Raw genomic sequence first — 81,643 nt, forward strand, 5'->3', positions numbered from 1 at the left:
TGAAAGAATCACTACCTGTAGAAAAACGTCAAAAATTGAATGTTAGGAGTGTATTTAATAATACTTATTATTTACTCATAAATAAAGAGTTTCTCTATTATGCAACAATACCTTGTTTTGCTTATGCGGCATATTTTTCTTATTTGATAGAATCACCTTTTATTCTTACAACTATGGGGTTACCAGAGAAATATATTGGCTACACTTATATCATACTCTCTTTGAGTTATGTATTGGGTAATATGACAGCTAAGAAATTAAGTCATCAACGAAGTTTGCGAAAAACGATCTCTCGTGGCTATATATTCTTTGCCGTTGGAGGTATTGCTTTCACAATACAAATGTTTTTAAGTCCTTATCCATTGTTAACCTCTGTGATAACAATAGCAATATTGACTTTCGGCAATGGTTTTTTGCTACCACTTGGTACGGCATCGGCAATCGCTACAAATGCACAAATTGCAGGAACTGCTTCTGGGGTGATGGGAACATTACAATTGGGCAGTGCAGGATTAGCATCACTCCTTATCGGTTATATATCTCACCATGATCCAATGAAAGTAGCAATTATTATCACTATTATTGCTCTTGTCGGCAGCTCAATTTATTTAATCGGTGATAAAGAAACAAAAATTAGAAAGTAAATTAAGAAAGAATAAAGTGGTTAACAATATAGAGGTAATATTACGTGATGGTGGATACCTAAATAATTTTAATTTTACAAAATAATACGCGATAAATCATATCACCGTTTTCCTCACTTTTAACGCATATATACAAAAAGGGGATGAACACAAATTCTGAGTACAACGTGATATATTTTTTATTTATTGGTTTTTCACCATATGAAGCAAAACACATAATCTCAGTAGATTCTTCAAAGGCTAACACCTTAAAAGATAATAGTACCAACAAAAAGAGTTTTTTTAACCATTTCAATTTCTTTTTAGATTAATAATTCTTCTGTTTATATAGGAAAGAACATCAGAATAGTATATTCCATATACTTTATTCATAATTAAATACCTACAGAGTAGGTGGTATTTTATGAATAAAAACGGGGCGTTGTTGCCCCGTTTTTTATCCCATATTTGTATAAATCAGGTTTTCTGGTCAGCATCAGCATCAGGCGGCTTTATCTTGACGCTGACTTTCAGGCTTTTTTGCTGCATGGGGTACAGCAAATGCATCCGGCTCAAATTCATCGACATTGATTGAACGCAATCGGCTGATTTCGGCACGTTTCAGGATCTCTGCTTCTTCCTGAGTGATTTTGTTTTCAGCCAGAGCCTGTTCAGCTAATTTATCCAGACGGGTGAAGCTCAGTGTCTTACCTGCTTCGCGGCTCAAGCGAACATGGATTGGCTCTGCGGCGATGATATCGTGCAATGCTTCTTCCAGTAACCCGTGAGGGTTATGTTTGCTTGGTGTCAGATATTGCCCACGTCCAATCCGGCTACGAGTTGCGGAAGGAGTCTGTAATATCTGAGCCAGTTTGTGATCCAATTTATCGGATGGTGCAGTATGTACACGTCCCAATGGGAAAATAATCAATCGCATCAAACCTGCAACCAAACGATTGGGGAAATTGCGTAGCAAGTCATTCATAGCATGTTCAGCCTGATTCAGGCTATCTTCTACTGCCCATTGCACCAATGGGAAATCTTCTTTCTGGCGTCCTTCGTCTTCATAGCGTTTCAACGTGGCAGAAGCCAGGAAGATTTGACTCAGAATGTCCCCCAAACGTGCTGAAATGCGTTCACGGCGTTTCAGGCTGCCTCCCAATACGCCCATTGAAACATCAGAGAGCAGGGCAAGGTTGGCGCTTAAGCGGTTGATTTGTTGGTAGTAACGGCGAGTTGCATCATTGACTGGTGAACGGCTGGTTCTGCCTTTGGTGATACCAAGCCACAGGCTGCGCAGCGTGTTACTGGCAACATGACCTAAGTGACCAAACAGCGCTTTGTCAAAGTGTTTCACATTGTTGCTTTCTGCGGCGGCAATTTCAGCCAGTACATAAGGATGGCAACGGATTGCACCCTGACCAAAGATGATCATGCTGCGGGTCAGGATATTCGCACCTTCAACAGTGATAGCAATGGGTGCCCCTTGATAACCGCGAGCAAGGAAGTTAGAGGGTCCAAGACAGATACCTTTGCCGCCAGCGATATCCATCGCATCAATAATGGAACGTTGGCCTCTGTGCGTACAATGGTATTTCACGATAGCAGACAGAACTGAAGGTTTTTCGCCCAACATGATACCACTGGTGATCATGGTTGCAGCCGCATCCATCACGTAAGCATTACCCGCGATACGTGCCAATGGTTCTTCGATACCTTCCATTTTACCGATAGGCAACTTGAATTGACGGCGAATATAGGAATAAGCACCGATTGCCATAGCTGCGCTCTTTAATCCCCCTGTTGCGTTGGATGGCAAGGTAATGCCACGACCAACAGACAGACATTCAACCAGCATACGCCAGCCTTGGCCTGCCATTTTAGGTCCACCAATGATGTAGTCGATAGGAACAAAAATATCTTTACCACGCGTTGGGCCATTCTGGAATGGGATATTCAGAGGGAAATGGCGGTGACCAATTTCAACACCCGGTGTATTGGTTGGGATTAAGGCACAGGTAATGCCCAATGATTCGGTATCACCCAGCAGATGATCAGGATCATACAGTTTAAATGCTAATCCCAGCACGGTGGCGATAGGAGCAAGGGTGATGTAACGCTTATTCCAGTTCAGGCGCATACCAAGCACTTGCTCGCCTTGCCATTCTCCCATACAGACAACACCCGTATCAGGAATAGCTCCTGCATCTGAACCGGCTTCTGGGCTGGTCAAAGCAAAGCAGGGAATTTCTTCACCACGGGCTAGGCCAGGCAAATAACGTTTTTTCTGTTCGTCTGTGCCATAGTGTTGCAGCAATTCACCCGGCCCCAGAGAGTTAGGTACGCCAACAGTAATTGCCAGAATACCCGATACGCCAGCCAGTTTTTGCAATACCTGAGATTGGGCGTAAGCGGAAAATTCCAGGCCACCATATTCTTTCTTGATGATCATGGCAAAGAAACGATGTTCTTTCAGGTAGGCCCAAAGCTCTGGTGGTAAGTCAGCCAGTTCGTGGGTGATTTGGAAATCATTTGCCATGCGGCAGGCTTCTTCTACCGGACCATCAATAAATGCTTGTTCCTCAGCAGTTAACTGTGGCTTTGGATAGTTATGCAGTTTTTGCCAGTCAGGGTTACCACGGAATAGATCGCCTTCCCACCATGTCGTTCCTGCATCAATGGCTTCTTTCTCTGTTTTGGACATGCTTGGCATAACCCTACGGAAGGCTTTTAGGCCAGGTGCAGAGAATAAAGATATACGTACAGGTGTAAAGACAAGAGGGAATAGGATGATGACCAGTGGTAACAACAACCAATAACTCCAAAGGCCAGTTATACTCATAACGAACGTATAGGCAACAAGCAGCAAGCTGCTAAGCGTCATGCTGACTTTGTGGTAACAAAGTCCGCCAATCAAGACTAAAAATAAGATAATGCTGAAAGCGGTCATAGTAAAACTCCTGTAAATCTCAGGTTGAGTTGTCAGAGGTCTGACCTGTTGTGATGTTCTTCTTTTTTAGATGAGGAAAGCGCATTTATCAATATATTTACATCTTAATTACAATCTAGCTCACAAAGTCGTGTTGGTTTTGCAAACGATAATTTTTTCAAGCTGTGATGATATCTTCTTTCAGATAGGGGAATCCGTTACACTTGTTGGCTGACATTATATTAATCCCGAAGACTTTTCAGGAGAATGAGTTCCATGTATCAAGAACTGATCCGCAGTGAATTATCCGAAGCCGCAGATACGTTGGCTAACTTCCTCAATGATGATGCAAATATCGACGCCATTCAAAAAGCGGCGGTTTTGCTAGCTGATTCATTCAAGGCAGGAGGAAAAGTGCTTTCCTGTGGTAATGGTGGCTCACATTGTGATGCTATGCATTTTGCGGAAGAATTGACAGGCCGTTACCGTGAAAATCGTCCGGGATACCCGGCCATTGCCATTTCTGATCCTAGCCACTTATCTTGCGTAAGCAATGACTTTGGTTATGACTATGTATTTTCCCGTTATGTTGAAGCGGTCGGTCAGAAAGGCGATGTCCTGCTGGGTATTTCAACTTCTGGAAACTCTGGCAACATCATTAAAGCCGTTGAAGCCGCCCGTGCCAAAGGTATGAAAGTCATTACACTGACTGGCAAGGATGGCGGAAAAATGGCAGGAACAGCAGATGTTGAAATTCGAGTACCACATTTTGGTTATGCCGATCGTATTCAGGAGATCCACATCAAAGTCATTCATATCTTGATTCAATTGATTGAAAAAGAAATGGTAAAAGCCTGATTGCTTTTCGTTAGGAATCGGCGTTAGGGGTAGGCAATGTGTGAATTACTTGGCATGAGTGCCAACGTGCCAACAGATATCGTATTCAGTTTGAGTGGACTCATTCAGCGTGGCGGACATACCGGTCCACATAAGGATGGTTGGGGAGTTACCTTCTATGAGGGATTGGGATACCGGACGTTTAAAGATCACCAATCCAGTTGTTATTCACCTGTAGCTCGATTTGTACAAGGCTATCCTATCAAATCAGAAGTGATTGTCGCCCATATTCGTCAGGCAAACAGTGGTAATGTTTCCCTGGTTAATACTCATCCCTTTACCCGTGAACTGTGGGGAAGGTATTGGACTTACGCCCACAATGGTCAACTTAAGGGATACAGTAAGTTGAAAACGGGTAATTACCGGCCGGTGGGTGAGACAGACAGTGAATGGGCATTTTGCTGGATATTGCATCAACTATCGTTGAAATATCCTAAGCGACCTTCCAATTGGCCTGCGGTGTTTAAATTTATTGCTTCCCTGGCGAACCAACTGAGAAAGCAAGGTGTTTTCAATATGCTGTTGTCAGACGGGCAGTTCGTTATGGCTTACTGTTCGACGCAATTGCATTGGATTACTCGTCGTGCTCCTTTCGGCAGGGCTAAATTACTCGATCAGGATGTTGAAATCGATTTCCAGCAGCACACCCAGCCAGGGGATGTCGTATCTGTGATTGCCACCCAACCTTTAACCGGAAATGAAGTTTGGCATCGTATTGAATCAGGTGACTATGCGCTATTTCATCTTGGAGAGAGAGTAATTTGATTCGCGGTTCCAAAAGGGTGATTGGTTTTCTGTTTTTACATTAATAACATATTGTCCGCCTATTACGTTAACTGTGGCAGTAATGCTATTTACGCATAGGCGGGCCGTAATTTTTTCCAAAACAAGTCATTGTCATTATTTTTCTGCTGCTTTCGTTAAATTTCTACCGCAATATTTGAATGAAAATCGTCCTGACGTAGAGAAAAGTGATAGAAGCGTTCGTCTTTATCGAGTGGTTGACGGTTTAGCAGAGAAATTATTTTGATTTGCTTGAACTGTGTCACTTGATTAATCAGACAGTCAGTAGGGGAGGTGTTAGAATTACCCCGGCGAAAATTAAGAGAAACTTTGTAACGATTATCGGAGTGAATAACTTGAGACATATATTGCTCAAGGTTTTTTGTATTATTAGAGTCGCTGCATTACCTAACGGCAATACCGCAAGGTAATCTGTAGTATATGATTTAACTGATAAACTTGTGCAAATCTTATGATTAAAATTAAAAAAGGACTCGACCTCCCAATAGCAGGAGCGCCTGCCCAAGTTATAGAAGATGGTCCGGCAATTCGCCATGTTGCTTTACTCGGTGAAGAATATGTTGGAATGCGTCCTTCTATGCTGGTTAAGGAAGGTGAGCATGTCAAAAAAGGGCAAATTCTTTTTGAAGACAAGAAGAATCCAGGGGTTGTTTTCACTAGTCCCGCAAGCGGGAGAGTGGTCACTATTGGACGTGGTGAACGTCGTGTTTTGCAATCCGTTGTCATTGAAGTGAATGGTGATGAGAAAGTCACATTTGATCGCTATGAACGTGCTGAACTTACTGGCTTAAGCCGTGAACAAGTAGAGAAAAATCTGCTGGCGTCAGGATTATGGACAGCGTTGCGTACACGTCCTTTCAGCCGTACCCCGGTTCCCGGTTCCACACCAAAGGCAATCTTTATTACGGCAATGGACACCCAGCCACTGGCTGCTGATCCACTCGTCGTTATTGCAACTCAGGAAGAGGCTTTTGTTGATGGTCTGAATGTTCTGTCAAGATTGACAGAGGGGAAAATCCACGTTTGCCACGGCGCTGGAAATATTCCAACAGTGGGAAATAACGCTCAAATCACCTATAACCAGTTTTCTGGCCCCCATCCAGCGGGTTTGGCAGGTACGCATATTCATTTCATTGAACCTGTTAGTGCTCAAAAAACGGTTTGGCATCTGGGTTATCAGGATGTCATTGCTATCGGCAAATTGTTTACCACGGGTGAGCTTTATACTGATCGTGTGGTATCCCTGGCAGGGCCACAGGTTAAATCACCGCGCTTGATACGTACTCGGTTGGGGGCTGATTTGCTGGAATTGACGCAAAATCAGTTGCAAGAGGGCGAAAACCGTATTGTTTCTGGTTCCGTGCTCTATGGTACAAAATCCGATGACGTTCGCCATTATCTTGGCCGCTTCCATACGTTAGTTTCTGTACTTGCTGAAGGGCGGGAAAAGGAGCTGTTTGGTTGGATTGCGCCGGGCGCGAATAAGTTCTCGATTACCCGTACCACAATCGGCCACTTCCTGAAAAAGAAACGTTTTGCTTTCTCAACCACAACAAACGGTGGAGAACGTTCTATGGTGCCTATTGGCAACTATGAGCGTGTCATGCCACTGGATATCATGGCAACTCATCTGCTGCGTGATTTGCTTGCAGGTGATACTGATAGCGCTCAGGCGCTGGGTTGTCTGGAGCTGGATGAAGAAGATTTGGCATTGTGTACCTATGTTTGTCCAGGCAAATATGAGTACGGTCCAGTACTGCGTGAAGTGCTGACTAAGATTGAGCTGGAAGGGTAATTCATGGGCCTGAAAAATTTATTTGAAAAAGTAGAGCACCACTTTGAGGCCGGTGGCAAACTGGAGAAGTATTATCCTCTCTATGAGGCAGTAAGCACCGTTTTCTATACGCCGGGCACCGTGACAAAAGGGAATGCCCATGTCCGTGATGCCATCGATCTCAAACGCATGATGATCCTGGTGTGGCTGTCAGTTTTCCCTGCGATGTTTTGGGGCATGTATAACGTCGGAAATCAGGCAATACCTGCTCTGACTCATTTATATAACGGCGATGCCTTACAGCAGGTTTTGGCTTCTGATTGGCATTACATGCTGGCTCAGTATCTTGGTGCGTCATTAACACCAGATGCAGGATGGGGCAGTAAAATGCTATTGGGAGCGGCTTACTTCCTGCCAATTTATGCGGTTGTGTTTGTCGTAGGTGGTTTCTGGGAAGTTTTGTTTGCCATTATCCGCAAACATGAAATCAATGAAGGTTTCTTTGTTAGCTCCATTCTGTTCGCATTGATTGTGCCACCAACACTGCCATTGTGGCAGGCGGCTTTGGGGATTACTTTCGGTGTGGTGATTGCGAAAGAGATCTTTGGTGGTACGGGGCGTAACTTCCTGAACCCAGCCTTGGCGGGACGTGCTTTCCTGTTCTTTGCTTATCCGGCACAGATTTCAGGTGATTTGGTTTGGACTGCGGCTGATGGTTTTTCTGGCGCAACGCCGTTATCCCAATGGGCTACTGCGGGTAGTCACGGCCTGATCAATACCATTACCGGACAGCCAATCACCTGGATGGATGCTTTCCTGGGTAACATTCCTGGTTCAATCGGTGAAGTATCCACTTTGATGATTTTTATTGGTGGTGCCATCATCCTGTTTGCCCGTATTGCTTCATGGCGCATTGTTGCTGGTGTGATGCTCGGTATGATCGCGACGTCTTATCTGTTTAATGCAATTGGTTCTGGCACTAACCCCATGTTCGCTATGCCGTGGTACTGGCATATGGTTCTGGGAGGCTTCGCTTTCGGTATGATCTTTATGGCGACTGATCCTGTCTCCGCAGCGTTTACGGATAAAGGCAAATGGGCCTATGGCATTCTGATCGGGGCTATGTGTATTTTGATCAGGGTGGTAAACCCAGCGTACCCAGAAGGAATGATGTTGGCGATTTTGTTCGCTAACCTGTTCGCGCCACTGTTCGATTATCTGGTCGTACAGGCCAATATTAAGCGGAGAAAAGCCCGTGGCTAATGATAAACCAAAAAATAATGATAGCATTGGCAGAACATTCCTCGTTGTTTTTGTGCTGTGCCTTGTCTGTTCGATTGTGGTTGCCGGTTCAGCTGTAGGGTTGAAAGCGCAGCAGCAGGAGCAAAAGCTGCTGGATAAGCAGCGTAATATTCTGGATGTCGCGGGCTTGCTAAAACCGGACATGACAGCGGCGGAAATCAAAGCAATCTATAACAGCCGCATTCAGCCTGAATTGCTCGATTTGAAAACAGCAACGTTGCAAGAAAGCGCGGGTAATTTTGACCTGAATAATGCCTTGCGCAGTGACGAAACCAGTGTTGCTTTGTTACCAGAACAAGATCTGGCGAAGATCCGCCGCCGCGCCAATATGGCGGAAATCTATCTGGTTAAGGATGAGAGCGGTAAAACGACGGAGCTGGTTTTGCCAATATACGGCTCTGGCCTGTGGTCAATGATGTATGCCTTTATTTCCATTGATATCGATGGTGTCACATCTCACGGCATCACTTACTACTCTCATGGTGAAACCCCTGGTTTGGGTGGTGAAGTTGATAACCCACAGTGGCGCAAGCAGTGGGTAGGTAAAAAACTCTATAACCCGCAAGGTATGCCGGCACTTAAGATCGTCCGTGGTGGTGCCGGTGATAACCCTTACGGTGTAGATGGGCTGTCCGGAGCAACCCTGACTTCTAACGGTGTTCAGCATATGTTTGATTTCTGGTTGGGTGATAACGGTTTTGGCCCGTTCCTGAAAAAAGTACGTGAGGGAGCCTTGAAAGATGGCTGATAGTAAAGAAATAAAACGAGTCCTGCTTGGGCCGTTGTTTGATAATAACCCCATTGCATTGCAGGTTTTGGGGGTGTGTTCAGCGCTGGCTGTGACTACCAAATTGGAAACGGCGTTAGTTATGACCATTGCAGTTACCCTGGTAACCGCGTTTTCTAGCTTTTTTATTTCATTAATTCGTAATTATATTCCTGGCAGTGTGCGAATCATCGTACAGATGGCGATCATTGCATCTTTGGTTATCGTCGTAGACCAGATCTTGCGGGCTTATGCCTACGAAATTTCCAAACAGCTATCGGTGTTTGTGGGTCTTATCATCACGAACTGTATTGTTATGGGACGTGCTGAAGCCTATGCCATGAAAGCACCACCGGTTGAAAGTTTTATGGATGGTATCGGCAATGGTTTGGGCTATGGCGTCATTCTGTTGCTGGTTGGTTTCTTGCGTGAACTGTTTGGTTCAGGAAAATTGTTCGGTGTTACGGTGCTGGAATCTGTCAAGAATGGCGGTTGGTATCAACCCAATGGCTTGTTCCTGCTGGCACCGAGCGCATTCTTCATTATTGGTATGCTGATTTGGGGTTTACGGACTCTGAAGCCTGCGCAGGTTGAGAAGGAGTAACAAACAAAATGGAGCATTATATTAGTTTGTTTGTCCGCGCAGTCTTTATCGAGAACATGGCGTTATCTTTCTTTCTCGGTATGTGTACGTTTTTGGCGGTATCAAAGAACGTTAAGACGGCCTTTGGCCTCGGTGTGGCTGTAACCGTCGTATTGGGAATTTCCGTTCCTGCCAATAACCTCGTCTACAATCTGGTTCTCCGTGATGGAGCGCTGATGGATGGGGTGGATTTGAGCTTCCTGAACTTCATTACCTTTATTGGTGTCATTGCTGCACTGGTACAGATCCTGGAAATGATCTTAGACCGTTATGTGCCGACACTCTACAACGCGTTGGGAATTTTCCTGCCGTTGATTACGGTGAACTGTGCGATTTTCGGTGGCGTTTCATTTATGGCACAGCGTGACTATAACTTCAGTGAGTCCATCGTATATGGTTTTGGTTCAGGTATGGGCTGGATGCTGGCAATTGTTCTGATGGCTGCTATCCGTGAAAAAATGAAATATGCGGATGTTCCAGCAGGTCTGAAAGGATTGGGTATCACCTTTGTCACCACCGGCTTGATGGCATTGGGCTTCATGTCCTTTTCCGGTGTGCAGCTCTAAAGGCGAGAAGAATTCATGGATATAATTATTCTAGGCGTAGTCATGTTTACCCTGATTGTGTTGGTACTAACGGCCATGATTTTGTTCGCAAAATCTAAGTTAGTGAACACCGGGGATATAAAAGTTGAAATCAATGGCGATGAGGATAAAAGTTTCTCTGCTCCTGCCGGCGATAAATTATTGGGTATGCTTTCCAATCAGGGGATTTTCGTTTCTTCTGCGTGTGGTGGCGGTGGTTCTTGTGGCCAGTGCCGGGTGAAAATTAAGGAAGGCGGTGGTGATATCCTGCCAACGGAACTTTCCCACATCAACAAGCGCGAAGCAAAAGAGGGCTGCCGATTGGCATGTCAGGTTAATGTTAAACAGGACCTGAAAATCGAACTGCCAGAGGAAATTTTCGGTGTTAAGAAGTGGGAATGTGAAGTTATCTCCAACGATAACAAGGCGACTTTCATTAAAGAATTGAAGCTGAAAATTCCAGATGGGGAAGTGGTGCCATTCCGTGCTGGTGGCTACATTCAGATTGAATGTCCGCCCCACGTTGCCCGTTATGCGGATTATGATGTTCCACAAGAGTATCGTGAAGATTGGGATAAATTTAATCTGTTCCGTTATGTCTCTGAAGTCAAAGAGCCGACGGTTCGTGCATATTCAATGGCGAACTATCCAGAAGAGCATGGCATTATCATGCTGAACGTCCGTATTGCAACGCCTCCACCAAGAAATCCAGATGTTGCTCCGGGTATCATGTCTTCTTATATTTGGTCGCTGAAACCAGGTGATAAGGTGACGATCTCTGGCCCATTTGGTGAATTCTTCGCAAAAGATACTGATGCAGAAATGATCTTCATCGGCGGGGGGGCAGGTATGGCACCAATGCGCTCTCACATCTTCGACCAACTTAACCGTTTAAACTCCAAACGTAAAATCTCCTTCTGGTATGGTGCGCGTTCTAAGCGTGAAATGTTCTATACCGAAGATTTTGATAAGCTGGCAGCGGAGAATGAGAACTTCACATGGCACGTGGCATTGTCAGATGCTCTGCCGGAAGATAATTGGGATGGCTATACGGGTTTTATCCACAATGTTCTGTATGAGAACTACCTGAAAGATCATCCAGCGCCCGAAGACTGTGAATTCTATATGTGTGGACCTCCAGTCATGAACGCTGCGGTCATTAAGATGTTGAAAGATCTTGGCGTAGAAGATGAAAACATCATGTTGGATGATTTCGGCGGCTGATGGTATACCCAATAAATTTTGGGTTGCAGCTAACATGATTTAACGACAAGCGCCCACATTTTGTGGGCGCTGTGATTTAGAAACAGCCAAAATAAGCCAGAAAGAGTAAGTTATGCTGAGTAAAAAAATGATCAACTGGGGAGCATTGCTGTTTGCAATGATGATGCTGGCGGCATGTGGTGGCCCTAAACAGCAAAACCTGAATGGGCAGACGATGGGGACTTATTACTCCGTCAAATATGTTGCTGATTCATCGACACCTGCCCCAGAAAACCTGCAAAAAGAGATCGATCGCCTGCTGGAAGAAGTGAACGATCAGATGTCTACTTATCGGCCAAATTCTGAATTGAGTCGTTTTAATCAAAGCCGTGAAGTGAATAAACCATTTCCGGTATCTGCCGCTACAGCAAAAGTTGTCAAAGAAGCTATTCGCATCAATAAACTGACAGAAGGTGCACTGGATGTGACTGTTGGTCCACTGGTAAATCTGTGGGGATTTGGGCCGGAAGGGCGCATTACCAAAGCACCGACGGATGAAGAATTAGCGATGCGCCGTACCTGGACGGGGATCGATAATTTGTCTGTTGAAGGCAATAATTTGGTTAAATCCATCCCTGAGCTGTATGTTGATCTCTCTTCCATCGCCAAAGGTTATGGCGTTGATGTTGTTGCTGAGTATCTGGAATCCCAAAATATCAAAAATTACATGGTTGATATTGGCGGTGAAGTTCGCACATCGGGCAACAATGGCAAAGGAAATCCATGGCGGATAGCGATTGAAAAACCATCGGATAGTGGCATGGCGCAGAGCGCTCAGGAGATTATTGAGCCGGGCAATATGTCTGTGGCAACATCGGGTGATTACCGCAACTATTTTGAACAGAATGGCGTGCGTTATTCTCACACCATTAATCCGAAAACCGGCAAGCCAATAACGCATAATTTGGTTTCAATTACCGTGATAGCACCAACTTGTATGAGCGCTGATGGTTTTTCTACTGGCCTGGATGTATTGGGACCAGAGAAGGGCATGGAAGTGGCTGAGAAGCTGAATATTCCGGTCTTTATGATCGTCAAAACCAAAGACGGCTTTGAAGAGCGTTATAATACCGCCTTTAAGGCATACTTACAGAAGAAATAAGAAAGGGGGAAAAGGCGATGGAAGTCTTTATTGCCACTTTTATCTTTTTCTTGCTGGCTTTTGCTGGCATGGCGCTGGGTTATATTTTTAAGCGCAAAAGCATTCAGGGAAGCTGTGGTGGTTTGGGAAGCATCGGCGTAGAAAAAGTGTGTGATTGTCCTGAACCTTGCGATGCCCGTAAAAAACGCATGGCGAGGGAAACCGCCCGTCAGGCACAGTTAGAGAAGAATCGTATTCTTTGACACTGTTTTTCCGTCAAGTAAATTTGTAGTTAAAACAAGTGCCCTGCTGCCAGATAAACAGCGGGGTTGTTTGTTTAGAGATATGACTGCTCACTGTGTATCAAAAATGACATTCCTTGGTAAACGTCCGGTGATCTCGCCTTGTTCCGTCCATTCGGCTCCTGCACGCTACGGCTTCTGATTTTTCATTTGGAAGACCCCCATCATGCGCCATAACCAATACATCCCCGAACCCTGGTTTAATTCGCCCACTGCCGCTTTGTTGGCGCCACTATTACCGTCTGAATCCACCGTCCGATAGGGGTAACGCCATGCCCTTTGATTTTGATAAACGTTTCATCCATGCGCCACCGACGCCCAACGTCAGGTTTGTTTCGCCGATAACGTTTCACGATCAACGGAACCAGGCGATGAACCCAACGAGAGAGCGTAGCGTGATCAACGGCAATTCCCCGTTCAGACATCATTTCCTCTAGATTGCGCAGGCTCAGGGCATAGGCCAGATACCAACGAACGCATTGGGCATTCAGTTTGCTGACAAAATCGACATTTTACTTTAACAGTCGCCACGTGATTTCTCCGAAAAAATGGCGATTATACACAACCATCAACAGGTTGAATGCGTGACCACATTTTGTTCAAAATAACAATGGGTTGCTAATTTACTGGAATAAACTTTCGGTTGATTTGGTGATATTTTTAGATTGTTATGTTTCCTGTCAAGTGAATTTTGAATAGTCTTGTTATAAAAGAATCCACTTAGTTATAAGTAGATTCTTTAGTGTTAATAAATAGCTAAACTTGATATTAAAATAACGAAACTTTAATCGTTACATTATCAGTTACGGTTAAGCACTACTTGTCCATTAGTAGATTTAACCTGTGCGTTAGGATTAATATTAATTGTAGGTGCTTTTGTCACAATATCACCTTTTGATAAAATATCACCTGAAATTTGTAAAGGACCTTGAACCATTACAGAAACACCTTGATTCCCAACACTTTCTATATTACCTAGGTTAACACCTACCCCGGCTTTACTAGATACTATAACAATATTGTTAGCATACATTCCACCTAGAGCTTTAGTGTCTATTGCCAGAGCTGGTTTACTTATATCATCATTACTACCTTGTAATACAAAAAGATCTTTACCACGAATTTTGCCATTTAACTCCAGAGCCTTACTTACAATAGCAACACTATCTCCGCCATTATATCCATCTAACCCTTTTTCTCCAATAGTAATTTTACCAGTCTCCACTATAGACATAAGTTGTCCATTAGGATCTAAAGCAGGCTTACCCGTAGTTATAGTTATATTAACGGCATTACTAAAACTTCCACCGTTAGCTGTAATACCATTTGGATTAGATATTAAAACATCAGCCTTTTTACCAGCTATTTCTATAATAATCCATTTAATTGAGATTGATTTCCACTAGTCACTTCATTGATAATAAGTTTAGCTGGATTGTTTAAATTAGGGTTTTTATTTATTTGGCCGGCTAATTGAGATTTAATTTGGTTTAATGAATTATTTAAAACTGCACCTTGAGTATTTACATTGAAATCTTTATAAGTATTATAAGAAATACCACGATTATCTGGAGTAGATATATTAACAACAGGTATATTATTAATGCTTTGAACTTGTGTTCCAGAATTATCTGAAATTATTGGATTGGCAAAAGATGAATTTAGAGAACATAATCCAGCAAAAAATAAAGCAAGTTTGATATTTGTTTTCATAGAAATCCTTCCGTTATAATTAAAGGTTAAATGAAGTAGACCAATAAATAACTAGATTATCTGGTTTTAAATAATTAGGATAATTTAAAGGTTTACCTACACTAAAGGAAATGTTACTTATTTTATTGTTTAAGTTTAATCCAAGTGATGTTCCTGTTAAGTTACCTCCATCTGAAAGATTAGCTAGTTCCTCTTAATCCAACCAGTATCTAATGAGCCATTAAAAGAAAGCTCCCCAAACTTTGGAATGTTTACCAATTTCCAATTAATCTCATTTCTCCAATAACCTCCTAAATTTCCAGTAATAAATTTATCTTTAAAACCTCTGACAGAATAAAGCCCCCCTATGGATACTTTTTCGTGAGAGTAAAGACTGTTTGGATTAGTTTGAGCATAAGCAGAAGTTAAATAATAAATATTATTAGTTATAGGTTTAAAATAGCTGGGATGAAACATGGAACTTTGTAAAGTTACTTTTTGGAGAATGTTCAAAGGTTGTCATCTTTAGTTGCTCCAATAGCTATCCTTTTGTTATTGTAGGGTTAAATCTAAAATAACCTCCGAATAACATGGAGCTATAATTAAGGCCTAAATTTACTGTGCTTAAATTTGAACTGCTGGATAGTTTATAATCCCCTAAGATGTTTTCAGTTTTACGAAATGTAAAACTCACATTTAAACCTAACTTTTGTTTTCCATCTCTATATAAAACTCTATTTGCTAATATAGAATGAGAGTTACCTCTGCTTGTATAACGAATCGTTCCAAAATAATTAATAGGAATACTTTGGAACGATTCATTTTTTGAATATTGGTAACTAAACAACCAATAGCCGTAAGGTATACTTACCCCTGAGTTAATATACCAATTTCTGTGACTATTTTTAAAATCGGTATCTTTACTGGCAAAAATTGTCCAAGAATCAGCTAAACGAAACACATTATCCAATTGCAAAAAGGTATTAACTTGATTTTCGCCTTTACTTTTTTGCCCATTATTATCATAAATTAAATTTATGCTTAGAGGTAATTTAAAAGGATTTCTTTTTAAAATAACATCAAAAGGTATCCTACTTTAGCAGAAGGTTGAATATCAATTTTAAAAAACTTGGTTAGAGTGCAACCTATTAATTGTTCAAACCCTTGAGTTCTATATCTCTTAGGTTAAGTATTTTTCCTTTCATATTAGGAAAAATCATTTTTAATGCTAATAAGTCTCCACTATCAATATTTAAATTATCAATTTTCCCTTCAATAAGAGTAAGAATAAGATTACCTTTTAAATATACTCTGTGCATCTTGTTGTCTCAAGCTCTAGAAGTATAACCTTTTTCCATGTAATAAACAGATATGGTATTGATTAAGAATCAATATCTTTATTTGTCATACATTTAGAAATATTTTCCTTTATTAGTTTTTATTGGATTTTGATAGTGTATAGCGTTTTCTATGGAGATAGTGTTAATTACTTGACAAAGTAATTTATCATCTAAGGTAGATAATTCTTTTGGTTCTACTCAGTTTAATATTCTAATCCTAAATCTTGTTGTTTTTGAGATTCTTCTAAAATATCTTTTCTGTTTTGTTTGATAATTTCTTGATCTGCAGGGCTTATACTGGGTAAGTTATCAGGAAAAGATAAGGTTTTTCCTGATATTAACAAAAACAAACAGAGGGAAATGTTAACGTATGTTTTAATTTTCATATTATTAGAGTGTTAAACTAATCCTTATTAAAAATATTAATTACATAAAAATAAGTGACTTGGCATTAAAAGTATGGTCACGAATAGTAAATAACATTATAATTATACAATTACGTTCGTATTAATTTTCATTGCTACATGCCTCTTAATATTTTTTAATGAAAATATTATCACTGATAGTCAGAAAATAATTAATATTTTAAATAAGAATAGAAGTCAATATAGATTATTTAATGGTAAAGTAACATATTTTATGTATATTTATATAAATAATTAAAAATTAATAATAAGTTAATATCCTGTTGTTTTTTACACTATGTTAGATCTTTTTTACAGAAGAATGTACTGATGATATCACCGTAAAAATATTTTTTAGACTGTCGGTAATTATCAATATTCCTGAGTTTTCTGCCAGTAATAAGTGAACAGTTGCCAAAACGGTCCATCAAATTGTCCGAATTTATTAAAACACAATACTCTTATAAGTTTGACGTGAGTCGGGTAGTGCTGTGGGGGTAAAGATTTTATCTGACAGGCTTACGTGTGTTTTCTGGCGATCAGCGTTGTACTGATAACCGATGTTTAGCTGGAATTATTAATTCATTAGTACATATATAAAAAGCCCGCTATTAGCACTGACTTATGGGATTCTCTCAGCGTTAATAGCGGGCAAAATCGTAAGCCAATCAGTTACATTTAAAATCATCCCAACTATGGGAATAATGCTTGCGTTTCATAAATGCGACCGCAGTCAAAGGGGGACTACGATCCAGCAACGGCGATAAGTCACCGTCAACAATATTGGTGGATTCATAAAAGAGAACCTTTTCAAGCTTTTTTAGGTTTCTTAAAGGCTTGAGGGATTCAATCTCATTGCAGTTATTGATAAAAACCTCTTTCAGGTTTTCAAGCGTTTCCAGTTGATTGATATGGGTAATCTTTCTGCACGTATTGATATCTAGGTTTTCCAATTTTGATAAATGTTCAATACCATCAAGAGAAGTCAATCCCCTTAAGTTTGCTAGACTTAGGTATGTCATGTTTTTAAGGTGATCTATTCCATTCAGTGATTTAAGCTTGGAGTTATAAATCCTCAATGTTTTAAGATTAGTTAATAATTGTAGCGGTTTTAAATTATCATAAGGGTATTTATTAATAAAAAGATCTTTTAATTTTCGGCATTCAAACAGGGAGTCTGATTTTTTTCGCCATTCAAGGCCACATCTTTCAAGATCAGGAAAATTTTCAAACCGTATCGGTGTATTACAATAGGTGTCGATACCTAGAGACTTTAATCGTTTCAAAACATGGATTGAATCAATCGATTTGATATTAAATCCTAGGATATCTATTCCAAGCAGATCAGGAAATGCATCCAGCGGGGGGAGTTCACTCCCCTGCCATCCTTTTGCAGAATTAAACTCAATCTCGGTGCAGCCTTTTCTTAATATGTCCTCTTCTATTGTTTTATTCCATTCTGAGCGCACAACGGCCAAAACACCATATCGCCCTTTTTCATAGATGACGTTTGACTTATTCATTCATTAGATGCCTTCTGTTTGGACCAATCGGGTTAACCTTATTTCCCAGATGGCTAACATCCTTTGTTCCAGCGGAGCCAGTCTGCAAAAAGTGGTTCAGAATGGGAGAATAATAGTATGTCGGTTCAGGTCGGGCTACAACGTACCATACGGTTCTTCTTCATAAGCGATATCAGAATCAGTTAGAAGGTATTCCCATTGGGATTAATCGTATAAGAGTATAATTCATATAAAAAAGGCTCGCCGATAAGCGAGCCAAATTTGTTTTTTTAAGGTTGTTCAAAAGTCTTGCAGTTTTTTCTCAATGGCCAGAATAATTTTTTCAGCCTTGAGTGATGAAAAAGGAATAGCATGTTTGGCAAATTTCTCCGCTGCCATGCGCACAGCTTCGCGCAATGCCCCCACAATAAACTCACGGATACCTTCGCCATCAGCCACTCTTTGTGGTACGGCAATTTGTATTACCACACCTTTTTCTTTTTTGGAGAAATAGCCATATTTAAAACCTTCAAAGTCAGGTTTTGATATTGAACCGGGTACGATAAAGACGGGATTGATAAAAGCCTCTTTACCACTATCATATTCTTCATCCCTTTCTTCTGTTGCAACACCTGATGTAATGCGTAATGCCAGTTGAATTGAGGAACCATCGAGTTCTGGTCCTTTGTAATGATTTCCAATCGTTATCATTATTCACCTCTTGCTTTTCTGGTGGCTTTGGCCCAAGGTTCCTTATTAAGAGGCTCCGGATTTTGGGTAACCAGCTCACGTTCCTTTTTCAGCATATCAGCACGGGTGCCAGAATCAATTTCTCTGATGTCTTTATTTTTCATATAGTTCTTTGTATACCGTTTACTGGGATTTTGTGAAATTCCATATTTTAGAAATTCGCCTTTATCTGTTGACAGCTCATAAAGATAAGCTGGTTTTGGTGAGTGTTTTGAATTGCCATGAATGGCTTTTACAGCCGCCTTCCCGCCTTTTCCAAGCGCTTTTCCGGGAGGCCCGAAAATTCCTGCACCTGCCGCTGCAATATTTGTCCATGTCGGGTCTTGGTAGGCTTCATAGAACCCTTTAGCTCCACCAACAATAGGTATGTAATCCAGAACTGTACTTGCAGTCTCCCCCCATTGTCCTGTCGGGTCAACGAGGTTAACGGGGTCGTTGCCGGTATAGGCATAGAGGTTCAGGCCATCCTCTGTTCCAGTGGAGCCAGTCTGCAAAAAGTGGTTCAGAATGGGAGAATAATAGTATGTCGGTTCAGGTCGGGCTACAACGTACCATACGGTTCTTCTTCATAAGCGATATCAGAATCAGTTAGAAGGTATTCCCATTGGAATTAATCGTATAAGAGTATAATTCATATAAAAAAGGCTCGCCGATAAGCGAGCCAAATTTGTTTTTTTAAGGTTGTTCAAAAGTCTTGCAGTTTTTTCTCAATGGCCAGAATAATTTTTTCAGCCTTGAGTGATGAAAAAGGAATAGCATGTTTGGCAAATTTCTCCGCTGCCATGCGCACAGCTTCGCGCAATGCCCCCACAATAAACTCACGGATACCTTCGCCATCAGCCACTCTTTGTGGTACGGCAATTTGTATTACCACCCCTTTTTCTTTTTTGGAGAAATAGCCATATTTATAGCCTTCAAAGTCCACGCCTAATATAGAGCCAGGAACAATAAATATGGGGTTAATAAAAGCCTCTTTTCCGATATCATAATCTTTATCCCTTTCTTCAATCGCAGTCATTGATGTAATGTCTAATGCTTGTTCAATTAGCGAACCATTGAGATTTGGCCCACCAAATTGCTCTCCTATAGTTATCATTCTTCACCTCTTGCTTTTCTGGTGGCTTTGGCTCAAGGTTCCTTATTAAGAGGCCCCGGATTTTGGGTAACCAGCTCACGTTCCTTTTTCAGCATATCAGCACGGGTGCCAGAATCAATTTCTCTGATGTCTTTATTTTTCATATAGTTCTTTGTATACCGTTTACTGGGATTTTGTGAAATTCCATATTTTAGAAATTCGCCTTTATCTGTTGACAGCTCATAAAGATAAGCTGGTTTTGGTGAGTGTTTTGAATTGCCATGAATGGCTTTTACAGCCGCCTTCCCGCCTTTTCCAAGCGCTTTTCCGGGAGGCCCGAAAATTCCTGCACCTGCCGCTGCAATATTTGTCCATGTCGGGTCTTGGTAGGCTTCATAGAACCCTTTAACTCCACCAACGATAGGGGTGTAATCCAGTGCGGTATTGGCTACTTCTCCCCATTGTCCTGTCGGGTCAACGAGGTTAACGGGGTCGTTGCCGGTATAGGCATAGAGGTTCAGGCCATCCTCTGTTCCGGCGGGGTCAGTCTGCAAAAAGCGCCCCAGAGCGGGAGAGTAATAGCGTGCCCGGTTGTAAGACAGGCCGGTTTCAGGATCAATACGCCGACCGGCAAAGCGGAAAGCCGCATTACCGGGATCACTTTCTAACCCATAAGCAGTATAGCCGTGTTTTTCTATTACCTCACCTTGCGCATTGGTAAGGGCAATGGTCGAGCCTAACGCATCCTGAAAATAAAAATTATGGCCACGCTCTGTAATATCAGCAACCACTTCATCAAGCCCGGCACCATAGATATAGGCGCCGCTAAAATCGGGTGTGCCGGTACCACTAAACACCGCCATTTCCTGATCACCGATACTGAGATAAACATAAGTGGTGACGACATTATCTTTGAGGACCTTTTTAATCACACGCCGGCTCAGTGCATCATAACCAAACCCAATCTTTATATCGGCTTTTTCAGTACTAACTAGCCTGTTTTCCGTGTCATATCGATAACCCCAAACCCCATCGTTGATCAGATTGCCACGCTTATCATATTCAAGCGCGGAGTCATTGACAGCCGTATATTGGTTAAGATTGTTACTCTTATAGGTTTGACTTGAGTCGGGTAGTGCTGCGGGGGCAAAGCTTTTATCTGACAGGCTTACGTGCGTTTTCTGGCGATCAGCGTTGTACTGATAACCGATGTTTAGCTGGAATTATTAATTCATTAGTACATATATAAAAAGCCCGCTATTAGCACTGACTTATGGGATTCTCTCAGTGTTAATAGCGGGCAAAATCGTAACCCAATCAGTTACATTTAAAATCATCCCAACTATGGGAATAATGCTTGCGTTTCATAAATGCGACCGCAGTCAAAGGGGGACTACGATCCAGCAATGGTGATAAGTCACCGTCAACAATATTGGTGGATTCATAAAAGAGAACCTTTTCAAGCTTTTTTAGGTTTCTTAAAGGCTTGAGGGATTCAATCTCATTGCAGTTATTGATAAAAACCTCTTTCAGGTTTTCAAGCGTTTCCAGTTGATTGATATGGGTAATCTTTCTGCACGTATTGATATCTAGGTTTTCCAATTTTGATAAATGTTCAATACCATCAAGAGAAGTCAATCCCCTTAAGTTTGCTAGACTTAGGTATGTCATGTTTTTAAGGTGATCTATTCCTTCCAAGGATTTAATCCTCGAAGTCATCAGCGTCAGCCTTTCGAGTTTCGTTAGAAATTGAAATGGTTTCAGATCATTATAAGGATATTTACCAAGACCAAGGCCTTTCAGGTTTCTGCATTCAAATAGCGAATCCGATTTTTTACGCCAATCAAAACTGCACCCTTCTAGGTCAGGAAAATTTTCAAACCGTATCGGTGTATTACAATAAGTGCTAATTCCGAGATAGCGTAATTTTTTTAATGAATGAATTGAATCAATAGACTTTATATTAAAACCAAGGATCGATATACCTAAAAGATCAGGCAGTGCCTCAAGTGAGGGGAGTTCATCCCCTCTTAGTTCCCAGCCCTTAGCATGATTGAACTCGATTTCGGTGCAGCCTTTTCTTAATATCTCCTTTTCTATTCTTTTGTTCCATTCTGAGCGCACAACGGCCAAAACACCATATCGCCCTTCTTCATAGATGACGTTTGACTTATTCATTCATTAGATGCCTTCTGTTTGGACCAATCGGGTTAACCTTATTTCCCAGATGACTAACATCCTTTGTTCCAGCGGAGCCAGTCTGCAAAAAGTGGTTCAGAATGGGAGAATAATAGTATGTCGGTTCAGGTCGTGCTACGACGTACCATACGGTTCTTCTTCATAAGCGATATCAGAATCAGTTAGAAGGTATTCCCATTGGAGTTAATCGTATAAGAGTATAATTCATATAAAAAAGGCTCGCCGATAAGCGAGCCAATAATTATTTTTTAAGATTTATTAATATTATCAAAAAAATGTAAACTAATTAAATAATAAACTCTACTGATTATTATATTCTAAATTTAAATGTTCTCTTTTAAACGGGACTGCTCTGATATTTCCTTCCAATGATACAATTTTCATCATATCAAACGGTGGTTCAGTAGTTAACCCATCTTTTGACGTGACGAATCCAGAGAAAATATATTTTTTATCGTCAATTGTAACAATGATTCTGTTATAGTTATTTTTTAACATATAAATTGTACCTAAGGAATAGGGTTGAATTTCGCTATCTCTGCCAAAGAGCCGCCGACCTACCAATAAGGACCAATTTTCCCTTAGCCATTCGTCAATAAACTCTTGATCATCATCCCAATCGTGGTCATAGAGTATTTCATCTATAGCAGGCCAGGCTCGATTTAAAAAGTTTCTAAATCTTGACAGGGTAATAAAAATATCTTCTGAAGATATGTGAGTATTCATATGCTATTAATCCTCCTTATACGGATATTTCTTTTTAGGGAGAATACTACCCTTAGGTCTATTTACGTCAACATGATTGGGTTCTCTATAGTTTCTCCATTCTTTGGGATCGATATGGTATGAACGATCATTTTTAGGATTTACATATCCGCCATAACCTCCTGCGGGATCTCGACCTTTTGGCTCAAATCCTTTTTTTCTAAACATAGCATCAATTTCTTTAGCAGTCTTGTCCTTGAAGGGGTTCCCTAACCCTTTTACAGCCGCCTTCCCACCTTTTCCAAGCGCTTTTCCGGGAGGCCCGAAAATTCCTGCACCTGCCGCCGCAATATTTGTCCATGTCGGGTCTTGGTAGGCTTCGTAGAACCCTTTAACTCCACCAACGATAAGGGTGTAATCCAGTGCGGTATTGACCACTTCTCCCCATTGTCCTGTCGGGTCAACGAGGTTAACGGGGTCGTTGCCGGTATAGGCATAGAGGTTCAAGCCATCCTCTGTTCCAGCGGAGTCAGTCTGCAAAAAGCGCCCCAGAATGGGAGAATAATAGCGTGTCAGTTTAGGCCGGACTACGACGTACCATACGGTTCTTCTTCATAAGCGATATCAGAATCAGTTAGAAGGTATTCCCATTGGAATTAATCGTATAAGAGTATAATTCATATAAAAAAGGCTCGCCGATAAGCGAGCCAATAATTATTTTTTAATATTATCAAAAAATGTAAACTAATTAAATAATAAACTCTACTGATTACTGTATTCTAAAGTTAAATGTTCTCTTTTAAACGGGACTGCTCTGATATTTCCTTCCAATGATACAATTCTCATCATATCAAAAGGTGGTGCAGTGGTTAGTCCATCCTCCGACGAGGAAAATTCAGAGAAAATATATTTTTTGTTATCAATTGTAACAATGATTCTGTTGTAGCTATTTTTCAACATGTATATTGTTCCTAAGGCATAGGGTTGAATTTCACTATCTTTGCCAAAGAGCCGACGTCCTACCAATAAAGACCAGTTTGCATTCATCCATTCATCGATAAATTCCTGATCATTATCCCAATCATGGTCATAGAGTATTTCATCTATAGCAGGCCAGGAATGATTTAAAAACATTCTAAATCTTGACAGGGTAATAAAAATATCTTCTGAAGATATGTGAGTATTCATATGCTATTAATCCTCCTTATACGGATATTTCTTTTTAGGGAGAGTACTACCCTTAGGTCTATTTACGTCAACATGATTGGGTTCTCTATAGTTTCCCCATTCTTTGGGATCGATATGATATGAACGTTTAGTTTTGGGATTTACATATCCTCCTGTACCTCCCGCTGGATCTTCACCACGAGGTTTAAACCCTTTTTTTCTAAACATAGCATCAATTTCTTTAGCAGTCTTGTCCTTGAAGGGGTTCCCTAACCCTTTTACAGCCGCCTTTCCACCTTTTCCAAGCGCTTTTCCGGGAGGCCCGAAAATTCCAGCACCTGCCGCCGCAATATTTGTCCATGTCGGGTCTTGGTAGGCTTCATAGAACCCTTTAACTCCACCAACGATAGGGGTGTAATCCAGTGCGGTATTGGCTACTTCTCCCCATTGTCCTGTCGGGTCAACGAGGTTAACGGGGTCGTTGCCGGTATAGGCGTAGAGATTGAGGCCATCCTCTGTTCCGGCGGGGTCAGTCTGCAAAAAGCGCCCCAGAGCGGGAGAGTAATAGCGTGCCCGGTTGTAAGACAGGCCGGTTTCAGGATCAATACGCCGACCGGCAAAGCGGAAAGCCGCATTACCGGGATCACTCTCTAACCCATAAGCAGTATAGCCGTGTTTTTCTATTACCTCACCTTGCGCATTGGTAAGGGCAATGGTCGAGCCTAACGCATCCTGAAAATAAAAATTATGGCCACGCTCTGTAATATCAGCAACCACTTCATCAAGCCCGGCACCATAGATATAGGCGCCGCTAAAATCGGGTGTGCCGGTACCACTAAACACCGCCATTTCCTGATCACCGATACTGAGATAAACATAAGTGGTGACGACATTATCTTTGAGGACCTTTTTAATCACACGCCGGCTCAGTGCATCATAACCAAACCCAATCTTTATATCGGCTTTTTCAGCACTAACTAGCCTGTTTTCCGTGTCATATCGATAACCCCAAACCCCATCGTTGATCAGATTGCCACGCTTATCATATTCAAGCGCGGAGTCATTGACAGCCGTATATTGGTTAAGATTGTTACTCTTATAGGTTTGACTTGAGTCGGGTAGTGCTGCGGGGGCAAAGCTTTTATCTGACAGGCTTACGTGTGTTTTCTGGCGATCAGCGTTGTACTGATAACCGATGTTTAGCTGGAATTATTAATTCATTAGTACATATATAAAAAGCCCGCTATTAGCACTGACTTATGGGATTCTCTCAGCGTTAATAGCGGGCAAAATCGTAACCCAATCAGTTACATTTAAAATCATCCCAACTATGGGAATAATGCTTGCGTTTCATAAATGCGACCGCAGTCAAAGGGGGACTACGATCCAGCAATGGTGATAAGTCACCGTCAACAATATTGGTGGATTCATAAAAGAGAACCTTTTCAAGCTTTTTTAGGTTTCTTAAAGGCTTGAGGGATTCAATCTCATTGCAGTTATTGATAAAAACCTCTTTCAGGTTTTCAAGCGTTTCCAGTTGATTGATATGGGTAATCTTTCTGCACGTATTGATATCTAGGTTTTCCAATTTTGATAAATGTTCAATACCATCAAGAGAAGTCAATCCCCTTAAGTTTGCTAGACTTAGGTATGTCATGTTTTTAAGGTGATCTATTCCTTCCAAGGATTTAATCCTCGAAGTCATCAGCGTCAGCCTTTCGAGTTTCGTTAGAAATTGAAATGGTTTCAGATCATTATAAGGATATTTACCAAGACCAAGGCCTTTCAGGTTTCTGCATTCAAATAGCGAATCCGATTTTTTACGCCAATCAAAACTGCACCCTTCTAGGTCAGGAAAATTTTCAAACCGTATCGGTGTATTACAATAAGTGCTAATTCCGAGATAGCGTAATTTTTTTAATGAATGAATTGAATCAATAGACTTTATATTAAAACCAAGGATCGATATACCTAAAAGATCAGACAGTGCCTCAAGTGAGGGGAGTTCATCCCCTCTTAGTTCCCAGCCCTTAGCATGATTGAACTCGATTTCGGTGCAGCCTTTTCTTAATATCTCCTTTTCTATTCTTTTGTTCCATTCTGAGCGCACAACGGCCAAAACACCATATCGCCCTTCTTCATAGATGACGTTTGACTTATTCATTCATTAGATGCCTTCTGTTTGGACCAATCGGGTTAACCTTATTTCCCAGATGGCTAACATCCTTTGTTCCAGCGGAGCCAGTCTGCAAAAAGTGGTTCAGAATGGGAGAATAATAGTATGTCGGTTCAGGTCGGGCTACAACGTACCATAGGGTTCTTCTTCATAAGCGATATCAGAATCAGTTAGAAGGTATTCCCATTGGAATTAATCGTATAAGAGTATAATTCATATAAAAAAGGCTCGCGGATAAGCGAGCCAAATTTGTTTTTTAAGGTTGCTCAAAAGTCTTGCAGTTTTTTCTCAATGGCCAGAATAATTTTCTCAGCCTTGAGTGATGAAAAAGGAATAGCATGTTTGGCAAATTTCTCTGCTGCCATGCGCACAGCTTCGCGTAATGCTCCCACAATAAACTCGCGGATACCTTCACCATCAGCCACACTTTGTGGTACGGCAATTTGTATTACCACCCCTTTTCGTTTTTTGGAAAAGTAGCCATATTTAAGACCTTCAAAGTCCACACCTAATATAGACCCAGGAACAATAAATATGGGGTTAATAAAGGCTTCTTTTCCACTATCATAACCTTCATCTCTTTCTTTTGCCGCTGTAATTGATGTAGTGCGTAAAGCTAACTTAATTGGTGAGCCATCAAGGTTTGGCCCACCAAATTGATTTCCAATTGTTATCATTATTCACCTTTTGCTTTTTTAGTAGCTTTAGCCCAAGGTTCTCGATTGAGCGGTCCAGGATTCTTAGTCACAAGTTCTCTTTCTAACTTTAGCATATCAGCTCGAGAACCGGAATGAATAACGTTTATTTCTTTATCTGTCATATATTTATTTGTGTATCGTTTACTGGGATTTTGTGAAATTCCATATTTTAGAAATTCGCCTTTATCTGTTGACAGCTCATAAAGATAAGCTGGTTTTGGTGAGTGTTTTGAGTTGCCATGAATGGCTTTTACAGCCGCCTTCCCGCTTTTTCCAAGCGCTTTTCCGGGAGGCCCGAAAATTCCTGCACCTGCCGCCGCAATATTTGTCCATGTCGGGTCTTGGTAGGCTTCATAGAACCCTTTAACTCCACCAACGATAGGGGTGTAATCCAGTGCGGTATTGACCACTTCTCCCCATTGTCCTGTCGGGTCAACGAGGTTAACGGGGTCGTTGCCGGTATAGGCATAGAGGTTCAGGCCATCCTCTGTTCCGGCGGGGTCAGTCTGCAAAAAGCGCCCTAGAGCGGGAGAGTAATAGCGTGCCCGGTTGTAAGACAGGCCGGTTTCAGGATCAATACGCCGACCGGCAAAGCGGAAAGCCGCATTACCGGGATCACTCTCTAACCCATAAGCAGTATAGCCGTGTTTTTCTATTACCTCACCTTGCGCATTGGTAAGGGCAATGGTCGAGCCTAACGCATCCTGAAAATAAAAATTATGGCCACGCGCTGTAATATCAGCAACCACTTCATCAAGCCCGGCACCATAGATATAGGCGCCGCTAAAATCGGGTGTGCCGGTACCACTAAACACCGCCATTTCCTGATCACCGATACTGAGATAAACATAAGTGGTGACGACATTATCTTTGAGGACCTTTTTAATCACACGCCGGCTCAGTGCATCATAACCAAACCCAATCTTTATATCGGCTTTTTCAGTACTAACTAGCCTGTTTTCCGTGTCATATCGATAACCCCAAACCCCATCGTTGATCAGATTGCCACGCTTATCATATTCAAGCGCGGAGTCATTGACAGCCGTATATTGGTTAAGATTGTTACTCTTATAGGTTTGACTTGAGTCGGGTAATGCCGCGGGGGCAAAGCTTTTATCTGACAGGCTTACGTGCGTTTTCTGGCGATCAGCGTTGTACTGATAACCGATGTTTAGCTGCGAGCCATTCCACTGATGGGATATCGTTGTAGGCAGGCTTGCCTGATTATACGCTAGCTCCTTTTTTGCAAGGGGCTGTTGAAGATCACCGTAAATCGCAACAATACGCCTGCCTGCCGGATCATAGCCATAGTGAACAAGGGGGATTGCGGCTGTTGGCGGGCCTTGATAAACCCCTGTCATACGGTTCAAGGCATCATAAACATTGGAAACATTCAGTCCACCGGCAAGGGAGGGCAGCGCCATGGAAAAACGGTTGCCATTATTATCAAGCGTGAATTGCGTAGTGCCGAATATTGCTGTTGTTTCAGAGCGGGTTCTTCCTGCCGTATCATAAGTGTAAGAAACGGCAAACTCCGGATTGGCGCTGGGGGTAAGGGAGAGAATTCGCCCGCTATAATCATATTCATAACGGATAACAGACTGATTATCCGGTTTTTTGCTTATGATTCGGTCAAGATTATCATATTCATACCAGATTTGGCTTCCATCGCGACGCTGAAAAACAATATCTTTCCCCACAGCATTGAACACATACATATCATAAGAGCCATCAGGGTAATGGCGTTCAGATTGGCGTTCAAAGGCGTCATATTTATAGAGGGTTGTATTGTTGTTGGCATCAGTCAGTGTTGCGAGAAGACCACCCGGGGTATAGCTGCGGGTTTCCCGTACAACCGTACCAAGATTTTTCGTGATAGAGGCATCATGATGACTGGTAATTTCATCAATAATCTTGACGGGGCGTGAAGCAGCATCATAGGTTGTGCGGGTACGCCGTCCCGATGACGACGTGACTGTATCCACACGGTTTAAGGCATCATAAGCTGTCGTCGTTGTTTTGCCATCCGGCTCAGTGACGATAAGTGGGTTATTGGCTTCATTATATTGTGTTTTTGTGATAAGAAAGGGCGATTCAGCATCACCGGTTGCAATTTTTGTTTCACTGAGGTTGCCATTGGAATCATAAACATATTGTGTAATGCCAAGGCCTTGTGGAGCAGTCACTTGCACCAAACGGCGTTCAGTATCGTAAAGGTAGTGGGTTGTAAAACCTTTTGGATCTTTTTGTTCTGTTTTATTGCCAGCACCATCATAAGCATAGGTTGTGGTCAGGTTTAAATGCCCTGTTCCCGGATCGACTATTGTTGAAATGAGATCAAGCGATTGCGGGTCATAGGTATTTTGGATTACGCGTCCTTCTGGATCGGTTGTCGTTAAAGGTAAACCCTGGGCGTTATAGGAGGTCAAGGTTATGGGGGAATGTGTGCCATCTATGCCGGGTTTTGAGACCTCAGGTTGCGTTATTCGAATAAGATTGCCTTGTCCGTCATAGTCATATTTTGTCACTCTACCTAAAAAATCAGTATGGGTGAGTGGCAGGGAAAGGGCGGAATAGGTCCATTTTTCGGTAATTGGCTCGGCAGGTTTTCCGGTTATAGCATCGACAGATTGTGGCGTTGGAGAAATGGTTTTTGTTAAAATATTGGCTTTATCATCATAAGTAAAACTTTCTGATAAACCGCGAGGACCAACAACCTGTGTACGCAGCCCTATGCCGTTATAGGTATAACGTGTTGCAGCTCCTGTTTGGTTAAAGTCAGCTAACATGTTGCCATTTCTGTCATAATAAATAACGCGACTATGACCGAGAGGATCTGTTTCTTGTGTCCGGGTCTCATTGGCAAAGAGGTAATGCCAGAGATTGCCAAAAGGGTCAGCCTGAGTTTGGATGCGCCCTGAATTATCGTAAGTATTTCTGACGGTAGTTGTTTCAGGGAAGGCAGGGTTATACATAGTCGTGAGCAGACCTAACCCTTCATAACCATAGCGATAGATGGCGTTAAGCGAATTTTGAAAGTTTAGCAGGTTATCATTTCCGTCATAACCATAGCTGACTAAACGAGAACCGTCTGAAACCGATGTTAACTGATTATTGCCACTATAGGAGAACTCAAGTTTTCGCCCCATGCCATTGGAAACGGTTATTAAATTTTTATTTTTTCCTGTACCTGAATAGGTAAAGGTCACCGTATTTTTGTTTTTATCCTCCCAGGACTGAATATCCCCTTCTTTATCAAAGCGTGTGACAACACCTGTTTTGTCTGTGATGGTAACGGCATTCCCCTCTCCGAGGATCAAGGTTGAGCCATCACCGGGCGGGGGAACAAAAGTAACACCTCCAGAGGCAGTCGGAATTTTAATAAATTTTCGTGTTCCTTCGTTCGTTTGAACGGTAATGGCATTATCGACTAACTGATCCATCAACCAACTGCCAATAATCGAGGAAATTGCTGTATTAGTCAGCGTCGGATCGGTTTCCAGATCTTGTATAACCTGTGTGGCAACAATGGATGTCACGGCTGCTAAGGGGTTATATTGCCCGAAGGCTTCATAAGGGTCACTGTCACGTTTGGCGCTCAGCATGAAATTATGACGCCATCCATAGCCAAGCGCTGTTTTTGTGTTTTTTTGACCAGAATTATAGCTACGGGTGAGTGTCAACCCGAAAGGATAGGTGGCAGACCCTGTACTAATATCCTCGTGATCGTAAAGAAAATAACCGCTACGAAGATCGATAGGGTCAACACTCTTGAAAGCCTGATAGGCTGATTGAGCACTGGACTTGGCCATATTCCATTTATCGCTTATCCAGGATTTTTTTTCAGAAGCAAAACCGCCTTTAAATCCCCCGCTGATTTTATATGAGACGCTATTTGTCTGTGCTGCTCTATCATTTTTCAATAGGTAATAGCCATTTCCATTCCAGGTATTGACTGGACGTGAGCCATTTTGTGGTACAAATACCCTGCGATCATCACTTCCTTTCTCTGTTAGATAGGTTTCCATATCGGTGAGGGATGAGAGATCCCAGTTAATCAAGATGCGTTTAACAGAAGACCAGTTTTGTGGCGTAGCCTCAAGAAAGCCGATATTGCTTGTATTGGAATAGTCAAACATGCGCGTGGTTGAAACTGCTTCGACTTCCTGAAGCTGTTTAACACTGCTGGATTCAAGAGCACTTTGCCGAATAGCGCTGTTGAATATAGTTGCTATAAAATCATCGAAAGAAGAAGAGAGCGTTTTAGCAGCCCCACTTACAAGCTGGATGGGAAAATCCACATAAGCGCTTCCATTATAACCCGCAATACCGACAGTAAAATGATGCTTTCTATTAAAACCATTCAGGTTGGCCGCAAGCTGATCTGAACTGTTAGACTGGCTCACATAGGCGTAGCCGACAGCCGCCAGGCCAGTTCCTAATACCGCTTCAGACGTATCAGCCTTTCCCTCTACTTGTGCACTGATGGCCATATTTTGATAGTGAGCGAGCGTATCACGACCCATTTCACCGGCTGCCAGAATAATGGAATAGGTTCCCCCTGTTTTGACAACATTCTGTCCGGAATAATTATCATATTTAATTACATAGGGGGTAGATAGCGTTGTTGTGACAAGCTGGGTTGGTGTTTTTGTTGCACTCCCTGTAGCAATAACAGTGCCATCCAATGTCAAAACGGGCTGATTGGCGTTGTTATAGTTCAACGTCAGACGCTTACCCGATATCTGATCGGCATAAAACGTCATATTGATAGTAGCAGGTGATGATGCTGTATCAGAAATTTTCACCGTAAAAGCACTCTTAAGTGCATTTTGTACGGGTGAACAATTTTCTATTTCAGTACAACGTGTACCGCCGGCAGCAGAAAAAGACGCCAGATAATTAGTAGCAGTGATTTTACGGCCACCAAAAATCTCTGCCATGGATTTGGATGTGTATTTTTTGCGGATCTCACTTGCGAGTGTTTCTGCATAGGCATTGAGTTTTGCCCGGATATTGTCCCTATTCAGGTTTCTGATTGAGTTGACATTATCTGGTACACCGGAAACGGCGGATGAGTTTTTTGTTGCGACTGTTAAAAATTCATTTTTGTTGAAGCCCATTGCAACGGCCGCATTGATGGGAGAAAAATGTTGATAGGATTTAAATGAGGGATCGAGTTGGTACGTTTTTCCGTTGTGAATGACTTCTGTCATAATATGCTGAAGATCGACCTCTTTTGCTGGCCCGCCATTATCAACACATTGGTCATTTCCCTCAACTCTCACACAGGCAGGAATCCCCCCACTTCCAAGCTCTCGTGCGATTAAAGTTGCATTATTTTCGACACCAATCAGATTGGCGACCATTTCAGCGGGGAGAGTGGTAACGCCATAACGATAGTCTGCTTTGATACAGGACTGGCGTAGCAGCGTGACAAATAACATATTCTGATCCATGTTATTGCCATGTCTATCAAGGAAAGTACCCAGAGGACCTTTCTTCAGACCGAATGTCGTTGAATAATCAATGCCATAATAGACATATTCATAAATTAGTTCGAGATCGTAATTAAGTGCACGTGCGAGATCCCTGATTTCCGGATCGGCTGGCGGTGGTGTACAAGCTAAGGTATTAGTAAGATTTGATGCTGCTTGAAATGGGGATTTTGTTGAAGCAAGACTGCCGAAAGAGACGAGAAAAACGAATAAAGCGAATGAAATTTGGGACAAGAATTTAAGAAGTTTATTCATGATAAGCAATCCTTGTTAAAAAACTGCCGAGTGCAGAATAAAATACATTCATGGCAACATTTATTTAGTTAAAATTTCTTTATTTGCACGAATTTCAGGCAGTTCTATAGTCGTAATCTGCGCAGGCGAGGGTTGGTTTTTTTTGATAATGACTGTTGTGGTGGTTTCTTGAGCGTCGGTATTTTCTGAACGTTTTATTACCGAGGAAGATTTGGGCGCTAAATCCGCACGTTTGAAGCCATACTTTGTCATCGTCCCTGCGGGTGGTTCATGACCCAATATTGCATCAACATTGAGCCTTACTCTACCTTCTTTTTCGGCATATTCCTGCGCGTTGAAATATTTCTCTGCTTTCGTATGTCGGGGCAAAGAAGAAGGCGGAACAATACGTTTGTTAAGATATTCAGCGGCTTCTTGCGGTGTGACGGGTGGCATATTCAGCATGCCAACTGTAGGGGGTTCCAAGCTTGTGGCGGTTTCAGCGAAAGCGTTATTGCCCAAACTCGTCAATAAGAGCATCCCTAAACAAAATGGGAGTTGATATAACTTTTGAAACATATTGGTATCCTCCAAAAAATTTTTTTAAAAAAAAGATAAAATATATTCCATTAAAGATTTGAATTTTAATTCTGAAATGTAAATGAATATGTTTTTCAAAATATATATATCCGCTGACATCTAATGATATTTTGCTAATGTAAAAATTAGGCAAGCATCATTAAATTAAAACCAAGATGACGATATCACGGTGAATTTTATTGTTGTTTCATTGATTGTTTAAAGCAGGTGCGAAATGTTTTTCGTTAAAGATTTATTTGAAAATTTGATTTTATGTACTTTAGAAAATATATGTTACTGATATTATTTTAAATAAAATATTCTTTTGGGAGGATGCATAATATGTTAAAAAATAGCCAGGAAAGATCTATTATAACCATAGTAATGTTCATGGTACTTGTCTTGATAAATTTTATGATTGTTCCATCGCTTCAGGCTAATATGATTGAAATTCAGAGTAATGAACTACAAAATATAGAAATACAAGGTACTGAAACACAAGATACCGAAATACAGAGTACTATCACATATTCCTATGACAGTCTTGGGCGTCTGATTTCAGATACAACAGAGCAGGTCAGTACAAATAAATATGACTATGACTCTGCAGGGAATCGTCTCTCGACATCAACTAAACAGCAAAAATAGGAGAAAACGATATTGGTTATATACCAATCTAACTTCAAGATGCGTGTGATTTCTCCCCCGCGAAGCGGGGAGAAATCAGGCTCCATATCGTGTTGTAAATTGCGACTTGAAGTTTAATGCGTATAGAGTTTTACAAATGACGATTATGCCTTATTGAATTCATTATGATAAACGTCCCGAAAATGGTGCGGTGTCAGCATCCAAAGCGCATTCGGTCTGCTTTTACGACCGATTTGAACCTTGAATTACTCAGTGAAGCTATTCAGAACAGACCATTAACAGACATTTCGTTTGATTTACGAACGAATTCCAGACCTGGTTTTCAACCCACCGCCTAAAAGCATGATGGGGTCTCGAAATGAAAAATCAGAATCCGTAGCGTGCAGGAGCCGAATGGACGGAACAAGGTGAGATCACCGGACGTTTACGCTCAATGCGTATCAAAAATGACATTCCCTGTGGGCTTGGTGTAAATAGTTTTTCACCGAGCTTATTGAGATACCCAAATTTTCCGCAACTTCTTGATAACGTAAGCCCTGGAGTTGGATAAGCAGAAATGTTTGTCGGACTTTTGCCGGAAGTTCATCCAATGTTTCATCCATTTTTTCTAGCTGTTCTAACAGCATAAGTTGATTCTCAGAAGAGTTTGCTGAGATTTCAGGTTGTTCACTGACATATTCCAGATAATGGTCTTCCAGTTTTTTCCTACGCCAGTAATTGGAGAGGGTTCTGCGCGCTATCGTCATTAAAAAGGCTCTTGGCTGGCGGATATTTTCAAGATCCGAAGATTGCATCAATTTGATGAAAACCTCATGGACGAGATCTTCAGCCTGATAGGGACAAGCACTGTTTTGTCTGATCCAGTTGCGTAACCAGTGATGATAATCGGTATAGAGTTTCTGGGTGATTTGATTGTGCTTAAATGTGCTTTTTTGCACCGCCATAATGATATTGCCTGATGGGATATAACTGATAATAGTTATTATTTGTATTTGCTGGGCGGAAGTCAATGTAGTCTAACCCCCTTTAGGTTAAGAGGGTTAGGAACGTGTCAGTTAGAATTGCTGTGAGATACTGAATTTGTAATTCCGGCCGATACCTGAAATCGTCTCTCCTGGCGCTCCCAGGTACGGATAGTAATCACGGTTGAACAGATTATCGACAGTGACCCGTGCTTCAAATCCTTTTATAAAAGAGGGACGCCAGCTTGCAAACAAGCCGTGCAGGGCGTAGCCCTTGCTTTTAAGTAGTGACCAAGAATCTGCTTTTGGATCTCCATCTATAGGGGAGCGATCTTGTTTGCGGATAAAATCACCCTTCCATCCCATTGCCATCTGCCATTGCGGAATTTTAAACCCTAACATGGCATGGGCAGAAGTTGGCGGTATTTCCGCAATCCAGGTTTTATGCCCTAACCACGGATCACGTGGAGAAGCGTCACGTTGCCCACGCATAGTAGAGAACGATAATTTTCCAAACAGTGTGGAGCTGTCGTAGAACGTTTCTATTTCTAAGCCTTCAATCGTATATCCCGGTAAATTGCGGTAATTTCCCAACGATGTTCCACATGAATTACTTGATCCACTATCAAGTTGGGCTTCACAGTAAATACCACGTCTTCTAAAGATCTCATCTTTACCACGGTTACGGAATAAGGTGGTACGGATTTGCAGGCTATCCTCTTCAAGTATTAAGTTATCGAAATCGAGAATTGCACCGAGGCGTACTCCTGCCATTCGTTCAACGCCAAGATCGCGGCTGGAACCTTTAAGGTTACCTAATCCTTGTACTTCATATTGTTCATCAACTATTGGTGCACGCCATGTGCGGCTGATATCTGCAAACAATGAAAGGTTTTTATTTGCTTGCCACAGAATGCCTAAATGGGGTGACCAGCCGGTATAGGTTACACTGCTATAGTCATGATTAGCTTCTGGCGATGTATCGTTATACAGTGGCGCGTTATTTTTTTTACCCCTATTTTTGACATGATCATAACGAACACCCGGTGTGACGGTGACGCTGCCTATCTTCAGGGAATCTTGCATATAGAAGCTGTAAGCGAATTGATCGCCAGCAGGCATATAGCCTGGTTGATAATAACCATAGTTATAGTTTTTGTTTTTTATTTTGTCCTTATTGAACATCAGCACATTGCGTTCGTTTTTATGCCAGCGGGTTCCCACCAGTAATTCGTGTTTAATCATACCGGTTGAGAATACGCTTTTGTTGTTGATATCAACCAGATTATCGGTGTAATCAACCCAGCTTTTATTACCCATTGAGCTACTAAAATAGGAGGAAGCATTTTCTGGGCGAGTATCGTCTTGCTTGGTTTTGGAATAGGCATAGAGCATCGTCAGGTTTAACCACGGGTTATTTTCTGGTGCGATATTCCATTTGGCAGTGTAGTTCTGATCAAGTTGATCACGAAAGACCAATTTTCTTTTCCAGGCACCATCCAAACCGTATTTCTTTATATCAGCGGCTGATGGAACGGCCATCTCATCACGGTTAGCCGCCCAGGGTTGCCAACCATCCGATTCAGATCGCATTGCGGACAGGCTAATCGTATGAGCGTCACTGGGATAAAAGTTGGTTTTCAATAAATAAGATATTTGGTTATTTTGTGAAAACTTAAAACGTGTGCCATCAGGGCGTTTAATATTGTGCCCATTTCGCTTGCTCACATAGAGCAACCCATCGGCAAAGCCATCGGGATCCCTGCCGTATAGTGCGCCACTATTGATCCACTGTCTGTCATTTGTGTGGTAGCTTTGTTTGACAAAACCCCCCCAATCTTCATCGGGGCGCAGTAAATCGTTCGCTTCTTTTGTCACCAGTTTGACCGAACCACCAAATCCACCATTGCCGTTAAGTAAATTGTGTGGCCCTTTATCAACCTCGACTCGTTTGATTAATTCAGGCTCAATAAAGACAGAACCCTGCATATATTTTTCAAATCCTTTTGGCGCATCGTCCAACGTGATTTTGATATCTTCCTGGTCGCCCATCCCCCAGATATTCAGTGTTTGCCCACCAGGGCGTGGAGAGCCTGACATTGAAACACCAGGAAGCTGGTCGAGTAACTGGGCAATATTATCGGCTTGGGTACGGTCAATATCCGCTTTTTTGAGCACAGAACTTCCCGCACTGGTGCTGTTGCGCAAACTTTCAACAACGGAAAGTGTGGGTAATATTATCACCTCATTTTTCTTTTCTGATTTTTGTTCTTTGGGATCTGCGGTCGCGTAAACAGCGCTGGAGAATGCCGCTCCCAATACTAATGTACCGGTTAAAATTTTCTGAACCATGGTAGCGATTGGGCGTTTTTCTAATTTTTGACTATTATTTGCCATAAATTTCCTGAAATGTGATCAAGTGAAATATTATTCAAAGTAATAAGTCACCTGAGAAACCAAAAAAGGTAAATAAAAATGAGAATTATTTTTGTTTGCATATGATCTTGGGAAGCATACCATACGATGATGAGATTTATCCCATGGGTAGTGAGATTTTTGGCATTGAAATTTAAGTTCAATTTCCTTACGTACAAAGGGGTTCGTCAATGAAAAAAAAGATCCTTGGTTCTCTGATCTTGGCTGCTATCGTAGCTTTGATCGCTGGCTGTGATGACGCATCTAAAAAAGCGGAAGATCCGGTTCAGCAAACTGAAGAAAGCGCAGCACAAAAGACAACTGATGCTGAAAAAACGGCCACGGGCATAATGGATAATGCGAAAAAAAGTGCACAGGAGATAAAGGAAAATGCTTCGCGCGAAGGCCATAGTTTGATTGATAAGTCAAAGGAAGCTGCGACGGATATACAGAGTCAAGCAACTAAAACAGCGAATGATGTGATGGAGGTAATGAAAGCGAAAACGGATGATATCCGGCATCAGGCTAATGATAAACTCGATCAGCTTTCAGATACGATGAAATCGAAGACGGAAGAAATAAAGTCTGAGGCTGATAAAAAGGCAGATGACTTAATCAATCGTCTTAAAGGTCATGATGTTAAAGATGACAGTGATAAAAAAGAGGAAAAGTAATTTATCAGGTGCGCCGTAAAACCCCGTCCTTCAGGGCGGGGATATCAGGCGCAGTTTTCCGACTAACCTGGTGTTTTCTGCTGCTCGATGTATTGCCGGATGATCGAGATCGGCGCACCTCCGCAACTACTTGCAAAATAGCTCGGTGTCCACAGAACGCCTTTGTAGTAATAGCGTAGAGCAATATCTGGACGGTCACGCCGAAGCAGCCTGCTGGAAACGCCTTTAAGACTGTTGACCAGATTCGATACTGCGAGCTTTGGCGGGTAGTTGATCAGCAAATGCACGTGGTCGTATTCGCCGTCCATTTCAACCAGTTCAACACCAAAATCAGCACATACGCTGCTAAAGTAGCTGCGTAGCTTTTCGATGGCATCAAGATCGAATATCTTTCGTCGATACTTGGCGACGAATACCAAGTGGACGTGCATCAGGAAAACACCGTGTCTTCCGCGTCGAATATCAGTTTCTTTTGTCATAGACCAAAGTATAATGATAGTCATGATACGACTTCAAGCCTTCAAATTCCAGTTAAGACCAAATGGTCAGCAGGAGCGCGATATGCGATGCTTCGCAGGGGCTTGTCGCTTCGTTTTTAACCGTGCACTGGCACTCCAGAATGAGAACCATGCAGCAGGGAATAAATATCTCCCTTACACCAAAATGGCTTCATGGCTGATTGAGTGGAAATCCGTACCTGAAACACAATGGCTGAAAGAATCTCCCTCGCAACCGTTGCAGCAGTCACTGAAAGATCTGGAGCGCGGCTACAAAAATTTCTTCCAGAAGCGTGCTGCATTCCCCCGCTTCAAAAAACGTGGTCAACATGACTCATTCCGCTACCCGCAGGGCGTGAAGCTCGATCAGCCCAACAGTCGAATCTCGTTGCCAAAGTTAGGGTGGATACGCTATCGCAACAGCCGTGAAGTCATTGGCGAAGTGAAAAACGTCACGGTCAGCCAGTCATGCGGCAAATGGTACGTCAGTATCCAGACTGAATACGAAGTGACTGACCCTGCTCACAATGCAGAATCAATGGTCGGACTGGATGCCGGAGTAACAAAACTTGCCACGCTTTCAGATGGCACGGTATATCAGCCAGTAAGCAGCTTCAAAGCAAACCAACGTAAGCTGGCAACACTCCAGCGGCAGTTGAGTCGCAAAGTAAAATTCAGCGCAAACTGGCGGAAACAAAAACGGAAAATCCAGTGTTTGCACTCGCACATTGCCAATATCCGGCGCGACTACCTTCACAAAGTCACCAGTGAAATCAGCAAAAACCACGCGATGATCGTCATTGAAGACTTGAAGGTCAGTAACATGTCGAAATCGGCAAAAGGCACGGCAGAGAAGCACGGAAGAAACGTCAGAGGCAAATCAGGCTTGAACCGCTCGATACGGGATCAAGGCTGGCATGAAATGCGCCGTCAGCTTGAGTACAAGCAGCTCTGGCGCGGTGGTCAGGTAGTGGCGATACCTCCGGCATACACCAGCCAGCGGTGTGCCTGCTGTGGTCATACGGCGAAAGAAAACCGTCAGACGCAAAGTCAATTCGTGTGTCAGGTATGCGGCTACACCGCGAACGCGGATGTAAACGCCGCACGTAATATTTTAGCGGCAGGACATGCCGTGCTTGCCTGTGGAGGGATGGTGCAGTCAGACCGCCCGTTGAAGCAGGAACCCACCGAGGTGAGTCAGGCTTCGGTCTGAACGCTGTAGGAATCCCCGTCCTTTAGGGCGGGGAGGATGTCAAGACTTTGAATTTAATATCGTAATAAGATAATAATCACTATGAGTAATATAAATACGGGAAAAATGAATATTCCTTGAATATCTCAATTTCCCGTATTAGTGATTTATCTACTTTTTGTGAGAATGAATTGATTAACTATTTTTGACCGATTGGCGGACAGGGGAATTATTGGCAACATAATATTTTGCCTGACTGCGTGGCAGAGGAGAGATTCCCTTGATGTTATCAGCTATTTTCTCAGCCATCATGATTGTTGTGGCATTTAAATTACCGGTAATAATGGTTGGCATAATAGAAGCATCAATAACACGTAGGTTTTCAATGCCATGTACTCTTCCTTGACCATCCACAACTGCCATTTCGTCTGTCCCCATTTTGCAACTGCATGAGGGGTGAAATGCGGTTTCAGCATGTTGACGAATAAAGGCATCCAACTGTTCATCTGACTGATTTTCAACACCTGGGCTGATTTCACGTCCACAATAGGGCGCCAGCGCAGGTTGTGCCATGATTTCCCGCGTAATGCGAATAGCCGCGCGGAACTCTTGCCAGTCCTGTTCTGTTGACATGTAGTTAAATAAAATACTGGGATGCTGACGTGGATTTCGCGACTTAATTTTCACCCGACCACGGCTTGGAGAACGCATAGAGCCAACATGAGCCTGAAAACCATGTTGGTTGATGGCATTACTGCCATTGTAATTAATGGCAACAGGCAGGAAATGAAACTGAATATTTGGCCAGGCAAATTTTTCATCGGTGCGAATAAAGCCACCGGCTTCAAATTGATTGCTGGCACCAATACCTGTTCCTTTGAATAGCCATTCAGCGCCAATTTGAGGTTGGTTGTACCATTTCAATGCGGGATAAAGGGAAATGGGTTTGAGGCATTCATACTGCAAGTACATTTCAAGGTGATCTTGCAGGTTTTGTCCAACACCAGGCAAGACATGCACAGCAGAAATACCAAGCTCGTTCAATACTTCTTCGGGACCAATACCTGAACGTTGCAAAATCTGTGGCGATGCAATGGCACCAGCGCAGAGTAAAACTTCTTTACGTGCTTTTGCCTGGGTTAACGTTGAGCTATGGCCTTGATAAAAATTGACGCCAACAGCTGTCTTGCCTTCAAAGACGAGGGTATCCGTTAACGCATGAGTCATGATGGTGAGATTGGCGCGTGAACGAGCTTGATCCAGATAGCCACGGGCTGTGCTGGAGCGGCGTCCTTGAGGGGTAACGGTACGATCCATAGGGCCAAAGCCTTCTTGCTGGTAGCCATTCAGATCGTCAGTAACGGGATAACCCGCCTGAACACCTGCTTCTACCATTGCATGAAAGAGTTCATTATTTCCTGCTTTGGGTGTCGTGACACTGACAGGCCCGTCTGCACCATGATAGTCATTTGCGCCAATATCCCTTGACTCCGCTTTGCGAAAATAGGGAAGGCAATCAAGGTAAGTCCAGTCTTCCAGCCCTGCCTGGGTTGCCCAATGATCAAAATCCAGTGCATTGCCACGGATGTAACACATGCCATTGATAAGTGAAGATCCCCCCAACCCTTTACCGCGCCCACATTCCATGCGTCGGTTATTCATATGGGGTTCGGGATCGGTTTCATAAGCCCAGTTATAACGGGTTCCCTGCAAGGGGTATGCCAGCGCCGCTGGCATTTGAGTACGAAAGTCGAACCGGTAATCAGGTCCACCGGCTTCCAGCAGCAGGACCGTCACATTGGTATCTTCCGTTAAACGAGTTGCAAGCACGTTACCCGCTGAACCAGCACCGATAATAATGTAATCAAAAACCATTGTTATCTCCTCTGTTTCAGGCGTGGATTAAAATAGGGATTCAAAATTGCCTAATTCCACCTGTATTGATTTGGTTTGTGTGTAATTTTGTAGTGTAGCCAGTCCATTTTCCCGGCCAACACCAGAATGTTTATAGCCACCGACAGGCATGGCTGCCGGGGATTCTCCCCAGGTATTGATCCAGCAGATCCCAGCTTCTAGCTGGTGGATCACACGATGTGCGCGGGAGAGATCTTTGGTGACTAATCCTGCACCCAGGCCATAATGGGTATTATTGGCTCGGGCAATGACTTCATCTTCCGTTTCATAAGTCAGGATAGACATCACAGGCCCAAAGATTTCCTCCTGTGTGATCAACATATCATCGGTACAGTCACTGAATACTGTCGGTGCAACAAATGCCCCTTTTGCTAATTCGCCTTCCAGCAGACGCTCACCACCACACAGCAGGCGGGCATGGCTGTTTTTACCGTTTTCGATATAGCGTAAAACGGACTCCATGTGTGGAAAACTTACCAGCGGACCAAAGTTAGTGTTGGGATCAAGAGGTGAGCCAATTCGAATGCGCTTAACACGCTCAAGAATTTTTGCTTCAAACGGTGGAAGCAGTGCCTTGGGGACAAAGACCCGTGTCCCGTTCGTACAGACCTGACCTGAACTGAAAAAGTTGGCCATCATGGCAATATCAGCAGCGCGATCCAGATCGGCATCATCAAAAATGATTAATGGAGATTTACCACCCAATTCCATCGTGACTTCTTTTAGGGTAGAAGCGGAAGCATTTGCCATCACCTTTTTGCCGGTCACAATACCGCCGGTAAAAGACATTTTGGCGATTTTAGGGTGAACAGTCAGATAATGTCCGACTTCATGGCCAGCTCCGGTCAACACATTGAAAACACCATCAGGCAAACCGGCTTCGGTGTAGATTTCAGCCAACTTCAAAGCGGTAAGGGAGGTGACTTCACTTGGTTTAAAAATCATGGCATTACCGGCAGCCAGTGCGGGTGCTGATTTCCACAGGGCAATTTGGATAGGGTAGTTCCATGCGCCGATGCCTGCTACGATACCCAATGGTTCACGGCGTGTATACACAAAAGAAGATTCACGTAATGGGATCTGTTGGCCTTCAAGGGCTGGAATTAAGCCCGCATAGTATTCCAGTACATCGGCACCTGTGACGATATCAACCTGTCGGGTTTCAGCAAGGGGTTTACCGGTATCCAGTGTTTCCAATTCAGCCAGTTCATCATTGCGTTCACGCAAGATATTCACCGCCTTGTGTAAGATCCGTGAACGTTCCACCGCGGTCATGGCTGCCCAGATTTGCTGTCCTTTATGGGCGCTTTCGACTGCTAAATCAACATCTTGTTTTGTTGCAGACTGAAATTGAGCAATAACGTCACCATTAGCTGGGTTAATTGCGTCAAAAATTGTATTATTAGGATTGGTACTATCAACATAAGCACCGTGGATATAAAGTTTTTGTAATCCAAAATAGGTCATAGATTCTCCTTAAGCATCTATCCAAGTCAGAACTTATCAGATGCTCCGAGTTTCTGTTCGATGTAATCGATAGTAATTTTGAATGTCCCTGCTATATCAAAAGGCTTCTTGCTTAATGCACTTCGCAGCCAAATGCCGTCAATCAATGCAGCAAGACCTTGTGCAGCTAGCCGCGCTTCTGCTTTTGGCATGGCACGTTTAAATTCAACACAAAGATTGGAATGCAAACGGCGCTCATTGATTTGTTGTAACCGATACAGCTTTGGTTGATGCATGCTACTTGCCCAGAATGCCAACCAGGTTTTCATTGCTGCGCTGTTGATCTGGCTGGTATCAAAATTCCCTTCGACAATGGCTTTCAACCTTTGCGTGGGGGTTGCGTTATCTAGCAAGCGTAATCGGCGTGCGACAGCTATTTTTAACTGATGCAATAGATAACGCATGGTCGCTTCTAATAGGCCGTTCTTGTCCTTGAAATAGTGGCTGATAATTCCGTTGGAAACCCCCGCTTTTCGGGCTATTTGTGCAATAGTTGCTTCCTGCATTCCCACTTCATTCACAACGATTAATGTTGCATCAATGAGTTGTTGTTTTCTTATCGACTGCATTCCAATTTTTGGCATGATTTTATGCTCAGAAAATCAATTATTCGGACAGTATTAAACTTTTTTTTAATTGAATGTTCAATCAAAATTAAATATGTTTTATCACAATAATTTTACAATGAGGGAGTGAATTTGTTTAAGGTATCTTAAATTTTATATTTAATTCAAACTGTTATATGAATTATGTTTTTCATCTGTTTTAATGCTATTAATTTCAGGAACTGCCTATGAATACACAAGACAGTCCAAAAAACACCCAGAAGGACACCCTGAATTCTGTCGTTTTTTTTACCTCTGCCGGACTGATTATTGCATTTTCTCTGTTCACTATTTTTTTCACAGATGCAACCAGTATTTGGATAAAAAATACACTGAATTGGGTGTCTAAAACTTTCGGGTGGTATTATTTACTGGCTGCGACGCTTTACATTGTGTTTGTTGTTTTTGTCGCGGCTTCCCGTTTTGGTTCAATCAAATTGGGACCGGAACAATCTAAGCCGGAATTCAGTTTGCTAAGTTGGGCGGCGATGCTGTTTGCCGCTGGGATCGGCATTGATTTGATGTTTTTCTCGGTGGCTGAACCTGTCACGCAATATATGCAACCACCAACGGGTCAAGGGGAAACTATTGAAGCAGCTCGTCAGGCGATGGTGTGGACGCTGTTCCATTATGGCCTGACGGGCTGGTCTATGTACGCCTTGATGGGAATTGCACTGGGATATTTTAGTTATCGTTATAATTTGCCTTTGACTATCCGCTCGGCACTTTATCCTATTTTTGGTGACCGCATTAAAGGATTAATCGGTCATACAGTGGATATTGCGGCAGTAATAGGGACCATTTTTGGCATTGCAACGACGCTGGGAATTGGGGTTGTGCAGTTGAATTATGGTCTGAAAGTTCTTTTCGACTTACCGCAAGGATTGGGGATCCAGGGAGGATTGATACTATTATCTGTGGTGATAGCCATTATCTCCGTAACTTCCGGCGTAAACAAAGGCATTCGATTTTTGTCTGAATTGAATGTCCTGCTGGCTCTTGGCTTGGTTTTATTCATTTTGTTTATGGGCGATACCGAATTCCTGCTTAACGGATTAGTGCAGAACGTCGGGGATTATATCAGCCGTTTTATGGGTATGACGCTGAACAGTTTTGCCTTTGAACGCCCCACTGAATGGATGAATAACTGGACTCTGTTTTTCTGGGCATGGTGGGTGGCCTGGTCGCCGTTTGTAGGGCTGTTCCTGGCGCGCATTTCCCGTGGCAGAACGATTCGCCAGTTTGTTATGGGAACATTAGTCATTCCATTTGTTTTTACACTGCTGTGGCTATCGATTTTTGGTAACAGTGCGTTGTATGAAATTCTGCATGGTAATCGCCAGTTGGCGGAAACCGTGTTACAACACCCAGAACAAGGTTTTTATCGTTTGCTGGCACTTTATCCGGCATTCACGTTCAGTGCTTCTGTGGGCACCATTACCGGATTGCTGTTTTATGTCACGTCGGCGGATTCTGGTTCGTTAGTGCTGGGAAATTTCACTTCTAATCTAAGTGATATCAATAATGATGCACCAAATTGGTTGCGTATCTTTTGGTCGGTGGCAATCGGTGTATTAACACTGGGTATCCTCATGACGGATGGTATTCCTGCTTTGCAAAATACCACGGTTATCATGGGGCTACCTTTTAGTTTTGTGATCTTCTTTGTCATGGCGGGGCTATATAAGTCTTTGCGGGTAGAGGATTTCCGTAAAGCCAGCTCGCTGCAAAATACCTCCCCCACTCTTATGCATGACAATGGCTCATTGAATTGGAAGCAGCGTTTGAGCCGTATGATGCACTTTCCTGGTACGAAAAACACTCAGCGAATGCTGGATATGGTGTGCCGTCCCGCGATGTTAGAAGTGGCTAAAGAGTTAGTTGTACGTGGTGCGAAAGTGCAGTTTAATGCACTGCCAGCTAAAGAGAACAAACGTCTGAATCCACTAGAATTAATTGTTGATTTAGGGGATGAACAGAATTTTATCTATCAAATCTGGCCGCAACGCTATTCTGTACCTGGATTTACCTATCGGGCGAGAGCGGGTAAGTCTCACTATTATCGGTTGGAGACTTTTCTGATGGAAGGAACACAGGGTAATGATTTGATGGACTATACCAAAGAGCAAATCATTAGCGATATTCTTGACCACTATGAAAAACATCTGAATTTTATTCATTTAAACCGAGAAGCACCGGGACAGACATTGATTTTTCCTAGTGGAGGTTAATTGGCAGGAAGATAAGCGAAATAAAGTAAAGGATAAAAAAATCGCCTGTGTTATCTGAAATGACAGGCGATTTTTTATTAAAACAGAGAATGATTTTATTTCATCCTGGCGGGAGTCGAATGCCTGTTTACATTCGAAGAAATCCGTTCGTTGAAGTTTTGCTGAAAAATTGACTAGAGTTTCATGATCTCTTTCTGTATATTTATACAGTATTTTGATGTGAGGAGATCAGATGCGCAAAATTATTCATATTGATATGGATTGCTTTTTTGCTGCCGTTGAAATGCGGGATAATCCATCACTCCGTAATATTCCCATTGCTGTCGGGGGAAGCGCTGATCGAAGGGGCGTCATTAGTACGGCAAATTATCCTGCCCGCCGTTTTGGGGTGCATAGTGCGATGTCTACGGCTACGGCATTAAGACTTTGTCCTCAATTGAAAGTCATCCCTGGCAGAATGGCGCATTATAAAGAAGTGTCTCAACATATTCGTCAAATTTTTTCCCGTTACACTGAGTTGATCGAACCACTTTCTTTAGATGAGGCCTATCTGGATGTGACGGATTGCCATTATTGTCACGGTTCCGCCACGTTGATTGCTCAAGAAATCAGTCAGGTCATTTTTGATGAATTGCAGTTAACGGCCTCGGCTGGTGTAGCGCCAGTGAGGTTTTTAGCCAAAATAGCGTCTGATATCAATAAACCCAATGGGCAATATGTTATCTCTCCTGAACAAGTTGAAACTTTTATCAAGTCGCTGGCATTATGCAAAATTCCCGGTGTTGGAAAGGTCACTGCTAAACGGTTGTCAGACATGGGGTTAGCGACCTGTTCTGACGTGCAGCGTTATGACAAGCTGGCACTAATAAAAAGTTTAGGTAAGTTTGGTTTGACGCTTTGGCAGCGTTGTCATGGTATTGATGAACGACAGATCACGCCAGAACGTTTGCGTAAGTCCGTTGGGGTGGAGGAAACTTTGGCACAGGATATCCATGAATGGCATGAATGTGTTGAACTCATTGAAAAACTTTATCCTGAACTGAAAAAACGATTGGAAAAGGTAAAACCCGATCTCCGCATAGCTCGTCAAGGTATCAAATTAAAGTTTGACGATTTTCAATTGACAACACAGGAACATGTCCATCCTATATTGGATAAACGCGATCTGATCCAAATAGCAAAGCAGGCTTGGGAAACACGCAGGGAAGGGCGGGGAGTCAGGCTGGTTGGGTTGCAGGTGACGTTACAAAACCCACAACTGGAGCGGCAGCTTTTATTGGAATGGTAAGGTGTAAAGGACGCAATCTCCCCCACAAACAAGATGGCAGGGGAGCGGCAATATAATTTTCTATTATTCTTTAGCCGGAATAGCCTTGAGAATTGCGGTGAGTAGCTGCCAATATTGACCGACACTCTTAATGTGTACTTTCTCATCAGGGGAGTGAGCACCCCGAATAGTTGGTCCGATAGAAACCATGTCCATATCAGGATACGGTTTTTTGAACAGGCCACACTCCAAACCCGCGTGGATCACCATGATATTCGGTGTCTTATCGAAGAGTTGGTGATAAGTTTCACGCACCAAATGCATGATGGGCGAATTGGCGTCAGGTTGCCAGCCCGGATAGCTGCCACTTGCTACGGTTTCTGCTCCAGACAGTTTTGCCAGAGAATGCAGCATTTCAACAACATAAACCTTGCCACTTTCGATAAGTGAACGGATCAGGCAAATAACCTCGGCTTTCTCTTCGTCCATGGTTACAACGCCTACGTTTAGCGAAGTTTCTACCACACCTTTGGCAACATCGCTCATACGAATAACACCATTCGGCATACTATTGAGCATGGATATGAAGCGTGTCTGGCAATCCGTGGTTAATGCGTGTGATGATGCTTTGGTTTCATCCAACAAGAGAGTGAGATTGTTTTCAACGACAGAATATTCGTTTTTCAATGTCTCCAGATAGTTATCTTTCAATTGATGGAGTTTTTCAACTTTGTCAGCAGGAACCGCAATCACGGTAGAACCTTCACGAGGAATAGCATTGCGCAGGGTTCCACCTTGCAGATGAATTAATTTCAGTTCCAACTCGTCGGAATACGTGGCCAGGAAACGAGCCAGTAATTTGTTGGCGTTACCTAACCCCAGATGAATATCACCGCCAGAGTGACCGCCTTTTAATCCCTTAATCGTCAATTGTAGTGTCTTATAGTTAGCTGGCAGCGCTTCACGGGACAGGTGTAAGGTTGTGAAAAAATCAATGCCGCCTGCACAACCCATGTAGATTTCGCCTTCTTCTTCTGAATCTGTATTGATCAGAACGTCAGCTTGCAGCCAGCCAGATTTCAGGCCGAATGCACCATCCATGCCGGCCTCTTCGGTCATGGTCAGCAAAACTTCCAATGGTCCATGTTTAACGGATTCGTCCGCCAAAACGGCCAGAGCAGAAGCCATACCAATACCGTTATCTGCGCCTAAAGTTGTACCATCAGCCGTAACCCAGTCACCATCGATATAAGGGCGAATAGGATCTTTTGTGAAATCGTGTTGAGTATCGTTATTTTTCTGTGGAACCATATCAAGGTGTGCTTGAAGGACGACCGCCTTGCGATTTTCCATACCTTTTGACGCTGGCTTTCTGATCAAAATATTACCCACTTCATCCCGCTCTACATGGAATCTTTTGCTTTTTGCCCACGCAATAATATGGGATGCGAGAGCTTCTTCATGATAAGAGGGATGAGGAATGGAACAGATCTGGGCAAAAGTATCCCATAAGGGTTGTGGGGATAGCGTTGATAATTCGGACACGGCGAATCTCCTATAACTGAATCTTGGTGAGAAAAATGGTAATGTTTGGTGCATCAGGGAGTTTTTATCATCTGCATTGACCCTAGGCTTGAGAATATCATTTTATTGTCAGCAATGGGCTGTGAGAATGAGGGCTTCCCCTGTTTTTACTGGTTTTTGTTGGTTCAAATCACTATAATCTCGCGCAACCTTTTTTCCGCAAAAAACGCTTTTCTGAAATATTCTTTAGTTTCCAGGATGTAATTTTATGAGTGAAAAATATGTTGTAACGTGGGATATGTTGCAAATGCATGCCCGTCAATTGGCGCAACGTTTACTTCCCGTAGAACAGTGGAAAGGCATTATTGCCGTTAGCCGTGGTGGTCTGGTTCCGGGAGCGTTACTGGCTCGTGAGTTGGGAATTCGCCATGTCGATACGGTTTGTATTTCCAGCTATGATCACGATAACCAGCGCGAGTTGAAAGTATTAAAAAAAGCGGAAGGTGACGGTGAAGGGTTCATTGTTGTTGATGATCTGGTTGATACTGGGGGTACAGCCCAGGCAATCCGTGACATGTATCCGAAAGCGCATTTTGTAACGATTTTTGCCAAACCCGCCGGGCGCCCTCTTGTGGATGATTATGTTATTGACATTCCCCAAAACACATGGATTGAGCAGCCTTGGGATATGGGAGTCGTGTTCGTTCCACCCGTTTGTGAAAAGTAGTAAGATTTTTCTTTTGCCATGACGAAACAAAACCTTTCAGAATCGCTGTTTAAGCCTCGGTTTAAACATCGGGAGACCTCTACACTGGTAAAATATACTCGCCCACAGTCCGTAACTACCAGTGATAGTATGCTTGGTGGGGAGCGCCGCGAGCGGTGGTATCGCATGATTAATTGGCTCGCTTGGATCTGGAGGGGGGTAAATCCGCTAGAAATTCAAGATGTCCTCAGCCGGATTGCCGTGACGGATGCCGAACGCAGTACTGAACATTTGTTGGATACTGTGGTCGGCTATCGTAAAGGAAACTGGGCATTTGAGTGGTCTCAGCAGGCAATGTACTGGCAACAGGAAGCGTTGCATACTGAAGATACGGAAAAAGCCGGGTCATGTTGGTTAAAGGCTGCAACGCTATATAGTATTGCAGCTTATCCTCATTTGCGCGGTGATGAACTGGCCGATCAGGCCATTGTGTTGGCTAATAAAGCCTATGAAAACGCGGCGCGTTTTTCTGACTACGAATTAAAAAAGCTGGAATTCCAGTTGGAAGGGGGCAAAAGCGTTACCGGGTTATTACACCTGCCTTCCCATGTACCAGGACCTTGTCCGACGATATTAGTTTGTGCCAGCCTTGATAATGTCCAGAGTGATTGCTGGCGGTTGTTTCGTGAATACTTATCGCCTCTTGGCTTTGCCATGTTAACACTGGATATGCCTTCTGTTGGTTATTCCGCTAAATTTACGTTAACGCAGGATACCTGCGTACTTCATCAACAAGTTTTACAACAACTAGATAGCGTGCCATGGATTGATCATACCCGTGTAGGCGTATTTGGTTTTCGTTTTGGGGCGAATATCGCTGTTCGGCTTGCTTATCTGGAACCGAAACTGATTAAAGGCGTATCGGTGGTAGGCCCGATTGTGCATGAATTACTGCATGATGAAAAATTACAGCAGAAAATCCCGTCAATGTATATTGACGTCTTGGCCAGTCGTTTAGGTATTTATCACGTTGATGAAAAGAGATTACGTTCAGAATTAGCGTGTTATTCGTTGAAGAATCAAGGGCTATTGGGCCATCGTTGTACTGTGCCCATGTTTTCAGTGTATTGGGAAGATGATATTTTCAGCCCAAGGAAAGACTCAACGTTGATTGCGATGTCATCAATGGAAGGTTTAGTACGAGCTATTCCTGCAACCTCAGTTTATAGTGGTTTCAATAAGGCATTACACGAGATAAGTGTATGGTTGAAAGATAAAGTTTTATAAAATTAAATTTATCACTTGATATTTTTTAATCGTTTGATACAAAGGTATTCTGTATATAAGGAGACCTTTGTATGACTTTACCTGTCAGTTATTCTAAAAATAGGTTGTTAAAGCGCTTTTCTGCATTAGGGCCGTATGTACGTGAATTAAAGTGCCAAAATGGTTATTTTTTCTTTGACTGTTTAGCTGTTTGTGTCAGTGCCAAAGTAGCGCCAGAAAAACGTGAATTTTGGGGATGGTGGTTAGAGCTAGAAGAGCAGGATCAAGGTTTTGTTTATAACTATCAGATAGGCTTATTCGATAAACAGGGTGAGTGGCGTATTATGAAGATCAAAAAAAAAGCCGATCTTGAGTACCTTGAATCAATGCTACAGGCATTTCACAAACGTCTGGTTGATTCTTGTGAAACGCTCAAACTCACATTGATCCCATCTGAAAACACCGTCACCCTGCAGACGCAATTGATAGCGTAATTTGTTTTTAACCTGCTTTTGCTAAATTTTGCGTTATGTCAGTTGGCATAACGCCTCTCTCCTGTTAAAACTGAGCACTGTTTTTTCAAATTAACTGTAATGGCAGAAATATGATGAATGGCAGCCAAACATTGGTTGTGAAACTGGGGACGAGTGTATTGACCGGTGGCTCTCGTCGTTTGAATCGTGCCCATATTGTGGAACTGGTTCGTCAATGTGCTAAACAGCATGAAAAAGGTCACCGCATTATCATTGTGACTTCTGGTGCGATTGCCGCTGGACGTGAACATTTAGGATATCCTGATCTTCCAGCAACTATTGCTTCAAAACAATTGCTGGCAGCTATTGGGCAAAGTCGCCTGATCCAATTGTGGGAACAGCTTTTCTCTATTTATGGTATTCACGTCGGGCAAATGCTCTTGACCCGTGCAGATTTGGAAGATCGTGAGCGCTTCTTAAACGCAAGGGATACCCTTCAGGCTTTGCTTGATAATCACATCGTTCCCATTATTAATGAAAATGATGCTGTTGCGACAGCAGAGATTAAAGTGGGTGACAATGATAACCTTTCTGCACTGGCTGCTATTTTGGGGAGTGCAGATAAGCTGTTGCTTCTGACAGATATAGCAGGGCTTTATACCGCAGATCCTCGTAGTAACCCTGATGCAACCTTGATCCCTGAAGTGTATGACATTAGTGATGAACTGAAAATGATGGCAGGGGACAGCGTTTCGGGGTTAGGCACGGGGGGAATGGCAACAAAACTTCAGGCGGCAGGTGTAGCTGGACGTGCTGGCATTGATGTCATTATTGCCGCGGGTAATAGGCCGGATGTGATTGCTGATGTAATCTCAGGGAAATCGGTTGGAACACGTTTTCATGGCCTGGCTAGCCCAATGGAAAACCGTAAACGTTGGATTTTTGGGGCACCTCCGGCAGGGGAAATTATTGTCGATCATGGTGCAGAAGCGGCGATTATAGGGAAAGGTAGTTCGTTGCTACCAAAAGGGATCAAAAACGTTAAAGGTGATTTTTCCCGCGGTGAAGTCATTTGTATCCGTAGCTTATCGGGTAAAGATTTGGCCCATGGCGTGTGCCGTTACAATAGTGATGCACTACGCCTGATAGCTGGCCATCATTCACAGCAAATTAGCCAGATATTGGGTTATGAATATGGCGCTGTTGCGGTTCACCGTGACGATTTGATTGTAATTTAATGAATTGATCGTGAGTTAAGGACTTCACCATGATAGAGCAGATGGGAAAAGCAGCCAAAGCCGCATCGTGGCAATTGGCGCAATTGAGTACCAGTCAGAAAAACCAAGCGTTGAATCACATTGCTGATTTGTTGGAGACGGAGATTGAAATGATTCTTGCTGCTAACCAGCAAGATATGAAGCAAGCTCGTGAACAGGGGATGAGCGAAGCACTACTCGACCGGTTATTACTGACACCTGAGCGGCTGAATGCCATTGCCAATGATGTGCGCCAAGTCTGCCGTTTGGCTGATCCTGTCGGGCAAGTTATTGACGGGCAATTATTGGATAATGGATTGCAATTGAGCCGTCGCCGAGTTCCGTTGGGCGTGATTGGCGTGATATATGAAGCCCGGCCCAATGTCACTATTGATGTGGCATCGTTATGTCTGAAAACCGGTAATGCAGTGATATTGCGTGGGGGTAAAGAGACTCACCACACTAATCAAACGATGGTTAAGGTTATCCAGCAGGCATTGGAACAAAGTGGATTGCTGGCGGCCGCGGTTCAGGCTATCAATAAACCTGATCGTGAGTTGGTGGCTGAATTGCTGAAAATGGATCGTTATGTCGATATGCTGATCCCAAGAGGCGGTGCGGGGTTACATAAATTGTGCCGGGAACAATCGACAATCCCTGTAATTACTGGCGGTATTGGTGTTTGTCATACATTTGTGGATGAAACCATCAATATCGAAAAAGCGTTGGAAATCATTACTAATGCGAAAGTCCAGCGTCCAAGCGCTTGTAATTCACTGGAAACATTATTGGTGCATGAAAAAATAGCAGCCGATTTCTTGCCAGTTTTGAGTATCAGAATGAAGGAGCAGGGCGTGACATTACACGCCAGCAAATCAGCGATGACATTGCTGAAAGATGGCCCTGCAACTGTCGTTGAAGTGGCAGAGGAAGATTACTGTGATGAATGGTTATCTTTAGATATGAATGTGGATATTGTCAGCGATATCGATCTGGCTATTGAGCATATTCGTACTTATGGTACAGCCCATTCCGATGCGATATTGACGGAATCTTTGCAACAGGCTGAGTACTTTGTGCGCCATGTGGATTCAGCTGCGGTATATGTGAATGCCAGCACGCGTTTTACTGATGGTGGACAATTTGGTTTGGGAGCGGAAGTGGCTGTCAGTACCCAGAAATTACACTCCCGTGGCCCAATGGGGCTTGATGCACTGACAACATATAAGTGGATTGGTTATGGTGATTATTTACCGCGGAGTTGACCATCTCTTATTTTGATTAGACTTTATTGAACTATGTTGGGTCACACTTAATTCTAAGTGTGACTTTTTGAACCATTAAAAATGCTTTTTTACATAGTGTAATCGTTTGGTTTCTAAACGTTATGTTTAGGTTTAATTTTATAGACTCTTCGGGGAAACAATGAAATGAAAAAAACGCTATTCATCGTAGGTGCACGGGGTGCAGGAAAGACAACAATAGGTAAGTTACTGTCTGATGCGCTGTCGTATAAATTTATTGACACCGATGAAAGTATTCAGACCATGAATAAAATGACGATAGCCGATCTTGTTGAACAATATGGCTGGGAACATTTTAGAAAATTAGAAAGCCAAACGTTGAAAACGGTTAGCCAGAATGAACATGTCATTTCAACAGGTGGCGGAATGGTGTTGTCGCTTGAGAATCGCCAATATATGCAACACAATGGTATTGTTATTTATTTACAGGCAACGGCAAGCGTTTTGAGTAATCGATTATCTCTCAATCCAGAAAATACGCAACGTCCTAGTCTAACAGGGAAATCTATCATAGAAGAAATGGAAGGAATATTGGTTGAAAGAGAGCCATTATACCAGGAGTGTGCCCATTTTATTGTCGATGCCAATCTTGCAACAGAAGAGATCGTATCTCACATTAAGTCTTACATTCTAAACCAGAAAAATAAATTAATTTGATGGATAAAGGCATTTAAGTGTATTTTTTAGGGAAGCCTTATATAACAAATTGCCCGTATAACTTATAGTATCACCCTATTTACTCACTTTAATTTTATTAATTATATTTGAGATATGGACATGCTCTTAAATTTTATTCGGTTACTTGTTCGTGTACTCTTTAGGATTACAATCGAAGGTGATACCAAACAGTTACAACAATACCCTAAATGCATTATTACTCCCAACCATATTTCGTTTCTGGATGGTCTGTTAATTGGGTTATTCCTGCCAATAAAGCCTGTATTTGCTATTTATTCTAATATTGCAACCCGCAGTTTTTTCAAATTTATCAAGCCTTATGCAGATATTGTACCTTTAGATCCTACTAACTCAATGGCAGTTAGGACATTGGTTAAAGAAGTGGACAAAGGGCGTCCGATTGTGATTTTTCCTGAAGGAAGGATCACTGTAACAGGCTCCCTTATGAAAATTTATGATGGTGCCGCTTTTATTGCCGCAAAATCAGGTGCGAAAGTAATACCAATCCGAATTGATGGTGCAGAGCAAACGGTTTTTGGTCGGTTAAAAGGAATTATGAAATTGCATTGGTTCCCGAAAATCACTCTCAAGATTTTACCTGCCATTGACCTGCCAATGCCTGATGCACCCGATTCAGCAACATGTCGTCGTTTGGTAGGAGAACACCTCCATGCCATTATGATGGAAGTGAGAATGCAGACGCGCCCAAAGGAGACGTTATTCAATGCTTACCTTACTGCGCAAAAACGTTTTGGCCGTTTTAAGCCCTGTATTGAAGATGTGAACTTTAAAGAAGATAGCTATCATTCATTACTGAAAAAAATATTGAGTATCAGTCGGAGCTTAGAACACTTTACACAAGAAGGTGAGCGAATTGGTTTGTTGTTTCCAAATGCAACTGTGATGGCAGCTGCCGTATATGGTGCTTCGTTAAAAGGACGGGTGCCAGCCCTTTTGAATTATATGGCAGGAAGCCGTGGCATTAAACTTGCTATGCAAGCGGCATCCATTAAAACTATTGTAACCTCCCGCCAATTCCTGGAAAACGAGCAGTTAGCCCATCTACCAGAACAAGTAACCGAAGCTAATTGGGTATATCTCGAAGATTTAAAGGGCATGCTCACGCCGGAAGATAAGTTTTGGATATTGTGGTATTTGATTTTCCCTTCCAAAGCTATTTTGGCTGCGCAAAAACCGGATGATGATGCATTGATCCTGTTTACGTCAGGCTCAGAAGGTGTACCCAAAGGTGTTGTTCATAGTCATACCAGTTTGTTGGCAAACGTTGAGCAGATAAAAACAATCGCTGATTTTACTCCACTAGATCGTTTTATGTCTTCTTTACCTCTATTCCATGCTTTTGGTCTAACAATGGGTCTATTTACTCCATTAATGACAGGTAGTCGGGTATTCCTTTATCCAAACCCTTTGCACTATCGTGTTGTGCCTGAATTGGTCTATGATCAAAATTGTACTGTGTTGTTCGCAACGTCAACTTTCTTGGGGAATTATGCTCGTTTTGCCCACCCTTATGATTTTGCCCGTCTGCGTTATGTCGTGGCTGGGGGTGAGAAACTGTCAGAAAACACGAAGCGAATTTGGCAAGATAAATTTGGTATCCGTATCTTAGAAGGTTATGGGATAACGGAATGTACATCGATAGTCGCAATCAACGTACCGATGGCGGCAAAAGCAGGAACAGTTGGGCGGATTTTACCAGGTATGGAAGCGCGCTTGCTGCCTATACAGGGTATTGAGAGAGGGGGGCGGTTACAGCTACGCGGGCCAAATGTTATGAAAGGATATCTGCGGGTTGAAGCGCCTGATCGTTTAGAGCTACCCGCTGCGAAAGACTCAGAAGGAAATAATCAAATTGGTTGGTATGATACCGGAGATATTGTTTCTATTGATGAAGAGGGTTTCTGTACGATCAAAGGACGTGTGAAACGATTTGCCAAACTTGCAGGGGAAATGGTTTCTCTCGACGCGGTAGAACAAATCGCTTCTCATGTTTCTACTGATGGGCTACATGCGGCTATAACCAGAAGTGATCGAAGCAAAGGTGAAGCACTGGTATTGTTCACTACAGATGCGAATCTAAATAGAAACAGAATGCTAGGAGTGGCACGTGAAATGGGTATGCCTGAATTGTCGGTTCCACGAGATATTCGTTATGTGAAGCAATTTCCTTTGCTCGGTAGTGGTAAACCGGATTTTGTCATCCTAAGAGAAATGGCCGAACAAGAGTAAGGAAATGGATGTCACAGTGGAAAGACAATCGTTACTCACTCTCTTTTGGCAATTACGGGCTATGGATTTGGGATCTACTTCGGAAAAATTAATTTCTTATAGAATTGAAGGCCTGTTATGGATGAAAAATTCCTGAATCAGCTTAGTATTGAACTTGGCAAGAGATTAATACGTAAAAAATTATCCGTGACCTGTGCAGAATCTTGCACAGGGGGGTGGATAGCTAAAGTGATTACAGATATCGCGGGAAGTTCAGCCTATTTCAATCGTGGTTTCGTGACTTATAGTAATGATGCTAAACATGAAATGCTGGGCGTCTTGCCAGAGTCATTGGCGCAGTTTGGTGCGGTCAGTGAGCAGGTCGTAAGAGAGATGGCGACAGGAGCATTGGCTGTTGCTAAGGCAGATATTTCTGTTGCAGTCAGCGGTATTGCTGGGCCAGAAGGGGGCAGTGAGGAAAAACCAACCGGCACAGTTTGGTTTGGGTTTGCTTTTTACGTTAACAAAAACATTCAGACTGTAGTATATCGCCAGCATTTTTCGGGTGATCGTAATGCAGTGCGTCTACAAGCCGTCATTTTTTCTTTAAAAACCTTATTGGATGAAGTCATAAAAAATTAGCTTGATGCTGTATGATTATACAGTATAATCATACAGCACTTTGGTATCAGAAACAGTTTATCAGCAGTGAGGCAGCCCCTTCATTGCTTGCGAAGGAGTAAATATGGCTAACGATGAAAACAAACAAAAAGCACTAGCAGCAGCGCTGGGCCAAATTGAGAAACAGTTTGGTAAAGGCTCCATCATGCGTTTGGGTGAAAACCGCTCAATGGATGTGGAAACTATTTCTACTGGCTCCCTGTCACTGGATATTGCATTGGGTGCGGGTGGTTTGCCGATGGGCCGTATTGTTGAAATCTATGGGCCAGAATCTTCTGGTAAGACAACGCTGACACTGCAAGTCATTGCCGCTGCCCAGCGCGAAGGCAGAACTTGTGCTTTTATTGATGCCGAACATGCTCTTGACCCAGTTTATGCGAAAAAACTGGGTGTAGATATTGATAACCTGTTATGTTCTCAGCCTGATACTGGCGAACAGGCATTGGAAATTTGTGATGCTTTATCACGTTCTGGTGCTGTTGATGTGATTATTGTTGACTCTGTTGCAGCGTTAACACCAAAAGCAGAAATTGAAGGCGAAATCGGCGATTCTCATATGGGGCTGGCTGCACGTATGATGAGCCAAGCGATGCGTAAGTTAGCGGGGAATTTGAAAAATTCGAATACTCTGTTGATTTTTATCAACCAGATCCGCATGAAAATTGGTGTGATGTTTGGTAACCCCGAAACGACCACAGGTGGTAATGCGCTGAAGTTCTACGCATCTGTCCGTTTGGATATTCGCCGTACTGGTTCGGTGAAAAATGGCGACGAAGTGGTTGGTAGCGAAACACGTGTGAAAGTGGTCAAGAACAAGGTTGCTGCGCCATTTAAACAGGCCGAATTCCAAATTCTCTATGGTGAAGGCATTAATACTTTTGGCGAGTTGGTCGATCTGGGTGTTAAACACAAAATGGTAGAAAAAGCAGGTGCATGGTATAGCTACAATGGTGAAAAAATTGGACAAGGTAAAGCCAATGCCACTATGTATCTGAAAGAGCATCCAGAAATTGCATCCGAATTGGATAAGAAACTGCGCGATTTACTGTTGAATAATACAGGTGAGTTCAATAGTGCAGCTACGGATTACGTGACAGATTATGAAGACAACGGCGAAGAAGTGAATCCCGAAGAGTTTTAATTACTCATTTGCCTTCCAATTCAGTCATAATATAGAGCTAATTTGGCTTTTAAAAAACCACATCCATATCGGGTGTGGTTTTTATTTTTATACCTGTTTCTCTGGAGGAAATAAACATCCTTGAAATAGGCGTATTGAAACAGGTGTAACGAACAGGCTTTCAGAAAATCTTTAGACGAATTACAATGCTCGATGGCGAATGGATTTATATGGGATTTTACTTCTTATGGAAGACATTCTATCTTAACCCCACTTTAATTTATTCGTGAGTTGAAATGGTGACGCGATATACCACCTCAACCATTCATAGATCTGTTTTTTCAGCTTGATTTCGGGACAATTATGAGCAAAAGCACCGCTGAGATCCGTCAAGCGTTTCTTGACTTTTTTCATACTAAAGGGCACCAGATAGTGCCAAGCAGCTCGTTGGTGCCAACCAATGATCCAACATTGTTGTTCACCAACGCAGGGATGAACCAGTTTAAAGATGTCTTTTTAGGATTGGATAATAGACCTTATTCTAGAGCAACAACGGCTCAGCGCTGTGTTCGTGCTGGTGGTAAACATAACGATCTAGAAAATGTGGGTTATACAGCTCGTCACCACACTTTCTTCGAAATGTTGGGCAACTTCAGTTTTGGCGATTATTTTAAACAAGATGCAATTAAATACGCATGGGAGTTACTGACCAGCGAAAAGTGGTTTAACCTGCCAAAAGAAAAACTGTGGGTTACTGTCTATGAGACAGACGATGAAGCTTATGACATTTGGCATAAAGAAGTCGGTGTTCCAGCAGAAAGAATCATTCGTATAGGTGATAACAAAGGTGCTCCATATGCGTCAGATAATTTCTGGCAAATGGGGGATACTGGCCCATGTGGTCCTTGTACGGAAATTTTCTACGACCACGGTGAACATATTTGGGGAGGTCCTCCAGGCAGCCCAGAAGAAGACGGTGACAGATATATTGAAATTTGGAACATCGTTTTCATGCAATTCAACCGTCATGCCGATGGTACTATGGAGCCGTTGCCAAAACCTTCCGTTGATACCGGCATGGGGTTGGAGCGTATCACCGCCGTCTTGCAACATGTCAACTCAAACTACGAGATTGATCTATTCCAGAGTTTAATTGCTTCGGTTGCAGAAGTGACAGGAGCGACAGATCTTGCCAATAAATCTCTGCGTGTTGTTGCAGACCATATCCGTGCATGTGCGTTCCTGATTTGCGATGGGGTTATTCCATCCAATGAAAACCGCGGCTATGTGCTTCGTCGTATCATTCGCCGTGCTGTTCGTCATGGTAACATGTTGGGGGCAAGAGAAGCCTTTTTCTACAAGCTCGTTGCACCATTGATTAAATTCATGGGAGCAGCCGGTGAAGAGCTGAAACAGCAGCAGACTTTGGTTGAGCAGGTATTAAAAACCGAAGAAGAACAGTTTGCCCGTACTTTGGAACGTGGTTTGCAGTTGCTGGATGAAGAGCTGGCTAAATTATCTGGTGATACGCTCGACGGTGAAACCGTTTTCCGCTTGTATGATACCTATGGTTTCCCTGTTGATCTGACTGCAGATGTTTGTCGTGAACGTAATATCAAAGTTGATGAAACTGGTTTTGATACAGCAATGGAGAACCAGCGTCGTCGTGCTCGTGAATCCAGTGGTTTTGGTGCAGATTACAATGAGCTTATCAAGGTTGATGGACGCAGTGATTTTTGCGGTTATGAACATAATTCACAGCAATCTTCTGTTATCGCTATTTTCCGCAATGGCCAAGCTGTTGAGCAAATTCATGCCGGTGAAGAAGCGCTCGTTATACTTGATAAGACCGCTTTTTACGCTGAGTCTGGTGGACAGGTCGGTGATACGGGTAAATTGTCGAACGATACTGGTGTATTCGACGTCGTCGATACACAAAAATATGCTCAGGCAATTGGCCACATTGGTAAATTGAAAAGTGGTAGTTTAAGCGTTAATCATACAGTTAATGCTGAAATTGATGTGGTACGCAGAGACGCTATTCGTTTGAATCACTCAGCGACCCACTTATTACATGCAGCATTACGTCAAATTTTGGGAGAACACGTTGCCCAAAAAGGCTCTTTGGTAAATGATAAGTATCTGCGTTTTGACTTCTCTCATTTTGAAGCCATGAAGCCAGAACAGATCCGTCAAGTCGAAAATTTGGTGAATGAAGAAATTCGCAAAAATTCACCAATTGTTACAGAATTAATGGAGTTGGAAGAAGCAAAAGCCAAAGGTGCTATGGCATTGTTTGGTGAAAAGTATGAAGAAAAGGTGCGTGTGCTTAGCATGGGCGGTTTTTCTACCGAACTATGTGGTGGTACTCATGCGAGTCGCACCGGTGATATAGGGGTGTTCCGTATATCCAGTGAATCAGGTACAGCAGCCGGTATTCGCCGTATTGAAGCTATTACGGGGCAAACTGCGTTAAATTCTATCCATCAACAGGCTGATTTACTGCAAGATATTGCTCATCTGGTGAAAGCTGATATCAGTAGCCTAAATGAGAAAGTGAAAACGGCACTGGACAGAGCGAAACAATTGGAAAAAGAGTTGCAACAGTTGAAATCTCAGCAAGTAGCTCAGGAAAGTTCCTCTTTGGCGAGTCAAGCCAAAGAAATCCAAGGTGTTCGTCTACTGGTGACACAATTAGGTGATATAGAACCAAAAATGCTCAGAACAATGGTTGATGATTTAAAAAATCAGTTAGGATCAGCAATTATTGTGCTTTCTACGGTGACTGGTGATAAAGTCAGTCTAACTGTTGGTATAACGAAGGATTTGACTGCTAAAATAAAAGCAGGCGATTTAATCTCTTTTGTTGCCCAACAGGTTGGAGGTAAAGGAGGAGGACGTCCTGATTTGGCTCAGGCTGGCGGGACTGATATCGCAGCTCTTCCTTCCGCGTTAGCTAGTGTAGAAGAGTGGGTAACATTGCGGTTATAGTTGGTATTGCTGTGACAGCAGCGGCACTATGAAAGCGTTTTTTTATAGTGCCGGATGTTTTTTGTTGTGAAATTGTTGAAATGTTGGGCACATACTTATATTTTAGCTATCCTATAGATATAGGAAATGTGTTCAAAACTGCTTATACTTTAAGTAGATATCATTGCTTTACGTTTTCACGGTGTTTGATGGATAATAGCGGGGAAACCTAGAGACCCGACTCTTTTAAATTTTCAAGGAGCAAAGAATGCTTATTCTGACTCGTCGAGTTGGTGAAACGCTCATGATAGGCGATGAGGTAACAGTCACAGTACTGGGAGTTAAAGGCAACCAAGTTCGCATTGGTGTAAATGCACCCAAGGAAGTTTCTGTTCACCGTGAAGAGATTTATCAACGGATTCAGGCAGAGAAATCTCAGCCTACAACTTTTTAATTCAAGAATGGCGTCCACGCTTTTTTTAAGACATGGGCGCTACTTTACTTCCTTTTCTCCGTCTCTTTCCACTTTTCTGTTTTGTAACTTTACTCTGTTCATCCTTTTTCAATACCTTGATTCTATTCTCTCATGTTTTTTTATTTTCTATCTGTTGAAAAAGCCTCATTCATAAGGTCATAGAGATGAATAATCATTTTCGTAATTTTTGACAGTTATTAGATAATTTCACTGCTGATAAAACAGTCTGTTAGATGTTAAACCCAGCATTTTGCGTGTTAAATATTCAAACGGAAAAAAGTTGCGAAAAATTGTTTGACTTATCAGACAGGGAAAGTAATATGTGCGCCATCGCAGCGACGAAGAGCTTGAAGAAAAGCTTCTGAGTGAATACCGGAAGTAAAAATTCTAAGTCGCAGGTTTTAAAAATGGTGAGGTGGCCGAGAGGCTGAAGGCGCTCCCCTGCTAAGGGAGTATGTGGTTAAGAGCTGCATCGAGGGTTCGAATCCCTCCCTCACCGCCATTTAATATGCATCCATAGCTCAGCTGGATAGAGTACTCGGCTACGAACCGAGCGGTCGGAGGTTCGAATCCTCCTGGATGCACCATTTAAATACCGCGATTTTTTAGGTATCTCAATTCTAGTCAGGCAATCATTAGCGCCTGAGCAGAAATAGAAAACCGACAATGCATCCATAGCTCAGCTGGATAGAGTACTCGGCTACGAACCGAGCGGTCGGAGGTTCGAATCCTCCTGGATGCACCATTTAAATACCGCGATTTTTTAGGTATCTCAATTCTAGTCAGGCAATCATTAGCGCCTGAGCAGAAATAGAAAACCGACAATGCATCCATAGCTCAGCTGGATAGAGTACTCGGCTACGAACCGAGCGGTCGGAGGTTCGAATCCTCCTGGATGCACCATTTTAGATATCCGAATTTTTTGGTATCCCAATTATATCTAGTCAGGTAATCAATAGCACCTGGACAGAAATAGAAAATCGACAATGCATCCATAGCTCAGCTGGATAGAGTACTCGGCTACGAACCGAGCGGTCGGAGGTTCGAATCCTCCTGGATGCACCAGATTAAAACCCCTGCCTTAATAAAGGCAGGGGTTTTCTTTTTTTATTTCTATTTGAATATAACATTCGTTTCATTAATCCTGTTTATTATTTGGTCTGTGGTGTGTTGTCACCCTTATGTAATCAGCGACAACTTGGCTTGTTTCAGATAAAGTAACCTCTTAGTAATAATCTTTTAAATTCCACGGGAGGACAAATTGATCCCGGACGTATCAAAAGCATTGTCATGGTTAGAGTCAAACCCTACTGTATTAAATGGTATTTGTCGTGGCATTGAACGTGAAACATTGCGTGTTACTCCAGACGGTCATTTAGCTAAGTCAGAGCATCCAAAATCACTTGGTGCTTCTTTAACGCATAAATGGATTACAACTGATTTTGCTGAATCTTTATTGGAGTTTATTACCCCTGTTGATAGCAATTTAGATAGAACCATTGCTTTCCTTAAAGATTTGCATATCTATACCGCCCGGAATCTGAGCAATGAAAAGATGTGGCCTTTAAGTATGCCATGTTTTATCGAGGAAGAAGAAAATATCACTTTGGCTCAATATGGTACATCTAACTTGGGCCGCTTTAAGACCTTGTACCGTGAAGGATTAAAGAGCCGTTATGGCGCACTAATGCAAACAATTTCTGGTGTGCATTATAATTTTTCTCTACCAATGAGTTTTTGGCAGGCATGGTTAGGTATTAAAGATGCTGAAACAGGAAAAGATCTGATTTCAGATGGTTACCTGCGTTTGATCCGTAATTATTACCGCTTTGGCTGGGTAATCCCTTATTTATTTGGTGCATCACCGGCAATTTGTTCTTCGTTCTTACGTGGACGAAATACAGCATTATCTTTTGAAAAAACAGAGGTAGGGACTTGTTATCTGCCTTATGCGACTTCGTTGAGGATGAGTGATCTGGGGTATACCAACAAATCGCAAAGTGATCTGAATATTACTTTTAATAATCTTCATACTTATGTAGAAGGTCTCAAGAAAGCAATTCATAAGCCATCTAAAGAATTTGCGGCAATCGGTATCAAAAAAGGAGATAAATATTTACAGCTCAACACTAATGTTCTTCAAATTGAAAATGAGCTGTATGCGCCGATACGTCCAAAACGAGTTACGAAAGAAGAAGAATCACCTTCAGACGCTTTATTGAGAGGTGGTATAGAATATATTGAAGTGCGTTCTTTAGATATTAATCCTTTTTCCTCTATTGGCGTTGATGAGACGCAAATTCGTTTTCTTGACTTATTTTTGATATGGTGTGCTTTGGCTGATGCTCCTGAAATGGGAAATGAGGAGCTTGCATGTTGTCGTGGAAACTGGAATAAAATTATCTTAGAAGGACGCAAGCCAGGGTTGTCTATTAACCTTGGTTATGGAATTGAGCAACAGCCATTTAAGATCGTAGGACAGGAATTATTCAGGGATTTAGAGCGAGTTGCTGAAGTCTTGGATGCCTGTTCAGGAACCCAATATCAATCAGTTTGTAAAGAATTGGTTAATATGTTTGAAGATCCATCGCTAACGTTTTCAGCACGAGTCCTGAACAAGATGAAATCTCAGGGGATAGTTGGATTTGGGTTAGAACTGGCAGAGCAGTATCATAGTGAATTGGTTGAAGAACATTATTCAATTTTGGATGATGAAAATTTTTCCATTGAGCGTGAAGCTTCTGTATCACGTCAGCATAGCCTTGAACAGCAAGATAGTATGAGTTTTGAAGAGTATTTAAAACTTCATGCGGGGTATTAAAAAAAGAAAATGGCCACCGATGGTGGCCAAATAAAATATCTTAGAGAATAGGATGATAACAATTTTGCGCGTCTTCCTATATTATGACTAGCTACAAATGAAAAGGTTTCATCCATCTTAAAAAAATCTTCGTAAAAAATCTGATACCTTAGGAGGTAATATTATGCCTTTATTAGATAGTTTTACAGTTGACCATACCCGTATGGCGGCACCTGCTGTTAGAGTTGCAAAGACAATGAAAACTCCCCATGGAGATACTATTACAGTATTTGATTTACGTTTTTGTGTTCCTAATAATGCAGTGATGCCAGAACGAGGTATTCACACACTTGAACATTTGTTTGCGGGTTTTATGCGCAATCATTTGAATGGTGATGGTGTTGAAATCATTGATATCTCTCCAATGGGATGTCGTACTGGTTTTTATATGAGCTTGATCGGTGTTCCAGAAGAATTGAGAGTAGCTGATGCTTGGAAAGCTGCAATGGAAGACGTGCTAAAAGTTCAAGATCAGAGCCAGATCCCAGAATTGAACATTTATCAGTGCGGTACATATGAAATGCACTCATTGAAAGAAGCTCAAGATATTGCTCAGCGTATTCTTGATTCTGGTGTTCGTGTCAATTATAACGATGAATTGGCATTGCCTGAAGAAAAACTAGTGGAGCTTCAGGTTTAGTTTGTTAGATATGGTATCTCAACAACGATGACATTTGGCTATGGAGTTTTCGGTTAAGCAGCCAAATTTGCTTTATGTTATTGAAGGGCTAGCTTATCTTACTAGCCCTATATTGATGGTTCTTTTTTTTCTAATTTACTTGAGAATCGACATATAGAAAAATGGAATATGATGTATTGATTTATAATAATAGGGAAGTTTCTTTATTGCATTAAATCATGGTATGAGCCTTATGAATTTAACAATCTGATAGTTAATAGAAATCATTAGAAGATAAAATTAAAAAGGTGGTTTTTAATTAAATAAAAAAATACATACTCAGTTTTACTGTCTGTTAAAAATAGGTAAAGCTGAATATTGGCTTAAGTGTATATGTCGATTAAATTATCCACTGAATTTTATATCGTGGTTTATCGGTGTTACACGAACTTGCTTGATAACATTGTCCTGTACCGCAAGAACTTCAAAATTATATTCATTGATCTGCACTTGAGTGTTTAATTCAGGAATTTCGCCGAGTTCTTCCAAAATCATTCCATTCATTGTCCTTGGACCATCTTCGGGAAGCGCCCAACAGAAAGCTTTATTTAATTCACGGATATTGGTTGTACCACCAACCAGAACGGAGCCGTCACTTTGCGGAAGAACCTCTTCTGCCAGAGTTGGAGACATGGATGTAGTAAAATCACCGACGATTTCTTCTAAAATATCCTCGACAGTTACTAATCCTTGAATATCGCCATATTCATCAACGATTAACCCCGCCTTTTGCTTGTTATGTTGGAAATTAATAAGTTGGATATTTAGTGGTGTGCTAACAGGGATGAAATAGATTTTATCTGCGGCTTTGAGTAAGTTTCTTTTTGTGAATTCTTTTTTTTCCATCATCAGTCGATAGGCCTCACGCACTCGGAGCATACCGATAGCATCATCAAGGGAATTTCGATATAACACAATACGTCCATGTGGAGAGTGTGTCAGTTGCCTGATAATGGATTTCCAATCATTGTTAATATCAATACCGACAATTTCATTACGTGGGATCATAATGTCACCAACGGTGACTTTCTCAAGATCTAATATTGAGAGCAGCATATCTTGATTACGGCGTGATAGATTGGCGTTTGATTCATTCACAATTGTGCGCAGCTCGTCTTTACTGACGGCATCACTGCGGATATTAGAGGTTTTGATACCCAAACAGCGCATAAGTAGCAAACTGATTTTATTAAATGACCAAACAAGGGGTAGCATAATTTTTTCGAGTGGGCGTAACAGGAAGCTACTTGGGAATGCAACTCTTTCAGGGTAAAGCGCTGCGATGGTCTTTGGCATCACTTCAGAAAAAACAAGAATAATGAATGTGAGTACACCTGTTGCAATAGCAACACCGGCATCACCATAGAGACGCATACCAACGATAGTAGCAAGAGAGGACGCTAAGATATTGACGAGATTATTACCGATAAGTATCAGGCTAATGAGTCTGTCTGGATGGCGCAACAAAGATTCTACCCTGCGTGCGGGATTGTTCCCCTGTTTAGCCAAATGGCGTAAGCGATATCTGTTGATTGTCATCATGCTAGTTTCTGAGGCAGAGAAATAAGCCGAAACAATAACCATGACAATAAGAATTATAATCAATGTACTTGTTGAAACGTTCTCCAAAACAGAGTTCCTTCCTAATAATTATACAAATTGGCGATGATAATTAACTCATTAATAAATCATCATTTCCTGCAATAACCTGCTACCGAAAAAAGCCAGCGTTAAAATAAATGCGCCAATTAAGTTGAACCAAATAACACGCTTTCCGCGCCACCCTTCATGATAATGTCCCCAAAGCAAAATAACGTAAATAAACCATGCAATGATAGATAAAACAGATTTATGAATATTTTCTTTACTAAAAATATCATCCATGTACATGATGCCAGTACATAGTGTTAATGTTAGTAAAATTACACCAACTTGGATGATGTGAAACATTTTGCGCTCAATTGTCATCAATGGAGGAATGCCAGAGGTGAATGTGAGTTTTTTCTTTTTAAGTTGATGATCCAACCAACCAAGTTGCAATGCGTAAAGTGCTGCGATGAGTAAAGTAGCATAGCCGAGTAATGCCAGCCCAATATGAATAAATAATTCGACACTGCCTTCAAGATGCGTAATAAATTCTCCCGGCATCATGCTAGCTAGTATCAAATTTATCATGGCAAAGCTGTAAACAATAGGTAGTAAAAACCATGCTCGTCCACGGAAAGCGACGACTGTCATGATGATGCACATAAGCAAGCTGACAATTGAGCCTAAATTCAATAACGTGAGATTTTGTCCACTGCTGACATGAAAAACTTGGTATTTCAATGCAATTGCGTGAGTGACTAACGCTACAATTGCAAAAGAAAGTGCCAGCTTTTGATAACTGTTTTGTTGGCGCAATAAACCGGGCACGATGAGTGTCAGGTTTATGAGATAGGCAAGTAAAGCAATAATTGAAAATATCAGCATAACGTTTATCGTTTTCGCAATTAAATCCATTGGGTATGGATTGAACCTGAAATTTAAGTATACCGCTAGCAAGAGTAGCCTCCAACCGTTGTTAATCATACTTGGGAATCTCTTTGCAGAGATCACATAAGCATCGTGCTATAATTTGCGAAATTTGCCTTACAGGTAGACCCACTTGTAGATATCTGAGCTGAGACAATGTTTGATAATTTAACTGACAGACTATCGCGCACATTGCGCAATATCAGTGGTCGTGGACGGCTGACTGAAGATAATATTAAAGATACGCTGCGCGAAGTTCGTATGGCTTTGCTCGAAGCGGATGTTGCATTGCCTGTTGTGCGTGATTTTATTGCACGCGTTAAAGAGAGCGCTGTGGGGCATGAGGTTAACAAAAGTCTGACTCCAGGCCAGGAATTCGTCAAAATCGTTCAGAATGAATTGGTTAAGGCGATGGGAGAGGTTAACAGTGAATTGAACCTTTCCGCACAACCTCCCGCGGTGGTTCTTATGGCTGGTTTGCAAGGTGCAGGTAAAACGACCAGCGTTGCTAAATTAGGTAAGTTGCTGAAAGAGAAAAACAAGAAAAAAACCTTGGTTGTTTCTGCTGACGTATACCGACCAGCGGCAATCAAACAGCTTGAAACTCTGTCTGAAACGGTTGGAATTGACTTTTTCCCTTCCGAACCACAGGAAAAACCCGTTGATATTGTCAATAAAGCAATCCAACATGCTAAGCTGAAATTCTATGATGTGCTATTAGTCGATACAGCAGGCCGTTTGCATGTTGATGAAGCTATGATGGATGAAATCAAAGCGGTTCATGCGGCTATTAATCCTGTTGAAACCTTGTTTGTTGTTGATGCAATGACAGGTCAAGATGCGGCAAATACAGCAAAAGCATTCAATGAAGCATTGCCATTAACAGGGGTTATTCTGACCAAAGTAGATGGTGATGCGCGTGGCGGTGCTGCGCTTTCTATCCGCCATATCACGGGTAAACCCATCAAATTCCTCGGTGTTGGTGAAAAAACGGATGCATTAGAACCTTTCTATCCTGATCGCATTGCATCCCGTATTTTGGGCATGGGAGACATGCTTTCATTGATCGAAGAACTTGAAAGCAAAGTGGATCGTACCCAAGCGGAAAAATTGGCATCTAAACTGAAAAAAGGGGATGGTTTTGATTTAAGCGATTTTCTTGAACAGCTTAAACAGATGCGTAACATGGGCGGAATGGCTAGCATGTTGAGCAAAATGCCGGGAATATCACAGATCCCTGACGCTGTTAAATCTCAAATGGATGACAAGGTTCTGGTTAAAATGGAAGCCATCATTAATTCCATGACCCGCAAAGAGCGTGAAAAACCAGAAATCATCAAAGGTTCCCGTAAGCGCCGTATTGCGATGGGATCGGGTACACAGGTGCAGGATGTCAACCGATTGTTGAAACAGTTTGATGAAATGCAGCGTATGATGAAAAAAATGAAGAAAGGGGGGTTGGCAAAAATGATGCGAGGCATGAAAGGTATGCTACCACCGGGATTTATGGGGCGATAATCAACAAAGTTACGAAAGAAAATGTTCTTTGGATTGCTTTTTGCGCCAAAGTGAGTAAAATTTTCGGGCTTTTAAATGGACAGCCGGACGCCATTCCTCGATGGCGTCTGGTTGTTTTGCTAACTAATGAGGATGTTATGGTAACAATTCGTTTAGCTCGTGGCGGCGCAAAAAAGCGTCCGTTTTATCAAGTAGTCGTGACCGATAGCCGCAATGCGCGTGATGGTCGTTTTATTGAGCGTGTTGGTTTCTTCAACCCAATCGCTTCAGGAAAAGCAGAAGCTCTGCGTTTAGATCTGGACCGTATCGAACACTGGATTGGTCTGGGTGCATCTGTGTCTGATCGTGTTGCTACACTGATCAAAGACGCTAAGAAAGTAGCTTAATCTGTCGCGGTGGTAACAATGAGCAAACAATCTGGCCTGAAGCCCCCTGTTGAGCCAATTGTATTGGGGAAATTAGGGTCTTCATATGGCATTCGTGGTTGGCTCAGAGTTTTTTCTTCCACCGAACACACCGAAGACATTTTTGAATATCAACCGTGGTTTATTCAACGCTTAGGACAATGGCAACACATTGAACTAGAAGCATGGAAATACCATAACCAAGATATTATCATCAAAATCAAAGGTATTGATGATCGGGATGCGGCGAATTTATTCACTAACTGTGAAGTTGTAGTGGATTGTAGCCAATTACCAGAACTGGAAGAAGGTGATTATTACTGGAAAGACCTTATTGGCTGCCAAGTAATAAATACAGCTGGTTATAACCTTGGAATCATTCATGACATGATGGAAACGGGTTCTAACGATGTGATGGTGATAAAAGCAAACCTGAAAGATGCATTCGGTATCAAGGAGCGGCTGGTTCCGTTTCTTGATGGGCAGGTTATCAAGAAAGTCGATCTCGCTACCAAAACTATTGAGGTAGATTGGGATCCTGGTTTTTAATCTCCGGTAAAAACGGTTTAAATGAGTGGGACGCAGTATGTGGATTGGGGTTATTAGCCTGTTTCCTGAAATGTTCCGCGCAATAACCGATTACGGGGTAACTGGTCGGGCAGTAAAAAATGGCCTGTTGAGTCTCGAATGCTGGAATCCGCGGGATTTTACCCACGACCGGCATCGTACTGTTGATGATCGCCCTTATGGCGGTGGTCCAGGCATGCTGATGATGGTGCAACCATTACGGGAAGCCATTCATGCAGCTAAATCTTCGGCAGGTGATGGTGCAAAGGTGATTTATCTTTCACCTCAGGGACGCAAACTCGATCAACAGGGAGTTTGTGAACTGGCAGCAAATGAGAAATTAATTCTGGTTTGCGGGCGTTATGAAGGTATTGATGAGCGTATCATCCAAACCGAAATTGACGAAGAATGGTCTATCGGTGATTACGTTCTCAGTGGGGGAGAGCTTCCTGCAATGACGATGATTGACTCGATATCACGGTTTATTCCGGGAGTATTGGGGCGTCAAGCATCGGCAGAAGAAGACTCATTCGCTGATGGATTGTTGGATTGCCCACATTATACTCGCCCTGAAGTGTTAGATAGTATGGAAGTACCCCCAGTTTTGCTGTCGGGAAACCATGCGGAAATTAATCGCTGGCGAATGAAACAGTCGCTTGGCCGAACCTGGTTAAGAAGGCCCGAACTTCTAGAAAACCTAGCTCTGACTGACGAGCAAAGGATGTTGCTATCTGAATTCCAACGGGAATATCGAGATCAGGCAACGAATTAATCCAGACATATTCCGTTGAAGGGATGTCTTTGATATATCAGTTTACCTAGGGTAAGAGAGTTATTATGAGCAACATTATTAAACAACTTGAACAAGAGCAGATGAAGCAAGACGTACCTTCATTCCGTCCGGGTGATACCGTGGAAGTTAAGGTATGGGTCGTTGAAGGTTCTAAAAAGCGTCTGCAGGCATTCGAGGGCGTGGTTATTGCGATTCGTAACCGCGGTCTGCACTCTGCATTCACTGTTCGTAAGATTTCTAACGGCGAAGGCGTTGAGCGTGTATTCCAGACTCACTCCCCAGTCGTAGACAGCATTACTGTTAAACGCCGTGGTGCTGTTCGTAGAGCTAAACTGTACTACCTGCGTGAGCGTTCTGGTAAGGCGGCTCGTATTAAAGAGCGTTTGAACGCAAAATAATACGCTTTTGCTACATCCGAAAGTTATTAAAGGCCAGCATATATGCTGGCCTTTTTACATTCTAAATTTCAAAGATTCCGTCTACCTGTCCAATTTCATTTCTGCATAATATATATAACTATTTGATTATTATGGTAAATATTAGTGTTATCATATTTATCCTTACTATATGTTTGAGAGAAAAATAAAAATGGGTAATACAGGCTTTTGTATCGGTTTGATTTATATCTTCACTTCCAGGCTGCTAATCGTAGCTTTAGATCTCTGGGTATAGCTATCGTTTATAGATATTGTTTTATAGTTTCATATAAACATTAATATTATTGTTTTATTTAAATAAAAATAAGATTGAGATGTTGTTTTTATTGATTTATTTATAAGAATATTTTTTTGTAACAAATGATACATAAGTTTTAGATAGATTATTTTTATGTGATTGTGAAATTTAATTTACAATGGGTTAATTTTAAGAATTATTTATATATTTTTACATGAAAATAAAATTCAATGGTTTTTTTGACTGTTCATACTATAAATAGTCTCTGTATTTTTGTAAAAAAATATTTACGTTTTGTGGAATTAATTTACGATTTTGGATTGTATTCTTTACGGCTCATGGTATGTTATTCATCAGACACTTAGATAAACATTAAACAGATAAGGCAGGTAGAAATGATCATGCAAAAAGACGCCCTGAATAACGTTCATATCCTTGGTGAACAAGTCCTCATTACACCGGAGGAGTTGAAACAGAAATATCCGTTGAATAGCCATGATCGACATGCCATCACAAACGCGCGTAATACTATCGCTGACATTATTCAGCATCGTGATCCTCGTTTATTAGTGGTATGTGGTCCATGTTCAATTCATGATGTGGATGCAGCCCTAGACTATGCCCGTCGTTTGAAAGTGCTTTCTGCTGAATTGAGTGATTGTCTGTATATTGTTATGCGTGTCTATTTTGAAAAGCCTCGTACAACCGTTGGTTGGAAAGGGTTAATTAGTGATCCTTATATGGATGGTTCATTTGATATGGATGCGGGGCTGCATATTGCCCGTCGTCTGTTGTTGAACTTGGTCGAAATGGGATTGCCATTGGCTAATGAGGCACTTGATCCCAATAATCCCCAATACTTAGGGGATCTATTTAGCTGGTCAGCAATTGGTGCAAGAACAACGGAATCTCAAACTCATCGTGAAATGGCATCAGGATTGTCTGTACCCGTCGGATTTAAAAATGGCACGGATGGTAGTTTGAATACAGCAATTAATGCCATGAAAGCAGCAGCAATGCCTCATCGCTTTATGGGGATAAATCAGTCAGGTCAAGTTTGTTTGCTACAAACTCAAGGTAATCCGAATGGACATGTGATATTGCGTGGTGGTGCAGTGCCGAATTACAGCGAAGAACACGTTGCTGATTGTGAACGTCAGATGATTAAGGCAGGGTTGATACCATCGCTGATGATTGATTGTAGTCACGGTAATTCCAGTAAAGATTTTCGTCGCCAGAGTATCGTTGTGGATTCTGTTGCTGAACAAATTATATCCGGAAATCAATCCATCACTGGGATTATGTTGGAAAGCCATATTCATGAGGGAAATCAATCCTCTGAACAACCTCGTTCTGAAATGAAGTATGGTATTTCGGTGACAGACGCCTGCATTAGCTGGCAGACTACGGAGCAAATATTGAAAAAACTGCACCAACAAATCGCTCCACATTTAGCTAATCGAAACATAATGATGGAAAAAGCAGGATAATCAATATGACAGCAGAATTGTCACAGCTGAGAGCTCAAATTGATGAGGCAGATAAAACTTTATTATCGTTGCTGGCAAAAAGAATGCATTTAGTGGCGCAAGTTGGTGAAGTTAAGAGTCAACTTGGCTTACCGATTTATGATCCTGACCGGGAAGCTGCTATGTTGGCTTCCCGCCGTGAGGAGGCGGAAAATATGGGAATTCCGCCTGATTTGATTGAAGATGTCTTACGCCGAATTATGCGAGAATCTTATGTCAGTGAAAATAACAAAGGCTTTAAAAAACTCAGTACTCATTTGGGATCTGTTGTCATTGTAGGTGGTTCTGGCAAAATGGGCCGATTATTCAGTCGATTGTTGACACTGTCTGGCTATGAAGTCAGGGTGCTCGAAGCTGACGATTGGGATAACGCCGAACATATATTAGCCGGAGCAGGGATGGTGATCGTCAGTGTCCCTATTCACTTGACAGAGAAGATTATCCGTCAATTACCCCCGTTGCCAGAACAATGCATTTTAGTTGATTTGGCTTCAATCAAGCAAAAACCGCTAAATGCGATGCTTGAAGTACATAAAGGGCCGGTTTTAGGATTGCATCCTATGTTTGGGCCAGATGTAGGTAGCTTTGCTAAGCAAGTGGTTGTGTATTGTGATGGGCGCTATCCAGAATCGTATCAATGGTTTTTGGAACAGATATCAGTATGGGGAGCAAGGTTGCATCAAATTACCGCAGAGAAGCATGATAAAAATATGAGTTTCGTTCAGGCGTTATGTCATTTCACTACCTTTTCTTACGGACGGCATCTTGCAAAGGAGAATATCGACTTACAACAATTGCTTTCATTATCTTCACCGATATATCGATTGGAGCTAGCGATGGTAGGTCGATTATTTGCACAAGATGCCCAACTGTATGCTGATATTATTATGTCTAGTCCTGAAAATATTGCACTTATACGTCGGTATTACCAAAGTTTCGGACAAGTGCTGAACATCTTGGATCATCAAGATAAATCAGCTTTTATTGAGAGTTTTAACCAAGTGAGAGATTGGTTTGGTGATGAAGCAGCTCGATTTATGAAGGAAAGCAGGGTGCTTTTGCAGCAGGCTAGTGACAACCGAATATAGGCCTTATTTCAAAACCGGATACGTCTATCCGGTTTTGTGTTTTTTTACTTTAGACAGGATCAATCGGTATTACATTTTCTGATGGGTAAGATCCTAACACTTTCAGAAAGCGTGTAATTTCCGTCAACTCTTTCAATGCTTGTTGCATTTTCATAGAGCGCAGATTGGCTTGTACATCGATATAAAACATCTCTTCCCACGGTTTGCCATTTATTGGGCGAGACTCCAATTTACTCATGGGGATATCATGTTTCTTTAGGATAATGAGAGCATTAACCAGTGCTCCAGCTCGCTGTCCGGTGGATATAATAAACGTGGTTTTGGCAGGAACTTGCTCGGATACGTCAATAGATTTGCGGGAAACGACAATAAAGCGAGTGCTATTCTCTTGCTGATTTGCCAGGTTGTTTTCTAAAACATGTAATCCATAAAGAGTGCCGCCGGCCTCACTGCCTAATGCGGCTATTTCTGGCGAGTTGAGTTCAGCCACTTTTTGCATCGCAGCAGCGGTGCTTTCACAGTAGACAATATTCCAGTTAGGATATTTATTGAGGTATTGGCTACACTGTTGAAAAGGTTGGGAATGGCTATAAACGGTTTTTATCCTTGAGATATCAGTTTGTCCGGCAACCAGTAGACAGTGGTTGATTGGCAGAGTTATCTCTCCAACAAGGGATAAAGGGGTATGTTGCAATAAATCATAAACCTCATTGATTGCCCCTGAGCTGGTATTTTCCAGTGGCAGGATGCCATAATCAGCCTGACCAATCTCAACCAGTGAGAAAATATCTGAGAATTTGTGACAACTACACTCAACCAACTGATTAAAGTGACGAGCGGCAAATTGTCGAGCGGCAATATGAGAATATGAACCTTTTGGCCCTAAAAAAGTAATACGGGCGGAATCGTAAGGTGTCTGATTCAGATATTGCTGTAATAAAGCCTGTTGGGTGAGAACAGAGTCCTCAATGATCATCTGAAATAATCGTGTAATGTAAAATCCATCTAATCCACGTGATTTTCCTTTATCAATCAATGCATTCAATAACTCTCGTTCACGGTTTTTATCTCGGATAGGGCGATGATCGAGCAGTTTTGTCTGGGCAATGTCACTGGCTAATTTTCGGCGTTTAGCAAGTAGATCCAGCAGTTCCGCATCAATATGACTAATTTCTTCTCGTAAACTCACTAAGTCTCGTTCCATAGTATGTTCCTGATATTCTTATTATGAGTGTAGCCTGTGTATCGTAAATATGTTTGGGATCAGTAAAACAAAAAACCTCCCTGTCAATGGGAGGCTTTTATTCGTCTTCTGAAATTTTCTTTGAAACGAATCAACCTCCTGATGAGAAGGTGAAAAAAAAGAAAAAGTACAAAGACGGTTTGATAATCATTTGGCCTTTAGCCTGCTACTTTATAGTTTCAATAATGTAGTTTAATTAACCTATTTAGCATGGAGTGTCAACAGCCAGTAAAAAACGCGCTCATTGAGCGCGTTAGGGAAATAATCAGGAAGGACTATACTTCTAAGTTGAGATTGGACTCTTTAACACTATTGTCTGTACGGCGAGCTTCTGCTTTATGCTGCACTTTATTGAGTTGACGTTCTAATTTTGTCAGCAGATCATTGATTGCTGCATACATATCTTCATGTTTAGCACTAGCCACTAACGTTCCATTCGGTGTACCGATTGTGGCATCAACCAAGAATCCTTGTGGTTCTTTTGATAGTACGATATGTGGATTGATTAGATTGACTTGCCATTTGCTCAACTTGCTTAGACGGTCTTCTACATGGCTACGAATTGCGGGGGTAATTTCCATTTGTTTGCTGGTAATGTTCACTAACATATAGTTACCTCTTTGATGTTACTCCGTCTTTGATACATCCAGCATAACGCCATTTTGCATAAAAAGAATGATCTAAATCACTTTTATTGAGTGATTTTGGCAGTGAGTAACGAAATTGTGATAGCCAAGGAAGATATGGAGAATATTTGTTGCGAAGGGAGGAATTATGCGCCATTATTGGTCAGTTATGGAATTATTAAATGGCGTTATAGTCATAAAATATGAATTATTTTCAAGATGAAAATAATGAAGATATGGATATAGCCAAAAGCCAAATATGCTCAGTCTGTTGGTCAAATAGAACAAAAAGCAAGTCTTACAAAATCATACTTCTAGCAGCGATATTTTCTGATAACGATACAACTTTAGAACTCCATTATTAGATAAAAAAACAGCAGCTAAATGGCTGCTGTTTTTGATCACTTGTTCAAATCTGATGGAATGAGATTTTATACGGGATTGGCAGCGATTAACTGTGCCACTTTATTGGCTTCAGCCGTCAGCCCTAATTCTTTATAAGCTAACTCCATATAAGGGAGTGCTTTCTGAGTTGCATTAGTATCAGGATAATCTCGTAGCATCTGTTCTACCCGATTGACGACAGCTACATAAGCACTGCGTTTAGTGTAATATTGCACAACTGCAAGTTCATATTTGGCTAAACGTTCTTTGAGGAAGATTAACCGCTTGGTAGCATCAGTTGAATACTGACTGTTCGGATAATAACGCACCAGCTGATTGAAATCACGGAATGCAGCACGGGCATGTTCAGGATCACGATTTGATCGATCAATGCCGAAAAGGCCTTGTAATAGGCTGTCATCCAGAGCTAGCGAAACTAAACCACGTATATAAAGCACATAGTCGATATTAGGGTGGGTTGGATTCAGGCGCATGAAACGGTCAATGGATGCGAGAGCCAGTGGGTATTCCGCTGATTTGTAATAGGCGTAGATCAGATCAAGTTGAACTTGTTGGGAGTATGGGCCAAAAGGATATCGGTTATCAAGGGATTCCAATTGCTTGATAGCCGCTTTATAGTTACCTTCTTGCAGCTTTTCTTGCCCAATTGAATAAATTTGAGATGGCGGGATATCAGGAACAGCATCCTTATTGCTGGAGCATCCAGATAGAACCAGGCTCAATGTGGTCGCTGCCACCAGATATTTCATGCGAATCATCACGTGTTGATTATCCTCTGAGTGTTTTCTGGGAGACTGTCCGTGAAGCTCCCGGCAAAATATGGGGTTACAATAGCACACTATTTTAAATGAAACGGCCTCGCCGTCAAAACTCAACGTAAAATATAGAAGTTATATATGGCACAACAAATCCGACTTAATGCAATAGTCGCTGAATCTCAGCTTGGTCAACGCTTAGATCAAGCTTTGGCTGAATTGTTCCCCGATTACTCTAGGTCACGTATAAAAGAGTGGATCTTGGATAATAAAGTTCAAGTTAATGGCAAATTAATTAGCAAACCAAAAGAAAAAGTCTTGGGCGGTGAAGAAATCTCCGTTGATGCTATCATTGAAGAAGATGCACGTTGGGAGCCTCAGAATATCGAACTGAATATTGTCTATGAAGATGACGATATTTTGGTCATTAATAAACCTCGTGATTTGGTTGTTCATCCGGGAGCCGGTAATCCTGACGGTACTGTATTGAATGCTTTGCTATATCATTATCCTGAAATTGCAGATGTTCCCCGCGCAGGTATTGTTCATCGTCTTGACAAAGATACGACAGGGCTAATGGTTGTGGCAAAAAGCGTTCCGGCACAAACTCGTTTGGTGGAATCTTTGCAACTACGTGAAATAACTCGTGAATATGAAGCGGTTGCTTTGGGATGTATGACGGCAGGAGGAACGGTAGAAGAACCTATCTCCCGCCATCCAACAAAACGAACACATATGGCGGTACATCCTATGGGAAAACCTGCTGTTACCCATTATCGTGTTATGGAACATTTCCGGGCACATACCCGTTTGCGCTTGCGCTTGGAAACAGGCAGAACCCACCAAATTCGTGTGCACATGGCACATATAAAACACCCGTTGGTGGGTGATCCTCTGTACGGCGGTCGGCCTCGTCCCTTAAAAGGGGCTTCTGATGAATTTCGCGAAGTGATGCGTAATTTTGATCGTCAGGCATTGCATGCAACCATGTTACGTCTTTACCATCCGATCACTGGAATTGAGATGGAATGGCACGCTCCATTACCGGACGACATGGTTAAATTAATTGAAGTCATGAAAGTGGATGCCGAGACTTTCAAAGATGAGATGGATTGGTAGGTAGTCAATGACATCACTGATTTTTCCTGATTGGCCACAGCCTGATAATGTTGGCGCTTGCAGTACTACCCGTTTAGGTGGAGTAAGCCAATCCCCATATGACAGTTTAAATCTAGGTAATCATGTTGGGGACGTTCCAGAATACGTGGAACGGAATAGAACACGATTGGTTGAATATGCTCAATTACCGCAGCAACCTACATGGTTGGAGCAAGTACACGGAACACGTGTTATCACACTTGATGGCCAGCCATTGGTGAATAATCAGGCTGATGCCGTTTACACGAATATCCCTGATCAGGTTTGTGCTGTGATGACAGCAGATTGCTTACCCGTTCTTTTTTGCAGTATTTCTGGTGATGAGGTTGCGGCGGCTCATGCTGGATGGCGCGGATTATGTGCCGGAGTGTTGGAGAATACCGTGTCTCGATTTAACGCAAAACCAGATATGATCCGTGTGTGGTTGGGACCTGCTATTGGTCCTGAAAAATTTGAGGTGGGAAGTGAGGTTAGGGACGCTTTCATCGCAACCAATCCTGATCTGGAACAAGCTTTTACATCTTATGGTAATAAGTTTCTGGCAAATATTTACTTACTGGCTAAATTAAAGTTGCAGTCAGTAGGAATAACGGAGATTTTTGGTGGAACCGCATGTACTGTCACGGAGGAAAAAAACTTTTTCTCCTATCGTCGTGATGGTAATACAGGGCGAATGGCAACTTTAATCTGGTTGCGATAACCTACCTTACAGGACGATCTTTGGCGTATAGCGGTAAGTTTCCAATTAACTTTTCAGAAGACCTTGAATATTTAAGGAATGACCTTATCTAGTCTCCAGTAGCAAATTCTGACCAGTATTGGAGGTGTTATGCGCCTGGATCGTCTTACCAATAAATTCCAACTTGCTCTCTCTGACGCCCAATCCCTCGCGTTAGGGCGTGATAACCAATTCATCGAACCAATCCACTTGATGAGTGCATTAATCAATCAAGAAGGCGGTTCAGTACGTCCTTTATTGGCCTCGGCAGGGGTGGATACAGGAAGTTTCAATGATCAACTGAATCAGGCTCTGAACCGATTGCCGAAAGTAGAAGGCAATGGTGGAGATGTGCAGGTATCCAACGAACTGGGACGTTATTTAAACCTGTGTGACAAACTTGCACAAAAATCAGGTGATAACTTCATTTCTTCTGAACTCTTTGTTCTGGCAGCGATAGAAGAACGTGGAACATTAAGTGACATGTTGAAAGCGGCGGGAGCAACTAAGGATAAAATCACTAAGGCAATAGAACAAATGCGTGGTGGTGAAAAAGTGAATGAGCAAGGCGCAGAAGATCAGCGCCAGGCATTAAAGAAATATACTATTGATCTGACTGAACGTGCTGAACAAGGCAAATTAGATCCTGTGATTGGGCGTGATGAAGAAATTCGTCGAACTATTCAGGTATTGCAACGTAGAACCAAAAATAACCCTGTCCTTATTGGTGAGCCAGGGGTTGGGAAGACCGCGATTGTTGAAGGTTTGGCACAGCGTATTGTCAATGGTGAAGTTCCAGAAGGGCTGAAAAACAAACGTGTTCTGTCTCTTGATATGGGAGCGTTATTAGCCGGTGCTAAATATCGTGGTGAATTTGAAGAGCGTTTGAAAGGTGTTTTGAACGATCTTGCCAAACAGGAAGGTTCAGTCATTTTGTTTATTGATGAGTTGCACACTATGGTAGGCGCTGGCAAAGCCGAAGGCGCAATGGATGCTGGTAATATGCTAAAACCCGCTCTGGCTCGTGGGGAACTGCATTGTGTTGGAGCCACAACACTTGATGAATATCGTCAATATATAGAAAAAGATGCGGCTTTAGAACGTCGTTTCCAGAAAGTTTATGTGGCAGAACCTACGGTTGAGGACACGATTGCTATTTTACGTGGATTGAAAGAGCGATATGAGTTGCATCATCACGTCCAAATTACTGATCCTGCTATAGTGGCGGCTGCAACATTATCTCATCGCTACATTTCTGATCGTATGCTGCCTGATAAAGCAATTGATTTGATTGATGAAGCAGGGGCAAGTCTGCGTATGCAGATGGATTCTAAACCAGAAGCATTGGATCGCCTTGAGCGTCGTGTTATTCAATTAAAACTTGAGCAGCAAGCACTGAAAAAAGAGTCGGATGATGCCAGTAAAAAACGTTTAGAGATGCTGAACGAAGAACTGGCAGAAAAAGAACGTGAATATTCTGAATTGGAAGAAGAGTGGAAAGCGGAGAAAGCTGAACTGAGTGGCACCCAGAATATCAAGGCTGAATTAGAAAATGTCCGTATTGAATTAGAAAAAGCTCGCCGTAGTGGCGACCTGGCTAAAATGTCTGAAATTCAGTACGGAAAAATTCCAGAATTGGAAAAACGTCTGGCAACAGCAACAACAGCAGAAAATCGTCATATGAAGTTGCTACGTAACAAAGTCACGGATGCTGAAATTGCTGAAATACTCGCGCGCTGGACAGGGATCCCTGTATCTAGAATGCTGGAAAGTGAAAAAGATAAGTTACTGCGTATGGAGCAAGAATTGCACAAGCGCGTGATAGGGCAGAATGAAGCAGTTGATGCAGTATCGAATGCAATTCGTCGTAGCAGAGCAGGATTATCTGATCCTAATCGTCCAATCGGTTCCTTTATGTTCTTAGGACCGACAGGAGTGGGAAAAACAGAATTGTGTAAGGCGTTGGCTAATTTCTTGTTTGACAGTGATGATGCTATGGTACGCATTGATATGTCAGAGTTTATGGAAAAACACGCCGTTTCAAGGTTGGTGGGAGCGCCTCCCGGCTACGTTGGATATGAAGAAGGTGGGTATTTGACAGAAGCGGTGCGCCGTCGTCCTTATTCTGTCATTCTGCTGGATGAAGTAGAGAAAGCCCACTCAGATGTTTTCAATATTTTGTTGCAGGTATTGGATGATGGCCGTTTGACTGATGGTCAAGGAAGAACAGTTGATTTTCGTAACACCGTTGTGATTATGACCTCTAACTTAGGCTCCGATATGATTCAAGAACGCTTTGGTACATTGGATTATATGGGTATGAAAAATATGGTGATGGAAGTGGTTGGTCATCATTTCAGGCCTGAGTTTATTAACCGGGTTGATGAAATTGTGGTGTTCCACCCATTAGGGAAAGAACATCTGAAATCTATTACAAATATTCAATTGCAGCGTTTATATCAGCGTTTGGAAGATCATGGTTATCAAGTGGAGATAACACCTCCAGCGTTGGAAAAATTAAGCGAAGCTGG

71 protein-coding genes, 5 tRNA genes and 2 pseudogenes (2 of these 78 running past the window's edge) are annotated in these 81,643 nt (G+C 42.3%); 44 read left to right on the top strand and 34 right to left on the bottom strand.

The genetic code is table 11. The features are described 5' to 3' along the window. Positions 1–644 (top strand): annotated as a pseudogene (locus tag AAC853_RS11605) (multidrug effflux MFS transporter); it begins 468 nt to the left of the window's first position. A 481-nt stretch (positions 645–1,125) separates the two neighbouring features. Here AAC853_RS11605 and fadE read toward each other — a convergent pair. Next, positions 1,126–3,573 (bottom strand): acyl-CoA dehydrogenase FadE, encoded by a 2,448-nt coding sequence (fadE, locus tag AAC853_RS11610; protein ID WP_340614661.1) that lies wholly within the window; start codon positions 3,571–3,573, stop codon positions 1,126–1,128. 255 nt (positions 3,574–3,828) lie between these two features. On the opposite strand from fadE, the gene lpcA reads away from it, so the two are divergent. After that, on the top strand, positions 3,829–4,410 hold the full coding sequence (gene lpcA / locus AAC853_RS11615; protein ID WP_074020173.1) for a D-sedoheptulose 7-phosphate isomerase: 582 nt from the start codon (positions 3,829–3,831) through the stop codon (positions 4,408–4,410). Positions 4,411–4,446: 36 nt separating this feature from the next. Further along, positions 4,447–5,214, top strand: a complete 768-nt coding sequence (locus AAC853_RS11620; RefSeq protein ID WP_338883026.1) for a class II glutamine amidotransferase — start codon at positions 4,447–4,449, stop codon at positions 5,212–5,214. Positions 5,215–5,369: 155 nt separating this feature from the next. On the opposite strand, the gene AAC853_RS11625 is transcribed toward AAC853_RS11620, so the two are convergent. Next, positions 5,370–5,597, bottom strand: a complete 228-nt coding sequence (locus AAC853_RS11625) for a hypothetical protein (RefSeq protein ID WP_338883027.1) — start codon at positions 5,595–5,597, stop codon at positions 5,370–5,372. Between the two features lie 107 nt (positions 5,598–5,704). On the opposite strand from AAC853_RS11625, the gene AAC853_RS11630 reads away from it, so the two are divergent. The 8 genes from AAC853_RS11630 (at position 5,705) to nqrM (ending at position 12,929) form a co-directional block, all read left to right on the top strand. Beyond that, positions 5,705–7,048, top strand: a complete 1,344-nt coding sequence (locus AAC853_RS11630) for a Na(+)-translocating NADH-quinone reductase subunit A (RefSeq protein WP_273558913.1) — start codon at positions 5,705–5,707, stop codon at positions 7,046–7,048. Positions 7,049–7,051: 3 nt separating this feature from the next. After that, positions 7,052–8,290, top strand: coding sequence for an NADH:ubiquinone reductase (Na(+)-transporting) subunit B (locus AAC853_RS11635; protein WP_273558915.1), 1,239 nt, complete (start codon positions 7,052–7,054; stop codon positions 8,288–8,290). After that, positions 8,283–9,077, top strand: a complete 795-nt coding sequence (locus tag AAC853_RS11640; protein WP_273558917.1) for a Na(+)-translocating NADH-quinone reductase subunit C — start codon at positions 8,283–8,285, stop codon at positions 9,075–9,077. Before AAC853_RS11635 ends, AAC853_RS11640 begins: the two co-directional genes overlap by 8 nt. Next, positions 9,070–9,699: an NADH:ubiquinone reductase (Na(+)-transporting) subunit D gene (locus tag AAC853_RS11645; protein WP_047769693.1), complete on the top strand. Its 630-nt coding sequence runs from the start codon at positions 9,070–9,072 to the stop codon at positions 9,697–9,699. Before AAC853_RS11640 ends, AAC853_RS11645 begins: the two co-directional genes overlap by 8 nt. 8 nt (positions 9,700–9,707) lie before the next feature. Beyond that, a complete protein-coding gene (gene nqrE / locus AAC853_RS11650) occupies positions 9,708–10,304 on the top strand; it encodes an NADH:ubiquinone reductase (Na(+)-transporting) subunit E (protein ID WP_189758046.1) in 597 nt (198 codons plus the stop codon). Between the two features lie 15 nt (positions 10,305–10,319). Beyond that, on the top strand, positions 10,320–11,546 hold the full coding sequence (gene nqrF, locus AAC853_RS11655; RefSeq protein ID WP_273558922.1) for an NADH:ubiquinone reductase (Na(+)-transporting) subunit F: 1,227 nt from the start codon (positions 10,320–10,322) through the stop codon (positions 11,544–11,546). Positions 11,547–11,703: 157 nt separating this feature from the next. Then, a complete protein-coding gene (locus AAC853_RS11660) occupies positions 11,704–12,687 on the top strand; it encodes an FAD:protein FMN transferase (RefSeq protein ID WP_420497508.1) in 984 nt (327 codons plus the stop codon). Between the two features lie 17 nt (positions 12,688–12,704). Then, on the top strand, positions 12,705–12,929 hold the full coding sequence (nqrM, locus tag AAC853_RS11665) for a (Na+)-NQR maturation NqrM (RefSeq protein ID WP_074020165.1): 225 nt from the start codon (positions 12,705–12,707) through the stop codon (positions 12,927–12,929). A 270-nt stretch (positions 12,930–13,199) separates the two neighbouring features. On the opposite strand, the pseudogene AAC853_RS11670 reads toward nqrM, so the two are convergent. The 20 genes and pseudogenes from AAC853_RS11670 to AAC853_RS11760 form a co-directional block, all read right to left on the bottom strand. Then, positions 13,200–13,459, bottom strand: a pseudogene (locus tag AAC853_RS11670) (DDE-type integrase/transposase/recombinase); the annotation flags it as partial. 308 nt (positions 13,460–13,767) lie between these two features. Continuing rightward, positions 13,768–14,361, bottom strand: a complete 594-nt coding sequence (locus AAC853_RS11675) for a two-partner secretion domain-containing protein (protein WP_340614849.1) — start codon at positions 14,359–14,361, stop codon at positions 13,768–13,770. After that, positions 14,337–14,681, bottom strand: coding sequence for a two-partner secretion domain-containing protein (locus AAC853_RS11680; RefSeq protein ID WP_340614662.1), 345 nt, complete (start codon positions 14,679–14,681; stop codon positions 14,337–14,339). The genes AAC853_RS11675 and AAC853_RS11680 overlap by 25 nt, the downstream gene beginning before the upstream one ends. A 183-nt stretch (positions 14,682–14,864) precedes the next feature. Further along, entirely contained in the window at positions 14,865–15,173 is a 309-nt protein-coding gene (locus tag AAC853_RS11685) for a ShlB/FhaC/HecB family hemolysin secretion/activation protein (protein WP_340614663.1), read from the bottom strand. 28 nt (positions 15,174–15,201) lie between these two features. After that, the gene (locus AAC853_RS11690) at positions 15,202–15,750 is read right to left on the bottom strand and encodes a ShlB/FhaC/HecB family hemolysin secretion/activation protein (protein ID WP_340614850.1); all 549 of its coding nucleotides are present in this window, start codon (positions 15,748–15,750) and stop codon (positions 15,202–15,204) included. A 58-nt stretch (positions 15,751–15,808) separates the two neighbouring features. Then, positions 15,809–15,979, bottom strand: a complete 171-nt coding sequence (locus AAC853_RS17870; protein ID WP_422824209.1) for a POTRA domain-containing protein — start codon at positions 15,977–15,979, stop codon at positions 15,809–15,811. Positions 15,980–17,072: 1,093 nt separating this feature from the next. Further along, positions 17,073–17,927 (bottom strand): leucine-rich repeat domain-containing protein, encoded by an 855-nt coding sequence (locus AAC853_RS11695; protein WP_340614664.1) that lies wholly within the window; start codon positions 17,925–17,927, stop codon positions 17,073–17,075. 279 nt (positions 17,928–18,206) lie between these two features. Beyond that, positions 18,207–18,617, bottom strand: coding sequence for a hypothetical protein (locus tag AAC853_RS11700; RefSeq protein WP_047686686.1), 411 nt, complete (start codon positions 18,615–18,617; stop codon positions 18,207–18,209). Continuing rightward, on the bottom strand, positions 18,617–19,165 hold the full coding sequence (locus AAC853_RS11705) for an RHS repeat-associated core domain-containing protein (protein WP_340614851.1): 549 nt from the start codon (positions 19,163–19,165) through the stop codon (positions 18,617–18,619). The genes AAC853_RS11700 and AAC853_RS11705 overlap by 1 nt, the downstream gene beginning before the upstream one ends. A 176-nt stretch (positions 19,166–19,341) precedes the next feature. Next, positions 19,342–19,752, bottom strand: coding sequence for a hypothetical protein (locus tag AAC853_RS11710; RefSeq protein ID WP_340614665.1), 411 nt, complete (start codon positions 19,750–19,752; stop codon positions 19,342–19,344). 32 nt (positions 19,753–19,784) lie between these two features. After that, positions 19,785–20,942: an RHS repeat-associated core domain-containing protein gene (locus tag AAC853_RS11715; protein WP_479715117.1), complete on the bottom strand. Its 1,158-nt coding sequence runs from the start codon at positions 20,940–20,942 to the stop codon at positions 19,785–19,787. Between the two features lie 106 nt (positions 20,943–21,048). Continuing rightward, complete coding sequence (locus AAC853_RS11720) at positions 21,049–21,909, bottom strand: leucine-rich repeat domain-containing protein (protein ID WP_340614668.1); 861 nt, start codon at positions 21,907–21,909, stop codon at positions 21,049–21,051. 321 nt (positions 21,910–22,230) lie between these two features. Further along, positions 22,231–22,656, bottom strand: coding sequence for a hypothetical protein (locus AAC853_RS11725; RefSeq protein ID WP_340614669.1), 426 nt, complete (start codon positions 22,654–22,656; stop codon positions 22,231–22,233). A gap of 6 nt (positions 22,657–22,662) precedes the next feature. Further along, positions 22,663–23,211: an RHS repeat-associated core domain-containing protein gene (locus AAC853_RS11730; protein WP_340614852.1), complete on the bottom strand. Its 549-nt coding sequence runs from the start codon at positions 23,209–23,211 to the stop codon at positions 22,663–22,665. 186 nt (positions 23,212–23,397) lie between these two features. Then, complete coding sequence (locus AAC853_RS11735) at positions 23,398–23,823, bottom strand: hypothetical protein (RefSeq protein WP_338883014.1); 426 nt, start codon at positions 23,821–23,823, stop codon at positions 23,398–23,400. A gap of 6 nt (positions 23,824–23,829) precedes the next feature. After that, complete coding sequence (locus tag AAC853_RS11740; RefSeq protein ID WP_479715118.1) at positions 23,830–24,999, bottom strand: RHS repeat-associated core domain-containing protein; 1,170 nt, start codon at positions 24,997–24,999, stop codon at positions 23,830–23,832. 106 nt (positions 25,000–25,105) lie between these two features. Continuing rightward, positions 25,106–25,966 (bottom strand): leucine-rich repeat domain-containing protein, encoded by an 861-nt coding sequence (locus tag AAC853_RS11745; protein WP_340614671.1) that lies wholly within the window; start codon positions 25,964–25,966, stop codon positions 25,106–25,108. Between the two features lie 278 nt (positions 25,967–26,244). Next, positions 26,245–26,655 (bottom strand): hypothetical protein, encoded by a 411-nt coding sequence (locus AAC853_RS11750; protein WP_338883018.1) that lies wholly within the window; start codon positions 26,653–26,655, stop codon positions 26,245–26,247. Continuing rightward, positions 26,655–32,429 (bottom strand): RHS repeat-associated core domain-containing protein, encoded by a 5,775-nt coding sequence (locus AAC853_RS11755; protein ID WP_340614672.1) that lies wholly within the window; start codon positions 32,427–32,429, stop codon positions 26,655–26,657. Before AAC853_RS11755 ends, AAC853_RS11750 begins: the two co-directional genes overlap by 1 nt. Before the next feature lie 60 nt (positions 32,430–32,489). Further along, the gene (locus AAC853_RS11760) at positions 32,490–32,987 is read right to left on the bottom strand and encodes a hypothetical protein (protein WP_340614673.1); all 498 of its coding nucleotides are present in this window, start codon (positions 32,985–32,987) and stop codon (positions 32,490–32,492) included. 342 nt (positions 32,988–33,329) lie between these two features. Here AAC853_RS11760 and AAC853_RS11765 point away from each other — a divergent pair, with 342 nt between their 5' ends. Further along, positions 33,330–33,635, top strand: coding sequence for an RHS repeat domain-containing protein (locus tag AAC853_RS11765; protein ID WP_340614674.1), 306 nt, complete (start codon positions 33,330–33,332; stop codon positions 33,633–33,635). Between the two features lie 440 nt (positions 33,636–34,075). On the opposite strand, the gene AAC853_RS11770 is transcribed toward AAC853_RS11765, so the two are convergent. Both AAC853_RS11770 and AAC853_RS11775 read right to left on the bottom strand, forming a co-directional pair. Next, positions 34,076–34,579: a sigma-70 family RNA polymerase sigma factor gene (locus AAC853_RS11770; RefSeq protein WP_340614675.1), complete on the bottom strand. Its 504-nt coding sequence runs from the start codon at positions 34,577–34,579 to the stop codon at positions 34,076–34,078. 111 nt (positions 34,580–34,690) lie between these two features. Beyond that, on the bottom strand, positions 34,691–36,994 hold the full coding sequence (locus tag AAC853_RS11775) for a TonB-dependent hemoglobin/transferrin/lactoferrin family receptor (RefSeq protein WP_340614676.1): 2,304 nt from the start codon (positions 36,992–36,994) through the stop codon (positions 34,691–34,693). Between the two features lie 209 nt (positions 36,995–37,203). On the opposite strand from AAC853_RS11775, the gene AAC853_RS11780 reads away from it, so the two are divergent. After that, on the top strand, positions 37,204–37,686 hold the full coding sequence (locus AAC853_RS11780; RefSeq protein ID WP_338803308.1) for a YtxH domain-containing protein: 483 nt from the start codon (positions 37,204–37,206) through the stop codon (positions 37,684–37,686). A gap of 62 nt (positions 37,687–37,748) precedes the next feature. Here the strand turns inward: AAC853_RS11780 and tnpA are convergent, their stop codons facing one another. Further along, positions 37,749–38,165: an IS200/IS605 family transposase gene (gene tnpA, locus AAC853_RS11785; RefSeq protein WP_338861193.1), complete on the bottom strand. Its 417-nt coding sequence runs from the start codon at positions 38,163–38,165 to the stop codon at positions 37,749–37,751. Positions 38,166–38,187: 22 nt separating this feature from the next. Here tnpA and AAC853_RS11790 point away from each other — a divergent pair, with 22 nt between their 5' ends. Beyond that, positions 38,188–39,396, top strand: coding sequence for an RNA-guided endonuclease InsQ/TnpB family protein (locus tag AAC853_RS11790; protein WP_340614677.1), 1,209 nt, complete (start codon positions 38,188–38,190; stop codon positions 39,394–39,396). A gap of 174 nt (positions 39,397–39,570) precedes the next feature. Here AAC853_RS11790 and betA read toward each other — a convergent pair whose 3' ends face one another. From betA to betI, 3 genes are read right to left on the bottom strand one after another with little or no spacing between them, the layout of a single operon-like run. Beyond that, positions 39,571–41,250 carry a choline dehydrogenase gene (betA, locus tag AAC853_RS11795; RefSeq protein WP_340614678.1) on the bottom strand — a complete coding sequence of 560 codons (1,680 nt, stop codon included), beginning with the start codon at positions 41,248–41,250 and terminating at the stop codon, positions 39,571–39,573. A gap of 27 nt (positions 41,251–41,277) precedes the next feature. Next, complete coding sequence (gene betB / locus AAC853_RS11800) at positions 41,278–42,756, bottom strand: betaine-aldehyde dehydrogenase (RefSeq protein ID WP_340614679.1); 1,479 nt, start codon at positions 42,754–42,756, stop codon at positions 41,278–41,280. Positions 42,757–42,782: 26 nt separating this feature from the next. Further along, positions 42,783–43,379, bottom strand: coding sequence for a transcriptional regulator BetI (gene betI, locus AAC853_RS11805; RefSeq protein WP_273558931.1), 597 nt, complete (start codon positions 43,377–43,379; stop codon positions 42,783–42,785). 209 nt (positions 43,380–43,588) lie between these two features. Between betI and AAC853_RS11810 the strand changes: the two genes are divergently transcribed. Then, a complete protein-coding gene (locus AAC853_RS11810) occupies positions 43,589–45,631 on the top strand; it encodes a choline transporter (RefSeq protein WP_340614680.1) in 2,043 nt (680 codons plus the stop codon). A 232-nt stretch (positions 45,632–45,863) separates the two neighbouring features. Continuing rightward, on the top strand, positions 45,864–46,919 hold the full coding sequence (dinB, locus tag AAC853_RS11815) for a DNA polymerase IV (protein ID WP_340614681.1): 1,056 nt from the start codon (positions 45,864–45,866) through the stop codon (positions 46,917–46,919). A gap of 63 nt (positions 46,920–46,982) precedes the next feature. On the opposite strand, the gene pepD is transcribed toward dinB, so the two are convergent. After that, entirely contained in the window at positions 46,983–48,443 is a 1,461-nt protein-coding gene (gene pepD / locus AAC853_RS11820; RefSeq protein ID WP_340614682.1) for a beta-Ala-His dipeptidase, read from the bottom strand. A gap of 247 nt (positions 48,444–48,690) precedes the next feature. On the opposite strand from pepD, the gene gpt reads away from it, so the two are divergent. The 18 genes from gpt to luxS all read left to right on the top strand — a co-directional run bounded on the left by gpt (position 48,691) and on the right by luxS (position 65,080). Further along, positions 48,691–49,149 (top strand): xanthine phosphoribosyltransferase, encoded by a 459-nt coding sequence (gene gpt / locus AAC853_RS11825; RefSeq protein WP_273558934.1) that lies wholly within the window; start codon positions 48,691–48,693, stop codon positions 49,147–49,149. Between the two features lie 18 nt (positions 49,150–49,167). Beyond that, on the top strand, positions 49,168–50,415 hold the full coding sequence (gene frsA / locus AAC853_RS11830) for an esterase FrsA (RefSeq protein ID WP_340614683.1): 1,248 nt from the start codon (positions 49,168–49,170) through the stop codon (positions 50,413–50,415). Positions 50,416–50,486: 71 nt separating this feature from the next. Further along, positions 50,487–50,888, top strand: coding sequence for a sigma factor-binding protein Crl (crl, locus tag AAC853_RS11835; RefSeq protein WP_340614684.1), 402 nt, complete (start codon positions 50,487–50,489; stop codon positions 50,886–50,888). Between the two features lie 113 nt (positions 50,889–51,001). After that, entirely contained in the window at positions 51,002–52,105 is a 1,104-nt protein-coding gene (gene proB, locus AAC853_RS11840) for a glutamate 5-kinase (protein WP_479715119.1), read from the top strand. A 29-nt stretch (positions 52,106–52,134) separates the two neighbouring features. Then, positions 52,135–53,388, top strand: coding sequence for a glutamate-5-semialdehyde dehydrogenase (gene proA, locus AAC853_RS11845; RefSeq protein WP_340614686.1), 1,254 nt, complete (start codon positions 52,135–52,137; stop codon positions 53,386–53,388). A 165-nt stretch (positions 53,389–53,553) separates the two neighbouring features. Then, a complete protein-coding gene (gene aroL, locus AAC853_RS11850; protein ID WP_273558942.1) occupies positions 53,554–54,084 on the top strand; it encodes a shikimate kinase AroL in 531 nt (176 codons plus the stop codon). A gap of 120 nt (positions 54,085–54,204) precedes the next feature. After that, on the top strand, positions 54,205–56,355 hold the full coding sequence (gene aas / locus AAC853_RS11855; protein ID WP_340614687.1) for a bifunctional acyl-ACP--phospholipid O-acyltransferase/long-chain-fatty-acid--ACP ligase: 2,151 nt from the start codon (positions 54,205–54,207) through the stop codon (positions 56,353–56,355). Between the two features lie 117 nt (positions 56,356–56,472). Beyond that, positions 56,473–56,976: a nicotinamide-nucleotide amidase gene (gene pncC, locus AAC853_RS11860; protein WP_338882987.1), complete on the top strand. Its 504-nt coding sequence runs from the start codon at positions 56,473–56,475 to the stop codon at positions 56,974–56,976. A 103-nt stretch (positions 56,977–57,079) separates the two neighbouring features. After that, entirely contained in the window at positions 57,080–58,156 is a 1,077-nt protein-coding gene (gene recA, locus AAC853_RS11865; RefSeq protein ID WP_338882986.1) for a recombinase RecA, read from the top strand. Positions 58,157–58,498: 342 nt separating this feature from the next. Further along, entirely contained in the window at positions 58,499–61,126 is a 2,628-nt protein-coding gene (gene alaS / locus AAC853_RS11870) for an alanine--tRNA ligase (RefSeq protein WP_340614688.1), read from the top strand. Positions 61,127–61,373: 247 nt separating this feature from the next. Beyond that, positions 61,374–61,559 (top strand): carbon storage regulator CsrA, encoded by a 186-nt coding sequence (csrA, locus tag AAC853_RS11875; RefSeq protein ID WP_010845367.1) that lies wholly within the window; start codon positions 61,374–61,376, stop codon positions 61,557–61,559. Between the two features lie 430 nt (positions 61,560–61,989). Then, a tRNA-Ser gene (locus tag AAC853_RS11880) sits at positions 61,990–62,082 on the top strand. A gap of 8 nt (positions 62,083–62,090) precedes the next feature. Further along, a tRNA-Arg gene (locus AAC853_RS11885) sits at positions 62,091–62,167 on the top strand. 81 nt (positions 62,168–62,248) lie between these two features. Further along, positions 62,249–62,325: transfer RNA gene (locus tag AAC853_RS11890), tRNA-Arg, on the top strand. A gap of 81 nt (positions 62,326–62,406) precedes the next feature. Next, positions 62,407–62,483 (top strand) — tRNA-Arg (locus AAC853_RS11895). Between the two features lie 85 nt (positions 62,484–62,568). Then, positions 62,569–62,645: transfer RNA gene (locus AAC853_RS11900), tRNA-Arg, on the top strand. Between the two features lie 196 nt (positions 62,646–62,841). Beyond that, positions 62,842–64,401, top strand: coding sequence for a glutamate--cysteine ligase (gene gshA, locus AAC853_RS11905; protein WP_340614689.1), 1,560 nt, complete (start codon positions 62,842–62,844; stop codon positions 64,399–64,401). Positions 64,402–64,564: 163 nt separating this feature from the next. Beyond that, positions 64,565–65,080 carry an S-ribosylhomocysteine lyase gene (gene luxS, locus AAC853_RS11910; protein ID WP_338882982.1) on the top strand — a complete coding sequence of 172 codons (516 nt, stop codon included), beginning with the start codon at positions 64,565–64,567 and terminating at the stop codon, positions 65,078–65,080. A gap of 384 nt (positions 65,081–65,464) precedes the next feature. Here the strand turns inward: luxS and AAC853_RS11915 are convergent, their stop codons facing one another. Together AAC853_RS11915 and AAC853_RS11920 are read right to left on the bottom strand one after the other, a co-directional pair. Beyond that, a complete protein-coding gene (locus AAC853_RS11915; RefSeq protein WP_338882981.1) occupies positions 65,465–66,748 on the bottom strand; it encodes an HlyC/CorC family transporter in 1,284 nt (427 codons plus the stop codon). A gap of 51 nt (positions 66,749–66,799) precedes the next feature. Continuing rightward, a complete protein-coding gene (locus AAC853_RS11920; protein WP_338882979.1) occupies positions 66,800–67,591 on the bottom strand; it encodes a cytochrome C assembly family protein in 792 nt (263 codons plus the stop codon). A 198-nt stretch (positions 67,592–67,789) separates the two neighbouring features. On the opposite strand from AAC853_RS11920, the gene ffh reads away from it, so the two are divergent. The 7 genes from ffh to tyrA all read left to right on the top strand — a co-directional run bounded on the left by ffh (position 67,790) and on the right by tyrA (position 74,207). Beyond that, complete coding sequence (ffh, locus tag AAC853_RS11925) at positions 67,790–69,151, top strand: signal recognition particle protein (RefSeq protein ID WP_340614690.1); 1,362 nt, start codon at positions 67,790–67,792, stop codon at positions 69,149–69,151. A 137-nt stretch (positions 69,152–69,288) separates the two neighbouring features. Next, positions 69,289–69,537, top strand: coding sequence for a 30S ribosomal protein S16 (gene rpsP / locus AAC853_RS11930; RefSeq protein WP_338885604.1), 249 nt, complete (start codon positions 69,289–69,291; stop codon positions 69,535–69,537). Positions 69,538–69,555: 18 nt separating this feature from the next. Beyond that, positions 69,556–70,104 (top strand): ribosome maturation factor RimM, encoded by a 549-nt coding sequence (gene rimM / locus AAC853_RS11935; protein ID WP_338882977.1) that lies wholly within the window; start codon positions 69,556–69,558, stop codon positions 70,102–70,104. 37 nt (positions 70,105–70,141) lie between these two features. Next, complete coding sequence (trmD, locus tag AAC853_RS11940; protein WP_338882976.1) at positions 70,142–70,894, top strand: tRNA (guanosine(37)-N1)-methyltransferase TrmD; 753 nt, start codon at positions 70,142–70,144, stop codon at positions 70,892–70,894. Between the two features lie 65 nt (positions 70,895–70,959). Next, the gene (gene rplS, locus AAC853_RS11945) at positions 70,960–71,313 is read left to right on the top strand and encodes a 50S ribosomal protein L19 (RefSeq protein ID WP_338882974.1); all 354 of its coding nucleotides are present in this window, start codon (positions 70,960–70,962) and stop codon (positions 71,311–71,313) included. 672 nt (positions 71,314–71,985) lie between these two features. Beyond that, positions 71,986–73,080, top strand: coding sequence for a 3-deoxy-7-phosphoheptulonate synthase (locus AAC853_RS11950; protein WP_338882973.1), 1,095 nt, complete (start codon positions 71,986–71,988; stop codon positions 73,078–73,080). Between the two features lie 5 nt (positions 73,081–73,085). Continuing rightward, positions 73,086–74,207 (top strand): bifunctional chorismate mutase/prephenate dehydrogenase, encoded by a 1,122-nt coding sequence (gene tyrA / locus AAC853_RS11955; RefSeq protein WP_340614691.1) that lies wholly within the window; start codon positions 73,086–73,088, stop codon positions 74,205–74,207. Between the two features lie 49 nt (positions 74,208–74,256). Here tyrA and pheA read toward each other — a convergent pair whose 3' ends face one another. From pheA to bamD, 3 genes are all read right to left on the bottom strand, one after another. Beyond that, a complete protein-coding gene (pheA, locus tag AAC853_RS11960) occupies positions 74,257–75,411 on the bottom strand; it encodes a bifunctional chorismate mutase/prephenate dehydratase (RefSeq protein ID WP_338882971.1) in 1,155 nt (384 codons plus the stop codon). A 314-nt stretch (positions 75,412–75,725) separates the two neighbouring features. Further along, positions 75,726–76,058, bottom strand: a complete 333-nt coding sequence (gene raiA, locus AAC853_RS11965) for a ribosome-associated translation inhibitor RaiA (RefSeq protein WP_047771873.1) — start codon at positions 76,056–76,058, stop codon at positions 75,726–75,728. 449 nt (positions 76,059–76,507) lie between these two features. Beyond that, positions 76,508–77,230: an outer membrane protein assembly factor BamD gene (gene bamD, locus AAC853_RS11970; RefSeq protein ID WP_338885603.1), complete on the bottom strand. Its 723-nt coding sequence runs from the start codon at positions 77,228–77,230 to the stop codon at positions 76,508–76,510. 147 nt (positions 77,231–77,377) lie between these two features. On the opposite strand from bamD, the gene rluD reads away from it, so the two are divergent. The 3 genes from rluD to clpB all read left to right on the top strand — a co-directional run. Beyond that, positions 77,378–78,355, top strand: coding sequence for a 23S rRNA pseudouridine(1911/1915/1917) synthase RluD (rluD, locus tag AAC853_RS11975; protein WP_340614692.1), 978 nt, complete (start codon positions 77,378–77,380; stop codon positions 78,353–78,355). Positions 78,356–78,362: 7 nt separating this feature from the next. Then, on the top strand, positions 78,363–79,094 hold the full coding sequence (gene yfiH / locus AAC853_RS11980; RefSeq protein WP_340614693.1) for a purine nucleoside phosphorylase YfiH: 732 nt from the start codon (positions 78,363–78,365) through the stop codon (positions 79,092–79,094). A gap of 129 nt (positions 79,095–79,223) precedes the next feature. Then, a protein-coding gene (clpB, locus tag AAC853_RS11985) for an ATP-dependent chaperone ClpB (RefSeq protein ID WP_340614694.1) crosses the window boundary here: on the top strand, positions 79,224–81,643 show its 5' portion. Its footprint extends 154 nt past the window's final position; 2,420 of the gene's 2,574 nt are visible here — the first part of the coding sequence; its start codon is at positions 79,224–79,226; its stop codon lies off the right edge, out of view.

The sequence above is a fragment of the Xenorhabdus thailandensis genome, assembly GCF_037996785.1.
In the GTDB taxonomy this organism is placed as follows: Bacteria; Pseudomonadota; Gammaproteobacteria; order Enterobacterales; family Enterobacteriaceae; genus Xenorhabdus; species Xenorhabdus griffiniae.

Coding starts and splice junctions, on each gene's coding strand:
- aas (WP_340614687.1), top strand. CDS start 54,205: ATGCTCTTAAATTTTATTCGGTTACTTGTTCGTGTACTCTTTAGGATT.
- crl (WP_340614684.1), top strand. CDS start 50,487: ATGACTTTACCTGTCAGTTATTCTAAAAATAGGTTGTTAAAGCGCTTT.
- proA (WP_340614686.1), top strand. CDS start 52,135: ATGATAGAGCAGATGGGAAAAGCAGCCAAAGCCGCATCGTGGCAATTG.
- AAC853_RS11790 (WP_340614677.1), top strand. CDS start 38,188: ATGATACGACTTCAAGCCTTCAAATTCCAGTTAAGACCAAATGGTCAG.
- proB (WP_479715119.1), top strand. CDS start 51,002: ATGAATGGCAGCCAAACATTGGTTGTGAAACTGGGGACGAGTGTATTG.
- betI (WP_273558931.1), bottom strand. CDS start 43,379: ATGCCAAAAATTGGAATGCAGTCGATAAGAAAACAACAACTCATTGAT.
- AAC853_RS11720 (WP_340614668.1), bottom strand. CDS start 21,909: ATGAATAAGTCAAACGTCATCTATGAAGAAGGGCGATATGGTGTTTTG.
- recA (WP_338882986.1), top strand. CDS start 57,080: ATGGCTAACGATGAAAACAAACAAAAAGCACTAGCAGCAGCGCTGGGC.
- AAC853_RS11700 (WP_047686686.1), bottom strand. CDS start 18,617: ATGATAACGATTGGAAATCATTACAAAGGACCAGAACTCGATGGTTCC.
- AAC853_RS11695 (WP_340614664.1), bottom strand. CDS start 17,927: ATGAATAAGTCAAACGTCATCTATGAAAAAGGGCGATATGGTGTTTTG.
- trmD (WP_338882976.1), top strand. CDS start 70,142: ATGTGGATTGGGGTTATTAGCCTGTTTCCTGAAATGTTCCGCGCAATA.
- rpsP (WP_338885604.1), top strand. CDS start 69,289: ATGGTAACAATTCGTTTAGCTCGTGGCGGCGCAAAAAAGCGTCCGTTT.
- AAC853_RS11950 (WP_338882973.1), top strand. CDS start 71,986: ATGATCATGCAAAAAGACGCCCTGAATAACGTTCATATCCTTGGTGAA.
- betB (WP_340614679.1), bottom strand. CDS start 42,756: ATGACCTATTTTGGATTACAAAAACTTTATATCCACGGTGCTTATGTT.
- AAC853_RS11645 (WP_047769693.1), top strand. CDS start 9,070: ATGGCTGATAGTAAAGAAATAAAACGAGTCCTGCTTGGGCCGTTGTTT.
- AAC853_RS11660 (WP_420497508.1), top strand. CDS start 11,704: ATGATGATGCTGGCGGCATGTGGTGGCCCTAAACAGCAAAACCTGAAT.
- dinB (WP_340614681.1), top strand. CDS start 45,864: ATGCGCAAAATTATTCATATTGATATGGATTGCTTTTTTGCTGCCGTT.
- AAC853_RS11710 (WP_340614665.1), bottom strand. CDS start 19,752: ATGATAACTATAGGAGAGCAATTTGGTGGGCCAAATCTCAATGGTTCG.
- AAC853_RS11620 (WP_338883026.1), top strand. CDS start 4,447: ATGTGTGAATTACTTGGCATGAGTGCCAACGTGCCAACAGATATCGTA.
- nqrF (WP_273558922.1), top strand. CDS start 10,320: ATGGATATAATTATTCTAGGCGTAGTCATGTTTACCCTGATTGTGTTG.
- betA (WP_340614678.1), bottom strand. CDS start 41,250: ATGGTTTTTGATTACATTATTATCGGTGCTGGTTCAGCGGGTAACGTG.
- AAC853_RS11765 (WP_340614674.1), top strand. CDS start 33,330: ATGTTAAAAAATAGCCAGGAAAGATCTATTATAACCATAGTAATGTTC.
- AAC853_RS11755 (WP_340614672.1), bottom strand. CDS start 32,429: ATGAATAAACTTCTTAAATTCTTGTCCCAAATTTCATTCGCTTTATTC.
- AAC853_RS11680 (WP_340614662.1), bottom strand. CDS start 14,681: ATGAAAACAAATATCAAACTTGCTTTATTTTTTGCTGGATTATGTTCT.
- AAC853_RS11920 (WP_338882979.1), bottom strand. CDS start 67,591: ATGCTGATATTTTCAATTATTGCTTTACTTGCCTATCTCATAAACCTG.
- frsA (WP_340614683.1), top strand. CDS start 49,168: ATGACGAAACAAAACCTTTCAGAATCGCTGTTTAAGCCTCGGTTTAAA.
- AAC853_RS11760 (WP_340614673.1), bottom strand. CDS start 32,987: ATGTTTCAAAAGTTATATCAACTCCCATTTTGTTTAGGGATGCTCTTA.
- AAC853_RS17870 (WP_422824209.1), bottom strand. CDS start 15,979: ATGCACAGAGTATATTTAAAAGGTAATCTTATTCTTACTCTTATTGAA.
- AAC853_RS11625 (WP_338883027.1), bottom strand. CDS start 5,597: ATGTCTCAAGTTATTCACTCCGATAATCGTTACAAAGTTTCTCTTAAT.
- AAC853_RS11745 (WP_340614671.1), bottom strand. CDS start 25,966: ATGAATAAGTCAAACGTCATCTATGAAGAAGGGCGATATGGTGTTTTG.
- fadE (WP_340614661.1), bottom strand. CDS start 3,573: ATGACCGCTTTCAGCATTATCTTATTTTTAGTCTTGATTGGCGGACTT.
- rimM (WP_338882977.1), top strand. CDS start 69,556: ATGAGCAAACAATCTGGCCTGAAGCCCCCTGTTGAGCCAATTGTATTG.
- yfiH (WP_340614693.1), top strand. CDS start 78,363: ATGACATCACTGATTTTTCCTGATTGGCCACAGCCTGATAATGTTGGC.
- AAC853_RS11635 (WP_273558915.1), top strand. CDS start 7,052: ATGGGCCTGAAAAATTTATTTGAAAAAGTAGAGCACCACTTTGAGGCC.
- tnpA (WP_338861193.1), bottom strand. CDS start 38,165: ATGACAAAAGAAACTGATATTCGACGCGGAAGACACGGTGTTTTCCTG.
- ffh (WP_340614690.1), top strand. CDS start 67,790: ATGTTTGATAATTTAACTGACAGACTATCGCGCACATTGCGCAATATC.
- pncC (WP_338882987.1), top strand. CDS start 56,473: ATGGATGAAAAATTCCTGAATCAGCTTAGTATTGAACTTGGCAAGAGA.
- AAC853_RS11810 (WP_340614680.1), top strand. CDS start 43,589: ATGAATACACAAGACAGTCCAAAAAACACCCAGAAGGACACCCTGAAT.
- aroL (WP_273558942.1), top strand. CDS start 53,554: ATGAAAAAAACGCTATTCATCGTAGGTGCACGGGGTGCAGGAAAGACA.
- AAC853_RS11775 (WP_340614676.1), bottom strand. CDS start 36,994: ATGGCAAATAATAGTCAAAAATTAGAAAAACGCCCAATCGCTACCATG.
- AAC853_RS11630 (WP_273558913.1), top strand. CDS start 5,705: ATGATTAAAATTAAAAAAGGACTCGACCTCCCAATAGCAGGAGCGCCT.
- AAC853_RS11750 (WP_338883018.1), bottom strand. CDS start 26,655: ATGATAACAATTGGAAATCAATTTGGTGGGCCAAACCTTGATGGCTCA.
- nqrM (WP_074020165.1), top strand. CDS start 12,705: ATGGAAGTCTTTATTGCCACTTTTATCTTTTTCTTGCTGGCTTTTGCT.
- rplS (WP_338882974.1), top strand. CDS start 70,960: ATGAGCAACATTATTAAACAACTTGAACAAGAGCAGATGAAGCAAGAC.
- lpcA (WP_074020173.1), top strand. CDS start 3,829: ATGTATCAAGAACTGATCCGCAGTGAATTATCCGAAGCCGCAGATACG.
- tyrA (WP_340614691.1), top strand. CDS start 73,086: ATGACAGCAGAATTGTCACAGCTGAGAGCTCAAATTGATGAGGCAGAT.
- gpt (WP_273558934.1), top strand. CDS start 48,691: ATGAGTGAAAAATATGTTGTAACGTGGGATATGTTGCAAATGCATGCC.
- pheA (WP_338882971.1), bottom strand. CDS start 75,411: ATGGAACGAGACTTAGTGAGTTTACGAGAAGAAATTAGTCATATTGAT.
- nqrE (WP_189758046.1), top strand. CDS start 9,708: ATGGAGCATTATATTAGTTTGTTTGTCCGCGCAGTCTTTATCGAGAAC.
- csrA (WP_010845367.1), top strand. CDS start 61,374: ATGCTTATTCTGACTCGTCGAGTTGGTGAAACGCTCATGATAGGCGAT.
- rluD (WP_340614692.1), top strand. CDS start 77,378: ATGGCACAACAAATCCGACTTAATGCAATAGTCGCTGAATCTCAGCTT.
- AAC853_RS11780 (WP_338803308.1), top strand. CDS start 37,204: ATGAAAAAAAAGATCCTTGGTTCTCTGATCTTGGCTGCTATCGTAGCT.
- raiA (WP_047771873.1), bottom strand. CDS start 76,058: ATGTTAGTGAACATTACCAGCAAACAAATGGAAATTACCCCCGCAATT.
- bamD (WP_338885603.1), bottom strand. CDS start 77,230: ATGAAATATCTGGTGGCAGCGACCACATTGAGCCTGGTTCTATCTGGA.
- alaS (WP_340614688.1), top strand. CDS start 58,499: ATGAGCAAAAGCACCGCTGAGATCCGTCAAGCGTTTCTTGACTTTTTT.
- AAC853_RS11725 (WP_340614669.1), bottom strand. CDS start 22,656: ATGAATACTCACATATCTTCAGAAGATATTTTTATTACCCTGTCAAGA.
- AAC853_RS11770 (WP_340614675.1), bottom strand. CDS start 34,579: ATGGCGGTGCAAAAAAGCACATTTAAGCACAATCAAATCACCCAGAAA.
- AAC853_RS11735 (WP_338883014.1), bottom strand. CDS start 23,823: ATGAATACTCACATATCTTCAGAAGATATTTTTATTACCCTGTCAAGA.
- luxS (WP_338882982.1), top strand. CDS start 64,565: ATGCCTTTATTAGATAGTTTTACAGTTGACCATACCCGTATGGCGGCA.